The sequence below is a fragment of the Stenotrophomonas sp. YJH_SMC_33 genome, from assembly GCF_059372295.1.
On record NZ_JCAFVJ010000006.1, the window covers coordinates 167,328 to 252,544 of the forward strand.

The 85,217-nt window shown below is 66.6% G+C and carries 74 protein-coding genes and 1 riboswitch (1 of these 75 only partly in view); of the genes, 34 read left to right on the plus strand and 40 right to left on the minus strand.

What is annotated here, in order from left to right; genetic code table 11:
• On the minus strand, positions 1-272 hold the 5' portion of the coding sequence (gene fabA, locus AC5P9W_RS11775; protein WP_014035851.1) for a 3-hydroxyacyl-[acyl-carrier-protein] dehydratase FabA. The gene continues 244 nt to the left of window position 1, outside the view; only the first 272 of its 516 coding nucleotides appear in the window; it begins with the start codon at positions 270-272; its stop codon lies off the left edge, out of view.
• 190 nt (positions 273-462) lie between these two features.
• Between fabA and dinB the strand changes: the two genes are divergently transcribed.
• Positions 463-1,533 carry a DNA polymerase IV gene (gene dinB / locus AC5P9W_RS11780; protein ID WP_111097732.1) on the plus strand — a complete coding sequence of 357 codons (1,071 nt, stop codon included), beginning with the start codon at positions 463-465 and terminating at the stop codon, positions 1,531-1,533.
• 269 nt (positions 1,534-1,802) lie between these two features.
• On the opposite strand, the gene AC5P9W_RS11785 is transcribed toward dinB, so the two are convergent.
• Both AC5P9W_RS11785 and AC5P9W_RS11790 read right to left on the minus strand, forming a co-directional pair.
• Positions 1,803-2,714 (minus strand): MBL fold metallo-hydrolase, encoded by a 912-nt coding sequence (locus AC5P9W_RS11785; RefSeq protein ID WP_111097721.1) that lies wholly within the window; start codon positions 2,712-2,714, stop codon positions 1,803-1,805.
• Between the two features lie 91 nt (positions 2,715-2,805).
• Positions 2,806-3,444: an NAD(P)-dependent oxidoreductase gene (locus AC5P9W_RS11790; protein WP_021203368.1), complete on the minus strand. Its 639-nt coding sequence runs from the start codon at positions 3,442-3,444 to the stop codon at positions 2,806-2,808.
• 107 nt (positions 3,445-3,551) lie between these two features.
• On the opposite strand from AC5P9W_RS11790, the gene AC5P9W_RS11795 reads away from it, so the two are divergent.
• The 3 genes from AC5P9W_RS11795 to gph all read left to right on the plus strand — a co-directional run bounded on the left by AC5P9W_RS11795 (position 3,552) and on the right by gph (position 6,000).
• Positions 3,552-4,481 carry a LysR family transcriptional regulator gene (locus AC5P9W_RS11795; RefSeq protein ID WP_111097719.1) on the plus strand — a complete coding sequence of 310 codons (930 nt, stop codon included), beginning with the start codon at positions 3,552-3,554 and terminating at the stop codon, positions 4,479-4,481.
• On the plus strand, positions 4,478-5,269 hold the full coding sequence (locus tag AC5P9W_RS11800; protein WP_021203370.1) for a class I SAM-dependent methyltransferase: 792 nt from the start codon (positions 4,478-4,480) through the stop codon (positions 5,267-5,269). Before AC5P9W_RS11795 ends, AC5P9W_RS11800 begins: the two co-directional genes overlap by 4 nt.
• A gap of 62 nt (positions 5,270-5,331) precedes the next feature.
• Positions 5,332-6,000: a phosphoglycolate phosphatase gene (gph, locus tag AC5P9W_RS11805; RefSeq protein WP_021203371.1), complete on the plus strand. Its 669-nt coding sequence runs from the start codon at positions 5,332-5,334 to the stop codon at positions 5,998-6,000.
• A gap of 121 nt (positions 6,001-6,121) precedes the next feature.
• Here the strand turns inward: gph and btuB are convergent, their stop codons facing one another.
• Complete coding sequence (gene btuB / locus AC5P9W_RS11810; protein ID WP_495219253.1) at positions 6,122-7,966, minus strand: TonB-dependent vitamin B12 receptor; 1,845 nt, start codon at positions 7,964-7,966, stop codon at positions 6,122-6,124.
• 115 nt (positions 7,967-8,081) lie between these two features.
• Positions 8,082-8,304: riboswitch (cobalamin riboswitch) on the minus strand.
• Between the two features lie 143 nt (positions 8,305-8,447).
• Between btuB and AC5P9W_RS11815 the strand changes: the two genes are divergently transcribed.
• Positions 8,448-9,026 carry a histidine phosphatase family protein gene (locus AC5P9W_RS11815; protein ID WP_021203373.1) on the plus strand — a complete coding sequence of 193 codons (579 nt, stop codon included), beginning with the start codon at positions 8,448-8,450 and terminating at the stop codon, positions 9,024-9,026.
• Positions 9,027-9,116: 90 nt separating this feature from the next.
• Here AC5P9W_RS11815 and AC5P9W_RS11820 read toward each other — a convergent pair whose 3' ends face one another.
• Complete coding sequence (locus AC5P9W_RS11820) at positions 9,117-9,479, minus strand: TfoX/Sxy family protein (RefSeq protein WP_021203374.1); 363 nt, start codon at positions 9,477-9,479, stop codon at positions 9,117-9,119.
• On the minus strand, positions 9,476-9,958 hold the full coding sequence (locus tag AC5P9W_RS11825; protein WP_005407940.1) for a GAF domain-containing protein: 483 nt from the start codon (positions 9,956-9,958) through the stop codon (positions 9,476-9,478). Before AC5P9W_RS11825 ends, AC5P9W_RS11820 begins: the two co-directional genes overlap by 4 nt.
• A gap of 68 nt (positions 9,959-10,026) precedes the next feature.
• On the opposite strand from AC5P9W_RS11825, the gene bioD reads away from it, so the two are divergent.
• Complete coding sequence (bioD, locus tag AC5P9W_RS11830; RefSeq protein ID WP_111097716.1) at positions 10,027-10,719, plus strand: dethiobiotin synthase; 693 nt, start codon at positions 10,027-10,029, stop codon at positions 10,717-10,719.
• Between the two features lie 64 nt (positions 10,720-10,783).
• Here the strand turns inward: bioD and AC5P9W_RS11835 are convergent, their stop codons facing one another.
• From AC5P9W_RS11835 to msrB, 4 genes are all read right to left on the minus strand, one after another.
• Positions 10,784-12,232 (minus strand): aminotransferase-like domain-containing protein, encoded by a 1,449-nt coding sequence (locus AC5P9W_RS11835; RefSeq protein ID WP_111097715.1) that lies wholly within the window; start codon positions 12,230-12,232, stop codon positions 10,784-10,786.
• 242 nt (positions 12,233-12,474) lie between these two features.
• Entirely contained in the window at positions 12,475-13,212 is a 738-nt protein-coding gene (msrA, locus tag AC5P9W_RS11840; RefSeq protein ID WP_227853673.1) for a peptide-methionine (S)-S-oxide reductase MsrA, read from the minus strand.
• A gap of 14 nt (positions 13,213-13,226) precedes the next feature.
• Entirely contained in the window at positions 13,227-14,996 is a 1,770-nt protein-coding gene (locus AC5P9W_RS11845) for a cytochrome c biogenesis protein DipZ (protein WP_197575642.1), read from the minus strand.
• A 2-nt stretch (positions 14,997-14,998) separates the two neighbouring features.
• Positions 14,999-15,571 carry a peptide-methionine (R)-S-oxide reductase MsrB gene (gene msrB, locus AC5P9W_RS11850; RefSeq protein ID WP_021203379.1) on the minus strand — a complete coding sequence of 191 codons (573 nt, stop codon included), beginning with the start codon at positions 15,569-15,571 and terminating at the stop codon, positions 14,999-15,001.
• Positions 15,572-15,715: 144 nt separating this feature from the next.
• On the opposite strand from msrB, the gene AC5P9W_RS11855 reads away from it, so the two are divergent.
• Positions 15,716-16,435: a response regulator transcription factor gene (locus tag AC5P9W_RS11855; protein ID WP_111097712.1), complete on the plus strand. Its 720-nt coding sequence runs from the start codon at positions 15,716-15,718 to the stop codon at positions 16,433-16,435.
• The gene (locus AC5P9W_RS11860) at positions 16,432-17,901 is read left to right on the plus strand and encodes a sensor histidine kinase (protein ID WP_021203380.1); all 1,470 of its coding nucleotides are present in this window, start codon (positions 16,432-16,434) and stop codon (positions 17,899-17,901) included. The genes AC5P9W_RS11855 and AC5P9W_RS11860 overlap by 4 nt, the downstream gene beginning before the upstream one ends.
• Here AC5P9W_RS11860 and AC5P9W_RS11865 read toward each other — a convergent pair.
• Complete coding sequence (locus tag AC5P9W_RS11865) at positions 17,898-19,244, minus strand: ATP-binding protein (RefSeq protein ID WP_111102060.1); 1,347 nt, start codon at positions 19,242-19,244, stop codon at positions 17,898-17,900. The two genes, AC5P9W_RS11860 and AC5P9W_RS11865, sit on opposite strands and share 4 nt — an antisense overlap.
• Positions 19,241-19,930, minus strand: a complete 690-nt coding sequence (locus AC5P9W_RS11870; RefSeq protein WP_010484092.1) for a winged helix-turn-helix domain-containing protein — start codon at positions 19,928-19,930, stop codon at positions 19,241-19,243. Before AC5P9W_RS11870 ends, AC5P9W_RS11865 begins: the two co-directional genes overlap by 4 nt.
• A 350-nt stretch (positions 19,931-20,280) precedes the next feature.
• Between AC5P9W_RS11870 and asnB the strand changes: the two genes are divergently transcribed.
• Positions 20,281-22,182 (plus strand): asparagine synthase (glutamine-hydrolyzing), encoded by a 1,902-nt coding sequence (asnB, locus tag AC5P9W_RS11875; RefSeq protein ID WP_111102059.1) that lies wholly within the window; start codon positions 20,281-20,283, stop codon positions 22,180-22,182.
• Between the two features lie 434 nt (positions 22,183-22,616).
• Here asnB and AC5P9W_RS11880 read toward each other — a convergent pair whose 3' ends face one another.
• Both AC5P9W_RS11880 and queD read right to left on the minus strand, forming a co-directional pair.
• The gene (locus tag AC5P9W_RS11880; RefSeq protein WP_019660945.1) at positions 22,617-22,964 is read right to left on the minus strand and encodes a phasin family protein; all 348 of its coding nucleotides are present in this window, start codon (positions 22,962-22,964) and stop codon (positions 22,617-22,619) included.
• Between the two features lie 118 nt (positions 22,965-23,082).
• Positions 23,083-23,445 carry a 6-carboxytetrahydropterin synthase QueD gene (gene queD / locus AC5P9W_RS11885; RefSeq protein ID WP_005407953.1) on the minus strand — a complete coding sequence of 121 codons (363 nt, stop codon included), beginning with the start codon at positions 23,443-23,445 and terminating at the stop codon, positions 23,083-23,085.
• A gap of 191 nt (positions 23,446-23,636) precedes the next feature.
• Between queD and AC5P9W_RS11890 the strand changes: the two genes are divergently transcribed.
• Both AC5P9W_RS11890 and AC5P9W_RS11895 read left to right on the plus strand, forming a co-directional pair.
• Positions 23,637-26,276, plus strand: a complete 2,640-nt coding sequence (locus AC5P9W_RS11890) for a TonB-dependent receptor plug domain-containing protein (RefSeq protein WP_111099285.1) — start codon at positions 23,637-23,639, stop codon at positions 26,274-26,276.
• Between the two features lie 73 nt (positions 26,277-26,349).
• Positions 26,350-28,944 (plus strand): M14 family zinc carboxypeptidase, encoded by a 2,595-nt coding sequence (locus AC5P9W_RS11895; RefSeq protein ID WP_031270202.1) that lies wholly within the window; start codon positions 26,350-26,352, stop codon positions 28,942-28,944.
• 536 nt (positions 28,945-29,480) lie between these two features.
• On the opposite strand, the gene AC5P9W_RS11900 is transcribed toward AC5P9W_RS11895, so the two are convergent.
• On the minus strand, positions 29,481-30,893 hold the full coding sequence (locus AC5P9W_RS11900; RefSeq protein ID WP_495219256.1) for a DEAD/DEAH box helicase: 1,413 nt from the start codon (positions 30,891-30,893) through the stop codon (positions 29,481-29,483).
• An 898-nt stretch (positions 30,894-31,791) separates the two neighbouring features.
• On the opposite strand from AC5P9W_RS11900, the gene AC5P9W_RS11905 reads away from it, so the two are divergent.
• Positions 31,792-32,781 carry a fumarylacetoacetate hydrolase family protein gene (locus AC5P9W_RS11905; protein WP_019660949.1) on the plus strand — a complete coding sequence of 330 codons (990 nt, stop codon included), beginning with the start codon at positions 31,792-31,794 and terminating at the stop codon, positions 32,779-32,781.
• 14 nt (positions 32,782-32,795) lie between these two features.
• Entirely contained in the window at positions 32,796-33,464 is a 669-nt protein-coding gene (gene maiA, locus AC5P9W_RS11910) for a maleylacetoacetate isomerase (RefSeq protein WP_111103843.1), read from the plus strand.
• A 33-nt stretch (positions 33,465-33,497) separates the two neighbouring features.
• On the opposite strand, the gene AC5P9W_RS11915 is transcribed toward maiA, so the two are convergent.
• The 3 genes from AC5P9W_RS11915 to AC5P9W_RS11925 form a co-directional block, all read right to left on the minus strand.
• Entirely contained in the window at positions 33,498-34,994 is a 1,497-nt protein-coding gene (locus AC5P9W_RS11915; protein ID WP_111097800.1) for a UdgX family uracil-DNA binding protein, read from the minus strand.
• A complete protein-coding gene (locus AC5P9W_RS11920; protein ID WP_457895049.1) occupies positions 34,975-36,258 on the minus strand; it encodes a putative DNA modification/repair radical SAM protein in 1,284 nt (427 codons plus the stop codon). Before AC5P9W_RS11920 ends, AC5P9W_RS11915 begins: the two co-directional genes overlap by 20 nt.
• A 108-nt stretch (positions 36,259-36,366) precedes the next feature.
• The gene (locus tag AC5P9W_RS11925; protein ID WP_049416904.1) at positions 36,367-37,494 is read right to left on the minus strand and encodes a PilT/PilU family type 4a pilus ATPase; all 1,128 of its coding nucleotides are present in this window, start codon (positions 37,492-37,494) and stop codon (positions 36,367-36,369) included.
• A 121-nt stretch (positions 37,495-37,615) separates the two neighbouring features.
• Between AC5P9W_RS11925 and AC5P9W_RS11930 the strand changes: the two genes are divergently transcribed.
• The 12 genes from AC5P9W_RS11930 (at position 37,616) to AC5P9W_RS11985 (ending at position 52,126) form a co-directional block, all read left to right on the plus strand.
• Positions 37,616-37,981 carry a DUF4398 domain-containing protein gene (locus tag AC5P9W_RS11930; protein ID WP_005415160.1) on the plus strand — a complete coding sequence of 122 codons (366 nt, stop codon included), beginning with the start codon at positions 37,616-37,618 and terminating at the stop codon, positions 37,979-37,981.
• Positions 37,978-38,862: an OmpA family protein gene (locus tag AC5P9W_RS11935; protein WP_080375071.1), complete on the plus strand. Its 885-nt coding sequence runs from the start codon at positions 37,978-37,980 to the stop codon at positions 38,860-38,862. The genes AC5P9W_RS11930 and AC5P9W_RS11935 overlap by 4 nt, the downstream gene beginning before the upstream one ends.
• Positions 38,863-39,186: 324 nt before the next feature.
• Positions 39,187-39,423, plus strand: coding sequence for an HP1242/YdcH family protein (locus AC5P9W_RS11940; RefSeq protein WP_005407964.1), 237 nt, complete (start codon positions 39,187-39,189; stop codon positions 39,421-39,423).
• Positions 39,424-39,724: 301 nt separating this feature from the next.
• Complete coding sequence (locus AC5P9W_RS11945) at positions 39,725-41,095, plus strand: pyridoxal-phosphate dependent enzyme (RefSeq protein ID WP_021202680.1); 1,371 nt, start codon at positions 39,725-39,727, stop codon at positions 41,093-41,095.
• Between the two features lie 123 nt (positions 41,096-41,218).
• Positions 41,219-42,400, plus strand: a complete 1,182-nt coding sequence (locus AC5P9W_RS11950) for a cystathionine gamma-synthase (protein ID WP_111103836.1) — start codon at positions 41,219-41,221, stop codon at positions 42,398-42,400.
• Between the two features lie 3 nt (positions 42,401-42,403).
• On the plus strand, positions 42,404-43,186 hold the full coding sequence (locus AC5P9W_RS11955) for an ABC transporter permease (protein WP_111103833.1): 783 nt from the start codon (positions 42,404-42,406) through the stop codon (positions 43,184-43,186).
• Positions 43,183-44,415, plus strand: coding sequence for an ABC transporter ATP-binding protein (locus AC5P9W_RS11960; protein ID WP_227852416.1), 1,233 nt, complete (start codon positions 43,183-43,185; stop codon positions 44,413-44,415). Before AC5P9W_RS11955 ends, AC5P9W_RS11960 begins: the two co-directional genes overlap by 4 nt.
• A complete protein-coding gene (locus AC5P9W_RS11965) occupies positions 44,396-45,673 on the plus strand; it encodes a class I SAM-dependent methyltransferase (RefSeq protein ID WP_274602065.1) in 1,278 nt (425 codons plus the stop codon). Before AC5P9W_RS11960 ends, AC5P9W_RS11965 begins: the two co-directional genes overlap by 20 nt.
• 52 nt (positions 45,674-45,725) lie before the next feature.
• The gene (locus AC5P9W_RS11970) at positions 45,726-47,558 is read left to right on the plus strand and encodes a glycosyltransferase family 2 protein (protein WP_242015219.1); all 1,833 of its coding nucleotides are present in this window, start codon (positions 45,726-45,728) and stop codon (positions 47,556-47,558) included.
• A complete protein-coding gene (locus tag AC5P9W_RS11975) occupies positions 47,555-48,808 on the plus strand; it encodes a rhamnosyltransferase WsaF family glycosyltransferase (protein ID WP_111103828.1) in 1,254 nt (417 codons plus the stop codon). The genes AC5P9W_RS11970 and AC5P9W_RS11975 overlap by 4 nt, the downstream gene beginning before the upstream one ends.
• A 4-nt stretch (positions 48,809-48,812) precedes the next feature.
• Complete coding sequence (locus AC5P9W_RS11980; protein WP_495219259.1) at positions 48,813-51,089, plus strand: hypothetical protein; 2,277 nt, start codon at positions 48,813-48,815, stop codon at positions 51,087-51,089.
• Positions 51,086-52,126: a glycosyltransferase family 2 protein gene (locus AC5P9W_RS11985; protein WP_057496718.1), complete on the plus strand. Its 1,041-nt coding sequence runs from the start codon at positions 51,086-51,088 to the stop codon at positions 52,124-52,126. The genes AC5P9W_RS11980 and AC5P9W_RS11985 overlap by 4 nt, the downstream gene beginning before the upstream one ends.
• Here AC5P9W_RS11985 and AC5P9W_RS11990 read toward each other — a convergent pair.
• The 12 genes from AC5P9W_RS11990 to AC5P9W_RS12045 all read right to left on the minus strand — a co-directional run bounded on the left by AC5P9W_RS11990 (position 52,091) and on the right by AC5P9W_RS12045 (position 64,024).
• Positions 52,091-54,214, minus strand: coding sequence for a hypothetical protein (locus tag AC5P9W_RS11990; protein ID WP_111103818.1), 2,124 nt, complete (start codon positions 54,212-54,214; stop codon positions 52,091-52,093). The genes AC5P9W_RS11985 and AC5P9W_RS11990 overlap by 36 nt on opposite strands.
• A complete protein-coding gene (gene rffA / locus AC5P9W_RS11995) occupies positions 54,211-55,335 on the minus strand; it encodes a dTDP-4-amino-4,6-dideoxygalactose transaminase (RefSeq protein WP_111103814.1) in 1,125 nt (374 codons plus the stop codon). Before rffA ends, AC5P9W_RS11990 begins: the two co-directional genes overlap by 4 nt.
• A gap of 34 nt (positions 55,336-55,369) precedes the next feature.
• A complete protein-coding gene (locus AC5P9W_RS12000; RefSeq protein ID WP_057496716.1) occupies positions 55,370-55,735 on the minus strand; it encodes an EamA family transporter in 366 nt (121 codons plus the stop codon).
• 4 nt (positions 55,736-55,739) lie between these two features.
• The gene (locus AC5P9W_RS12005) at positions 55,740-56,966 is read right to left on the minus strand and encodes an acyl-CoA reductase (RefSeq protein ID WP_111103810.1); all 1,227 of its coding nucleotides are present in this window, start codon (positions 56,964-56,966) and stop codon (positions 55,740-55,742) included.
• Complete coding sequence (locus AC5P9W_RS12010) at positions 56,963-58,066, minus strand: LuxE/PaaK family acyltransferase (RefSeq protein WP_111103805.1); 1,104 nt, start codon at positions 58,064-58,066, stop codon at positions 56,963-56,965. Before AC5P9W_RS12010 ends, AC5P9W_RS12005 begins: the two co-directional genes overlap by 4 nt.
• A complete protein-coding gene (locus AC5P9W_RS12015) occupies positions 58,063-59,460 on the minus strand; it encodes an AMP-binding protein (protein WP_188250030.1) in 1,398 nt (465 codons plus the stop codon). The genes AC5P9W_RS12010 and AC5P9W_RS12015 overlap by 4 nt, the downstream gene beginning before the upstream one ends.
• Complete coding sequence (locus AC5P9W_RS12020) at positions 59,461-60,207, minus strand: SDR family NAD(P)-dependent oxidoreductase (protein WP_057496712.1); 747 nt, start codon at positions 60,205-60,207, stop codon at positions 59,461-59,463.
• A 2-nt stretch (positions 60,208-60,209) separates the two neighbouring features.
• On the minus strand, positions 60,210-60,458 hold the full coding sequence (locus tag AC5P9W_RS12025; RefSeq protein ID WP_057496711.1) for an acyl carrier protein: 249 nt from the start codon (positions 60,456-60,458) through the stop codon (positions 60,210-60,212).
• Positions 60,455-61,216, minus strand: a complete 762-nt coding sequence (locus AC5P9W_RS12030) for a GNAT family protein (RefSeq protein ID WP_057496710.1) — start codon at positions 61,214-61,216, stop codon at positions 60,455-60,457. Before AC5P9W_RS12030 ends, AC5P9W_RS12025 begins: the two co-directional genes overlap by 4 nt.
• Positions 61,213-62,184, minus strand: a complete 972-nt coding sequence (locus tag AC5P9W_RS12035) for a glycosyltransferase family 2 protein (RefSeq protein ID WP_057496709.1) — start codon at positions 62,182-62,184, stop codon at positions 61,213-61,215. Before AC5P9W_RS12035 ends, AC5P9W_RS12030 begins: the two co-directional genes overlap by 4 nt.
• A 155-nt stretch (positions 62,185-62,339) precedes the next feature.
• On the minus strand, positions 62,340-63,278 hold the full coding sequence (locus tag AC5P9W_RS12040) for an electron transfer flavoprotein subunit alpha/FixB family protein (protein ID WP_111103795.1): 939 nt from the start codon (positions 63,276-63,278) through the stop codon (positions 62,340-62,342).
• Positions 63,278-64,024, minus strand: a complete 747-nt coding sequence (locus AC5P9W_RS12045; protein ID WP_019660968.1) for an electron transfer flavoprotein subunit beta/FixA family protein — start codon at positions 64,022-64,024, stop codon at positions 63,278-63,280. Before AC5P9W_RS12045 ends, AC5P9W_RS12040 begins: the two co-directional genes overlap by 1 nt.
• 263 nt (positions 64,025-64,287) lie before the next feature.
• Between AC5P9W_RS12045 and rfbB the strand changes: the two genes are divergently transcribed.
• The 4 genes from rfbB to rfbD are packed head-to-tail and all read left to right on the plus strand — an operon-like array spanning position 64,288 to position 67,704.
• Positions 64,288-65,343, plus strand: coding sequence for a dTDP-glucose 4,6-dehydratase (gene rfbB / locus AC5P9W_RS12050; protein ID WP_057496706.1), 1,056 nt, complete (start codon positions 64,288-64,290; stop codon positions 65,341-65,343).
• A gap of 14 nt (positions 65,344-65,357) precedes the next feature.
• On the plus strand, positions 65,358-66,245 hold the full coding sequence (rfbA, locus tag AC5P9W_RS12055) for a glucose-1-phosphate thymidylyltransferase RfbA (protein ID WP_021202693.1): 888 nt from the start codon (positions 65,358-65,360) through the stop codon (positions 66,243-66,245).
• A complete protein-coding gene (gene rfbC, locus AC5P9W_RS12060) occupies positions 66,242-66,814 on the plus strand; it encodes a dTDP-4-dehydrorhamnose 3,5-epimerase (RefSeq protein WP_057496705.1) in 573 nt (190 codons plus the stop codon). Before rfbA ends, rfbC begins: the two co-directional genes overlap by 4 nt.
• Positions 66,811-67,704, plus strand: a complete 894-nt coding sequence (rfbD, locus tag AC5P9W_RS12065; RefSeq protein ID WP_019660972.1) for a dTDP-4-dehydrorhamnose reductase — start codon at positions 66,811-66,813, stop codon at positions 67,702-67,704. The genes rfbC and rfbD overlap by 4 nt, the downstream gene beginning before the upstream one ends.
• Positions 67,705-67,779: 75 nt before the next feature.
• Here the strand turns inward: rfbD and AC5P9W_RS12070 are convergent, their stop codons facing one another.
• The 3 genes from AC5P9W_RS12070 to AC5P9W_RS12080 form a co-directional block, all read right to left on the minus strand.
• Positions 67,780-69,183 carry a mannose-1-phosphate guanylyltransferase/mannose-6-phosphate isomerase gene (locus tag AC5P9W_RS12070; protein ID WP_111103793.1) on the minus strand — a complete coding sequence of 468 codons (1,404 nt, stop codon included), beginning with the start codon at positions 69,181-69,183 and terminating at the stop codon, positions 67,780-67,782.
• Between the two features lie 12 nt (positions 69,184-69,195).
• Entirely contained in the window at positions 69,196-70,542 is a 1,347-nt protein-coding gene (locus AC5P9W_RS12075; protein WP_019660974.1) for a phosphohexomutase domain-containing protein, read from the minus strand.
• A 97-nt stretch (positions 70,543-70,639) separates the two neighbouring features.
• A complete protein-coding gene (locus AC5P9W_RS12080) occupies positions 70,640-73,270 on the minus strand; it encodes a DEAD/DEAH box helicase (protein WP_111103791.1) in 2,631 nt (876 codons plus the stop codon).
• A gap of 158 nt (positions 73,271-73,428) precedes the next feature.
• Between AC5P9W_RS12080 and AC5P9W_RS12085 the strand changes: the two genes are divergently transcribed.
• Both AC5P9W_RS12085 and AC5P9W_RS12090 read left to right on the plus strand, forming a co-directional pair.
• Positions 73,429-74,160, plus strand: a complete 732-nt coding sequence (locus tag AC5P9W_RS12085; protein WP_111103789.1) for a CoA transferase subunit A — start codon at positions 73,429-73,431, stop codon at positions 74,158-74,160.
• A 1-nt stretch (position 74,161) separates the two neighbouring features.
• Positions 74,162-74,794 (plus strand): CoA transferase subunit B, encoded by a 633-nt coding sequence (locus AC5P9W_RS12090; protein WP_111103787.1) that lies wholly within the window; start codon positions 74,162-74,164, stop codon positions 74,792-74,794.
• 34 nt (positions 74,795-74,828) lie between these two features.
• Here the strand turns inward: AC5P9W_RS12090 and AC5P9W_RS12095 are convergent, their stop codons facing one another.
• The gene (locus AC5P9W_RS12095) at positions 74,829-76,883 is read right to left on the minus strand and encodes a glycoside hydrolase family 99-like domain-containing protein (RefSeq protein WP_188250032.1); all 2,055 of its coding nucleotides are present in this window, start codon (positions 76,881-76,883) and stop codon (positions 74,829-74,831) included.
• Between the two features lie 118 nt (positions 76,884-77,001).
• Between AC5P9W_RS12095 and AC5P9W_RS12100 the strand changes: the two genes are divergently transcribed.
• A complete protein-coding gene (locus AC5P9W_RS12100; RefSeq protein ID WP_495219266.1) occupies positions 77,002-77,589 on the plus strand; it encodes an alpha-ketoglutarate-dependent dioxygenase AlkB family protein in 588 nt (195 codons plus the stop codon).
• A gap of 4 nt (positions 77,590-77,593) precedes the next feature.
• On the opposite strand, the gene AC5P9W_RS12105 is transcribed toward AC5P9W_RS12100, so the two are convergent.
• Genes AC5P9W_RS12105 through AC5P9W_RS12120 form a run of 4 tightly spaced genes read right to left on the minus strand, consistent with a single transcriptional unit; the run spans position 77,594 to position 81,112 of the window.
• Positions 77,594-78,235, minus strand: coding sequence for an ABC-type transport auxiliary lipoprotein family protein (locus tag AC5P9W_RS12105; RefSeq protein WP_021202701.1), 642 nt, complete (start codon positions 78,233-78,235; stop codon positions 77,594-77,596).
• Positions 78,232-79,158, minus strand: coding sequence for an MlaD family protein (locus AC5P9W_RS12110; protein ID WP_019660980.1), 927 nt, complete (start codon positions 79,156-79,158; stop codon positions 78,232-78,234). The genes AC5P9W_RS12105 and AC5P9W_RS12110 overlap by 4 nt, the downstream gene beginning before the upstream one ends.
• 3 nt (positions 79,159-79,161) lie before the next feature.
• On the minus strand, positions 79,162-79,989 hold the full coding sequence (locus AC5P9W_RS12115; protein ID WP_111097812.1) for an ABC transporter ATP-binding protein: 828 nt from the start codon (positions 79,987-79,989) through the stop codon (positions 79,162-79,164).
• Position 79,990: 1 nt separating this feature from the next.
• Complete coding sequence (locus AC5P9W_RS12120) at positions 79,991-81,112, minus strand: ABC transporter permease (RefSeq protein ID WP_058981024.1); 1,122 nt, start codon at positions 81,110-81,112, stop codon at positions 79,991-79,993.
• Positions 81,113-81,204: 92 nt separating this feature from the next.
• Between AC5P9W_RS12120 and AC5P9W_RS12125 the strand changes: the two genes are divergently transcribed.
• Complete coding sequence (locus AC5P9W_RS12125) at positions 81,205-82,464, plus strand: threonine/serine exporter family protein (RefSeq protein WP_019660983.1); 1,260 nt, start codon at positions 81,205-81,207, stop codon at positions 82,462-82,464.
• Positions 82,465-82,573: 109 nt separating this feature from the next.
• Here AC5P9W_RS12125 and AC5P9W_RS12130 read toward each other — a convergent pair whose 3' ends face one another.
• Entirely contained in the window at positions 82,574-82,957 is a 384-nt protein-coding gene (locus AC5P9W_RS12130) for an H-NS histone family protein (protein WP_010480700.1), read from the minus strand.
• Positions 82,958-83,178: 221 nt separating this feature from the next.
• Positions 83,179-84,882, minus strand: a complete 1,704-nt coding sequence (locus AC5P9W_RS12135) for a proline--tRNA ligase (RefSeq protein WP_495219264.1) — start codon at positions 84,880-84,882, stop codon at positions 83,179-83,181.
• Positions 84,883-85,127: 245 nt separating this feature from the next.
• Between AC5P9W_RS12135 and AC5P9W_RS12140 the strand changes: the two genes are divergently transcribed.
• Positions 85,128-85,217: transposase (locus tag AC5P9W_RS12140; RefSeq protein WP_288037469.1), on the plus strand; the 90-nt coding region annotated here is incomplete at its 3' end.

Genomic DNA, 85,217 nt, shown 5'->3' on the forward strand with positions numbered 1-85,217 from the left:
CCGGTCAGCTGCCACATGGCATCCAGGCCCAGGCAGCCTGGCATCACCGGGTCGCCGATGAAGTGGCAGCCGAAGAACCACAGGTCCGGGCGGATATCCAGCTCGGCGCGTACCATGCCCTTGCCGTGCGGTCCGCCGTCCTCGTGGATGTCGGTGATGCGGTCGAACATCAGCATCGGATCGTTGGGCAAACGGCCGGCGGCGGTGCCGAACAGTTCACCGCGTGCGCTGGCCAGCAGCTGTTCGCGGTTGAACGCGTGGAGACGGGTCATGAAGCACAATCCTGGAAGCGGGAAACAGGGAAACAAGCGTTCGAGGATGCCCGTGGAAACTGCGCCGATCAAACATTTCAACCGTACGCAACCGTAGTGTTTTCAATGGAATACGCGCATCCTGTTGATGTGCAACGACCATACTTCGGCGTGTGGCCCGTTCGGCACGCCCCCGCCCTTTCCGCCTGACATGACCCGACTGCGCAAGATCATCCACGTCGACATGGACGCGTTCTACGCGTCGGTGGAGCAGCGCGACGATCCGTCACTGCGGGGCAAGCCGGTGGTTGTGGCATGGCGCGGCGCGCGCTCGGTGGTGTGTGCGGCGTCCTACGAGGCACGCGTGTTCGGCGTGCGTTCGGCGATGCCGGCGCTGCGCGCCGAACGCCTGTGTCCGGACGCGATCTTCGTGCCGCCTGACTTTGCACGTTACAAGGCGGTGTCACGCCAGGTGCGCGAGATCTTCCTGCGCCACACCGACCTGGTCGAGCCGTTGTCGCTGGACGAGGCCTACCTGGACGTGACCGAGCCGAAGAGCGGCATCGAACTGGCCACCGACATCGCCCGCACCATCCGTGCGCAGATCCGTGAGGAGACGAACCTGACCGCTTCAGCCGGGATCGCGCCGAACAAGTTCCTGGCCAAGATCGCTTCGGACTGGCGCAAGCCCGATGGCCAGTTCGTGATTCCACCGCAGCGGGTGGACGCGTTCCTGCTGCCGCTGCCGGTGAACCGGGTGCCCGGCGTCGGCAAGGTGATGGAAGGCAAACTTGCCGCGCGTGGCATTGTCACCTGCGGCGATCTGCGGCAATGGGCATTGACCGATCTGGAAGAGGCGTTCGGCAGTTTCGGCCGCAGCCTGTACAACCGCGCACGCGGCGTCGACGAGCGGCCGGTGGAACCGGACCAGCAGGTACAGTCGATCTCCTCGGAGGACACCTTTGCCGAGGACCTGCTGCTGGAAGACCTGGGCGAGGCGATCGTGCAACTGGCGGAGAAGACCTGGAAGGCCACGCGCAAGACCGAGCGCGTCGGCCACACCGTGGTGCTGAAGCTGAAGACCGCGCAGTTCCGCATCCTCACCCGCAGCTTCACCCCGGAGCGCCCGCCGGAATCGATGGAAGAACTGCGCGACATCGCGCTGGCCCTGCGCGCCCGCGTCGACCTGCCGGCGGAGACCCGTTACCGCTTGGTCGGCGTCGGCCTGGGTGGCTTCCGCGAAAAGGAACCGGTGGTGCAGGGGGAATTGTTCGAGCACTGATCATTGCCATGCCGACCAACGGTCGGCACCCACCAACAGCAGCAGGTTCCGTCAGTAGCAGGAAACTGTCGAAGGCGGGGTGGGGCCGGTTGCGGGGGCGTGAGCCGCATGGATGCGGCGACCGAGCTTACATGGACGTACTTGCAGCGTCCCCCGCAACCGGACCCACCTCGCCATCCCACGGATAGCCAGCTGTTGCTGTTGCTTCGGCTGTTGCCGTTGCATTGAGCAGGTGCAGGGCGCAGCCCTGCAAAAGAAAACTCCCTACCTCATGGCCACTGCATCTCGCCCTTGGCCACCTTCGCGCTCAGCTCCAGCGATGCGACGCCATCCAGCTTCGGGTAGCGCGACTGCATTGCCTGCACCAGCGCCGCACTGTCCTTCGCCTTTGCCGCTTCGATATCGAACGTGCGGATGTAGTCCGCAGTGAAGCGCAGTGCACTGGCATCCAGCGCCGCACCTGGCGCGTAATGCCCCGGCACCACCACCTTCGGCTTCAGCGCCTGCAGCTGCTGCAGGGTCTGCAGCCAGTCGGCATGTGACTTCGGCGTCTGCGTGTCGGCCATCCACACGTGCTCGCCCGCCACCACCGGAATGCCACCGACGATCGCGCGCAGCGACGGCACCCACAGCACGGTGCGGTCCGGGGTCGGTCCGTCCAGGCCGATCAGCGGCAGGCGCTGGCCTTCCAGTTGCAGGGCATCGCCCTCCAGCACCTGCGGCAGCACGATGCGCGCGGGCACGTCGGCAGCCATCTTCGGGCCCCAGTAGGCCAGCTTGCCGGCCTGTGTCTGTTGGATGTGGGCAACGGTCTGCGCGGTAGCGACGATGCGCGCCTGCGGGAACGCATCCTGCAGCGTGGCCAGGCCGAAGTAGTAGTCCGGATCGCCGTGGCTGATATAGATCGTGGTCAACTGCTTGCCGCTGGCGCGGATCAGCTCGACCAGTTTGCGCGCGTCGCTGGCACCGAACTGCGCATTGACCAGGATCGCGTCGTGGCGGCCTTCGATCAGCACCGAGGACACCGAGAACATTGCCTGCGGGCCGGGATGGAAGGTCTGCAGGTGCAGTTGGGATTTCGTCGCGGTGGTCGGCGCCGCGGTGGCCGGTGCGGCCAGCAGCGGCGCACTGGTGAAAGTGGCGGCCAGGGCGAGGGGAAGCAGCAGGGCAGCGGTACGCATGGGAATGCCTTGTCTAGAGCCGGGCCAATGCCCGGCTGCATGTTCGCGTAGAGCCGAGCGCGGGCTTGGCTCTACATGGGACGTGCGTGGATCAGTACGCGGCGGTGATGATCTGCTTGGGGTACTTGTGCGCTTCCAGCTCGGCGACGAACGCGGCGCCGTAGTCGGCATAACTGATGCGGCTGTGGCCGCTGGCGTCGGCCAGGAAGGCCCTGGGCTGCACGCGGTAATGGCCACGCTCTTCGCCCGGGCCGATTTCGGCGGCCGGCGAGAAGAAGGTCCAGTCCAGGTCGTCCACCGCCTGCAGTCGATTGAAGGCTTCTCGATGGGCCAGCGCGTATGGCTTGTAGGCCTCCGGGAAGGTGGGGGTATCGACCAGCTGCACGCCGGGTGCGACTTCCAGGCTGCCGGCACCGCCGACCACCACCAGGCGCGGTACACCGGCCTTGCGCGCGGCCGCGGCCAGCTGTGCGGCCACCTCGCCGACGCGGCCGATGTCATCGCCCGGGCGTGGGCCGTAGGCGCTGGCCAGCACGTCGTGGCCGGCGATGGCGGCGACCAGCGCGTCCTGGTCATCCAGCGAGGCGACCACCGGATGGGCGCCGGCCAGTTCGGCCGGAAGATCCTGCGCGCTGCGCACGATGACAGTGAGTTCGTGGCCGTTCGCCAGCGCGTGGCGGGCGATCTGGCGGCCGATGTTGCCGGTGGAACCGACGAGGGCGATCTTCATGGCAGGACTCCGTGGGGCGGTGTGGGGGGGGACGCGGCCACTGTAGGCCGCTGCAGTCGCTCGAAAAACAGCGTATAACGCGCTTGTTTGTTGCATGGATCGAGCATATGGACCGATTGACCGCCATGACCGTGTTCGTCGAGGTGGCCGAGCGCGGCAGCCTGACCGCAGCGGCAGAGGTGCTGGACATGTCACGGGCGATGGTCAGCCGTTACCTGGCCGAGGTCGAGGGTTGGCTGGGCGCGCGCCTGCTGCACCGGACCACACGGCGGGTCAGCCTGACTGGCCCCGGCGAAGCGGCGCTGGCGCGCTTCCGGCAGATGCTGGCGATAAGTGAGGAACTGCAGGGCGAGCTGGCCAGCGATGATCCCGAACCGCACGGCACGCTGCGGGTGACCGCCAGCGTGTCGTTCGGGCAGAGCCACTTGGCACGAGCGGTGGCCGGTTTCGTCGCGCGCCATCCTGCCGCGCGCATCGAACTGCTGCTGGTCGACCGCACCGTGAACCTGGTGGAAGAACGGGTGGACCTGGCCGTGCGCATCGCGCGCCAGATCGATCCCAGCCTGATCGCACGGCGGCTGGCGACCTGCCGCTCGGTGCTGTGCGCGACGCCGTCCTACCTGGAGGCGCGCGGTACGCCAACCGCTCCCGAACACCTGGCCGCGCACAACTGCCTGACCCACCACTACGTCGGCAAGAGCCTGTGGCAGCTGCACCGCGATGGCCGTTCGCTGTCGGTGGCTGTGGGCGGCAACATCAGTGCCAACGAGGCATCGCTGCTGCTGGAGGCGGTGCGGGCCGGTGCCGGTATCGCCATGCTGCCGACCTACCAGGTGGCGCCGATGCTGCGCAGTGGCGAACTGGTCGAACTGCTGCCCGAATTCAGTCTGGACGAGCTCGGCATTCATGCCGTGTACGCATCACGGCGACAGCAGCCCGCTATCATGCGGCGATTCCTGGACTTCCTGGGCGAGTGCTTCGCCGGCCCGGCCTTCCAGGATCTGGATTGGCGCCCGCCGGGCAAGGAGGACACATGAACCATGGACAGGCCTTGATCGACCACAACCGTGCTGCGTGGGACCGCCAGGCCAGTGAAGCGCGCGAATGGTCGCGCGCGGTGGAAAGCTCAACGATTGCTGCCGCGCGCGCAGGCCGCTGGCAGGTGCACCTGACGCCGCGCGCGTTGCCGCTGGACTGGATGGGCGACGTGCGCGGCCGTCGCATCCTGTGCCTGGCCTCGGGTGGTGGCCAACAGGCACCGGTGCTTGCTGCCGCTGGCGCCGATGTCACCGTGTTCGACCTCTCCGACGGGCAGCTTGAACAGGACCGCGCGGTCGCCGCGCGCGATGGCCTGCAGCTGCGCACCGTGCAGGGTGACATGCGCGACCTGCACGTGTTTGCCAATGACAGTTTCGATGTGGTGTTCCACCCGATCTCGAACCTCTACGTCCCTGACGTGCGCCCGGTATGGACTGAATGCCGCCGCGTGCTGGCGCGCGATGGCATGCTGATGGCCAGTTTCTACAATCCGGTGCTGTTCGTGGGTGCGCGCGATCCGCAGCTGGATGCACAGGGCCTGATCCGTCCGCAGTACGCCATTCCCTATTCGGACCTGGAAGACCTGCCGCAAGCCGAACGCGAGGCGAAGCTGGCCCGTGGCGACGCATTGACCTTTGGCCACAGCCTGACCGAGCTGATTGGTGGCCAGCTGGATGCCGGCTTCGTCATCGATCGCTTCATGGAAGACTGGCAGCCGCGGCCGCGCTTCCTGATCGACCGTTATCTTCCCACCTTCCTGGCCACCCGAGCGCGCCGGATCGGTTGAGGCGGATCGGCGCGGAAACCAGCGGCGTACAATGGGGGCCCACGTCGTGCAGGTGCCGTTCCTTGTCGTATCCCTATCCACTGGTCGTGTTCGACCTTGATGGCACGCTGGTCGACAGCGCAGCTGATATCGCCGAAGCGCTGAACCGCACGCTGGAGGACATCGGCATGGCACGCGTGCCGGAAGCCACCGTGCTCGGCTGGATCGGCGACGGTGTGCGCCGCCTGGTCGAACAGGCCGTGCATGCGGCAGGCCGCGAGGTCGACCTGGTCGAAGTGATGCCGGTGTTCATGGTGCACTACCGTGAATGCCTGCTGCGCAGCCCGCGCCTGTTCGATGGCGTGGCCGACGCACTGGCGCAGCTGCGCGCGCGCGACGTGCCACTGGCGATCTGCACCAACAAGCCCGAAGCACTGGTGCCGCCGCTGCTGCAGCACCTGGGCATTGGTGATGCGTTCGCGCTGATACTGGGCGGTGATTCGCTGCCGCAGCGCAAGCCCAGTGGCGAACCGCTGCGGCACATCGCCGCGCATTTCGCGCTGCCGGTGGAGGCGTGCCTGATGGTGGGAGATTCGTTGACCGACTACCGCGCCGCCGAAGATGCGGGCATGCCGATCGCGCTGGTGCGCTACGGCTATCCGCGCGGCCTGGACCTGGGCAGCGCGCACGCGGTGGCAGTGATCGACGACCTGCGTGAGTTGCCGGGGTTGGCCGCGGGCGTTCGGGCGTAGAGCCGAGCCCACGCTCGGCTGCTTTTCATTGCGTGAGCCGAGCATGGGCTCGGCTCTACAGTAGATCGACGCCATGCGTCGATGGCATCAGGAGGCGCCGGGCGATGCCCGGCGCGCGCCTTCATTTCGGCTGGTAACGCACGCTCAGCTGGTACTCGCGGCCGGGCTGGTTGAACCACGCCACGGTCTCGTAGCGGCGATCGAACACATTGGCGGCACGCGCCAGCAGCGTCCACGACGGCGTCAGCGCGTACTCGGCGCGCAGGTCCAGCGTACCGTAACCCGCCACCTTCACCGTGTTGGCCGCATTGTCATAACGCTTGCCTGAACCCTGAACCGTCAGACCGGCGCGGAAGTCGCCGAAGCGGCGGTCGATGTCCAGGCGTGCGGTCTGCTGCGCGCGGCGCGGCAGCCAGTTGTCGAACTGGGTGCTGCCATGGGTACGGTTGCGCGGGTCGGTGTAGCTGAGCTGTGCGTTGATGTCGAAGCCGGCCAGCAGCACGCCACCGGTCAGTTCGGCGCCGCGGATGCGGGCCTTCTCCACTTGCTGCATCCTGAAGGTCGCCGCATCGTAGGTAATCAGATCATCGATGCGGGTTTCATATACGTCCAGGCCCCAGTGCCAGCCCTGTCCCTGCTGCGAAACGCTCAGGTTGGCGCTCTTGGACTTCTCCGGGTTCAACGTCGGCACGCCGCTCCACGGGTCGTACAGATCGCTGAAGGTCGGCGCCTTGAACGCGGTGCCATAGCTGGCGTTGAGGCGCAGGCCGTGGCCCATTTCCATCGCCCAGCCGGCGCTGCCGGTGGCGTGGTTGCCGAACTGCTGGTTGTCGTCGTTGCGTGCGCTGACCTGCAGCTGGTGGCGGCCGAAGCGGCCCTGGTACTGCACGAACACGCCGGTGTTGCGACGGCTGTCGACGAGGTACCCGGCGCTGCTGCCATCCAGGTTGTCTTCGCTCCAGTCCACGCCGGTGCTCAGCAGCTGGCCTTCGGCCATGCCGAAGTCGCCCTGCAGCGAGGCGCTGTCACGATGGGTCTGGGCGCTGCCACGGGCATCGAAGTCGCCGAAGTTGTCCGACTCGTTGTCACTGCGGCCGACATTGGCGGTGAACGCCAGGCGTTCGGACGGGGTGTAGCGCAGCTTGCCGGACAGCACCTGCTGGCGGGTTTCCGAATAGTTGTAGTAGCCGTCGTAATGGTTCTTTCCGTCGGCACGCAATGCACTGCCTTCCACGTTCCATTGGTCGTTGAAGGTGTAGCCACCGCGCAGGCTCTTGGACAGGTTGCGGTAGCCGTCGCGGTCATGCTCGTCGGCAAAGCAGCCCGCGGTGAACACCGAGGAGGAGCCGCGGCAGGCATCGATGCCATCGGAATGCTGGTAGGCGATGTCAGCGCCGAACCAGCCGCGTTCGGTGCCGCCGCCAATGCCGCCACTGGCCTCGCGCAGTCCATTGCTGCCGCCACCGAGCTGGAAATGCGGGGCGAAGTCACCCTGGCTGCGGCGGGTGAAGATCTGGATCACGCCACCGATGGCGTCCGCGCCATACAGGCTGGACTGCGGGCCACGCACGATCTCCACGCGCTCGATCTGTGCCAGCGGCAGGTCCTGGTACATCGCCAGGCCGAGGTCGGCGATGTTGATGCGCACGCCATCGACCAGCACCACGGTGTGGCCGGAGTTGGTGCCACGCAGGAACAGCGAGCTCTGCTTGCCCAAGCCGCCGGCATTGGTCAGGTTGATGCCGGCGCGGCCGCGCAGCAGTTCCTGCAGCGAGGTGGCCTGGCTGGATTCGATCTGCGCGCGGTCGATCACCTGGGCCGGCGCGATGCTGTCCTGCAGGGCGATCGGGGTGCGGGTCGCAGTGACCAGGATCTGGTCGAGCGCGGTGGTGTCATTGGCGGCCTGGGCCAGCGCGGGCAGGGCGGCCAGCACGGCCAGGGACAACATTCGGGACTGCAGCTTCATGGGGGACTCCAGGTGCCACGCACGCCCGCGTGGCGAAGGGGAGGAGCCGCGAAGGCAGGCACGCGCCGATGCCGCAGCGCACGCCACGGTCATCCAGCGCCATGCCCACCGCATCGCGACCTGAGGCTTCCGGGCCGGTCTCCGGGCTTGCCGCCGGGCGGCGCGAGGCCGCCGTCCAGGCGCCTTCCCATGCCTGAGGCACAGTGGCAGTGTTGCCCGGAACTGACGTGCTTACCGTTGCGGGGGCAGCGCCGGCCTGGCGTGGAATCACGCGTCACCGGCTTCCCGTTTCAACCTGCCGGCCGTGGCCGCAGGTCACCTGGAAGTGCGCGCAGTCTACGGCATCGCAGGCAGTCCCGTTGCGTCGCGCCTGCTCGACTGCCTTTGCTGTGCCCTTAGAATGGTCCCTCGATCCCGTGGTGCCGTTGCCGATGTCCGCCCGTTTTCCGCTGTCCCCGCGTTGCCTGTACGGAACGCACGCATGATCCTCGACCTGGTCCGCCATGCCGGCAACGGTCGCGATGAGTTCCTCGATGGCCGCAGCGACCCACCGCAGCTGGCCCGCCTGCCGCAGGAACTGGTCGACGCCTACGCCGCGCAGCCCTGGGAGCGGGTGATCAGTTCGCCGCGGCTGCGCGCGCTGCACACGGCAATGGCGCTGGCCACGCCGCGCGGGCTGGACGTGGAAGCGGACGAGGAATGGGAGGAACTGGATTTCGGCGATTGGGACGGGCAGTCGCTGTTCGACCTGCCGGAGGATGCACTGGCTGCCTTCCATGCTGACCCGCATGCGTTCCCGCCGCCGAACGGCGAAAGCTGGGGCCACTTCGAGCGGCGCATCGCGCGCGCGCTGGATCGCCTGCTCGATGATGACGATCCGGTGCCGACGCTGGTGGTCAGCCATGGCGGCCCGCTGCGCATGGTGCTGTCGAAGGTCTGCGGCCTGCCGATGTCGCTGTGCTGGGCGCTGCGCATCGACCATGGCACGCGCCTGCGTGTGTGGCTGGAGCGCGGTGAGGCCGGGCTGGTGGGCGAATTGCTGGAGCTGCAGCAGCCCTGACCCATCGGTAGTGCCGGCCGCTGGCCGGCAGCCTCGGAAACGCTGCGAAGATCATGCAGTTGCCGGCCAGCGGCCGGCACTACCATGCCGTCAATCCTCGTCCGCATCCTCGGCAACGCTGTCTTCCGCGTCATCGTCGGCATCGAAGCGCTGCTCATGCACCGGGCCCGACGCCGGGCCGGCCGCCTTCAGCGGATGCGCGGCGATGCGCGCTTCATAGTCCTGTACCAGCGCATCGCGCTGCGGCTCGCTCAGTTCCTGCCAGTGGCAGTCCAGCAACGCACCTTCCAGCGAGTACAGCAGGTTCAGGCTGGGCTTGAAGCCGGCACGCTTGACCTTGACGAAGGCACCGACCGCTCCGATCGCGACCAGGTCGTCGCGGCTGCGCAGGCCGACCTGGCGCAGCCAGGCCGCGCTCTTGGGGCCGATGTTGCGCAGCTTGGGTGCGTTCATCCCAGCGCCTCGACGAACACGCGGGCGATGGCTTCCAGGCCGGCCTGGTCGTCGGCATCGAAGCGGCCCACCTTCGGGCTGTCGATGTCGAACACGCCGATCAGTTCATCGCCGCGCAGCAGCGGCACCACCAGCTCCGAACGCGAGGCCGAATCACAGGCGATGTGGCCGGGGAAGGCGTCGACATCCTCCACGCGCTGGGTGACCCGCTGGCTGGCGGCGGCACCGCACACGCCCTTGTCCAGCGGGATGCGCACGCAGGCCGGCAGGCCCTGGAACGGGCCGACCACCAGTTCCTTGCCATCGTACAGGTAGAAACCCACCCAGTTCAGGTCGGGCAGGGCGTGGTAGACCAGTGCGGAGAGGTTGGCCGCGTTGGCGATGCGGTCGGACTCGGCGTAGACCAGGCCACGGGCCTGTTCCAGCAGCTGGGCGTATTGTTCCGGCTTGCTGCCGGTGAGCGAGGCATTGGCGAACATGCCCGCAGTCTAGCAAGCGCGACGGGCCGGCGATAATGCACGCTCTGTTGCCCTGTTGGAGCCAATCGATGCCGTTGCCTGCCACGCTGCCGCCCGCCCTGTTCGTTACCGGCACCGACACCGAAATCGGCAAGACCGCGGCCAGCACTGCGCTGCTGCATGCGCTGCGCCGGCGCGGCCTGCGTGCAGTCGGCATGAAGCCGGTGGCCAGTGGCAGCGAAGACCTGGGGCAGGGCCTGCGCAACGAGGACGCGCTGGCACTGCAGGCGGCCAGCTGGCCGGTGCCGGACTATGCCGACCTGAACCCGTATGCGCTGCGGCAGCCGCTGGCACCGGAGCTGGCGGCGGCCGAGGACGGCGTGCAGGTGGAACTGGCGCCGATCGTGGCCGCGTTCGCGCGACTGCGCGCGCAGGCCGATATCGTGGTGGTGGAGGGGGTTGGCGGTTGGCTGGCACCGGTTTCGGCCACGCTGGACCAGCTCGACCTGGTGCGTGCGCTGCAGCTGCCGGTGCTGCTGGTGGTGGGCATGCGGCTTGGCTGCGTCAACCATGCGCGGTTGACTGCGCAATCACTGCAGGCCAGCGGCGTGGACCGCCTGGGTTGGATCGGCAACCACATTGATCCTGCGATGCAGCGCCAGGACGAGAACATCGCCACGCTGCAGCAGCGCCTGCCGATGCCGTGCTGGGGACGGCTGCCGCATCTGCCGGGGGCGGATGGTGAAGCGTTGAGCGCGCATCTGTTCGACGACCTGGGGTAGTGCCGGCCGCTGGCCGGCAACCTCGATGAATCACGTCCATGCAGTTGCCGGCCAGCGGCCGGCACTACCGTGCTGCAGCCGCCAGCTCCCGTGCGATCGCACCCAGCCGCTCCACCGCACCGATGAAGCGCGCATCCAGGCTCTGGCAGCACGACAGCCGCAGGCAGTGGCGGTAGCGTGCGCCGCGCGAGTACACCTGGCCCGGCATGAACACGATGTCCTCCAGCAGCGCTCGCTCGAACAGCTCGCGCGTGTCCACGCCCGGCAGTTCCAGCCACAGCAGGAAGCCGCCCTGCGGTTCGGTGGCGCGGGTGCCGGCCGGGAAGTGTTCGGCCACCAGCTGGCGCAGCCGCCCGACCTGTTCGCGGTACAGGCGGCGCATGCGGTGCAGATGGTGCTCGTAGCTGCCTGCTTCCAGATACGCGGCCACCGCATCGCCGAGCAGCTGCGGCTCGCCGCCGGTGGACTGGAACTTCAGCAGTGCGATGCGCTCTGCGAAGCGGCCGCCATCCAGCCAGCCGATGCGGTAATCCGGCGCCAGTGTCTTTGAGAAGCCACCGACCACCATCACCCAGCCATCGCGATCGAAGGCTTTCAGCAAGGGTGCCGGCGGTTCGCAGAACTGCAGCTCGGCGTACACCGCATCCTCGATCAGCGGCAGCTGCCGTGCGTTGACCAGTTCGGCCAGGTGTTGTTTGGCGGCGGTCGGCATGGTGCAGCCGAGCGGGTTGTGCACGGTCGGCATCACCACCAGTGCGGCCAGCGGCCTGTGCTCCAGCAGCGCATCCAGTGCATCCACGTCCAGTCCGTGCTGCGGGTGGGTGGGCAACTCGATGGCCTGCAGGCCGAGGTTGGCCAGCAACGGATACAGGTTGAAGTAGGACGGCGCCTCGATGCCCACCGCGTCACCGGGCTGGGTGACCGCGCGCAACGCCAGCTGCAGGGCTTCCATCGCACCATGGGTCAGCAGGAGTCGCTCGGCGTGGGTGTGCAGTCCCATGCGCGGACTGCGGCGCACGATCTGTGCCAGCAGCCGGGGGGAGCCGTTGGGTCTCGCATAGGTCTCCACCGTCTGCTGGCCGTGGCGCAGCACCTGCGCGGTATGCCGGGCCAGCTGCGCGCCGGGATAGAACTGGCGACCACGTGGGCCGGCGAAGGCCAGATCGACCACACCCGGGCGGCGCTGTGCTTCCAGTACCCGGGCCATCAGGACCTGCTGCAGCGGCGCGGTGGGCGCGGATGGGGTGTCGCGCAGCGAACGCTCCGGCACCGACAGCCGCGGCGCAACTTCGAAGCCCGCCTTCGGCCGCGGAATCACCAGTCCGGCATCTTCCAGCTGGCGATAGGCGGCAATCACCGTGTTCAGGCTGAGCCTGCGCTGCAGGGCCATCTGCCGCAGCGAAGGCAGGCGGCTGCCGACCGGAAGGCGGCCACCATGAATGGCTTCGGCCAACTCATCCGACAGCCGTTGATAGCGGGGGGGAATCATCGAGGCCTGGTCATCTGTATCCATCGAATATCCCGCGATCTGGTGCTGTACCCATGATGATGGCGAGCCTAGCATGTCGTTGTCGGCCGGGCCTGATCGGGGCACGGCCGATACTTCCCAAACGCACGGCTGGATGGCCGTGCGTCTTTTTTTGTGTGTAGAGCCGAGCCCATGCTCGGCTGCACTTCCGCCAACAGCAGCCGAGCGTGGGCTCGGCTCTACAGAGAGCACCGCCGAGCGTCGGTCAGGCCAAGGGGGAATGCCGGCTACCGCATCGGCACCAGCGCCGCCTCGCGCCGGTACAGCGCCGGGAACTGCTTGCCCAGCGCCGCAAGCTTCGGTGCGTCGTAGTAGCGGATGTAGGCGGCCTGCGGGTAGTTCGCCATGTAGTTCTGGTGGTAGCTTTCGGCCGGGTAGAAGCGCTGGCCGCTGACCAGCTGGGTGACGATCGGTGCGCGGTAGCTGCCGGCCTGGCCGAGCTGGGCGATGTAGGCGCGGCTGGCTGCCTGCTGGCGGGCGTCATCGGTGAAGATTGCCGATCGATACTGGCTGCCGTGGTCCGGCCCCTGGCGGTTGAACTGGGTCGGGTCGTGTGCCACCGAGAAGAACACCTGCATCAACTGCCCGTAGCTGACCTGGCGCGGGTCGTAGTCGATCCTCACTGCTTCGGCGTGGCCGGTCTGGCCGCTGCTGACCCGCTCGTAACGCGCGTCGGCGGCGCTGCCGCCGATGTAGCCGGACACCGCATTGCTCACGCCCTTGACGTGCTGGAACACGCCCTGCACGCCCCAGAAGCAACCGCCGGCGAACACCACGCTGGCGTGGGTCGCGTCATCGCGGAACGCCGCATCGCCCGTGGGTGCCGGTAGTGCCTGGGTCTGCGCGCTGGCTTCGACCGGCGCCGCAGCCGCGCCGTGGTCGACCAGCAGCACACCGGCGATCAATGCGGTGGCCACCAGTCCGGCGACACCGGCGGCGATGCCCTGTTCAAAGGAGAGTTTCATCATGTCCTCCGGTTTCAACCAAAAGTGAAGGCATAGGCCTGCACGCCCGCATCGAGGAATTCGATCTCGAAGCGGTGCGGACCGACCGTGCCGCGCTGGCGCACCAGCTGGTACAGGCGGTGCTCGTCGACCACGCCACTGCCATCGGCATCGACATCGCTGCCGGCATCGGCGGAGGGCAGCGGCTTGCCGTCCAGCCAGACGCGAAAGCGCACCGGCGTGCCGTCGCGGGTCGGTGCCAGCACCAGGTGCAGGTCGCGCGCATGGAACTGGAAGGCAATGCGGCCACCGGCCCGCTGCAGCTCTGCGGCCTCGTCGGTAATGGTCCAGTGGCCGGACAGTCCCCACTGGTTCAACGCCAGGGTGGTCGGCAGCGTGTAGTCGAACGCGCTGTCGCTGCGCTGTCCGCCGGGTGAGGCGAACTGCTCGGCACGGGCGTGGCCGAGGTAGGTTTCCGGCGAGCGCAGGTTGCCCATGTCGGCCTGCACGGCCACGCCCTTCAGGTCGGCGGCAGCGGGATCGGCCGGTGGCGGCAGGTTCGTCTGCCCGGCTTCGGCCAGCAGGCGACGGATCACCTGTTCCGAGCGCGCGTAGTTGCCTTCGCCGAACTGGTGGCCGCGGATGTTGCCCTGCGCATCGACGAAGTACTGCGCCGGCCAGTAGCGGTTGTTGAACGCGCGCCAGATCGTGTACTGGTTGTCGAGCGCCACCGGGTACTCGACCTTCAGCTGCTGCACCGCCTTCATCACGTTGCGTGGGTCACGCTCGAAGGCGAACTCCGGCGTGTGCACGCCGACCACCACCAGGCCGTGGTCACGGTAGCGGCGTTCCCATTCGTGCACGAACGGCATCGCGCGCAGGCAGTTGATGCAGGAGTACGTCCAGAAATCGACCAGTACCACCTTGCCGCGCAGCTGCTGGGCCGTCAGCGGTGGGCTGTTGAGCCAGCCGGTGGCGCCGTCCAGCGCGGGCAGGGTGCCTTCCACCGGTAGCGGTGCATCGGCTGCGGCGTTGGCACCGGCCATCATCATCATCGGCGGTGCCGCCGGCTGCGCACCGGGTACCGCATCCAGCAGGCCCTGCTCGATGCGTGCGGTGCTGACCGTCGAAAGACGGGTGAGCAGGCCGGTATCCCAGCCCAGACCAATCGCCACCACCGCCAGCAGCGCGGCTACGCCCAGCACCTTGCGCAGTACGTCGCCCAGCCCAAGCCGCGCCTGCAGCGCGCGGAACACGCGGCCACCTACCCATACCGCCAGCGCCAGCGCGCTGATCGCACCCAGCGCATACGCCAGCAGCAGCGCACTGGTACCGGCACTGGCGCCATGCAGGGCGGCACCGGTCAGCACCAGGCCGAGGATCGGCCCCGCGCAGGGCGCCCACAGCAGGCCGGTGGCGACGCCGATCAGCAGCGAGGTCCACGCGCCGCCGTGCCCCGCGGCATCCGCCGCATCGGCACGCGCGCTCAGCCGTGCGCCGACGCGCTGGAATGGCGCCAGCAGATGGTCGGCCAGTCGCGGCCACAACAGTGCCAGCGCGAACAGCGCCATCAGCAGCAGGGCGACCCAGCGTCCGACCTGGTTGGCCTGCGCCACCCATTGGCTGCCCACCGCAGCCAGGCTGGCGACCACGGTGAAGGTGAGCGCCATGCCCAGCAGCAACGGCAGCGTGCTGCGCAGGAAGGGGCGGTCGGCACGCGCGAACACGAACGGCAGCACCGGCAGGATGCACGGGCTGAGCAGGGTCAGCGCGCCGCCGAGGTAGGCAAGCAGCAACAGCAGCATCGTCAGGCTCCGGAAGCAGGGGAAGAACCGACCGGCACCCGCCAGCCGTCGGCGGTACCGTCCGTGGCGCCGGGAACGAACACCATCGCCGCACCGTTCATGCAGTAGCGCAGCCCCGTCGGGCGCGGGCCGTCGTTGAACACGTGGCCAAGGTGGCCACCACAGCGGCGGCAGTGCACCTCTACCCGCAGCATCCCGAAGGTCACGTCGCGGTCTTCGCCGATGGCGTTGTGCAGCGGTGCCCAGAAGCTGGGCCAGCCGGTGCCGCTCTCGAACTTGGTGGAGGAGGAGAACAGCGGCAGTGCACAGCCGGCGCAGGCGAAGGTGCCTTGCCGGTGTTCCTTGTTGAGCGGGCTGCTCCAGGGGCGTTCGGTGGCCTGCTGGCGCAGCACCGCGTACTGCGCCGGGGTCAACCGCTGGCGCCATTGCGCATCGCTGTGCATGACCTCGAACTGTCGCGGCGGGCGCGCTTCAGCGGCCGCCGGGGCGGCGCGGCTGCAGGCCCCCAGACCGAGCAGGCCGGCAGCGGTGGCAACACCACCCAGGCCCAGCAGATGGCGGCGGGACAAGGACATGGCGGACTCCGGGAAGGGGCGACGGGGCCATGCTGCGCCCGCCCGGGTCAACGAATCCTCACGCAGGATTCAATTTTTCGTGAGGTATCGGCGGCCGCCCCGCGCCACAATGCTGCCAGCCTCCCCACTGGCCCCGAGCTGCCGATGTCGACCAAACGCGTGCTGATCGTTGAAGACGATGCCCACATCGCCGACCTGCTGCGCATGCACTTGGGCGATGAGGGCTACGACGTGGCCCATGCCGCCAGCGGCGATGCCGGCCTGCGCCTGCTGGAGCATGAAGGTCCGTGGGATGCATTGGTGCTGGACGTGATGCTGCCCGGCGTGGATGGCCTGCAGGTCTGCCAGCGTGCACGCGCGATGGCGCGCTATGTGCCGATCATCATCATCAGCGCGCGCGGCAGCGAAACCCAGCGCATCGTCGGCCTGGAACTGGGCGCGGACGATTATCTGGCAAAGCCCTTCTCGATGCCGGAACTGGTAGCGCGGGTGCGCGCATTGCTGCGCCGCGCCGAGGCGATGGCGCAGAGCGCACGCATCGATGCCGGCGCGATCGAACTGGGCGGCCTGCAGCTGGATCCGGTCGCGCGCACCGCCTCGGTGGATGGCAACGCGCTGGAGCTGACCCCGCGCGAGTTCGACCTGCTGCTGTTCTTCGCCCGTCATCCGGACCAGGTGTTCGCGCGCATGGAACTGCTCAACCAGGTCTGGGGCTACCAGCACGATGGCTACGAACACACGGTCAACACCCATATCAATCGCCTGCGCAGCAAGATCGAGCCGGACCCGGCCAACCCACGGCGGTTGCTGACGGTGTGGGGCCGCGGCTACAAGCTGGTCGATCCGGCCGGGGCGGCGGCATGATCAAGCCGAACCTGTGGCAGAAGCTGGCGGTGGTGACCGCTGCGCTGATGCTGGCGTGCTGCATGGCGCTGCTTGCACTGCAGATGCGGGCCAACACCCGCCACGAGCAGGAGGTGGTACAGCGGCTGTCGCTGGGCCTGGCCGAGCACATTGCCCAGCGCAGCGAGCTGATGGATACCAGCGGCATGCGCGATGCCGCCGTGCGCGCGCTGTTCGGCCAGCTGATGGCGGTCAACCCCAGCGTCGAGGTCTACCTGCTGGACGACCAGGGCCGCATCCTTGGCCACGATGCGCCCAGTGGGCACCTGGTGCGCACCCGGGTGGACGTGGCGCCGCTGCGCCGCCTGCTGGCGGGAGCACCGTTGCCGATCCTCGGTGATGATCCGCGCAGCGCCGATGGCCGCAAGGTGTTCAGTGCTGCACCGTTGATCGTGCAGGGCCGCCAGGCCGGCTATGTGTACGTGGTGCTGGTGGGCGAGCACCGGCAGATGCTGGCCGACGACCTCGCTGCCGGCAGCCAGTGGAACACCACGCTGTGGTCGGTGGCACTCGTTGGTGGCCTCGGCCTGCTGGCCGGGCTGGTGGCCTTCTACTGGGTGACACGCCCGCTGCGGCGGCTGACCCGGCGCATCCAGGCCTTCGACATCGATGCACCCACGCCACTGCCGCCGGCGGAGCCGCTGCGCCCGGGTGAGCGCGATGAACTGGTGATCCTCGAACATGCGCATGCGCAGATGGCGCGACGGTTGGGCGAGCAGTGGCAGCAGCTGCGCCAGCAGGATCTGCAGCGCCGCGAGCTGGTCGCCAACATCTCGCATGACCTGCGTACGCCGTTGTCGTCGCTGCATGGCTACCTGGAAACACTGGCGTTGAAGGACGCCACGCTGTCGCCGGACGAGCGGCGCCGTTATCTCGGCATCGCGCTGGCACAGAGTGCCAAGGTCGGCCGGCTGGCACGCGCGCTGTTCGAGCTGGCGCGGCTGGAACATGGCGAAGTGCGCCTGGAGTGGGAAGTGTTCGCGCTGCCGGAACTGCTGCAGGATGTGCTGCAGAAATTCGAGCTGGCGGCGCAGGCGCGCAACCAGCACCTGCACGCCGAGTTCCCGCCCGGCCTGCCGCTGGTGCGTGCCGATCTGGGCCTGGTCGAGCGGGTGCTGACCAACCTGCTCGACAACGCGCTGCGGCATGCACCCGAGGGTGGGCAGATCGAGGTGCGCCTGCGCGCAACCGATGACAGCGTGGAGGTGAGCGTGGCCGATGATGGCCCCGGGGTGGCGCCAGCGCTGCGCACCCACCTGTTCCAGGCACCGGCCGCGCTCGGCGCTCGGCGTGGCGAGAACGGCGGGCTGGGCCTGCTGATCGTGCAGCGCATCGTGCAGCTGCATGGGCGCAGGATCGAACTGCGTGACAGCGCGAGCGGCGCGTTGTTCGTGTTTGCCCTGCCACGCGCCGAACCGGCGGCCTAGCAGGCCGGTTCGCCCGTCACCGCACCGCCGCTTTCCAGCGGCAGTTTCAGGCGGATGCACGCACCTCCCAGTTCGGAGTCGGTCACTTCAACGTGGCCGCCGTGCTTGTCGGCCACCACCTGCACCAGCGCCAGGCCGAGGCCGAAGCCCGGGCTGCCCGGGTCCAGCCGCACGTAGGGTTGCAGTACCTGGCCGCGCAGTTCGGGTGCGATGCCGGGGCCGTCGTCCTCCACCTGCAGGCACAGCCAGCCGTCATTGACGGTGCTGGCAATACGGATCTGCCGGCGCGCGTAACGCAGTGCATTGCCGAGCAGGTTGCGCAGTGCCAGCTCCAGCATGTGCCGGTTGACGTTGACCAGGCCCACCGGCGACAGCGCCTGCTGCACCGGCACCGGCAGCGGCGCGAACTGGGCGACCACGCCGCGCACCAGCGCCGCCAGCTGCAGGCGCTGGCGGGTCAGCTGATGGCAGCGACCCAGTGCGGCGTACTCGACGCCGGCGTCGGTCAGGTGCTGCAGCCGATCCACATCGGTGCGCAGGCCGCCCAGCGCATCGCGCTGCACGTCGTCGAGTGCGCTGTCTTCCAGCTCGGCCAGGCCGAACCGCATCCGTGCCAACGGCGTGCGGACTTCGTGCGCCACCGCCTGCGCGAGCACCCGCTGGCTTTCCAGCAGTTGCTGCAGCTGCTCGGCCATGTGGTTGAAGGCATTGGCCAGCGGCCGCACCAGTGCGGTGCCGGCGCGCGGCGCACGCGTGTCCAGCTGGCCGTCGCGCATCCGCCGCGCCGCCTGGGCCAGCTGCGAGACGTCGCGCCACAGCCGGTAGACCATCACGTACATCGGCAGTGCCACCGCCACCATCAGGATCAGCAGCAGGATCGCCACGCCGGAGACTTCGCTGTCCTGCCAGCTTTCGTCAGGCAGCGCTTCGTCCAGCGGCCCCAGCATCAGCGCGTAGCCGCTGTCACCGATGCGCTGCAGGCTGCGCATGTGCTCCAGGTCGATCTGCACCCGGCCGTTGTTGAATGGCGGTCGCTGGCTGGACTGCAGCGCCTTCACCGCCTCGGCCAAAGGAACCAGGCGTAGGGCATAGGCGAAATCAGCGTCGAGTTCGCGGGCCAGCGCCGGCCACTGTTCACGCGGGGTTTCGGCGAAGCGATGCTGCAGCAGCGCGTGCGTGCCGCGCATCTCGGCCTGCAGGCCGGCTTCGGTGCGGTCTTCCAGCAGGGCATCCCAGGCCCACAGGCCCAGCACGATCAGCAACAGATGGGCGAGCAGGAAGCCGATGCCGTAGCGCAGGAAGTGGAAGGCGTGGCCGCGCATCGCCGACGGCGTGCGCGTCATCCCCATGCCGAGCGGCTGAACAGGTAGCCGCGGCCGCGAACGGTCTTGATCCGTTCTGGCTGCTCCGGGTTGTCGCCCAGCTTGCGGCGCAGGCGCGAGATGCGGGCATCGATCGAGCGGTCCAGGCCGTCGAAGGCGATCCCGCGCAGGCCGCGCAGCAGCGCATCGCGGTCCAGGATCTGGCCGGCGTTGCTGGCCAGCAGGAACAGCAGGTCGAACTCGGCCGTGGTGAGCTCCAGCAGGCCGCCCTGCAGGTGTACGTTGCGGGTGGAAGGGTCGATGTTCAGCTCGCCGAAGCGCAGGCTGCCGTCACGTGGCTCGACCCGGCGGTGGCGGCGCAGGTGGGCACGCAGCCGGGCCAGCAGCACCCTCGGTTCGATCGGTTTGCCGATGTAATCGTCGGCCCCCAGTTCCAGGCCCAGCACCTGGTCGATGTTGTCGGTGCGGGCGGTCAGCACGCAGATGATGCCGTCATAGTGGGGCCGGATCTGCCGACACACTTCGAAACCATCCTGGTCGGGCAGGCCGACATCGAGCAGGACCAGCGCCGGCTTTTCCGCCAGGATCCGGGCCACTGCCCGTTCGCCGCTGCGTTCATGGGCGACCTGGTAGCCATGCCGCTGCAGGTAGTCACTGACCATCGTTCCCAGGCGGGCATCGTCTTCGACCAGTACGATATCCAGCATTTCCAAGGCCTCCGTGGACGCAAACGTACCGCCACGGCACGAGCGCGGCGATGCTATCCCAGCCTGCGGGCCGCCCGGGTCGAGCGGGTGGGCGCCATTCAGCCGGGGTTGCTGGCGCTGGGGCCGCACTCCAGGCCTGGCAACAGCTTGGCGTTGAGCATAGCCTGAGACTGTTACAAAGCGTTACCTTCGTGATACGTCTGGTGACCATCGCTGACAGCAACGCGACTGACGCGGGGCCGTCAGGGCGCAGAGCATGGAGTCTCCTCCGCTCCGCGTGCCGTTCCCATGTCGCCCGCCGCCGCCTGCCTGCTGACCCCGTCCCGCCGCTGCCGCTGCGGAGGTGCCCGATGAGCGGCGTGGTCGGGGCCTGGCTGCCGCCCGCCGAGGACGAACACCTGCTGCAGCAGCTGGCGCCGATGCTGCGCACCCTGCAGCAGCGCGGCCGGGGCCGCATCGGCTACTGGACCGACGCCGAGGCCGGCCTGGCGTTGGGCCATTGCCGGGCGCCCACCGATACGCCGTTGCAGCCCCTGAGCTCGGACTGCGGTCGCTACGTGCTGTGCCTGGACGGCCGCCTGTACAACCGCAGTGACCTGCAGGCGCAGCTGCGCGACCTGCCACGCAGTTGCAGCGATGCGCGGCTGCTGCTGCAGGCGATCGTCGAATGGGGCGTGGAGCGGGCGCTGTCGCGCATCGAGGGCGCGTTCGGTTTCAGTGTGTGGGACCGGGAGGCGCGCGAACTGTGGCTGGCCCGCGACCGGGTCGGCGAGCGGCCGCTGTACTACGGTTGGTACCAGGGCCAGTTCCTGTTTGCCTCGGAGTTGAAGGCGCTTCAGGCCTTCGCCGGCTTTGCCCCTGGCATCGACCAGGATGCGCTGAGCCTGCTGCTGCGCCATGACTATGTGCCGGCACCACACACCATCTACCGCGGTATCCACAAGCTGGTGGCCGGCGCGATGCTGCGCATCGATCTGAATGACCATGCGGCTGGCGGTTCCAGCCAGGCCACACAGGGCGGCTCACGCTACTGGTGTGCACGCGATGCGATGCAGAGCGCGCTGCAGGAACCACTGCAGCCGGCACCCAGCCTGGAGCAGGCCACCGACCAGCTGGAAGCGGTACTGCAGAAGGCCATTGCCGCACGCATGCACTCGCCGCTGGCTTGCGGCGCGTTCCTGTCCGGAGGCACCGATTCCTCATTGGTAACCGCAATGATGCAGGCGCAGTCGACTCTGCCGATCGAAGCCTGGACGGTCGGTTTCGACGATCCCGGCCATGACGAGAGCGACTGGGCCTCGCAGGTCGCGCGGCATCTCGGCGTGCAGCACCACCTGCACCGCATGGACGCGCGCCAGGGCTTGGACCTGCTGCAGCGCCTGCCGCAGGTCTGGTGCGAGCCGTTCGCCGATGCCTCGCAGCTGCCGACCCTGCTCGCCAGCGAACTGCTGGGCGCTCGCAAGCCGGTTGCACTGACCGGTGATGGCGGCGATGAACTGTTCTTCGGTCACCCCAGCTACGGCCGCGCGCTGCGCAATGCACGACTGTGCGGCGGCCTGCCGGACTGGGTGCGTGACCTGGCACGGCGCAGCGGCAACCGGATGAACGTGGAGCGAGGCCGCCTCGGCGGCTGGCGTGCGCTGGTGGCGGAAGTCGCCGCCAACGACGTGGAAGGCCACTACCTGCAGCGCGTGACACGCTGGCGGCAGCCGGCGCAGGTGGTGCTGGGTGCACGCGAGCCGATGACGATCTTCCAGCAGCAGGACACCGCGCTGCCGGCCGAGGCGCGCATCCAGCTGCTGGATTTCCGCATGGACCTGGCCGAGGGCATCCTTGCCAAGGTTGATCGCGCGGGCATGGCGGCGGGCGTTGAAACCCGTGCGCCATTGCTGGACATGGAGGTGGTGCGCCTGGCCTGGCGCCTGCCGCAGCACCTGAAGTACCACGATGGCGAACACAAACTCATTCTGAAGAATCTGTTGGCACGCTACCTGCCCGAGCCGCTGGTGTACCGTCCCAAGCGTGGCTTTGGCCCGCCCATGGCGCGCTGGCTGGCCGGTCCGTTGCGCGATTGGGCGGAGGCGCTGCTGGACCCGCAGCTGCTTCGCAACCAGGGCTGCTTCGATGCGGCACGCGTGCGCGGCATCTGGGAAGCGTTCCTGCGCGGCGAGCGCAAGTGGCACACGCACCTGTGGAACGTGCTGATGTTCCAGGCGTGGCACCAGCATTGGCATGGTGGTCGCGGGCGCTGAGGTTCCTTCGCGGGGTGTCCTGCGCGGCGCAGGGCGGAGGCCCTTGCGTACGAATGTCCTCCGGCGCCGGCCGTTGGCCGTCACCTCCCCCTTTACTTCGTACGCAAGGGCATCCGCCCTGCGTTCGGAGTTCGTCGGCGCCTCGTTGAAAGGCGCCACGAGCGCTGCGCTTTACCTGCCGTAAGCCGAGCCTCGTCGGGGTGGGCGGGGGTCTGGGCAAAGTAAAGGAGGAGGTGGCGGCCAACGGCCGGCGGCGGGGGACATCTGCCCAGGCCCCTGCCTGTCCCGGCGGGGCCCCTCAGTTCGCAGAGACATCGGACGAAGACGCACTCCGGAATCCGGACGCCAGGCAAAAAAAGACCCGGCAGAGGGAGGGATCTGCCGGGTCCGGATTGCATGGGGGGAGGGACCCACGCAATGAGCGTTGCGTCGCGTCAGTGGTTGCTCGCGTCCGCCGTTGATTCGTTGTAACCCTGCACCAGTTCGGACCACGCCTTGCTGGCCACCAGGCCGAGACCGACCACGTCCTGCTGGGCCTGGCCCAGCCGCTGCAGGTTGTCCTGCCACAGCTGTGCGCCCTTGTTGAGCATCCCGGCCGCGTCGTCGCTGCGGGCCAGTTCGCCCAGCCAGCCGCCGGTCGCGGTCAGGTTGCGCTCCATCACCTTCAACTGCACGCCGAACATGCTTTCCGCGTTCTCCAACGCCAATCGGTTTGCGCGCGTTGCGGCGGCGGCGAACTGGCGGGTGGCATCACTGAAGCGATCGCTGAAGGCGGCGGCCATGGGGGGCATCAGGGAGTGGCTTGATGCATTGCAGCATACGCCGTTGATGCGGCAATGCAACAAAAATAACAAAGGCGCTCGGGGCGCCTTTGAAAAGCCTTTCAGATCAATGGGTTGATCAGGCCGTCGGGCCGCGGTAGCGACAGCCGGAGGTGCAGGTTTCGTGCACGGTGATCTCGCTCAGCGCCGGCAGGCTGGGCTTGAGTTCGTTCCAGATCCACACCGCCAGGTTCTCGCTGGTCGGGTTCTCCAGGCCGGGGATGTCGTTGAGGTAGTGATGGTCCAGGCGGTCATAGATCGGCTGGAAAGCCGCCTTCACGTCGCCGAAGTCCATGATCCAGCCGGTCTGCGCGCCGGGCTCGCCCTCGACCTTCAGTTCCACCCGGAACGAGTGGCCATGCAGGCGCGCGCACTTGTGACCCGGCGGCACGTTGGGGAGGCGGTGCGCCGCCTCGAGCATGAAGACTTTGAAGATTTCCATGGCGCGATTGTACGCCGCCGGTGGCCGGCCATCCTGAGCGATTGTTGGACTTTCGTGAAGTAGTTCTTTCCATCCGGATGAAGAGATGATAGTTTCTCTTATATCCGTATGAAGAGATGTTATTGGCCGGACCCCGGCCAGGCATGGACTACTGCGGAACTACGTCGCCCTTTCCACCTCCCCACATCGTCATGCCCAAGCACACCCTGCTCGTGGCGGCCCTGGCCGTCGCTCTGGCCGCGCCTTTGTCCGCCGCCGCCGAAACCTCCGCCGACGCCAGTGGCGAAGCCAGCACCCTGGCCGCCGTGCGCGTCACCGGTTCCAACATCAAGCGCACCGATACCGAGGCCTCCAACCCGGTGCAGGTGATCGGCCGCCAGCAGTTGGAACAGACCGGCAAGGCCACCGTCGCCGACGTGCTGCGCTCGATCTCGGCCAACACCGGCAACGCTGCCAACGAAACCACCAACAATGGCTGGGCGTCCGGCTCGGCCGGCATCGGCCTGCGTGGCCTGTCGCAGAAGAACACGCTGGTGCTGCTCAACGGCCGCCGGCTGGCCAACTATGGCTTCCCGGCCGGTGGCCTGTCCGACACCTTCGTCGATCTCAATGCGCTGCCGCTGGTCGCGGTCGAGCGCATTGAGGTGCTCAAGGACGGCGCCTCGGCGGTGTACGGCTCCGACGCCGTGGCCGGCGTGGTCAACATCATCACCCGGCAGAACTTCGAAGGCGCCGAGATCGGCGGCAGCTTCGGCGGTGCCGACCAGGGCGGCCTGCACGAGCAGAACCTGAAGTTCGTCGGCGGCCTGGGTGATCTCGACACCGATGGCTACAACATCCTCTTCAGTCTGCAGGGGTACAACCGTGAGCGCCTGGACCAGGACGAACGCAACCTGACCAGGAGCGGCATCTACACCGACAAGCCGGGTGGCCGCTGGAACGGCTGGTCGGCCAAGGGCGCGCGCTACCTCATCAACGGCGTGTCGGTGCCGATGCTCGACGCCAACGGCAACTGCCCGGCCGGCACCACCCGCGTTGCCAGCGCGCCGATTGATGGCCTGTCCGGTGACACCTGCGGCTTCAACCAGGCGCCGTTCACCACGCTGATCCCCTCGACCAAGCGTTACCAGGCCTATGCCAACGGCACCTTCCGCCTGAACGACAACGTCGAGGCCTTCGGCGAAGTGCTGTACAGCCAGATCAAGAGCGCCGCGTGGTTCGGCAGCAGCCCGTTCTTCACCCTGGAAAGCGGCCGCTTCGCGTTGAACGCCAACAGCGGCCTGGCCGAGCCGGTGTCGTCGCTGCTGCCGGCCAACAATCCGTACAACCCGTACGGCCGTGCGATCCCGATCGAGTACACGTTCTTCGACCTTGGTGGCACCATCAAGACCAACCGATCCACGGCCTATCGCGGCGTGTTCGGCCTGCGCGGCACCACCGCCAACTGGGACTGGGAAGTGGCTGCATTCGGTGCGCGCAGCAGCGAGCGCGAGAGCGTGTCCGGCGGCTTCGCCAATCGCTGGGCGCTGGCCGACGCGCTGGCCACCGGCAGCTACAACCTGCTCAACCCGGCGGCCACGCCGCAGTCGGTGCGCGATTCGATCAACATCGCCACGCTGCGTCCGGCCGAATCCAAGCTGCAGGGTATCGATGCGAAGATTTCCGGCAGCCTGGGCCATACCTGGGCGGGTGAGATCGGCTTCGCGGCCGGTGCCGAGTGGCGCCGCGAAAAGCTCGACTCCAACAACCCGTGGCAGATCGATGCCGGCCTGCAGGTGCGCCCGGCCATTGCCGAAGTACACGGCAAGCGCCAGGTCAGTGCGGCCTACGCCGAAGTGAACGTGCCGCTGGCCTCGACGCTGGAGCTGTCCGCCGCCGCGCGCGCCGACCACTACGACGATTTCGGCGATGCGTTCTCGCCGAAGATCGGCCTGCGCTGGCAGCCCCTGGATGTCCTGCTGGTGCGTGCGTCCGCTTCGAAGGGCTTCCGCGCACCGTCGCTGTCGGAAAACTCCAACAGCACCAGCATCGCCTACGGCAGCGTGGTTGATCCGCGTGATCCGGACGTGCCGGGCTCGCGCCAGAACCCGACCTTCTTCACCGTCGGTAACAACGCACTGAAGCCGGAGCGAACCAAGAGCGTGAACTTCGGCGTGGTGCTGTCACCGTGGGCCAACACCAACCTGAGCGTGGACTATTACCGCATCCAGCTGGACAACCTGGTCGGCACCAACAATACCCAGACCCTGGTCAACGACAACGTGGCTGGCGCGGTGCAGCGCGATGAGCGCGGCAAGCTGCAGGCGGTCTACAACCGCTACCAGAACCTGAGCGAGCTGAAGACCTCGGGTATCGACGTCGAACTGCGCCAGCGCATCCCGACCGCGGCGCTGGGTGACTTCACCGTGTCCTCGGCCTACACCCACGTGCGCGACTACCGTCGCCCGACCGTGGTCGGTGGCCCGCTGGTGGACTACGCCGGCAGCAACCTGGGCGCGACCCTGCCCAAGGACAAGGCCACCACCACGCTGGACTGGAAGTACGGTGATTTCAACGCCGCAGTAACCTGGTACTACACCAGCAGCTACCGCCAGGAAGCCAGCACCGCAGCCAAGGCCGTGCAGCAGCGCGTCGGCAGCTATAGCCAGTACGACCTGTACCTGGGCTACACCGGCATCGACAAGCTGACGCTGTATGCCAAGGTGCAGAACCTGGCTGACAAGACGCCGCCGTACGACGCTTCGTTCCCGGGCATCCGCGCGCCATACGACTTCAGCCAGTACGACCTGCGCGGCCGCTACTTCACGCTGGGCTTTGATTACCGCTTCTGATCCATCCGCTGCGGCCGGTTTCTTCAGGGAGCCGGCCGCGCGACCGTCTGCCGTTGTGTCCTGGGGAGTCACCGTGTCCTTGCATCGTCGTGCCGTTCTTCCGTTGCTGATCGCCGCCGCCACCGCACTGTCCTGCCCGCAGCCAGCGCAGGCACAGAGTGCGTACTTCTTCCCGCAGGCCGTCGACGCGGCCGCGTTCGATACGTCCATTCCCACACCCGAGCAGTTCCTCGGCTACCCGATCGGCAGCCGTTACACCCGGCACGACCAGCTGGTGGCGTACTTCCAGGAACTGGCGAAACGCTCGGACAAGATCAGCGTGCGCGAGATCGGCCGCAGTTACGAGGGCCGCCCGTTGCTGATCGCCACGGTAACCGCTGCCGGCAACCACGCGCGGTTGGAACAGATCCGCCAGCAGCACGCGACCCTGGTCGATCCGGCGCAGCCGCGCAGTGCGGCGGGCGACAGCCCGGTGGTGGTGTGGCTGGGTTACAGCGTGCATGGCAACGAGACCTCCAGCGCCGAGGCGGCGATGCTGACCGCCTACTACCTGGTGGCCAACCGCAGTGCCGAGACCCAGCAATGGCTGCAGCAGGCGGTGGTGCTGTTCGACCCGGCGCAGAATCCGGACGGTCGCGATCGCGCCGCCAACTGGCACAACGCGTGGGCCTCCGATCCGGCCTCGGCCGACCCGGCTGACAAGGAGCACGTCGAGCCGTTCCCGCAGGGCCGCACCAACCACTACTTCACCGATCTCAACCGCGACTGGCTGGCCCTGACCCAGCAGGACTCGCGGCCGAAGGTGGAGGTGTTCCACCAGTGGTACCCGAACGTGCAGATCGACTTCCACGAAATGGGCAAGGACAGCACCTACTACTTCGAGCCTTCGCCGAAGAGCATGCACAGCCCGTTGATTCCGGCGCCGTCGTACGAGTTCAACAAGACCCTGGCCAAGTACCACGCGCAGGCGCTGGATGCCTTGGGTTCGCTGTACTACACCGGCGAGAATTTCGACAACTTCTCGCCGGTGTACGGCTCGACCTATCCGGACTTCCACGGCGCGGTCGGCGTCACCGTCGAGCAGGCCAGTTCACGTGGCCGCGTGCAGGAATCGGTGAATGGCCTGCTGACCTTCCCGTTCACCGTCCGCAACCAGGTCGCCACCGGGCTGGGCACGGTGCGTGGTGCAGTGGCCGAGCGCAGTGGCCTGTTCGACCTGCAGAAGCAGTTCTTCCAGAGCGCGTTGAAGCAGGCCGCACAGCAGCCGGTGAAGAGCTTCGTGTTCGGCGACGCGCACGATCCGGCACTGACCCGTCGCCTGCTGGAACTGTTGCTGCTGCATCGCATCGAGGTACGTGCGCTGGAGCGTGCAGTCACCGTCGATGGGCAGCGCTTCGATGCCGGCAGCGCCTACGTGGTGCAGGTGCAGCAGGCGCAGTTCCGCCTGGTGCATTCGATCTTTGCCGAGACGCCGCCGATCAAGGGCGACGTGTTCTACGGCAGCACCAGCTATGCAATCGCACCGGCCTACGGCGTGGCCTTCGCCGGCAGCCGCAGCCGTATCGAAGGCGGCGCACGGGTGACTGCGTTGCCGGCGCAGCAGGGCGCGGTGCTGGGTGGCCAGGCCGGGTTCGCCTACGCGATCGACTGGCGCGACTACAACGCCGGGCGCGCGCTGGCCGCGCTGCAGGGCAAAGGCGTGAGCGCACGTGCAGCATTCCAGCCGTTCACCACCGCGACCGCGCAGGGCGACGTCAGCTTCGCCGCCGGCAGCCTGGTGATTCCGGTTGCCGGGCAAGCGCTGCAGGGCGCGGCGCTGCTTGAGGCAGTGACATCGGCCGCGCGCGAGGCAGGTGTGCAGGTGCACGCGCTGTCCAGTGGCCGCAGCCGCGAAGGCATCGATCTGGGCAGTGACGGCGTCAAGGCGCTGCGCAAACCCGCGGTTGCGCTGGTGATGGGTGAGGGCGTGGCCGCCACCGAGATCGGCTCGGCCTGGTTCCTGCTCGACCAGCAGTTGCATTTGCCTGCCAGCAAGCTGGACCCGCAGCAGCTGGGCAAAGTGTCCCTGGACCGCTACACCACGATCGTGCTGTCCGGGGGTACCTACACCGGCGTCGATACCACGGCGGTGGCTGCGCTGAAGCGCTGGGTGCAGGCGGGTGGCTCGCTGGTTACCTACGGCAGTGCATCGAAGTGGGCGATCGAGCAGAAGTTGGCCGACGGCGAGAAGCTCGGCAAGGAAGAAGAGACTGCCGACGAGAGCCGCCGTGCATTCGGTGACCAGCGCGACATCGCCGCGATCGAGCGGGTCAGCGGCAACATCCTGAGCGCCGATGTGGACACCAGTCATCCGCTGGCGTTTGGCGTGCCGCGCCGGCAACTGGCGATCAACAAGGAGAGCACGGTGACGCTGCAGCCGAGCACGAATCCGTTCTCGACGGTGGTACGCATCGACACACCGCCGCGGGTGAATGGCTATCTTTCCGAGCGCAACCGTGCGCGGGTGGCGGGCAGCGCGTGGGTGCTGGTGTCGGCGCAGGGGCAGGGCAACGTGGTGCTGTTTGCCGATGACCCGGCGCACCGCAAGTACTGGCACGGCACGGACCGGTTGTTGATCAACGCGATCTTCTTCGGGAATCTGGTGAATCCGGGTAAGGCGCGGGGTTGAGGCGTTTGGCGCCGAGTCGTTGTTGTGCTTGGGAGGCAGGGGGCCTCAGCCAGGACACGCCGTGAACCCATCCATGGGGGCTCGATGGCGCCATCCTTGGCGCCAACGGTCCTGGCTGAGGCCCCCTGCCTCCCATGACAGTTTCCTGCGGGCGCGGACGCATCAGACCCCAAGGCGGGAGCAAGGGCAAAAGCAAAAGCAAAGGCAAAGCCAGGAATTGCGGCTTCGGCTTTTGACTTTGAATTTGAATTTGATCTTTCTTCTCCCGGCTACCCGGCGGGAGAAGAAGGCGCCGGCAATGCTTGAAGCGGATGGGCATGGGGGCAGCGCAGAACCGTTGGCGCCATGGATGGCGCCATCGAGCTTACATGGACGTATTTACAGCGTGTTCTGCGCTGCCCCCATGCCCATCCGCCCTCGGTACTGCCACCGCGTGCTTTGTCACCCGGTAGCCGGCAACAAAAAAGGACGGCGCGTCAGCGCCGTCCTTCGATAGCCCCCCGCGCAGCGGGAAGCACCCTCCATGTCAGCTGGGATCAGCCAGCGCGACCACCGCCGCCACCCTGGCCACGACCACGGCCGCCACCATTGCCACCACCGCCACGGCGCTGGCCCTGGCCGGCACCTGCACGCCGCTGGCCATTTCCACCGCCTTCGCGGCGGCCACCGCCGGCCTTCTTCGGGCCGGCATGCGCATGGCGCGGCGCATCACCGTGCGGACGGCGCGCGTGGCTCTTGCGCGGTGCGCGCTCACCGGTATCGTGCTCGGCCTTGCCCGGCGCACTGTTGCCCCAGCGGATCGGAACCTGCAGTTCGAAGCCCGGTACATCGCGGATGTCCATGTCGCGGCCCAGCAGGCGCACGATCGCGCGCAGCAGCTTCACTTCATCCTGCGCCACCAGCGAAATCGCCTGGCCGGTCGCGCCGTTGCGGCCGGTACGACCGATGCGGTGCACGTAGTCCTCGGCCACCATCGGCAGGTCGAAGTTGATCACCTTCGGCAGCTCGTTGATGTCGATGCCGCGCGCAGCGATGTCGGTGGCCACCAGCACGGTCACGCGGCCGGCCTTGAAGTCGCCCAGCGCACGCAGGCGCTGGCCCTGGCTCTTGTTGCCATGGATCGCCGCGGTCTTGATGCCCGACTTTTCCAGGAACGTGGCCAGCTTGTCGCTGCCGTGCTTGGTACGGGCGAACACCAGGGTCTGCTCGCGGCTGTCCTGCGCCAGCAGGTGCAGCAGCAGGTCGCGCTTGCGGCCGGCATCGACCGGGTGCACGCGGTGGGTGATGGTTTCGGCCACGGTGTTCTTCGGCGTCACCTGGATCTGTTCCGGGTTGCGCATGAACTCCAGCGCCAGCTGGCGGATGTTGTCCTCGAAGGTGGCCGAGAACAGCAGGGTCTGGCGGTTCTGCTTCGGCAGCTTGGCCAGGATGCGCTTGATCGACGGCAGGAAGCCCATGTCGAGCATGCGGTCGGCTTCGTCCAGCACCAGCAGTTCAATGCCGGACAGGTCGACGCTGCGACGCTCCAGGTGGTCGATCAGGCGGCCCGGGCAGGCCACCAGCAGGTCCACGCCACGGCGCAGGATGTCCAGCTGGTTGCCCATGCCGACACCGCCGTAGATGCAGGCGCTGGGGATACGCAGGTACTTGCTGTAGCCGCGCAGGCTGTCATGCACCTGGGTGGCCAGTTCGCGGGTCGGGGCCAGGATCAGCGCACGCGGCTTGCGCGGGCCGGCACGCACTTCCTGCGAGGCGGTGCCCAGGTGCTGCAGCAACGGCAGGCCGAATGCGGCAGTTTTGCCGGTACCGGTCTGTGCGCCGGCCAGCAGGTCGCGACCGGCCAGCGCCAGCGGGATCGCCTGCTGCTGGATCGGGGTCGGGTTTTCGTAGCCCTGCTCGGCAAGCGCACGCAGCAGGAAGGGCGCCAGGCCCAGCGATTCAAAAGACATTGAGATTGCTCCAGGTACAAGAAACGCCTGTCCGAACGGACAGACGGGGGCAGATCAAAGTGATCGGCTGACTCGGAGCGTTCCCGTGAACCGCGCTGCGAGAATTGGGTGCAGCCGGCACGAAGCGCAGGCTGGAATGCGTGACGAACGGCGTCGGAGTGGGGGCGGGCGAAGAGGGCGGACCCTGGTCGCCGGCGATCCCGAAGGGAAACGGACGGCCGCTGCAGACCCCGCAAGTCTAAACGATGTTTGAGACTTCACGCAAAAAGGCCTGTTCAGGTAAGGGGTTCTCTCTGCAGGGCTGCGCCCTGCACCCGCAGAGGCCAAAGCGACGTCAACGTCAAAAGCGGGTTTCCTGAGGGATGGCGGGGTGGGTCCGGTGGCGGGAGACGCCGTAAACCCGTCCATGGGGGCTTGGCCGCGGCATCCATGCCGCGGACACTCCCGCCACCGGGCCCACCCCGCCTTCGACAGTTTCCCGCGAGCTGCTGGGACGTCTCTTGGTGTCAGATCCGCTTTCCTTTGGAAAACGGATCTGTCCCCCGGAATTCCATTCGATATCTGACCAATGTGTCGACCAAGGTCGACATCCACCAGCAGTCGCCGGAATGTGTCGAGGGCGGGCGGTGTCGGATTGCGGGGTGTCCGCGGCATGGATGCCGCGGCCAAGCCTACAGGGACGTACTTGCGGCGTCCCCGCAATCCGGCACCGCCCCGGCAACCCACGGAAAGCCAGCTGTTGCCGTTGCCGTTGCCGTTGCATTGAGCAGGTGCAGGGCTGCAAGCCCTGCCGAAGCCCCCACTACGGTAGGGTGGACCGATGCCGCGCTGCAGCTTGGCGTCGTCGCAGATTTGATTACACTTGAAACTTGTTTGCCCACGACTCCGGACACCCACCATGAAGCTTGGTTCCTTGAAGGAAGGCGGCCGCGACGGCACCCTGATCGTCGTCTCGCGTGACCTGCGCCACGGCGTGCGCGCCACCGGCATTGCCGCCACCCTGCAGCAGGCCCTGGAGGACTGGAGCCACATCGCGCCGCGCCTGAACGCCCTGTACGAATCGCTCAACGCTGGCGACGCCGATGGCGTGTTCGACCTCGATCCGCAGGCGCTGGCCGCACCGATGCCGCGTGCCTATGAGTTCGTCGATGGCAGCGCCTACCTGCCGCACGTCGAGCGCGTGCGCCGCGCCCGCGGTGCCGAGGTGCCCGAGAGCTTCTACACCGACCCGCTGATGTACCAGGCCACCAGTGCGGGCTTCTACGGCCCGCGCGATGCGGTCAAGGTGGTCAGCGAGGACTACGGCATCGACCTGGAAGCGGAGATCGTGGTGATCACCGACGACGTGCCGATGGCGGCCACCCCGGAACAGGCCGCCAGCCACATCCAGCTGGTCGGCCTGGTCAACGATGTCTCGCTGCGCAACCTGATCCCGGGCGAGCTGGCCAAGGGCTTCGGCTTCCTGCAGTCCAAGCCGCGTTCGGCGCTGTCGCCGGTGTTCGTCACCCCCGATGAGCTTGGTGCTGCGTGGCAGGACAGCAAGGTGCACCTGCCGCTGCTGACCCACATCAACGGCCAGTGGTTCGGTGCGCCGGAGGCGGGCGTGGACATGCAGTTCAACTTCGCCCAGCTGGTCGCGCATGCGGCCAAGACCCGCCCGCTGGGTGCCGGCACCATCGTCGGCTCGGGCACCATCGCCAATGAAGACACCAGCAAGGGTGCCTCGTGCTTCGCCGAGCAGCGCGTGGTCGAGACCCTGCGTGACGGCAAGCCGAGCACGCCGTTCATGTCCTTCGGTGACGTGGTCCGGATCGAGATGCTCGACGCTGCCGGCAACAGCATCTTCGGTGCGATCGAGCAGCGCATCGAACAGGCGGCCAGGCCCTGAGCATGGAGGCGGCGATGGAGATTCCGGTCGACGACGGCATCGTGCTGTACACCTACTGGCGATCCAGCGCCGCCTACCGCGTGCGCATCGGCCTGGAGCTGAAGGGCCTGGCCTGGGAGGCGCGGCCGGTGCATCTGGTGCGCGACGGTGGCGAGCAGCACCATGAGGCTTACCGCGCGCTCAATCCGCAGCAGCTGGTGCCGACCCTGCTGCATGATGGGCACACGTTGACCCAGTCACTGGCGATCATCGAGTACCTGGAAGAGCGCTTCCCACAGATGCCGCTGCTGCCGGCCGATCCTGCGGGCCGCGCACGGGTGCGGGCGCTGGCGCAGCTTGTGGCCTGCGATATCCATCCGATCAACAACCTGCGGGTGATGCAGTACCTGGAACGCGACCTGCAGCTGCCCGCCGACGCCCGCACGCAGTGGACCCTGCACTGGATCGCCGAAGGCTTTGACGCGATGGAAGCGATGCTGGCCAACAGCCGCGACACCGGCACCTTCTGCCACGGCGACCGTCCTGGCCTGGCCGACATCTGCCTGTTGCCGCAGCTGTACAACGCCCACCGCTTCGGCCTGGACCTGGCACCGTACCCGACCCTGCGCCGCATCGAAGCGGCGTGCCAAGCGCTGGACGCATTCGACCGCGCGCGTCCGGAACACCAGCCCGACGCTGCCTGACGGGCCGCTTCGCTCGCCGGGCGCGGCCCGGCGCTACCGGTCCCCGGTCCGTGGTAGCGCCGGGCCATGCCCGGCGGATGCCCCATCCCCTCGCAACATCTGCCGAAGGTCTTCCCGGAACAGCCGATAGCCGGCCTCGCGGCGTGCATCGTCGGTCTGCCGCAGCACCCACGCCGGGTGCACCGTGGCGTAGCCGCGGGTGCCGTCTTCGAGGGTGTGCCAGCGTCCGCGGTCGCGTGAGAGGTCGAAATCTCGACCGAATACCGAGGCTGCCGCAGTCGCGCCCAGGCACACAATCACCTGCGGCCGCACGCGCGCGATCTCACCCATCAGCCAGGGCCGGCAGGCCTGGATGTGACGGCTCTCCGGCCGCTTGTGCAGCCGCACCTTGCCGCGCCGCTCATGGTGGAAGTGCTTCACCGCGTTGGTGAGGTACAGCTGGGCGCGATCGATTCCCAGCTCCGCCAGTGCGCGGTCCAGCACCTGGCCGGCGGGTCCTGCGAACGGCTGCCCGCGCAGATCCTCGGTGTCGCCGGGTTGTTCTCCGACCAGCATCACCCCGGCCCCTGCCGGCCCCTGTCCGAACACGGTCTGCGTGGCCTGCTCCCACAACGGGCACTGGCGGCAGGCGCTGGCCTGTCCGCGCAGATTGTCCAGGCTGCTGGCTTCGGCTGCCGATGCCGGAGGGTTCGCTCGCAGCGGAATCCTGCGTTGCGGTGCCTGCGCGGGACGGTCATGCATTTCCTGCACGCGGTCGGCGGCGTCGCGCACCAGGCGTGGCAGCAACTGTGCTTCAGGCAGGTGGCGCCAGTACTTGGCCGGCATCTCCTGCATCATCATCCGTGTGTTGAGTCGCGCCGGATTGAAGATGCTGGCGTAGTAGGTCTGCCACAGCGACTCGCGTGCATCCTCGGCCGGGGCGTCCTCGCGCAGTGCACCGGGGCCGAAGGCAAGCGCCTGCCCATCCCAGGCGACGCTGCGCGAAGGCGTGAGGATGGCCCAGCGCATGCCGGTGAAACGGCGCGCGAAGAACGGCGCGACCCGGTCGACGATGTGGTGCTGCGGCTCGAACCAGGCGATGAACGCATCAGGCTGGCCAGGCACTTCGCGGAAGCGCACGAATGCCTTCATCTTGTGCGTGTCGCGGCGGACCGCCTGTGCCATGGCCATCGCCCTCAGTACGTCGGCATCGGCAGGGTTTGACAGCACCGAGCGTTCGCCATGGGCGATGCGCCACAGCAACCGGTACAGGAGGGCCATGCGTTGTCCGTCGCGATGGCACAGGCAGGTGGCCGCCAGTTCCAGGAAGTCGCGCGGTACCGTCGGTGCGCCAGCATCGGCCTGTGCGGGCGCCGAGGTGACCGCGGGCGCGTCCAGCAGTGATGCGTCGCTGCCCTCGAGCCAGTCCAGCTGCTCCGGCGCGACGCCGCGCAGCAGGGCTTCGCGCGCACCGCTGCGCCAGGCCTCCAGCGACCATGGCGGATCCACCCGCAGCGACCAGCGCTGCGCGTCAGGCCGCGGACGGGGCATCGAACAGCGAACCCTGTCGCGGCGGCGGGGCCAGCTGCGCGCGCAGCGCCGCCGGGTCGTCCAGTGCTTTGCGAGGGTGATGGTCGGCCAGCAGCACGAACGGCAGCAGCTTGCTCATCGGTGCCTTCAGGCGCGCGATGTCGGCCACGCGCAGCCGCCCGTGACGGCGTGCCATCAGCACGCGCTTGACGTTGCGCACGCCAAGGCCGGGCACCCGCAGCAGCATCTCCTTCGGTGCCCGGTTCAGATCGACCGGAAAGCGCTCGGGATGGCGGATCGCCCAGGCCATCTTCGGGTCGATATCCAGGTCGAGCATGCCGTCCTGGGTGGTATCGGTAATCTCATCCACGCCGTACCCGTAGAAGCGCAGCAGCCAGTCAGCCTGGTAAAGGCGATGTTCGCGCTGCAACGGTGGCGGCTGCAGTGGCAGCTGCCGGCTGGCGTCCGGAATCGGGCTGAACGCGGAGTAGTAGACCCGGCGCATGCGGTAGTTGCCGTACAGGCTGTCGGCGCTGGCCAGGATCTGCTGGTCGTTTGCCCCGTCCGCGCCGACGATCATCTGGGTGCTCTGCCCGGCCGGGGCGAAACGGGGAGGGCGCGGGCGTGCGATGCGGCTGGCCGTCGGCGCCACCGCTGCGGGGGCCTTGCGCGCCTCCTTGGCTTCCTCGATGCGCCAACGCAGTTCGCCCATCGCGCCACGGATGGAATGAACCGTCTTCTCCGGCGCCAAGGCGCTCAGGCCGGCTTCGGTCGGCAGTTCCACGTTGATGGACAGGCGGTCGGCATAGCGCCCGGCACTGGCCAGCAGTTCCGGCGAGGCCTCGGGAATGGTCTTGAGGTGGATGTAGCCGGCGTAGCGGTGTTCTTCGCGCAGTTGCCGGGCCACCTCCACCATCTGCTCCATGGTGTAGTCCGCATTGCGGATGATGCCGCTGGAGAGGAACAGGCCCTCGATATAGTTGCGCTTGTAGAAGTCCAGGGTGAGCGTGACCACCTCGTCTACGCTGAAACGTGCACGCGGCACGTTGCTGGAGACCCGGTTCACGCAGTAGGCGCAGTCGTAGATGCAGAAATTGGTCAGCAGGATTTTCAGCAGCGAAACGCAGCGGCCATCCGGTGTATAGCTGTGGCAGATGCCCATGCCCTCGGTGCTGCCGATACCGCCGCTGGCGCGTGAGTCGCGCTTGCCCGAGCCGCTGGAGGCGCAGGAGGCATCGTATTTGGCGGCGTCAGCCAGGATGGCAAGCTTGCGGATGGTTTCCATTGCGGAAACCTACGGATGAGCGGTCTCAATGGATGAGACCGGCCCTGAATCCTTCAGGCTTGCGCCGGGCATGGCCCGGCGCTACCGGTGTCGAAAGAGCTGCGCGGATCAGAACCCGTGGGTGATGCTCGGCGCGCCGGCCGAGAAATCCGCGTACGGGTCGTGCTCGCCGCTGCTGCCTTCGGACAGGCGGAACTTCAGCGCCAGGCCATCGCGCGAGTCGGCCGCGCGCAGCGCTTCCTCCTGCTCGATGGTGCCAGCCTTGGCCAACCGGAACAGGCACTGGTCGAAGCTCTCCATGCCTTCCTCCAGCGAGGCTTCCATCGCCGCCTTGATTTCGTGCACCTGGCCGCGGCGCAGCAGGTCGCGGATCATCGGCGTGTTGATCAGCACCTCGGTGGCCGGCAGGCGTCGGCCCTCCTTGTTCTTCACCAGGCGCTGGCTGATCACCGCGCGCAGGTTCAGCGCCAGGTTCATCAGCACGTTCTTGTGCGCGCTTTCCGGGAAGAAGTTGAGGATGCGCTCGATGGTCTGGTCGGCGTTGTTGGAGTGCAGGGTGGCCAGGCACAGGTGGCCGGTCTCGGCGAAGGCGATCGCCGCCTCCATCGTTTCCGCATCCAGGATCTCGCCGATCAGGATCACGTCCGGCGCTTCACGCATCGCGTTCTTCAGCGCGTTGTGGAAGGCATGGGTGTCCAGGCCGACCTCGCGCTGGTTGACGATCGACATCTTGTGCTTGTGCAGGTACTCGATCGGGTCCTCGATGGTGAGGATGTGACCGGTGGTGGTGCTGTTGCGGTGGTCGATCATCGACGCCAGCGAGGTGGACTTGCCGGAGCCGGTGGACCCCACCACCAGCACCAGCCCGCGCGGGGTCATGATGACGTCCTTCAGCACCTGCGGAAGGTTCAGCTCCTCGATGCTCGGGATGCGGCTGCGGATGGCGCGGATGACCATGCCGACCTCACCCCGCTGCTTGAACACGTTGACGCGGAAGCGCCCGGCGTCGGGCAGGGCGATGGCCATGTTGAGCTCGAGTTCGCGCTCGAACTGCGGCACCTGGCCCTCGTCCATCAGCGAGTAGGCAATCTTCTTCACCATGCCCGGCGGCAGGCCGGTGTTGCCCAGCGGATAGAGCTTCCCCTCGATCTTGATGTAGACCGGTGCCCCGGTGGTCAAAAACATGTCCGAAGCGTTCTTTTCGGTCATCAGCTTCAGGAAGTAGCCGATATCCATTGCGAATTTTCCCCAACGAAACGGCCGACGCCCGTTGCCAGCACGGTGTCGGCTTGACGACAATGGCCGTGAACCGACAACCGGTACGGCCTCCCCAATGAAACGACTTAGCTTCGCACGAATGCGCCATGGCCTGTATGTGATGGCGTTTGCATTCGCACTGTCTGCCCCCGCCTGGGCGCAGGACGCCGCCCTGGAACTGGCGCAGGCCCGGCAGGCGGTCGACAAGGCCACCCAGGCCGATGCCGACCAGTACGCCCCGGACCTGATCGGGCTGGCCCGGCAGGGGCTGGAGCAGGCCCAGCGCGCCGCAGGCGACCGCCGCGAGCGCAAGAATGCGCCGGCGATGGCCCTGCGCGCCGCCGCCGATGCCGACCTGGCCCGCGTCCGCAGTGAGGAAGCCACCGTCACCGCGCAGCTGCAGCTGCGCCGCAACGAGGTCAACCAGCTGCAGCGCCAGCTGTCGACCGGGGAGGACCGCCGGTGAAGCCGATGACCGCCGCAACCCTGGCCGCGCTGCTGGCGCTGCCGACCCTGGCCACGGCCGCCGACAACCCGATGGTGGCGCAGCTGAGCCAGCGCCTGATGGCCATCCAGGCCAACCCCGATACCGCTGAGCTGGGCGCCTTCGAGCGCATGCAGGCGCAGCAGGCCATCGCCACCCTGGACAAGGCCAAGCGCCGCGACCAGGAGCTGGCCACGTACCTGGCCGAGCGCCGGGTGGAGATTGCCGAGACCGCCGTGCGCACCGCGCTGGCCGCGCGCGAGGTCGACCGCCTGGAGCGTACCCGCAGCGACCTGCTGATCGAGGCCAGCCGCCGCGATGCCGCCCGTGCCCGCCAGGAAGCCGAGCAGCTGCGCATGCAGGCGCAGATGCAGGCCGAGGAGGCCGAACGGTTGCGCCAGGCCGCCGAAGCCGAGACCCTGGCCCGCCAGGACGCCGAGAACGCCCTGACCAGCGTGGCCGGCAAGCAGCAGCAGCGTCTGAGCGCCGCACAGCAGAACGCTGCCAGGCTGGCCCGGGAGGAAGCCGAGCTGGTGTCCGGGCAGAAGCTGCCCGGTTCGAAGTTCGACGCTCGCGGTGAGGTCTTCACCTTCGGTGGTGACGCGTTCGCCGCAGGCGCCTCCAGCCTGTCGGGTGGCGCCCGCAACCAGGCCAAGGCCCTGGCCGAGTACCTGAACATCGGCAAGAAGGGGCGCCTGCGCATCGAGGCCTACGACAGCGCCAACGGCGTGGGCCAGAAGCGTGCCGAAGCGCTGCGCGACGCCCTGGTCGCGGGTGGTGTCGCCAGCAACCGCATCCAGGTCAGCGGCAAGAAGGCTGCGTCCACCCGGGCGCGCTCGGCCGAGGTCATCATTGCCCCGTAATGCATTGATATTGTTTGTTTTTCGTTGTGATGAGCATTCAGCCTGAACCCCGCCCCGGCGGGGTTCGGTCTTTTTGACGCAGGGGTCTTGTACCCCGCCTTGAGCAGGCGTAGGGTCAATCGTCCGGGACGCAATGCCGCGGACCGGACGATGGGAGGGCCGGGCCGATGCAAGCAGGGCGCGAACCGCAGCAGATCGACGTGCGCAGGCCAGTGCCGCAGGTCGTTGCAGGCGTCCAGGTGGCCATCGACCGGCGCTCCTCCATGAACAACGCCCCGTGCCTTTCGGCCGGGGCGTTCGTGTATCTGTCGAAGGAGGTCCATCATGTTTGAAGATCAGCCCCAGAGCGAGATCGACGCACGTCGCGCGCGTGATCCGGAGTTCAGGGCACTCCATGACCAGCACCGCAAGTTGAACAAGAAGTGCATGGACGCGGAGTTGGGTGTACTCCCGATCGATGATGTCACCCTGGGTCGCATGAAGCGCGAGAAGCTGCTGGCCAAGCAACGTCTTCTGCGAATGTACGAAACACCGCTCCCAACGACGTCCCCCACGCTTTGACGCACATCGTCGCGCCCGGAACGGCGTGACCCGGCCATCGATGGCCCTGCCGGGGGCTCCTGCCCTGGCATCGCGGCCGCGCCGATGAGGCGGCCGCGCCAAGGCACCACAGGCGGTGGTGCCTTGGCCTTCAGGCACAACTCACCGATGCGGGCGGCACCGGTCTCCTCGTCGATCCGGGGCCGTCCGCATCCCTTTTTTGCGGGCTTCCGGCCCCGCGGCGCAACGACCTGACATTCATCGCCATCCGACGGATAATCATCGGTCCGGCCCTGCGCGGCGCGAATCGAAAGTCCTCCGAATGCCCATTCATTCTTCCGTCCTCGAACTCATCGGCCAGACCCCGATCGTCAAGGCCCAGCGCCTGGACACCGGCGTCTGCGAGCTCTACCTGAAGCTGGAGAGCGCCAACCCGGGCGGATCGATCAAGGATCGCATCGGCCTGTCGATGATCGAGGCGGCGGAGCAGCGTGGCGACCTGAAGCCGGGCGCGACCCTGGTTGAAGGTACCGCCGGCAACACCGGCCTGGGCCTGGCGCTGGTGGCACAGCAGAAGGGCTACAAGCTGATCCTCGTCGTTCCCGACAAGATGAGCCGCGAGAAGATCTTCAACCTGAAGGCGATGGGCGCCGAAGTCCGCCTGACCCGCTCGGACGTGGCCAAGGGCCATCCGGAGTACTACCAGGACCTGGCCAAGACCATCGCCGAGCAGACCCCGGGCGCCTACTTCATCAACCAGTTCGGCAACCCGGACAATCCGGCAGCGCACGAATTCGGTACCGGCCCGGAGATCCTGGAGCAGATGGGGGGTGACCTCGACGCCATCGTGTTCGGCTGCGGCAGCTCCGGCACCATGACCGGCCTGTCGCGCGCGTTTGCCAAGCTGTCGCCCAAGACCGAGCTGGTGCTGGCCGATCCGGTCGGCTCGATCCTGGCCGAATACATCAACGACGGCGTGCTCAACGACAAGTCGGGCAGCTGGCTGGTGGAGGGCATCGGCGAGGACTTCCTGCCGTCGATCTCCGATTTCAGCCGTGTCAAGAAAGCCTATGCAATCAGCGACGCCGAGAGCTTCCACACCGCGCGCGAGCTGCTGGGCAAGGAAGGCATCCTCGGCGGTTCGTCCACCGGCACCCTGCTGGCCGCAGCGCTGAAGTACTGCAAGGAGCAGACCACGCCGAAGAAGGTGCTCGTACTGGTCTGCGATACCGGCAACAAGTACCTGTCGAAGATGTACAACGACTACTGGATGCTGGACAACGGCTTCCTGCAGCGCCCGCAGCACGGCGACCTGCGCGACCTGATCCTGCGTCCGTACGGCCAGCGCGACACTGTCGTTATTGGCCCGAACGACCTGCTGACCACCGCCTACCAGCGCATGAAGCTGTATGACGTGTCGCAGCTGCCGGTGATGGACGGTGACCAGCTGGTCGGCATCGTCGATGAAAGCGACGTCCTGCTGCATGTCTATGGCGACGAAGCGCGCTTCCGCGACACGGTTGCCACGGCGATGGTCAGCAAGCTGGACCGGCTGGACGTGAAGTCGCCGATCGAGGCCCTGCTGCCGGTGTTCGACCGCGGCCAGGTGGCGATCGTGATGGACGGCGATGCTTTCCTGGGCCTGATCACCCGTATCGACCTGCTGAACTACCTGCGCCGTCGCGTGCAGTAAGCCGCCGATCACGGCAGTTCACCGCTGAATTCCGGTTTATTCGCGTCAAAGCTCGTTAAGGCTGCGCTGATAGACTCCCGATCCTTTGACGGCGCCGCACGTCGGCGCCATTCAGGAAACGACATGTCCAACTCCTCTTCGCCCGACCGTGCGCTGGCCCTGGCCACGCTGGCCATCCACGGTGGCCAGTCGCCCGACCCCAGTACCGGTGCGGTGATGCCGCCGATCTACGCCACCTCGACCTATGCCCAGTCCAGCCCGGGCGAGCACCAGGGCTTCGAGTACTCGCGCACGCACAACCCGACCCGTTTCGCCTATGAGCGTTGCGTGGCGTCGCTGGAAGGCGGTACCCGTGGCTTTGCGTTCGCTTCGGGCATGGCGGCCAGCTCGACGGTGATCGAGCTGCTGGACGCCGGCAGCCACGTGGTGGCGATGGACGATATCTACGGCGGCAGCTTCCGCCTGTTCGAGCGCGTGCGTCGCCGCACCGCCGGGCTGGATTTCAGTTTCGTCGACCTGACCGATCTGGCGGCGTTCGAAGCCTCGATCACGCCGAAGACGAAGATGGTGTGGATCGAGACCCCGACCAACCCGATGCTGAAGATCGTGGACATCGCCGCGGTCGCTGCCATCGCCAAGCGCCATGGCCTGATCGTGGTGGTCGACAACACCTTCGCCTCGCCGATGCTGCAGCGCCCGCTGGAACTGGGCGCGGACCTGGTCCTGCATTCGGCCACCAAGTACCTCAACGGTCACTCGGACATGGTCGGCGGCATGGTGGTGGTTGGTGACAACGCCGAACTGGCCGAGCAGATGGCGTTCCTGCAGAACTCGGTGGGTGGCGTGCAGGGCCCGTTTGACAGCTTCCTGGCCCTGCGCGGCCTGAAGACCCTGCCGCTGCGCATGAAGGCACATTGCGCCAACGCGCTGGCCCTGGCCCAGTGGCTGGAAAAGCACCCGGCGGTGGAGAAGGTGATCTACCCCGGCCTGGCCTCGCACCCGCAGCATGAGCTGGCCGGCAAGCAGATGGCCGGCTACGGCGGCATCGTCTCGATCGTACTCAAGGGTGGGTTCGAGGCGGCCAAGCGCTTCTGCGAGAAGACCGAGCTGTTCACCCTGGCCGAGTCGCTGGGCGGTGTGGAAAGCCTGGTCAACCACCCGGCGGTGATGACGCATGCCTCGATCCCGGTCGCACGCCGGGAGCAGCTGGGAATCAGCGATGCGCTGGTGCGGCTGAGCGTGGGCGTGGAGGAGTTGGGGGATCTGCAGGTGGATCTGGAGCGGGCATTGGCAGGGAACCGCTGATTCATGCAGAAGCACGCCAATCTCCTGTTCCTGTTCCGCCAGCTGCTGGGGCGTGAGTTGGCAGCACGGTACCGCACCACCACGTTGGGTGTTCTGTGGCTGGTGCTGCAACCTTTGCTGATGCTATGCGTGTACACGCTGGTGTTCAGTGGCGTGTTCAAGGCGCGATGGGCGGGGGCCGAATCCACCGGCGACTTCGCCCTGATGCTGTTTGCAGGCCTGGTACCGTTTACGCTGCTGTCGGAAGTGCTGATCACCGCACCGGGTATCATCGCCGGGCAGCCCAACTTCGTGAAGAAGGTGGTATTCCCGTTGCCGGTCCTGTCGATGGTAAAGGTGGCCGCAGCGCTGACCACCGCCGGCATCGGCCTGACCATCCTGCTGGTCGCGCAGACCTGGCAGTCGGGGCTGCCGTCGGCATGGGCGCTGGCCTCGCCGCTGATCCTGCTGGAAATGACCCCCATGCTGCTTGCGATTGCATGGTCGCTGTCGGCGCTGGGGGTCTATCTGCGCGACATCGGCCAGTTCGTCGGCATCCTCAGCAGCGTGCTGCTGTTCCTCAGCCCGATCTTCTTCCCGGCGCATGCAATGCCCGAGGCGGCGCGGGGCCTGGTGCTTTTCAACCCGCTGGTCACGCCCATCGAACAGCTGCGCGCGGTGACGGTGCAGAATTCGGCGCCTGATCTGGCCGCGCTGCTGCCCCACTTCCTGCTTTCGGTAGTGGCGGCGATGCTGGCCTTCGCGCTCTTCCGTCGCCTCTCGCGCGGCTTCTCGGACGTCCTATGAACAACCCGCAGACCACCACGTTGCAGGCCTCAGCTGACGCGGCCATCGAAGTGCTGGGCGTGACCAAGGACTATCCGGTCTACGCCAACCCGCGCGACCGCCTGCTGTCGCTGCTCAAGCCTTCCGGCGACCGGGCCAGCCGCACCTTCCGCGCGTTGGACGGCATCAACCTGGTCGTGCCGAAGGGCGAGACCGTCGGCATCATAGGCCGTAACGGCGCCGGCAAGTCGACCCTGCTGCAGATCCTGTGCGGCACGGTGCGCCCGACCTCCGGCTCGGTCAGCATCCGCGGGCGCTTTGCCGCGCTGCTAGAACTGGGGGCCGGTTTCAATCCGGATTTCTCCGGCCGCGACAACGTGTACCTGAGCGCCTCGTTGCTGGGCCTGAGCCGCAAGGAAGTGGACGACAAGCTGCAGTCGATCATCGACTTCGCCGATATCGGCGATTTCTTCGACCGGCCGGTCAAGACCTATTCCAGCGGCATGTACGTGCGCCTGGCGTTCTCGGTGGCCATCCACACCGAACCGGATGTGCTGATCATCGACGAAGCACTGTCGGTGGGTGACATCCGCTTCCAGATGAAATGCCTTGCGCGCATCGAACAGATCCGTGCACGCGGCGCCACCATCCTGTTCGTGTCGCATTCGCTCGAGCAGGTCAAGCGCTTCTGCCAGACCGCGCTGTGGCTGGAAGGTGGCAAGGTCAAGCTGCACGGTGAAGCCAGCTTCGTGGCCGACCGTTTCCGCGACTACGAACTGGGCAAGGACCTGGCCGTGGCGCAGGATGCCGAAGTGCGCCAGGCACCCGCCCCGGGCAGCATCCCCGCGCATCTTGAAACGGTTGCACTGAGCACCGACATGCTGGCCCCGTTCGAGCCGCTGACGGTGGACATCAGTTATACCGTCGGCGATGAGGTGGTCGATGGCCTGCTGCTCGGCGTAGCGATCAAGGGCATGGACGGCCTGCATATCTTTGGCCCCAACACCTATCTTGAGCGGGTGGTGATTCCCACCTCCCGCGGCTCGCACCGCGTCAGCTACTGCATCCCGTCGATGACCCTGCTGACCGGCAGCTACCGCGTTGATGTGGGACTGTTCACCGACAAGGGCCTGGTCTGCCTGGATTATCTGTCCGAAGCCAGTGTCTTCACCGTGGCTGCGCCCTACTTCAGTGAGGGCGTGGTCTATATCCCGCATGAGTGGAAGGTCCATGACCCCGACGCTGCTTGAAATTCCCTTTGACCATTACCAGCGCTACGCTGCGGCGACGCATCTGCTGCAGGCGCTGGATCTGCCCGCGCCGCGGGTGCTGGAAGTAGGGGCCAACCGTCAGCGTCTGCTCGGGCAGTTCCTGCCACAGGCAACGTTCCTGTACACCGACCTGCATGCCGAAGGGGACGAGAAGGACTTCGTGGTGGCTGACGCCACCGCGCTGCCGTTCCCCGAGCAGGGCTTCGACGCCGTCGTATCGCTGGATGTGCTTGAGCATATTCCCGCGCCCCTGCGTGCCAAGGCCGCAGCCGAGATGGCGCGTGTCGCCAGCCGTGCGGTCATCGTCGGCTTCCCGCCGGACCAGCCGTGGGTGCGCGACGCTGAAGTCGATGCGAATGGTCGCTGGCGTGAGCTGTTCGGCGAGGACTACGTCTGGCTGCAGGAGCACAAGGAATTCGGCCTGGTCGACACCGCCGAGATCGTGGCCGCGTTTGAAAGCGCTGGCATGACGGTGCTGCGCTTCGGCCAGGGCAATGCCGCGCTGTGGTCCAGCCTGATGGGTGCGCATTTCATCAAGGTGAAGTTCCCCGAGCTGGAACCCCTGGTCAGCGCCGCCGACCGTCTCTACAACAGCCGGGTGTTCGCCGGCGACCACAGCGACCAGCCCTATCGCGAGTATTGCGTGGCCGTGCGCCTGCCCAGCGATGCGGCGCGCCTGCAGGCCAACCCGCCGTTCCGTGCCGATCTCGATGCAGAGGCGACTGCGCTGCTGAGCGGTCTCGCCGGCGGCTTGCGTGAGCTGGCGGTGCGTACCGCCAATTCGGAGAAGGAATGGGAATCCACGGCGCGGCTGCTGGATGCCTACATCGCCGATCTTGCCGTGGCCAAGCGCGAGTGGGGCGCCACCGCCGCCTATGCGCAGCAGCTGCAGCAGGCCAAGGACGAGGCCGATGCCGGGTGGCTGCGAAAGCGCGACCAGTGGCAGCAGGCCGAGCTGGATTGGCAGCAGCGCGAGCAGGAGCTGAAGGCGCGTGTGGCTGATGAGCTGCAGCAGTTGCAGAGCGCCCAGGCACGCATGGCTGAGCTGGTGGAGGCCGCGGAGGCCGCGGAGGCTGCCCGCTTGCAGGCACTGGATGTGGAGCGCGAGCTCGAGCAGCGCCTGCAGCAGCGCGCGGCGGACTACCAGCGCTCGCGCCGCAAGTGGCAAGCCGCAATGGTGGGGTTGACGCTGGGCGGCCTGGTCATTGGCGTGCTGGTGGGTTGGGGCGTGTCTTGAAGCGATGGGGCAACCGGGAAGTGACCGTACTGAATCAACGAGGTAATGCCTGATGTCCAAGATGGGTAATCTGCTTCGCGGAATCTACTGGAGCATTCGTCGCGCACAGGGGCAGGGTGTCTCTGTCGGCACCATCCTCTCTGCCTTGGCCCGCGCCGCACGCAAGGGGCCGAAGCATCTGGCCCGGGCGATTCTTGCCTATGCCAATGGATCGCATACGGCGGCGGCGACCACGCCGCCGGACGTCTACGCCGAATGGCTGCGCCAGCAGGCGCCGGCCGCGATTCCGGCGGACGCTGGCCTGATCAGCATCGTGATGCCTGTCTGCAACACGCCGGAAGTGTTCCTGCGCGAGGCCGTGGCCAGCGTCGAAGCACAGACGTACCTGAACTGGGAGCTGTGCATCCACGACGATGCGTCCGATCAACCGCATGTGGCACGCGTGCTGGAAGAACTGGCGCGGCGGTTGCCGAACCTGCGTGTTTCGCGCTCAAGTGAGCGGCAGGGCATTGCGGCCACGACCAACGCTGCGGTCGCACTGGCCAAGGGGCGCTGGATCACCTTCCTGGACCATGACGACCTGCTGGAGCCGGATGCACTGGCTGCGGTGGTTGCCTGTCATGTGGCCACCTCGGCAGGGGTCGTGTACACCGACCACGATGTGCTGGGCGAAGACGGCCGCCTCCGCCATCCTTACTTCAAGCCCGACTGGAATCTGGACCTGTTCCTGTCGCAGATGTACCTGGGTCACCTGGTCAGCTTCGATGCTGCGCTGGTGGCGCAGCTGGGGGGGCTGCGCAGCGACTGCGATGGCTCGCAGGACTACGATCTGGTGCTTCGCTGTGCCGCCGCCGGCGCCACCATCGCGCATGTGCCCAAGGTGCTCTACCACTGGCGCGCGCACGCCGGTTCCACCGCGGCCAATGCCGGCTCCAAGCCCTACGCGCATCACGCCGGTCGTCGCGCGCTGCAGCAGCATGTGCAGGCAACCCACCCCGGCGCGCAGGTTGACGACGGCGAGCAGCTGTTCTGCTACGACGTGCGCTACCCATACGCGGACAAGGGCCCCTTGGCCAGCATCATCATTCCCACCCGCGATGGCCTGGACCTGCTGCGGACCTGTGTTGAATCGCTGTACGCCAAGACCGACTACCGTGCATTCGAGATCATCGTCGTCGACAACGGTTCAACCCAGGCCGAGACCCTGCAGTGGCTGGAGGCGATGTCCCGCCGCGAGAGCTTCCGGGTGATCCGTGCCGATGTGCCGTTCAACTGGTCGGCACTGAACAACCTGGCTGCGCGGCAAGCGCGTGGCGAGGTGCTGGTGTTCCTCAACAACGACACCGAGATCATCGATGGGCAGTGGCTGCAACGGCTTGCCGAGAACGCGCTGCGGCCGGACGTGGGCGTGTGCGGCCCGTTGCTGCTGTACGGCGATCGCACCATCCAGCACGCCGGCGTGGTGATCGGCATGGGCGGCTGGGCCGACCATGTATTCAAGGGTGAAGCGCCGGTGCACAACCAGAACCTGTTCGTTTCCCCGGTGCTGCAGCGCCAGGTGCTGGCCGTGACGGGCGCCTGCATGGTGGTGGCACGTGACACGTTCGAGTCGCTGGGCGGGTTCGATGAATCCTTCATTGTCTGCGGCAGCGATGTGGAGCTGTGCCTGCGTGCGCATGCACGCGGCCTTGCCACCGTTTACGTCGCACGTGCGGTGATGATCCATCACGAGTCCAAGACGCGTGATCCGCGTGCAATCCCCGAGAGCGACTTCGTGCGCTCGGCCGAAGCGTACTCGCCGTATCGCGAAGAGGGCGATCCGTTCTTCAGCCCGAACCTGGACTACATGGCTTCATCGCCCCGTCTGCGCGGGGCCGTGCAATGAGCCGCCTGGGTAACCTGTTGCGGCGCGTCGCCGCGCGCCTGGATGCAAGCGCTCCCGGTGCGCCCACGCCCAATACCCACGTTGCCGAGATCACTCCCTGTACCCCCCGGCACGACCCGTGGGAGGGGCGGCGGCTGAACCTGGTGCTGCCGTCGATCAACAAGCAACATTACTTCGGCGGCATCCATACCGCTGTGCTGATCTACCGCGAGCTGTGCCGGTTCTTCCCTGCATCGCGGATCATCCTGGTCGACAGTTCACCGGATGAAGAAGCGCTTTCGCGCTTCTCCGACCACGTACTGGTGCCTGCAGACCAGACCTCCACGGCGATGCGGCAGATCGTGCCGTTCAGCGATCGCTACCAGAAGACCCTGCCGGTGGCCGGCGAGGACATCTGGGTGGCAACCGCATGGTGGACCGCATACGCGGCCCAGCGCATGTCGCAATGGCAGGGCGACAACGGCGGTATTGATCGCCCGATGATCTACCTCATCCAGGACTTCGAGCCGGGGTTCTATGCCTGGTCGAGCCAGTACGCGCTGTCGCTGAGCACGTACCGCCCTGCGCGCGACATCGGCATCTTCAACACGGCCCTGCTTGCCGGGTTCTTCGAGCAGCATGGCCTGCGTTACGAGAAGCACTCGGTGTTCGAACCGGTTCTGCATGACGGGCTGCGCCCGGCGCTGCAGCAGGTCCGTGATGCTGCTGTTCCCCGCCAGCGCCGCATCGTTGTCTACGCGCGCCCGGGCACGCCGCGCAATGCATTCGAGCTGATCTGCGAGGGCCTGCGCCTGTGGGGCTGGAAGGACCCGCGCGCGAGGCAGTGGGAGGTGGCGGCACCGGGCGAACTGCAGGCCGACCTGGATCTAGGCCCGTTCGCGTTGAAGGCGCTCGGCAAGCTGGATATCGATGCGTATGCCCGGCTGTTGTCGACGTCGGCGATCGGCCTGTCGTTGATGGTCTCACCGCACCCCAGTTATCCGCCGCTGGAAATGGCCGCGTTCGGCATGGAGGTGCTGACCAACCGCTACGACAACAAGCGGCTGGACCAGACCGTGGCCAACGTGCATTCGCTCGACAGCATGACCCCCGAGGCGATCTGTGCGGGGCTTGTGGCGCTGGTGGATGCATTTGAACAGCGCGGCATGATGCAGAGTGCCGTTGCCGGAAGCGATCATGCCCTGCTCGGCCAGGGCGAATTCGCCCGTATTGCCAGCGACGTGCACAGCCGCGTGCTGGCAGACGGCTGACTACATGGTCGCCAGTGCTGGAAACGGGCCAAGCCATGGCGTGCTGGGGCGCAACCGCGGCAGGTGGGTGGCCGCCGGCGTCCTGATCTTCATCCTGCTCTGCTCGCGCAGTGTTTCCCAGTTCCAGTTCGTCATTCTGCTGGCGGTCTCCCTGTTGTCCATGGGATGGTTCGGTCATCGGGTACTGGCATGGCTGGGGCTGGCAAGCACAGCGCAGGGACCTTGCCTCTTCCTGAAGGCCTGGCTGGGCCAGTTTGCACTGCTGCTGGTCTGGCTTGTCTCGGCTCCGCTGGCCTGGGCCTGGACGAGCTGGGCCGACCTGCCGTTGGCCCTGCCGTTTATGGTGATGGCGGCACTGTCGATCAGTCTGCTGCTGCATCGAACGCAGGCACGCGGGTTTGCGCGCAGCCTTGTGCCCTCATGCAGCGGTTCTTCGTTGCCGACCCTGCTGGGCCTGTTCGCACTGGTCGCCACCGCCGCGCTGTACTCGCGGCGTGCCGGCGCGCTGGGGCTTGATACCCATCAGCATATTGCCTTCACAACGGCAATGTACGAAGCGGGCTATCCGCTGCTGACCGCCGGCGGCACCGCCTGGCTGGAGAAGTACCCGAAGCTGCTGCATGTGCTGGCCTCGCTGTGGGCCTGGCCCGGCATGGGCCATCACCTGGGGCCGTTCCTGAAGGTGCAACCGGCCCTGCAGGCGACGCTGGCCGTGGTGGGGCTGACCGAGCTGGTATGGGGGCGCCTGCGCTCACGGGGGCTGTCGCCGGCGCTGTTGATGGCCGGCGGCGCACTGCTGCTTGCGGGCCTGGGTGCGCTCATGCTGCGCGGAACCACGTACTTCTATCCCGTGGCAGACCTCAACAGCACCGGGCGCCTGAGTGCGCTGGCAGTGCTGCTGCTGCCCGCCCTGGCGGCCACCCTGCACGGCATGGCGCGGAACCGGCGCAGCGCCGCGTTCTGCTGGGCCGCGCTGCCCTTTGCCGGGGCAATGGCGGTCAAGCTCAATCCTTCACTGGCAGTGGCCTACGCTGGTTTCTCCGTGCCGCTGTTCCTCTGCGTGGCGGTGTTCCCGTGGTTGCACACGCGTGGACTATCCCTTCGCCTGCTGATGCCGCTGCTGGGGCTGTTCACCGGAACGGCGGCCGGCGTTGTGTTGCTGCTGGCCGATCCTTACTACCTCCAGCTTGTGGCAGAAGCCGTGCCAGAGGTGCGGGCGGGGCTGCAGCAGTTCCTGGGGCTGCGCCTGTACACGCCACCCTCCGTTGCTCTGGTCGAGGGTTCACTGCCGGAGGCGCTTCGTGCGGCGGTGATGTGGGAGCTCTGGCACGGGCCTCAGCCGGCGCCCTGGACGCAGTGGATGCCCGATTCCAGCCAGTTCCTGTGGCGCGCCATCCATCCGCTGGGACATGGTCTGGCGCTTGCCAGCATTGCGGCAGGCCTGGCAGCGCTGCTCTGGCGCCGCTGGGCCGCGGAAAGCCGGCGTCTGCTGGTGTCGATTCTGGGGTGGCAGATTGGATTGCTGCTCTCGGTGCTGTGTGCACAGCGGCTTGCCAACATCGTCCTGCTCGCCCTCGGCCACAGTTCGCTGGAAGCGAGCCTGCTGAGCACCTACTCGCAGCGTTACATCGACCTGCTGGGCATGTATGCGCTGCTCATCCAGTCGGTGCTGGCACTGGCGTCGCTGCTGCTGCTGCTGGACGCGGTGGGTGCAGGCCGCCACCTCCGCGCCCTGCCCAAGGCCAGCTTGCGCCGCGCCACCGCCATCGTGGTCGCCCTTGGGGCCCTGGCCTTTGCAGTGGTGCCACCGCCTGCACCGCGGGCCAGGACCATGGGATGGCCCTATCCAGTGGACGAAAAGCAGGTGCGGGCGTTCCAGCAGGCCGAGGCGCGTTTGCCGGCGGATGCGGTGGTGCTGGTACCGGCCTATTCGGTCATGCTCAATGGGCGCGAGGACTGGGTGCTGCCCTCTGCCAGCGTCGCGCCCTATCTTCCGTTCGGACAGCGTGACTATCTGTTCAATGTACGGCTGGGGGCCGGCTATCCATTCACGGCACGCGATCTTCGACAGCTGCTCTGCAGCAACAAGCCCGCCGCAGCGCGCCAGCAGCTGCGAAGGCTGGGGGTGACCCATGTGTTGATTGATCGTTCCGACCGTGCAACCGATCGTGACATGCTGGAAACACGCCTGTGCATGACCGAGCTGGGCAGGCTGGGCCTGAGCGTGCAGGATGCGATTGCCGCACCGGGCGGCCTCTTCTTCTATCCTCTGCAACCATGACCGCTGCTCTCTCGCCCGACGCTCCCCAGGCCGCTCCCTGCGTACCGCGCATCGCGGTGATCATCCCGTGCTACAAGGTCACCCGCCATATACGCGGTGTGCTGGCAGCGATCGGCCCCGAGGTGACGGCCGTCTACTGCGTGGACGATGCGTGCCCCGAGGCGTCGGGTGATTTCATCGAATCTGATACGGATGACGCCCGGGTGCGGGTGTTGCGCCATGCCCGGAACAAGGGCGTGGGCGGTGCGGTCGTGACCGGCTATCGGGCTGCCATTGCCGACGGCATGGAGATCCTGGTCAAAGTGGACGGCGACGGGCAGATGGATCCGCGACTGCTGCCGTTGTTCGTGACTCCGATCGCGCGCGGGCAGGCCGACTATGCCAAGGGCAACCGTTTCTGGGATCTGGGCCAGATCAGCCGCATGCCCTGGCTCCGTCGCCTGGGTAATCTGGGGCTTTCCTTCCTGGCCAAAGCATCCACCGGCTACTGGGATCTGTTCGATCCCACCAATGGATACACCGCCATCCACGCCGCGGTCGCCGCACGCTTGCCGCTGGCAAAACTCAGCGAGCGGTACTTCTTCGAAACCGACCTGCTGTTCCGGCTCAACGCCGTGCGTGCCGTGGTGGTGGACGTGCCGATGGACGCGCACTACGGCGAAGAGGTCAGCAACCTCAGCGTAGGCAAGGTGCTGGGCGAGTTCGCCCTGAAGCACGCGCGCAACTTCGCCAAGCGCATCAGCTACAACTATTTCCTGCGCGACCTGTCAGTGGCATCGCTGCAGCTGGTGGCCGGTGTCGTGCTGTTGCTCGGAGGCGGTGCCTACGGCGCTGTTCGCTGGTTCGAACTGTCCGTGGCGGGGTTGGCAGCACCGGTGGGTACGGTGGTGCTGCCTGCTATGGCCATTCTCAGTGGGCTCCAGCTGATCCTGGCCTTCCTCAACTACGACATTGCGCTTCGCCCGCGTGATGTCCTGCACACCCGGCTGCCGCCGCTGGTGTCAGACCAGGTGCGGCAGCGCGATATGGGTGAATGAAGCGGCTGACAGTACGAACAGCAGCAGCGCCACGGCGGTGAACAGGACGCGTCCCCACTGCGACTCGCCGGTGCGCATGAACAGCGGCACCATCATCACCACCAGGCCCATCACATAGCGCCCCTGCGGCTGGAAATCATAGGTCCAGCTGTGCAGGAACGAGGCCAGCACCAGTGCCAGCCCGCAGCCGACACTGGTGATGGCCAGGGCAGGGGAGAGCGTGCGGGTGCCCAGTCCCCAGGCAAGCGCGAGCAACAGGACCCCGAGCACGCACCAGCCGACGAACCGATAGGCGCTCTCGGTGTCGAAGTACTCCATATAGCCATAGACGCCAAAGAAGCTGCGGAACGTTCCCACGTGCCACTCCTTCGGTGCGTCGAGCAGTTGCCCGATCTGCACGCCCTTCTCCTGGAGCTTGAACCCGGAGACCTCTGCGGACAGCGTGCGGGTCACCGAGGGCTTGAATGCGGGCTCGGCGAACCGCTCACGCTGCTGCTCGATCAGTGCGGTCTTGCCCGGGCCGCCGCGGTGCTTGTAGGCATCGGCCGCGATCCACGGCAGGGCCACCGCTGCCGACAGTGCGAGGGTCAGACAAATGCGACCGATCGCTGCGCGGCTGTGGGATTCGCGCAGCAGGACCCAGGCTGCATAGAAGCAGTAGAGCAGCGACAGGCCGGCCATGATGCCCACCACGGTGAGCAGGGAGGAGCCCGCCGCAGCGGCCAGCCCCGTGCCGGCGCCGTTGGCGGCAACGCCGGCCAGCAGCAGCACGACCAGGGACGACGCCAGCAGGGCGCGCAGTCGCAGCGCGACGACCGACATCGACAACGCGATGAACGCTGCGACCGGCCAGTAGTTCTTCTTCGAAAGAAGCAACAGGCCCAGGCAGGTGCAGAACACCAGCAGATGCCCCAGTGTGGCGGCGTCGAAGGGCCCGCGGCGCTGCAGGAAGCGCTGCAGTGGGCCCTCGGGCATCAGTGCGATCGTGGCGGCCAGCATGCCCAGCGCGAAGGGCATTGCATCGCCATTGAAATAGGAGAACACGTACCAGAGCTGTGGCGTGATCAGCAGCGGGATGTAGCTGCCCCGCGGCGCGCGGATCACCACCAGGCCAACGAGCATCAGCGCAAACAATGCCAGATTGAACGCGCGATAGGACAGCATCACGTCCAGGCCCAGCTCGCCAAAGATCCGTGAGGTCTTTGCGGCGAACAGGTAGACAACGTTCCATTCGGAAAGATAGGTCACGCCATACGGACTGCTGGTGAAGCTGGTCGCCAGGTCCGCTGCATCCATGCGCGGCGGCGCCCAATGGTGTTGGAAATACCCCGCATCCGCGTCGTGCAGCAGCTCATCGGGGTGCACCGAACGCCCCGAGGTCGGGGAGAACATCGACAGCGCGGTGCACAGCCCGAGCACGATCAGTGCCAATGCCAGGAGCGGCATGGGCCGGCGCAGGAACTGGAGGCTGATGGCTACCAGCAGGCTCAACCAGAATGCCCACCACAGCAGGTTCCACGTAGCCGGTGCTACGCCGGAGTTGCTTTTCATCGGCACCGCGAGCGGGATCGCCAGCTGTGGATCGGTGGCATCGGCGGCGATCACGAACCGTGCGTGTTCCAGGCCGGGGCTGGTGTCGCGTGCCATCTGCACACCTTCCAGCTGCAGCGGGTCTGCGAGCGTCTGTCGCTCGCGCCCGCCGAAGCCAACCGCGCCGATATGCGTGAACACGATGGGCGCTGCGCCGGGATCAGGATCTATCCGGACGCCATGCAGCGTGCCGCGTGGCAGCTCGTAGCGCAGTTCGGTCTGGCCGGCCTGATAGCGCTTGATCATGGACAGGGACTCGGAGAGGCCCTGTCCCATGTCGAAATAGACCTGCAGCCGCCCAGGCTGTGCGCTCTCCAGGTCAATGACCAGCACCTGGCGGTTGTACGGCACGATCAGCAGGATCAGCAGCAACAGACCCGCGACCAGCATCATCAGCCCTTGCAGGCGGCGGAGCATGGTCAGGCTGGAGTACCAGCCGGGCAACCCCTTGAGCAGTTCCCGGGCGTCCTGCGCTGCTGAAGTGACCGGTTGATTCATGCGAGCACGTCGTCCGCAGCTGCGAAGATCGCCTCAAGGTGCTCTTCCACGCCCACCCACAGTGGCATGCGCACCAGCCGCTCGCTGAGGGCGTCGGTATTGTGCAGCTCGCCATGGGTACGGCCGGCCTGAAGGCCGGCGGGTGCCGAATGCAGCGGAATGTAATGGAAAACGGTCTGCACCCCGCGGTTCCTCATTTCCGAGATGAAGCGGGTGCGCGCGTCGAGGTCGGGCAGGAGCATGTAGAACATGTGCGCGTTGTGCTGGCAGTCGGCCGGTACGATCGGCCGGCGCAGCCGGCCAGCCGCTTCATGCGGCGCCGCCCATTGCTGGTAACGGTCCCAGATGGCCAGGCGGCGCGCGGTGATCTGGTCTGCTTCTTCGATCTGCGCGCAGAGGAATGCGGCGGTGATTTCGCCGGGCAGGAAGGAGGAACCGACGTCCACCCAGGTGTACTTGTCGACCTGGCCGCGGAAGAAGCGGCTGCGGTTGGTTCCCTTCTCGCGCAGGATTTCCGCGCGTTCGCCGAATTGGGCGTCGCGGCAGAGCAGGGCGCCGCCCTCACCTGAAATGATGTTCTTGGTTTCGTGGAAGCTGAGGGCCCCCAATTCGCCAATCGTGCCCAGTGGTCGCCCCTTGTAGGTGGACATGATGGCCTGTGCTGCATCCTCGACGATGGCCAGGCCGTGGCGGGCGGCGATGTCCAGCAAGCTGTCCATTTCGCAGGCGACACCGGCATAGTGCACTACGCAGATGGCGCGGGTGCGCGGCGTGATCGCAGCCTCCACCAGGCGCTCGTCCAGGTTCAGCGTGTCCTCGCGGATGTCCACGAAGACCGGCACCGCCCCTCGCAGTACGAATGCGTTGGCGGTGGACACGAAGGTATAGGACGGCATGATCACTTCGTCACCGGGCTGCAGGTCGAGCAGCAGCGCCGCCATCTCCAGCGCGGCCGTGCAGCTGTGGGTCAGCAGCGCCCGCTGCGCCCCGGTGCGCTGTTCAAGCCAGGCGTGGCTGCGCTTGGTGAACTGACCGTCGCCGGACAGGTGGCCGTTGGCGTGCGCCTGCGCAATGTGCCAGAGCTCACGACCAGTCATGAAGGGCTTGTTGAAGGGAATCAAGAGTGTGCCTCGCAGGGTGGGCGTTGGAATGGTGTCAGGCGACCGATCGTGACAGCACGACCACACCCAGCATGATGATCAGCGTTCCGGCGATCTTGTATCCATCCAGCTGCTCACGGAAGATCACGCTGGCAAACAGCGCAACCAGGAAGAAATTGATCGCCATGTACGGGTAGGCCCGGCTGATCGGCATCTTGCTGATGGCCGCCATCCAGCACAGCGATGCACCGAAGGCTGCCGCAAAGGCGGAAATGACCCATGGCTTGAGCAGCAGTTGCAGCACGTTCAAAGGCTGCAGCGGCGCGGAAAGCAGGTGGCCGTGGACGCCTACCTGCCACTTCAGGATCAGCTGGCCGTAGACCGTCAGCATGATCGTCAACGCGATGAAGAGGTAGCTCATCGTCTCAGTTCCCTGGCAGGGTGATCTTGCGGGTCAGCACGTCCAGCAGGTCGGTGCCGTCCCAGACCGGGTGGAAGTCAAGTGCGCGGCCGAAAGGCACGATGCGGTCGATGGCACGATTACCGAGCCGGTCAAGCAGCTTGATCAGCGATTCCCGCGGGAAACCCTGCACGACGAGCGTCTGGTCGCGATCATCCAGCTGTGGCGCCAGTGCTTCCAGCGTGTCCAACTGAACGTCCACCACCAGCCCGTGGCCACTCTGCAGCTCGCGCAGGTTTCCATCGGCGCGGGCAGCATCGAGCGTAAGGGGATAGGTGCCCAGTGACGTGCCCGAATGCAGGCCATCGGAGGAGAGTGCGGCCATCAGGTGGGCATCGGTCACCCGGGCCATCATCGCGGCGGGCTCATCTGCGACGGCGCCGGATTGCGAGCGTACCGCAGGCCAGAACCGTGCACGCGCGGCCTCCACTGTTTCCTGCGCGCCAACCCAGTACAGGGTGCGGGGTGAAGAGCACGCCTGCTGGCCGAACCAGAGAACATCGTTAACGAACCGGTGGGCAAGCTGCTGCAGGTCTGCGTCGCTGCTCTGCAGTACATGCGCGGCATCGATGGCTGCCACACCGAATCGATCCGGGAAGGCGAGTTCAACAGCCAGCGGCGCCAGCGGCAAGGAACGGATCTTGGCGACCGTTGCGTCGCCGCCCCAGATGATCCGCGCATGGCAGCTGCGGGAGATCAACGTAGTCACCGCGTCATCATGCGGATAGGTCAGCAGCACGCTTCGCTGCAGGACGTCGGCATGCAGCCCTTCCTCGCGCATGGCGTGCAGGATCGAGACCAGTGCCTCGCGTTGGGGACTGTGCTTCTGCGACAGGCGGGCTACGTTGCGATTGCCGGCCAGCACGGACATCAGCCAGGCATAGGCGAACAGCACATCGACGTTGGCCGGCGCAAGATGGAACACCAGGCCACGTGCCAGCAGGTGTTCGGTGGACGGCGCCAGCAGGCGCCGCGACAGCTGCTCCTGCGCCGCCGGACGGAACCAGTGTGCCAGCGTCGCCAGTTCGGGATGCTCGCGCAGCACCGGCAGCGCGAACACACGTCGTGCGAAATCGGCAACGAACGCGCGCGCCTCCGCACTGAAAGGTGGCAGCGGCGGCAGCGTGGCCAGGCGCGCCAGCTGATCCGGCAGCGCTGCGTCTGCGTCAATGGAAAACAGGATCTGTGTCATGCGCGGGGTACCGTTCGTGTGTCGCTGCAGCCGCGGACTTCAACGTTCTTGATGCGGCCCAGTACGCTGAAATGCTTCCCGAGTCGACCGCAAGGGCAATCGTCCTCGCCGTGGATCACGCCCAGGTCCTCGGTGAGCAGGCTGTGCCCCGGGTAGCTGCCAGGCAGCAGGCTCAGCACCTGCACGGCACCTGCGGTTCCATTGGCTGTTGGGCTGAGATCCTGCAGGTCACGAATGATCACATCGGCATAAGCCGGTGCATGAAGATGACCGTGCTCGCACTCGAAGAAAATCGATCCGACCTGCTCGACCATGCCGTAATAATTGTGGACGCGATCAATACCGAAGGTGCTGGAGAGCGAGGCCTTGTAAGCGGCATTGTCGACCTTCTGTTCGTCCATCTTCTTCCAGCCGCCGCCATGAACCAGCATGCTGCCTTCGGGAAAGCGCAGCGTTACGCCGTCGCGTGCGGCAGCCTGGACAAAGGACTGCCAGACGATGAAGGTGAAGCCGAACAGCAGTACCGGTTCGTCCGGGGCCTTGGCCAGCCAGTGCGCCAGTGCTGCCCAATCGGGCTGCAGCTGTTCGTCGAGCAGGTACAGATGGTCGCGGCCGAAGTTGGAGAAGCCCAGGATGCCGGCTGCGCGCGCGTTGAAGCGGCTGCGATCGCGCAGGAACGAGTCGTCGTCGACCACCAGCATGCGCATCCGGCGGTTGCCGGCAAAGTGGGAGAAGATCCGCGTCAAGGCGCGGGTCTGCGCGCGTGCGGTTTCCGCATCGAGGAAGATCCTCGAGACGGCAGCGCCCGTGGTGCCGCTGGAAACCAGCGTGCGCAGTACCTGGTCGTCGGCGACGCTCTTCAGGTCGATCTGCTTGAACAGCCGGACCGGCAGCCAGGGCAGCGATTCCAGCGAGTCCGCCTGGCCGCCGCGCCACAATGCATCGAGCATGGCGCGGTAGGGCGGGCAGGACAGGTGGTGATGCCGGGTGAGCGACTGCAGGCCGTCCAGCAGCCATTCGCGCTTGGCCTGGCGGCCCAGCCCATAGACCTCCGCTTCCAGCGCAGCCGCTGCCAGCGAACTGTCCGTGCCTGCGTTCATTGACGTGCTCCTTGCGCGGCGAGCTGCCGCAGCGACAGATAGTCGATCTTGCCGCTGGACAGCAGCGGCAGCGAATCCAGATGGATGCAGCGGACCAGGCCGCCGAACAGCTTGTAGCGCGCCTGCACCAATTGGCGGACGTTGTCCTGCGCGGCGGGGGCATCGCCATGGCTGAATACGACCAGATCGTCGTCATTGCCCGAGCAGGCGATCTGACGGCCGAGCGCGGTCGACAGCATCGCTTCCACTTCGTCGAGATTGACGCGGTTGCCGGAGATCTTCAGGAACCGTTTGGCGCGCCCGGTGATGTAATGGAACCCTTCGTCATCCACACGGGCCAGATCGCCCGTGCGAAGCAGGCCGTGCAGTTCGTCGGGGCGCGCAAGTTCTTCGCGCGAGGTGGCATAGCCCATCATGACATTGGGCCCCTCGTAGACCAGTTCACTGCTTTCCGCATCGACATGCATACGACCACCCGGCACCGCAATGCCGATGCTGCCGATCTTGTCCAGCAGCCGCTCGGAGGGAACATAGCTGATGCGGGGCGAGGCTTCGGTCTGGCCGTACATGACGAAGAACTGCAGGCCGTGGTCCTTGGCAGACTCGGCAAAATGCTGGACCAGTTCGTCGCGCAGGCGGCCACCGGCCTGGGTCAGCATGCGCAGGCTGGGCAGCTGCAGGCGCGCAAGGCCCATGCGGCGCAGTATTTCGTAGGTGGCCGGAACCCCGGACAGGGAAGTGACCGCATTGCCGCGTGCGGCTTCCCAGAACTCGCGGGTCATCAGGCTGTCTTCGCTCAGCACCACGCAGCCACCACAGCCCAGATGGCTGTTGAGGATGGACATGCCAAACGAATAGGCCAATGGCAATGTGGTGATGGCGCGGTCTTCGGGACCCAGGCCGAGATAGGCAACGATCGATGCCGTGTTCGCGGCCAGGCCCTGCGCGGACAACCGCACCAGCTTGGATGAACCCGTACTGCCCGAGGTGCTCAGCAACAGCGCCAGGTCGCCATGCGGCGATGGCAGCGTGAGCTGGGTTTCGCGCAGGTGGATGCCCAGAGTGCCTGCGACATGCACCGTCCGGTAACCCGCCGGCGCCGTGCCCGACATGGCAAGCCAGTCCGGCGCGTACTGGGTCAGCAGCGCGTCCAGCAGCTCCGGGTCGACATCGGGCTGGATCAGCAGGGGTACCTGGCGGGTACTGCGCAGGGCGCCCAGATAGAGCGCGACCGCGTCGATCGTGCTGGGCATCGCCAGCACGCCCATGCCCCGCCCGGCGGGCAGGTGCATGGCCAGGGTATCGGCCAGCACGCCCAGTTCGTCATAGCTGAGCGTCCGTGTTCCCTCGATGAGCGCAGTGCGGTTGCCGTGCGCCAACTGCCAGAACTGCATTCAGACCACCATCTGTCCGTCGATGCCGATGATCTGGCCGGTGATATAGGCGGAGCTGTCGCCGAGCAGGAAGGCGACCAGCTCGGCCACTTCGCGCGGCGTTCCTGCGCGGCCCATGCCGATCGATTCCACCCGCTTGGCGTGGGCGGCCTGCGGCATGGCGCGGGTCATGTCGGTATCGATGAAACCCGGCGAAATCGCATTCACGCGAATGCCCTTGGCAGCCAGTTCCTTCGACGCGGATCGGGTTGCACCGACCAGTGCCGCCTTGCTTGCCGAATACAGGCTCAATCCTGCAGCGCCATTGACGCCCATGATCGAGACGAGGTTGACGATGCTGCCCTTCCGGGTTCGTGCCATCATCCGGCTTGCATGCTGCATCATCATCAACGGCGCTTTGACATTCACCGCCAGCACGCGGTCGATGTCTTCGGCACGGATCATGCCCAGAAGACCTTCGTGCAGGACCCCTGCGTTGTTCACCAGCCCATCCAGGCGGCCGAACTGGTTGAATATCTGCTTGAACACGGCGGCCACCGCATCGACGTCAGCCAGATCGATGACCGCGACCATCGGTTCCGGTGCCCCCTGTGCAGTGACCTCGGCGGCGAGCGCGCGCAGCGCGTCGTCATCGCGCGCGACGATCACCAGCTGGACGTGCTGTGCTGCCAGCAGTTCGCAGATGGCCCGGCCGATGCCTCGTGAGGCCCCGGTAACCAGGACAACGGGAGCGTGGGTGCCCGTCATTGTCAGACAGCAGCGCCGTGCTTGCGCAGGATTTCACGCGCCTTGCCGACCGAGCTCATGTCGATCACTTCGTCCATGTCGATCATGACGTTGAACGCTTCTTCCAGTGCGGCGACCACGGACATGTGCGCGATCGAATCCCACTGCGGAATGGTGTTGTAACGCAGTTCGTCAGTCACCTGGGAGGCATCGATGCCCAACACGCGGGCGAACACTGCTACAACCTGGTCTTCGTTGCTGGAGTTGCTCATAGGAATTTCCGGAACCCGTTAAGAGATGAATTGAATTGGAAGCCAAGCCGGGCATACAGATTGATGATGCCGGTATTAGCGGCGGACACCAGCGTCGTGCAGCGCTGGATATCCCTGGAAGCCAGCGATTGCAGGGCCGTGACCCATAGCGGCATGGCCAGCATGGCGTACGGCGCGGCTGCACCGGTCAGCAGCAGCTCTGCCCTGTGCTCGTCGGCGAAGACTCGTTCTGCATGGAAGCCAATGACACGGCCGCGTGATTCCGCGGTTTGGACCAGCTGGGCGTTGACCAGGTCCTCGATCCAGTTGGCGGTGCGAAGACGTGCGTGTGCAGGGTCGATGGCAGGGTCTTCCAGAAAACGGCCATGCCCGAAGTCGTCGGCGGCGATGGACCGCAGCAACGGAATGTCCGCAGCAACCGCCGGCCGCAGCGTAGGCAGCATCCCGCGCGGGACCGCAGGCAGTTGCCCCATGCCGCTGCGTGACACGGTCAGTGACGTTTCAACAAACTGGAAACCACAGCCAAGCACCGCAGCACGCAACGCATGCGCATTGGCATCGATGCGACCGAACAGGTAGTGGACGCCCTGCTGCCTGGCCCAGGCCTGGGCCTGGTCCAGCATTGCGGCCGCCTGGTCCGTGGTGGCCGCATCCAAACGGACGATCTCGGCAGTGGTGCAGCCCAGCGCGCGCTCATCCCAGGGCGTCAGGCGCGCCTCGACCACGCTGCCGCCTGCCTGCAGAGACAGGTGGCTCATGGAGCTTCTCCGCGAACGGTCGTTTCAGAGACGATGTAGTAGGGGCGCCGTTGCACATTGCGGAAGACCTGGCCGACGTACAGCCCCACAACGCCCATGGAGAACATCATCAAGCCGCCAATCAGCCAGATTGCGGCGATGATCGAGGTGTAACCCGCAACCTGGATGTCGCCGTCCCACCATCGCCAGATGCTGATGGCCACCATGACGAAGGCGACCAGCGCGCAGAACATGCCAGTGCCGGCCACCATGCGCAGCGGCTTCTCCGAGTAACCCAGGGCAATGTTCATGGCCAGCCGCAACAGGCGCCGCAGGGTGTAGGACGATTCACCCTCTGCGCGCTGCTGGTGGCGTACGGGAAGCTTGCCCGTGCGGAAGCCGGCCCATTTCACCATCAGCGGGAACGAGCGATCACGTTCCGGCATTGCACAGACCGCGTCGATGACCTTGCGGTGGAAAATGCCGAAATTGGCCGTGGAAGGGTCCTGCGGAACGCCGGTCAGCCAGCCCAGCACCGCAAAGAACCCCCACGACGAGAGGCGCTTGAGCGGGGTGTCCATGCGCTGTATCCGCTGCGCGAACACGGCTTCAAACTGCTCATCCACCGCCTTGCGGTACAGGCCAGGAATTTCTGCAGGAACATCCTGCAGGTCGCAATCCATGACGACCGTCCAACGGCCCTGGGCATGCTCGATGCCGGCTGAAATGGCCGAGTGCTGCCCGAAATTTCGCGAGAGCTTCAGGCCCTTGAGCCAAGGCCGGCTGGCGGCCAGCTCCTGGATGCGCGGCCATGCGCCGTCAGGGCTGGCGTCGTCGACCAGGATCATCTCGAACGACACGCCCATGGATCCTGCCGCAGCCTGGACTTGATCGACGAGATCTTCCAGGCACCCTTTACAGCCATAGACAGGCGCGACGACCGACAGTTCGACCGGCGGCTGCGGAGGGGAAGGCGGAACAGCGGTCATGGAGTGGTGGGCCTCGGCGCTATCTTCAGGGAAATCGGATCCATCGCGCCGGCGCATCCGCCTGCAGGGGGTAAATCCGACAACGGAAGAGTATAGACGCCCGGGCAGGGTCCGGCATGACGACGGCGGCGCAGGCGCCGCCGCCGTCGCTTGAGTCAGAGCGCCTTTTCCAGCTCCGGCAGGATCGCAAATAGATCCCCAACCAAGCCGATATCGGCAATCTCAAAGATCGGCGAATCCGGATCCTTGTTGATCGCCACGATCGTACCGGCGTCCTTGATGCCGGTCAGATGCTGGATCGCACCGCTGATGCCCACCGCCACATACAGCTCCGGGGCGATGATCTTGCCGGTCTGGCCCACCTGCAGGTCGCTGGGCACGTAGCCGGCATCGACCGCGGCGCGCGAGGCACCGACGGCGGCGCCGAGCTTGTCGGCCAGCTGGAAGATGACCTTGAAGTTCTCTTCCGAACCGACGCCGCGGCCACCGGAGACCACGCGCTTGGCGCTCTGCAGGTCCGGGCGGTCGCTGGCAGCGGCGGCCAGGCCGATGAAGCGGGTGTGGCTCGGCAGGGCAGCATCGACGCTGGCCGCTTCAATGGCGGCACTGCCGCCCTGGGCGGCTTCCGGCCACGACGCGGCGCGTACGGTGGCGACCACGATCTGGTCGGCGGGGGCTTCCACGGTGATGATCGCGTTGCCGGCGTAGATCGGGCGCTTGAAGGTGTGGCTGCCTTCGACGGTCATCAGGTCGGAGACCTGGTTGACGCCCAGCAGGGCGGCCACGCAGGGCATCAGGTCCTTGCCGAAGGTGGTCGACGGGCCGAACACGTGGGTGTAGCCCTTGGCCAGCTGCGCGATCTGCGGCGCCAGCACCTGGGCGATGGCCTGCGCGTTGGCAGCGTTGGCCACGGTCAGAACCTTGGCGACGCCAGCGATCTTCGCGGCCTCAGCGGCAACGGCGGCCGGGTCGGCGGCCAGCACCAGCACGTCGATGCTGGCACCGCTGATGGCGGCAGCAGCGCTTACGGTCTTGGCGGTGGCGGCGTTGAGCTTGCCGTCGTGGTGTTCGGCGATGACGAGAATCCTGCTCATTACAGCAACCCCTTCTGCTTGAGTGCGGCCACCAGTTCAGCCGCGTCCTTGACCATCACACCCTTGCTGCGCTTGGACGGCGCGGCATACTGGGTGGTCTTGAAGGTATCGGCGGCTTCAACGCCCAGATCGGCCAGCTGCAGGGTCTCCAGCGGCTTGGCCTTGGCCTTCATGATGTCCGGCAGCTTGATGAAGCGCGGCTCGTTCAGGCGCAGATCGGTGGTGACCACTGCCGGCAGGTCCACTTCCAGCGTTTCCAGGCCGGCGTCGACTTCGCGGGTCACCGTGGCCTTGCCATCAGCAATCTCCAGCTTGCTGGCGAAGGTCGCCTGCGGGCGGCCCCACAGCGTGGCCAGCATCTGGCCAGTCTGGTTGGCGTCGTCGTCGATGGCCTGCTTGCCCAGGATCACCAGGTCCGGCTGTTCCTTCTCGATCAGCTTGAGCAGGGTGCGTGCGGCTGTCAGCGGCTGGATGGCCTGGTCGGTAACGACGTGAATGGCGCGATTGGCGCCCATGGCCAGGCCGTTGCGCAGGTGCGCCTGGGCATCGGCCGGGGCGATGGTGGCGACCACCACTTCGCTGGCAATGCCCTTGTCGCGCAGGCGCAGGGCTTCTTCCAGGGCGATTTCATCGAAGGGATTGGGGGACAGCTTGACGCCGTCGGTGACCACGCCGGAACCGTCCGGCTTGACCTGAATGCGGACGTTGTAGTCCACCACGCGCTTGTACGCGACGAGGATTTTCATCTGGTACGGGGTCCTTCAATAACTGGGGAGAACGTCCGGTCCTCGCACAGCAACCGGTTCGGGGGTGGGATCCCGATTCTAGCTGGCTTGAGCGGACCATGCGAATGCGTATGGTTATGCTGCGGTGCGGCATGGCTCGTGTGAATCGAGTGCGTCGTTCACGTCACGCAGGCAGTCGTGAAGACGAACCACATGTATCCTGTGCCGCTGTGTCGGGCGCTTCATAGCGCCCCTTGGATGAATTTCGATCAGGAGAACAGGTAGTGCCCACATGGCTTGTCACCGGCGGCGCCGGATTCATTGGCGGTAACTTCGTTCTCGAGGCCGTCGCGCGCGGCGTCAAGGTCATCAACCTCGATGTGCTGACCTATGCCGGCAACCTGAAGACCCTGTCCAGCCTGGACGGCAACCCCAACCACGTGTTCGTGCAGGGCGACATCGGCGACCGTGATCTGGTCGCCCGCCTGCTGGCCGAGCACCAGCCGGACGCCGTGCTGAATTTCGCTGCCGAAAGCCATGTCGATCGTTCCATCGACGGCCCGGGCGCCTTCATCCAGACCAACGTGGTGGGCACCCTGGGGCTGCTTGAAGCGGTCCGCGATTACTGGAAGGCGTTGCCGGCCGAGCAGGGCGCGGCCTTCCGCTTCCTGCATGTGTCCACCGATGAGGTGTATGGCACCTTGGGTGAGACCGGCAAGTTCAGCGAAACCACGCCGTATGCTCCGAATTCCCCGTACTCGGCGTCGAAGGCCGCCTCGGACCACCTGGTCCGTGCGTTCCACCACACCTACGGGTTGCCGGTGCTGACCACCAACTGCTCCAACAACTACGGCCCGTACCACTTCCCCGAGAAGCTGATCCCGCTGGTGATCGCCAAGGCGCTGGCCGGCGAGCCGCTGCCGGTGTACGGCGATGGCAAGCAGGTTCGCGACTGGCTGTTCGTCTCCGACCACTGCGAGGCGATCCGCACCGTGCTGGCCAAGGGCCAGGTCGGCGAGACCTACAACGTGGGCGGCAACTCGGAAAAGCAGAACATCGAAGTGGTGCAGGCCATCTGCGCACTGCTGGACCAGCGCCGCCCGCGTGCGGACGGCCAGCCGCGCAGCAGCCAGATCACCTACGTCGCCGACCGCCCCGGCCATGACCGCCGCTATGCGATCGATGCCTCCAAGCTGAAGAACGACCTGGGCTGGGAACCGGCCTACACCTTCGAGCAGGGCATCACCTTCACCGTCGACTGGTACCTGGACAACCAGGAATGGGTCAACGGCGTGCTGGACGGCAGCTACCGCCTGCAGCGCATCGGCACCGCGGCCTGAACCCAGGAGACACCATGACCCAGCGCAAGGGCATCATCCTCGCCGGTGGCTCCGGCACCCGGCTGTATCCGATCACCAAGGGCGTCAGCAAACAGCTGTTGCCGGTGTATGACAAGCCAATGATCTACTACCCGCTCAGCGTGCTGATGCTGGCGGGCATCCGTGAAGTGCTCATCATCAATACCCCGCACGAACAGGCGTTGTTCCAGCAGTTGCTTGGCGATGGCTCGCAGTGGGGCATGGACATCCAGTACGCCGTGCAGCCCAGCCCCGATGGGCTGGCCCAGGCGTATCTGATCGGCCGCGACTTCGTGGCCGGCAAGCCAAGCTGCCTGGTGCTGGGTGACAACATCTTCCACGGCCACGGCCTGCGCGAGGTGCTCAAGCGCGCCGATGAGCGCACCGACGGTGCCACCGTGTTCGGCTACTGGGTGAATGATCCGGAACGCTACGGCGTGGCTGAATTCGACAAGAGCGGCAAGGTCATCGACCTGGTCGAGAAGCCGGAGAATCCGCGTTCGAACTATGCGGTGACCGGCCTGTACTTCTATGACGGCAATGCCAGCGCGCATGCCGCCGACCTGAAGCCGTCGCCCCGTGGCGAACTGGAGATCACCGATCTCAACAAGCGCTACCTAGCCGAAGGCAACCTGCATCTGGAAGCACTGGGCCGCGGCTATGCCTGGCTCGATACCGGCACCCACCAGTCGCTGCTGGAAGCGTCCAACTTCATCGAGACCATCCAGACCCGGCAGGGCCTGCAGGTCTGCTGCCCGGAGGAAATCGCCTTCGGCCAGGGCTGGATCAACGCCGAACAGCTCGAAGCGCTGGCGGCGCCGCTGATCAAGAATGGCTACGGCCAGTACCTGCACAAGCTCGCATTGCGTGGAGTTGTTCCGTGAAAGTGATTGAAACCAAGTTGCCCGGTTGCGTGGTGATCGAGCCGGCGGTGTTTGGCGATGCCCGCGGCTATTTCTTCGAGACCTGGAATGCCGAGCGCTTTGCCGCGCTGGGCCTGCCGGATCGCTTCGTGCAGAGCAACGTGTCGACGTCAGCGCAGGGTGTGCTGCGTGGCCTGCATTACCAGTGGCCGCGCCCGCAGGGCAAGCTGGTCAGCGTGCTGGAAGGCGAGGTCTATGACGTGGCCGTCGACATCCGTCGCGGCTCGCCGACCTTCGGCCAGTGGGAAGCGGTGGTGCTGAGTGCGGAGAACAAGAAGCAGTTCTGGATTCCGGAAGGCTTCGCCCACGGCTTTGCAGTGCTGTCCGAGCGCGCGGTGTTCAGCTACCTGTGCACCGAGGTCTACCTGAAGGACTTCGACGCCGGCGTGCGCTGGAACGATGCCGACATCGCCGTGGACTGGCCGGTCAGTGCACCGACCCTGTCGGCCAAGGACGAGAATGCGCCGTTCCTGAAGGACATCGCCGAAGACCGCCTGCCGGTCTACACCGCCGCCCAGGGCGCGCCATGACCGTGCTGGTGTTCGGTGGCAACGGCCAGGTCGGCCAGGAGCTGCTGCGCGCGCTGGCGCCGCTGGGCAAGGTGGTCGCGACCACCCGCAGCGGCACTCTGCCGGATGGCAGCGCCTGCGAAACCGCCGATTTCGGCCAACCTGAAAGCCTGCCGGCCCTGCTGGACCGTCTTCAGCCGTCGGTGGTGGTGAATGCTGCGGCCTATACCGCCGTTGATCGTGCCGAGCAGGATGTGGAAGCTGCGTTTGCGGCCAACGCGCAGGCGCCTGGCATGATCGCGCGTTGGTGTGCGGCCCATGGCGTGCCGTTCGTGCATTACTCCACCGACTACGTGTTCGATGGCCAGGGCACCGCGCCGTACCGCGAGGACGAGCCGACCGCGCCGCTGGGTGTGTATGGCACCAGCAAGCGCGATGGTGAGGATGCGGTACGCGCAGCCGGCGGTCGCCACCTGATCTTCCGCACGGCCTGGGTGTATGCCTCGCATGGGGCAAATTTCCTGCGCACCATGTTGCGCGTCGGCGCCGAGCGCGACCAGCTGCGTGTGGTGGCCGACCAGGTCGGTACGCCGACGCCGGCCGCGCTGATCGCTGATGTTACTGCGCAGGCGCTGCGGCATCCGGGCCAACTGTCCGGTACCTGGCACCTGACCGCCAGCGGCCAGACCAGCTGGCATGGGTTCGCCGAAGCGATCTTCGCCGAAGCGCTGGTTACCGGCGTGTTGGCGAAGGTGCCGGCGGTCGAGGCGATTCCCAGTTCCGAGTATCCGACCCCGGCCAAGCGCCCGGCCTGGTCGGTGCTGGACAACCGCAAGCTGCAGCAGGATTTCAGCATCGTACTGCCGAGTTGGCAGGATGGCCTGAAGCGGGTGATGGCGGAGATTGCCTGACCCGGCAGGCGGCGTGCCGACCAACGGTCGGCACCCACCCCGACCAACGGTCGGTCGCCTCCAGCGGGCGCCGGGTCAGCTGCGCCCGTAGGTATCCTCGAAGCGCACGATGTCGTCCTCGCCAAGGTAGCTGCCGGACTGCACTTCGATCAGTTCCAGCGGCAGCTTGCCCGGGTTGCGCAGGCGATGGGTCACGCCCAGCGGGATGTACGTGCTCTGGTTTTCGCTGAGCAGGATCACTTCGTCGCCGCGGGTCACTTCTGCGGTGCCGCTGACCACGATCCAGTGCTCGGCGCGGTGATGATGCATCTGCAGGCTGAGTGTGCCGCCGGGCTTGACCGTGATGCGCTTGACCTGGAAGCGTGCACCATTGTCGATTGAATCGTACGCGCCCCACGGGCGGTAGACCTTGCGATGCCACGTGGCCTCGCTGCGGCCTTCGGACTTCAGCTGACCAACAACGGTCTTGACCTCCTGCATGCGGTCGGCCCTGCCGACCAGCACCGCGTCGTCGGTCTCGACGACAATCACGTCATCCAGGCCGACCAGTGCCACCAGGCGCTGTGCATAGGCATAGGTGTTGCGGCAGTCGATGGCGATCACATCGCCCTGGTGGGCGTTGCCATCGCCGTCCTGCTGCGAGACATCGCGCAGGGCTGTCCACGAGCCGACATCGTTCCAGCCGGCGTCCAACGGAATCACCACGGCGTCGGCGGTTTTTTCCATCACGGCATAGTCGATGGAATCAGAGGGAACGGCGGCGAAGGCGTCCTTGTCCAGGCGGGTGAAATCCGAATCGCGGCGGGCCTGCTGCCAGGCCTGGCGGCTGCCGGCCAGCATGCCGGGCTGGAAGCGCTCCAGTTCCTGCAGGTAGCGCGAGGCCTTGAACAGGAACATGCCGCTGTTCCAGTAATACTGGCCGCTGCTGACGTAACCGCTGGCGGTCTCGAGGTCGGGCTTTTCGACAAAGCGCTCGACCGCACGCAGACCCTGCCCATCGGCGGCCTTGATATAGCCGTAGCCGGTTTCCGGACCGGTCGGCACGATGCCGAAGGTCACCAGCTTGCCGGTTTCGGCGGCACTGGCGGCGGCCTGCACGGCGCTGCGGAAGGCGGCTTCGTCGGTGATCACATGGTCCGAGGGCAGCACCAGCAGCAGCGCATCGGCCCCGTCGCGGGTGGCTTCCAGGGCTGCGACCGCGATTGCCGGCGCCGTGTTGCGGCCAACCGGTTCCAGAATGATGGCCGCCGGCTCGGCGCCGACCTGCTGCAGCTGCTCGGCAGCGACAAAGCGGTGCTCCTCGTTGGCGATCACCAGCGGGCCATGCGCGGCGATCGGCGCCACCCGTTTCCAAGTGGCCTGCAGCATCGTCAGTTCGCCCGCCAACGGCAGGAACTGCTTCGGGTACGCCTCGCGCGACAGCGGCCACAGGCGGGTCCCGGAGCCACCGGACAGAATGACGGGCTGGATGATGCTCATGGTCGTCCTTGATTACTGCTGGATTAGGCGGGAAATTTCGTCGGTACGCGCCTGCATCAGCGCGGCGTCACCACGGGCTTCGACATTCAGGCGCAGCAGCGGTTCGGTGTTGGAGCTGCGCAGGTTGAAGCGCCAGCCGCCGAAGTCGGCACTGATGCCGTCGGTGTGATCCAGTACCGGTGATTGCGCCGCGAAGTGCTCCATCACGCGGGCCACGGCAGCCTTGGCATCGGCCACCTTGAAGTTGATCTCGCCACTGCACGGATAGGCCGCCATGCGGTCTTCGACCCACTCGGCCAGTGAGCGGCCGCTCTCGGAGATCAGCTGCGCGATCAGCAGCCACGGGATCATGCCGGAGTCGGCATAGGCGAACTCGCGGAAATAGTGGTGGGCGCTCATCTCGCCACCGTACACGGCGTCTTCGGCGCGCATCTTTTCCTTGATGAAGGCATGGCCGCTCTTGCACTGCACCGGCACACCGCCCGCCTGTTCGACCATATCCACGGTGTTCCAGACCAGGCGCGGGTCATGCACGACCTTGCCGCCGGGATTGCGTGCCAGGATCGCCTTGGCCAGCAGACCGACCAGGTAGTAGCCCTCGATGAAGCGGCCGGTGTGGTCGAAGAAGAAGCAGCGGTCGAAGTCACCGTCCCAGGCAATGCCGAAATCGGCACCGTGTTCACGCACCGCATCGGCGGTGGCGGCGCGGTTCTCCGGCAGCAGCGGGTTGGGAATGCCGTTGGGGAAGCTGCCGTCCGGTTCGTGGCAGATGCGGATGAACTCGAACGGCAGGTGCGGGGCCAGCAGGTCGACGATCGCGCCCGCGCCGCCGTTACCGGCATTCACCACCAGCTTCAGCGGCTTGAGCCTGCTGGCATCGACATAGCTGAGCAGGTGCTGGATGTAGGCGCTCTTGTCGTGCTGGGCAACCTGCCCGGCACGCGGCGGCTGGGCCTCGGACGTATCGGCGGAAACCGCGTCGGAGATTGCGAACAGGCCGGTATCGGAGCTGATCGGCCGGGCATTCTCCTTGACCAGCTTCATGCCGTTGTAATCCATCGGGTTGTGGCTGGCGGTGACCATCACGCCGCCGGCCGCGCCCAGATGGTCGGTCTGGAAATAGACTTCTTCCGTGCCGCACAGGCCGATGTCGATCACCTCGCGCCCGGTACCACGCAGGCCGGTGGCCAGTGCATCCTGCAGCGCCGGGCTGGTCAGGCGCACATCGTGGCCGAGGACCACTGGACCGGGAGCGAGCTGCGCGGCCAAGGCGACGCCGATGCGGCGGGCCAGGTCTTCGTTCAGTTCTTCCGGCACACGGCCGCGGATATCGTAGGCCTTGAAGGCGGGCAGGGGCATCGATCAGTTCCTTTGTGAGCTCAGTCCCCAATTGTAGTCCCAGTCATGTATGGGAATCGTTTCCATCGGGGAACGCCACCTGACTGGCGTCCGGAGGTCAGCTTCGCGTCGACCGCTTGCCCGCTTTGCGCAAACGCTTGCCGGGCAGGCCCGGCAACGGCGCCAGCAGCGCCTGCACGTCTTCTTCGCTGAAGCGTGGCCCCGTAGCGCCGCCGCCTTCGAGAATGGCGTCGGCCAGCGTGGCCTTGCGCTCCTGCAGCTCGGCAATCCGTTCTTCGATGCTGCCTGCGGCGATCAGCCGGTAAACGAACACCGGCTGCTGCTGGCCGATGCGATGGGCGCGATCGCTGGCCTGGTTTTCGGCCGCCGGATTCCACCACGGGTCGAAGTGGATGACGGTATCGGCGGCGGTCAGGTTCAACCCGACGCCACCTGCCTTCAGGCTGATCAGGAATACCGGCACCTCGCCCTGCATGAAGCGCTGCACCGGCGTGGCCCGGTCCTGGGTGTCGCCGGTCAGGGTCACATAGGCCAAGCCCAGCTGATCCAGTGCCTGCGCGATCAGCGCGAGCATGCCGGTGAACTGCGAGAACAGCAGGATGCGCCGGCCTTCCTCGACCATCGACGGCAGCATCTCGCGCAGCAGGTCCAGCTTGGCTGAGCCCGCATTGCGCGCCGGGGCATCACCAGGCAGCAGGCGCGGATCGCAGCAGACCTGGCGCAGCTTCAGCAACGCATCCAGTACCACGATGTGGCTGCGCGCCAGCCCGCTGCCGCTGATGGCTTCGCGCACCTGCTTTTCCATCGCTGCGCGCACGGTTTCATAGAGATCACGCTGGCCGCTCTCCATTTCCACCGCGCGGGTAATGACGGTCTTGGGCGGAAGCTCTGACGCCACCTGGTCCTTGCGCCGGCGCAGTATGAACGGACGCAGCCGTTGCGCCAGCAAGGTGGCGCGGCGGTGGTCGCTGCCACGTTCGATCGGATGGCGCCAATGCTGGTTGAACTGTTTCTCGCTGCCTAGCAGGCCGGGCAGCAGGAAGTCGAACTGCGTCCACAGTTCGCCCAGGTGGTTTTCCAGCGGCGTGCCGGTCAGGCACAGCCGGTGGCGCGCCTGCAGCGTGCGCAGGGTGATGGCCGCGCGTGACTTCGGATTCTTCACCTGCTGGGCTTCATCCAGAATCAGCAGATGGTAGGTATGTGCCTGCAGCGCCTGCTCGTCGCGCCACAGCAGAGGGTAGGTGGTCAGTACAAGGTCGTGCCCGGGAATCGCCTCGAACAGCGTTTCACGTGCCGGCCCGTGCAGGGTCAGCACGCGCAGGCCCGGGGTGAAGCGTGCCGCTTCGCTCTGCCAGTTGTGCAGCAGCGAAGTGGGCACCACCAGCAGCGTCGGACGGTCCAGGCGACCGGCTTCCTTCTCGACCAGCACATGCGCCAGCGTCTGCACGGTTTTGCCCAGGCCCATGTCATCGGCCAGCACGCCCCCCAGGCCCTGCTGGCGCAGGTACTGCAGCCACGACAGGCCTTCGCGCTGATAGGGACGCAGCGTTGCCACCAGCCCTGCCGGCGGCGGCACTTCGCCCAATGCGGGTGCCTGCATCAGCCGCTGCACCAGTGCCTGGGTGTCCTTGCGCCCGCGGAACTGCAGGCGCGCCGTGTCCTGCAGCGCCTGCAGGCGGCCACGGTCAAGCACAGACAGGCGCAGCGGCGCGCCACGCTGGGCGAACAGATCCGTCAACAGGGCCATGATCGGTTTCAGTCGTGCGGCCCGCAATGCCAGGCGCGTGTTGTCGCCCGCCATCAACAGAATGTTCTCATCATCGCCGATGGCGTCCAGCTGGCCACGCATCCAGCGGGGATCGGACTGCAGCACCTGCTGCAGCAGCGGAACCATCGACACGTTGCGGCCTTCCACCTGGATGTCCAGGCCCAAGTTGAACCAGCCCGCATCCGCCGGGTCCGCCTGGATGTCCAGGTCGATCTCATCCACCCGGGTGATGCGATGGCGGAAATCGTCGTCGGTCTCTACCTTCCAGCCCAAGGCTTCCAGGCGCGGTACGTCGTCCAGCAGGAACCGTGTCCAGTCATGGGTGCGCAGCTGGAACTGAGGTCCTGCGCCCTCCAATGGCGCCCGCGGCGCCGTGTCGCGATGCAGTCCCACCGTGCGCAGCTCGGCCTCGCGCCGTGATTCCTCGGCCAGGTCGCGGGGCAGCAGCGCAAGCTGGCCCTCCGGATCGTGGGCGAACAGGCTCGGATCATCCAGGAACCGCACGTGCTCGTCGTATTCGAAGGCCACGGTGGCGATATCGGCCCATTGCGAAGGGTCGCGTGGGCCGAGCCACGGCGGACGGAACTCGACCGTGTGCAGGCGCAGGACGGGGGTCATCGAACGGATCAGCAGCGTTGGCAGCGTGCTGCTGTCGTCGGGCATGGGGGGCGTATGGTCGATCTGCTGCAGCATCTGCGCCAGCACAGCCGCCACGTGCATGCAGTCGTGGCCGAGCGGGCAGGAACACCGGTTGCGCAGCAGGCTGCGCGGATGGCGAAGACTGGCGGCCAGGTCGATCTCCACCCGGTAGGAGTACTTGGCCGGGATCTTTACCTCAGCGACCAGAATGTCACCGAACAGACGCATGCTATGGACTTCCGACAGGCCATGGTCGCTCATTTCCAGCGTCCGGCCTTCCATCCAGCGGAGCAGGTCTTCTTCGGTGTAGGTATGGGCCATCAACGAGGGTGGGGCGGGCACGGGGCCGGCCATTGGCAGGGGAACCCGGCATTCTACGGAACCCTGTGCGATGCCCGTGCAATGCTGCGGCGCATCCAGGCCCTTCGCCGCCCTCCAGCTAGAATGCGGTCATCCTCAACGTGCAGGGTAGTACAGCAATGCAGCAATCGACTTCCACCGGCAAGCGCAGCAAGCGCTTCGCCAGTGCGGCGGAGGCCCTGCAAGGGGTGGTCGCCGATGGCCAGACGCTGGCCGTGGGCGGCTTCGGCCTGTGTGGCATTCCCGAGGCATTGATCGCCGCGCTGCGCGACAGTGGCGTCAAGGGCCTGACCGTGATCTCCAACAATGCCGGCGTTGATGGTTTCGGTCTGGGCCAGCTGCTGGAAACCCGGCAGATAAAGAAGATGATTTCGTCCTATGTGGGCGAGAACAAGGAGTTCGAGCGGCAGTTCCTGGCCGGCGAGCTCGAGCTGGAATTCAACCCGCAGGGCACCCTGGCCGAACGCCTGCGTGCCGGCGGCGCAGGCATTCCGGCGTTCTTCACCGCCACCGGCTATGGCACTGTGGTGGCCGAAGGCAAGGAAACCCGCGAGTTCGACGGCAAGCACTACGTGATGGAAACCGCGCTGCGCGCCGATGTGGCACTGGTCAAGGCCTGGAAGGCCGACGAGGCCGGCAACCTGGTGTTCCGCAAGACCGCGCGCAACTTCAACCCCGCCTGTGCGATGGCCGGCAAGGTCTGCATCGTGGAAGTGGAAGAGGTGGTGCCGGTGGGTGCCATCGATCCGGACCAGGTGCACCTGCCGGGCATCTTCGTGCACCGCATCGTGCACAACCCGCATCCTGAGAAGCGTATCGAACAGCGCACCATCCGCGCGGAGGGCAACTGACATGGCGTGGACCCGCGATGAGATGGCGGCGCGTGCCGCCCGCGAACTGACCGATGGTGCCTACGTGAACCTGGGCATCGGCCTGCCGACCCTGGTCGCCAACCACATCCCCGAAGGCGTGGACGTGTGGCTGCAGTCGGAGAACGGCCTGCTGGGCATCGGGCCGTTCCCGACCGAAGCCGAGGTCGATGCCGACCTGATCAATGCCGGCAAGCAGACCGTCACCGCGCGTGCCGGTGCCAGCTACTTCGGCAGCCACGACAGCTTTGCGATGATCCGTGGCGGTCACGTCAATCTCGCCATCCTCGGCGCCATGCAGGTCACCGACAAGGGCGACCTGGCCAACTGGATGGTGCCCGGCAAGATGGTCAAGGGCATGGGCGGCGCGATGGACCTGGTCGCCGGCGTGCAGCGCGTGGTGGTGTTGATGGAGCACACCGCCAAGAACGGTGAGCACAAGATCCTAGCCGAATGCACGCTCCCGCTGACGGGTGTTGGCGTGGTCGACCGGATCATCACCGACCTGGCGGTGTTCGACGTGACTGACAAGGGCCTGCTGCTGGTGGAGGCCGCGCCGGGTGTCAGTGATGACGAGCTGAAGGAAAAGACCGGCGTCGCATTCCAGCGCGGCTGATCGATACGGGCAAGGGGGGCGCGTTGTGCCCCCTTCAACGTCGGCCGCGTCGGGCGTAGGCGTACTCGTCGCTGCTGGCATCGGCCTCGCCGAGGCAGGCTGCGGCCGTCGCGACGCGCAGTCCAGCGTGTTCGCAGCAGGCACCCAGTACACGTTCAATGGCGTGGGCCAGCGTTCCATCGATCTGGCCCTGCTCGATGTCGAATGCGCTGCGATACAGGTGCGCGTCCAACAATGGGCGCAGGGCCTGCAGCCGCCACCAGCCCATACTGCCGGCGCCGAATAGACTGGTGTCCACGGGCTTTTCCAGTCCAAGCCACGCCTGCAGCCGTGCCAGTAGGGGGGCATTGCCACCGACGAATTCGGCAACGGGAAGCAGATGCCCTTCGGCGACCACCATGCCCAGGGCGGGGTCGGCCTGGAATGCGGCATGGATGCGTGCGGCACGTCCTCCCCGGACCAGCCGTTGCAGTAGTTCCTGCCGCCACTGATCGCCATCTGTGCGATGGGTCGAGCGTTTCGTGTGCAGTTTCAGCACGACGTCGTGGCCCGTCTGCAGCAACCGCTCGGCAACTTCCAGGAACGGAAGTATGTCGCGACCGTGGTTGTCGACGGCCACGACCTCACCCTCAAGCCCATGCGCCGCCAAGGCCTGCCGGACCTGATCCATCTGCTGCACCGGGGTGGTCACCACGATTGCCCACTCCAGTGCCGCCTCGCGCAGTGCGGTCAACACTTCCGGCAGCGTTTCCAGATACCAGGCGTGCAGATGCACTGCCGGTACCAGGCCGGAGGGCGGTGCTGGCACCAGAGCATCGCGCGTGGCCTGCAGCCAGGCATGCCCCAGCCGCGCATCCGGTTCCAGCACCGCACCTTCGGCCCATTCGTTCCATGCGTTTATGAACACCAGTCGCTGCGCCGGCGGTGCTGCGGAGAGGCGTTCATGGATCGTGGTGCGCAGCCAATCGCGGTAGCCACGCGGAGAGGCGTGCAGGTAGACGCGGCCACGACCGGAACGACGAGCCTCGTTGTCCCAGCCGGGGTTCACGCCGGGGTACAGCGGATAGTCCGGCAGCGGCCGCGCCGCGATGTCGGTGGCCAGTTCGCGCCAGTCGCGGACATCGCCATTGAAATCTGGATTGAGCAGCCACTGTTGCGCCGACAACGAGCGTGGGTTGCTCATGTTCGGCGGGAATTCGACAGCGGCATCGAAGCCGATGTCGCGCGGGTCGGGGCGTTCGAAGCCCTGCACATAGGCCAGGTGGATCTTGCCTACACCGTTGTCGCGGCACCAGCGGCGCCAGCGCTCGGCGGTGGCGCGTGCATCGGGCAGCAGGTTCGGGCGGTAGACCAGCAGCATGGGCCGGCCATCGACCTTCAGCGCACGGCGATCGCGCAGGTACGGCGCCACGTGGGTGATGAAGGCCAGGTCGTCGGCGGCGCTGTGCTGCTGGCCGATCAGGATGTCGTCGTCGCGGCCATCCCAGCGGCGTGCCCAGTTTTCATTGGCCCAGCACAGGCAGAACGGCAGTTCGATGCTGTCGTCGGCCAGCCATTGGCGCAGCGGGTCTTCCATCAGCGTGCGGCCGCTGAACCAGTAGTAATAGAAGCAGAACGCGCCGATGCCATGCTCGGCGGCAAGCCGCGCCTGGTCACGCATCACCTGCGGGTTGCGCAGGTCATAGAAACCCAGATCGGCCGGAAGCCGCGGTTGGATGTGGCCTTCGAACTGTGGCAGCGCGCGGGTGACGTTGCGCCATTCGGTGAACCCCTTGCCCCACCATGTGTCATTCTCGGGGAAGGTGTGGAACTGTGGCAGGTAGAACGCGACCAGTGTGGCGGGCATCGGATCCGGCAGCGCAGCCTTCTGGTGCGGGCGGTAGCCGATCGCGGCCTCGTCGGCGCGCCAGCGGAGTTGCGCACTGGCCCGTGTAGCACCCGCGTCCTGCTGTCCCTTTGGCGGCGAGGGTACCCAGTCGCCGTGCCGTGCCAACAGCCGTGTGCGCAACCGGTCGCGCTGCGCCTGCGGCAGCGGCAAGGCCCGGAACACGGCGCGCAGCAACGGGAACAGCAATTGGCGCAGGCTCATCGGATGGGGCCCCGGCAAGTCAGGCAATCGGATGGTATCGGCATCTGGGAAACAGTCATGGGGCCATTTTCGACGTTGCTGGCCACGACGGCAAACGCCGGCGTGCTAGCGTGTGGCCATGCTGTTCCCCTACGACCTGCCCGGTGCCGACGTCCAGCTCCTGCCGGGCTGGCTGGCTGCGGCCGATGCCGACCGGCTCGTGTCCACACTGCACGCCGAAGTTCCGTGGGAGGTCCATCGCATCCGCATGTTCGGCAACTGGGTGGATTCGCCAAGGCTGAGCTGCTGGATTGGCGATCCGCAGGCGCGCTACCGCTATTCCGGGGCTGAATTCGTGCCGCACCCATGGCCACCCGCGTTGCAGGCCGTGCGTGAGCGCTTGCAGGCAGAAGGCTTCGGCCGCTTCAACAGCGTGCTGCTGAACCGCTATCGCGGCGGCGGCGACTACATGGGATGGCACAGCGATGACGAGCCGGAGTTGGGTCCGGCCCCGGTGATTGCGTCGCTGAGTCTGGGCGCATCGCGTCGATTCCTGCTGCGCCGGCGCGATGATCCGGCGCGCAAGGCCGAGTACCTGCTCGGCCACGGCGATCTGCTGGTAATGGCGGGGCAGACGCAGAGGTTCTACCAGCACGCGCTTCCGAAGATGGCGCGGGTGCAGGGTGAGCGGATCAACCTGACGTTCCGCTGGATTGCGCCGCGCTGATCGATCAGCGCGCGACGTTAGGCTGGTCGGCCTGCCCGCTCACCAGTGTCCACCCCACCACATCCTGCGCCAGCTGCTGCAGGCCACGTTCGAACGCCGCGGTCACCGCCGGTACGTCGGTGCTGCCGACCGGCTGCGCCTGGCGGAACGTACGGTCGGCCACCACGCGCTGGTCGGCGACGTGGATCAGCTTGGCGTTGACCTCGATCACCACGGTCGGCGTGGCCTGGCCCTGGTAATCCGATTCGAAGCGGCGCACGTCGGTGGACAGCTTGTAGTCGGCACGGATGCCGGCGGTGCTGCGCGCCACGCCGCGGATGCGCCCGGAATCCTCGAAGCCGCGCAGCAGGGTGTCCTCGATCATGTCGGTGGCCGGCTGTGCCCAGCTGGCGCCCTTGTAGATTTCCATCTGCGAAGGCGTCGGCCGCACATTGATGCGCGGGCTGTCGACCAGGCGCGCGGCGCTCGGCTTGGCCAGTACCAGCTGCCAGCTGGCCTGTGGCCACGCCGGGTCGGCCTTCACCTGCACCGAGGGCGAGTACAGCGTCACTGCGGTTTTCTCGCTGCTGCCAAGGATGGAGCAGCCGCCCAGCAGGGCGACCATCGAAGCGGCCAGCAGCAGGCGCGGAAGGGGGGGCGGGCTCATTTGGGTTCGAACTCCTTCGGTGCGTCGCGGCCCAGCAGGTAGCGCGCGGGGTTGTTCTCGAGGCGATCGCTGACCCGGCGCAGGTCGCGGATCAGGCCGCGCAGCTCGGTCAGCGTCGGGCCGAGCTGGCCGAGGCCATCATTGGCGAAGCTGTTGATCGCGGCGCGGTTCTCGCCAAGGATCGAATCGGCGTTGCCGGCGGCCGAGTCGAGCTTGGCCAGGGTGGCATCGAGCTTGTCGATGATGCCCGGCAGCTGCTGCACCAGGTTCCTGTCCAGGCGCTCGATGGTGCCGTTGGTGGTCTTCAGCGTGGTGTCCAGGCTGCGGGCGGCATCGCGCGCGCTGAGCAGCAGCGCCTGGGTACCCTGGTCGCGGTCGGCCAGGCCACCGCTGATGGTCTCCAGGTTGGCCAGCGTGGCATTGATCGAGGCTACATTGCGGTCGCTGAGGATCTGGTCCATGCGCTCGACGATGCGGTTGGCAACATCGGTGATGTTCTGCAGCGCCGACGGCGTGGTCGGTATGATCGGTGCCGGGTCCTTGTTGACTGTGGTCAGCGCCGGCGACTGCGGCGTACCGCCGCTGAGCTGGATGATCGACGGGCCGGTGAGGCTGGTGATCGCCAGCTTGGCGCGGGTATCGGTCTTGACCGGCGTGGTCGAGTTCAGGCGGATGCGTGCGACCACCTGGCGCGGGTCGTCCGGCACCAGGTTCAGTTCGACGATCGACCCGACCGCGATGCCGTTGTACTGCACCGGGCTGCCCACCGACAGGCCGGTCACCGCCTCGCGGAACACCACGCGGTATTCCTGCCAGGTGCGGTCGGAAGAGTACTTGGCCGCCCACAGGCCGAACGCCAGCAGGGCCAGGCCGGTGATCAGGGTGAACGCGCCGATCAGCACGTAGTTGGCTTTGGTTTCCATGGCTCAGGCACTCTCGATCTGTTCGCCACGCGCGGCGCGCGCGCGGGGTCCGTGGAAGTATTCCTGGATCCACGGATGATCCAGTTTCTCGATTTCCGGGAGGGGCGCGTTGGCAACGACCCTGCGGTCGGCCAGCACGGCCACGCGGTCGCAGATGGCGTACAGGGTGTCCAGGTCGTGGGTGATCAGGAACACGGTCAGCCCCAGCGCTTCCTGCAGGGTCTTGATCAGTCGGTCGAACGCGGCCGCGCCGATCGGGTCGAGGCCGGCGGTGGGTTCGTCCAGGAACAGCAGCGGCGGGTCCAGCGCCAGCGCCCGGGCCAGGCCGGCGCGCTTGCGCATGCCGCCGGACAGCTGCGAGGGCAGCTTGTTGATCGCGTCGGCGGGCAGGCCGGCCAGCTTCACCTTCAGCAGTGCCAGCTCGTAATGCCAGCGCTCGGGCAGTTCGCGGTGGTGTTCCTTCAGCGGCACCTGCACGTTCTCGCCCACGGTCAGTGACGAAAACAGTGCGCCGTCCTGGAACAGCACGCCGGTGTTGCGTTCGATGTGCAGGCGGCTCTCGGCGTCGTCGGCACGCGCGTCGCGGCCCAGCACTTCGATCTGGCCTTCGTCGGGCGTGCGCAGGCCCAGGATGGAGCGCATCAGCACCGACTTGCCGGTGCCGGAGCCACCGACCACGCCCAGGATCTCGCCGCGACGCACGTCCAGGTCCAGGTCTTCGTGCACGGTCTGGCTGCCGAAACGGTTGACCAGGCCGCGCACGCGGATGGCCAGCTCGTGGCCGTCGTCGTCCTGCATGGGAATGTCTCCGGGCGTCGGATGCGTGCTCATGTCACCAGCCCATGTGCATGAACCACAACGCCGCGAAGGCGTCGATGATGATCACCAGCGAGATCGTCTGCACCACGCTGGAAGTAGTGCGTTCGCCTACCGACTGTGCCGTGCCTTCGACCTTCAGGCCTTCCAGGCAGCCGATCAGGCCGATCACCAGCGCGAATACCGGCGCCTTCGACAGGCCGACCAGCATGTGCCGCACCTCCATGGTCTCGTGCATGCGCGCGATGTACATCTGCGGCGGGATGTCGAGGTCGAACGCACCGACGGTGATGCCGCCGGCCAGGCCGGCGATCATCGCGATGAAGGTCAGCAGGGGCAGGGTGACCAGCAACGCCAGCAAGCGAGGCAGCACCAGCAGGTCGACCGGGTCCAGGCCCAGCGTGCGCATCGCATCGATTTCCTCGCGCGCCTTCATCGCGCCGATCTGTGCGGTGAAGGCGCTGGCGGTACGGCCGGCCAGCACGATCGCGGTCAGCAGCACCGCGAACTCGCGCAGGAAGGCGATGTTGACCAGTTCGACCACGTAGATCTCGGCGCCGAAGTCGCGCAGGATGGTTGAGCCGAGGAAGGCGATCACCGCACCGACCAGGTAGGACAGCAGTGCCACCAGCGGCACCGCATCCAGCCCGACCTGCTCCATCTGGTGCACGGTGGCGGTAAGGCGGAAGCGGCGCGGTTCCTTGACCAGGCGGGCCGCCTTGACCAGGTTCTCGCCGAGGAAACTGCACAGCGCCTTGATGTTGTGGCCTGTGGCATGGACGCTGACACCCAGCCGCTCCAGTGCCGCCAGCACGCCGAAGTCGCGCTTGGGCTTGGGCCGGTCGTCGGCGACTTCCTCGATGGTGCACACCAGCGCCTGGTGATCCGCGCGGAACTTCAGTGCGTCTTCGCCGAGGTCGGCGCGATGGGCCACGCGCAGCACCTGCAGCACGCCGGCCGAATCCATCTTCTCGATGGCGGTGGCATCGATGCCGGTCAGCGTGTCAGGAACGCCACGCAGGACCTCGGCCGCGGCCAGCGCGGTCTTCAAGGTCCAGGTGCCGGACAGGCGGATCACGCCCGGATCATGGGCGTCCTGTTCGAGCTGGGGGGCGTGGTTCGGGGTCACTTGGGCCATTCCGGTCGCAGCATAACCGTTCTGTATTGGCCATCGCGTCGAACTCGGATGAATTTCTCCGGTCAGGCCCCGCCTAGGTAATACTACGGCGCATGTCCGCAGATGCTCACACGATCCCCACGCCCCAGGCCACCTACGCGCAGCGGGTGGCCTTCGTTTCCGAGATCGCCGGACGCCTGCACAGCTATGGCACCACGGCCCAGCGCCTGGAAACGGCGGTGGTGGCACTGGCTCGCCAGCTCGACCTGGATTGTGAACCGTGGTCGAACCCCACCGGCATCATCCTCAGCTTCAGCGATCCGGCGCAGGCGATCGGCTCCAGTGACATCACCCGGGTGATCCGCCTGGCGCCCGGCGAGAACGACCTGCACAAGCTCAGCGTCGCCGACCATATTGCCGAAGAAGTGGCCAACGGCCGGATGAGCATCGCCCAGGGCCACACCGCGCTGCGCCAGCTGGACAAGGATCCGGGCCGGCGCGGCAAGCTGCGCACGATCCTCTCGTTCACCCTTGGCGCGGCCGGCGTGGCCGGCATGTGGAAGCTGCCGTGGCTGGACATTGCGACCGCCGGTGTCATCGGCCTGATGATCGGCCTGCTCGGCATGGTCACCGACCGTCGCCCGGCCACCCGCGAAGCCGCCGAGGCACTGGCCGCGCTGTTGGCCGGCCTGGTCGCCACCCTGGTTGCGTCCTTTATTGGTGCGCTCAACCTCAACACGGTGATCATCGCCTCGCTGGTAGTGCTGCTGCCCGGCATGTCGCTGACCAATGCGGTCAACGAACTGGCCAGCCAGCACTGGGTATCGGGCACCGCGCGCTTTGCCGGCGCGCTGACCACCATCATGAAGCTCAGCGTCGGCGCGATGATCGCGGTGACCCTGGCCGACGTGCTCGGCCTCGACCCGGTGATCCGCGCGGCTCGGCCGCAGGGGCCGTGGGTGGAGTGGGGCTCGCTGCTGACCGCGGCATTCGCGTTCGCGATGCTGTTCAAGGCCAATCGTCGCGACTATCCGTGGGTGATTGCCGCCTCGGTGGCCGGTTATGCGATCTCCAAGTTTGGCGGCCACGCCTGGGGCGCGCCGGCCGGCATCTTCCTGTCGGCGATGCTGCTGACCGCCGGTGGCAATCTGTTCGGTCGTCTGGTCGGGCGTCCGGGCGCGATCATCCGCCTGCCCGGCATCATCATGATGGTGCCCGGCAGCACCAGTCTGCGCGGCGTGCTGACCCTGGTCCAGCAGCAGGACGTGGGCGCCGGCCAGAGCGTGTTCCTTACCGTGCTCAACGTGGTGATGGCATTGGTGGCCGGCCTGCTGTTCGGCAATCTGCTGATGCCCGCCCGCAAGACTCTGTAGAGCCGAGCCCATGCTCGGCTTCGGATATGGATAGCCGAGCGTGGGCTCGGCTCTACAAACAAAAAACGCCGGCCTTCGCCGGCGTTTTCCATTGCATCCCGATCCGGCCTCAGGCCTTCTTGATCAGGAAATCTTCCGGCTTCTTGTTGCCCTTGGCAGTCAGCTCAGCCATCCAGCGCGGCTGCTTGCCACGGCCGGTCCAGGTTTCCTTGGGGTTGGCCGGGTTGCGGTACTTCGGGGCAACCTTGCCCAGCTTGCGGCCGGCGGTCTTCGACGGGGCCTTGGCGGCCGGAGCGGCCTTGCGGGCACGCGTGGCCGGGGCGCTGCCGAACAGTTCTTCGATGGTGTAACCCTCGGTCTTGGCCAGCTTGGTCAGCTGGGCCCGGACCTTGGTGATCGGCCGGCGCTTGGCGACGATGGTCTGCTGCTTCTTGGCGGTACGGATCAGGGCGCCCAGCTCGCGTGCTGACAGGCCGGTCAGGTCAATGCTCATTTACGGTTACTCCGGAAACTAATGTGTGGACGGGACAAGCCAGTCCATGGCGTCGGCGGACAGAATAGAGATGAATTAATCACAGCACAAATGCAGGCGGGTCATGGCGTGGCGGCATGCAGGCGCCGTCGCGGTGATTTTGACCGGATTATGTCCGCTGCAATATCGGGGAAGACCGCGGCAGAAAAAAAGACCGGGGCAGGGCCCGGTCTTTTTCCTGATCAGCCCTGCAGACGCTGCAGCAGGGAGGCCTTGTCCAGGCTTTCCGCTTCGCTGGCGCGGCGCGAGCGGTATTCGTAGGTACCGGCGGCCAGGCCGCGTTCGCTGACCACCACGCGGTGCGGGATGCCGATCAGTTCCATGTCGGCGAACATCGCGCCCGGGCGCAGGCCGCGATCGTCAAGCGCCGCGTCCAGGCCGGCATCGCGCAGTTCCTGCAACAGGTTGGCCGCAGCGTCGGCCACGGCAGCATCGCCCTTCGGGTTGATCACGCACACCACCACCTGCCACGGCGCCATCGCGTCCGGCCAGATGATGCCGGCGTCGTCATGGTTCTGTTCGATCGCGGCAGCTACCACGCGCGAGATACCGATGCCATAGCAGCCCATCGCCATCACCGCCGCCTTGCCGTTTTCATCCAGCACGGTGGCATCCAGCGCTTCGGCGTACTTGCGACCGAGCTGGAACACGTGGCCGACTTCGATGCCACGGGCAATCTTCAGTTCGCCACCGTCCAGTGCGCGGTCACCGGCACGCACGTTGCGGATGTCCGCCACTTCCGGTTCCGGCAGGTCGCGGCCCCAGTTGACGCCGGCCAGGTGGAAGCCGGTTTCGTTGGCGCCGACGACGAAGTCCGACATCGCCGCCACTTCGCGATCGGCGACCACGCGGATGGGCTTGGCCGGGGCGACCGGGCCGAGGAAGCCCGGCACGCTGCCCAGATGCTCGGCGATCTCCGCCTCGCTGGCGAAGCGCTGTTCGTCCAGGCCGGCAACCTTGGTCAGCTTGATCTCGTTGACTTCATGGTCACCGCGCACCAGTACCAGCACGAACTGCTGTGCCTTTCCTTCACCCGCGATCAGCGCCACCGACTTCACCGTGCGCTGCAGGTCGATGCCGAGCAGGGCCGCGACCTCCTCGCAGGTCTTCTGGGTGGGGGTGTCGACCTTGCGCATGGCTTCGCTGGCGGCCGCACGCGGCTCCGGATCGGCGGCAATCGCCGCTTCCATGTTGGCCGCGTAGTCCGAGCCGGTGGAGAACACCAGCGCGTCTTCGCCGGAATCGGCGATCACGTGGAATTCCTGCGACGCATCGCCGCCGATTGCGCCGGAGTCGGCCTGCACCATGCGGAAGTCCAGGCCGAGGCGGGTGAAGATGCGGCTGTAGGCCGACTTCATGTTCTCGTATTCGCGCACCAGGCACTCGTCGTGCAGGTGGAACGAATAGGCGTCCTTCATCAGGAACTCGCGCGAACGCATCACGCCGAAACGCGGGCGGATCTCGTCGCGGAACTTGGTCTGTACCTGGTAGAAGTTCACCGGCAGTTGCTTGTAGCTGGACAGCTCGCTGCGCGCGAAGTCGCAGGCGGCTTCCTCGGCGGTCGGGCTGTAGCAGAACACCTGGTCCTTGCGGTCCTTGATCTTCAGCAGCTGCGGGCCGAACTTCTGCCAGCGCCCGGTCTGCTCCCACAGTTCCTTCGGCTGGATGGTCGGGATCTGGAATTCCACGGCACCGGCGCGGTCCATTTCCTCGCGCACGATGCGCTCGACCTTGCGCAGCACGCGCAGGCCCAGCGGCGACCAGGTGTACAGGCCCGATGCCAGCTTGCGGATCATGCCCGCGCGCAGCATCAGCCGGTGGCTGGTGAGCTCGGCGTCGCTGGGGGTTTCCTTGGTGGTGTGCAGGTGGAACTGGGAGAGGCGCATCGTCGGCTTCGGATAACGGCAGAGACGCCTATTCTGCCAGCCCGGCCGGGGGGAGGGGTATCGGCAGGGCTGCGCCCTGCACCCGCAGTAGTGCCGGCCGCTGGCCGGCAACCTCAGAAGCAACAGTCGAAGCAACAGCGGGCTTCCCGTGGGATGGCGGGGTGGGTCAGGTTGCGGGAGACGCCGTAAACCCATCCTGAAGTGACCCCCGGGAGTTGGACGCCAGATCCAACCCCGAGGAATACATGCACAGATACGACGCTCGTTTCAAACTGCAGGTCGCCAAAGAGGCCTGCAAGACCTCCACATCAGTCAAAGCCGTTGCTCGTCGCCAC

What these genes read in the sequence shown, in the direction of transcription:
- AC5P9W_RS12115 (WP_111097812.1), bottom strand. Translation starts at nt 79,989, where the DNA reads ATGAGCACGCATCCGACGCCCGGAGACATTCCCATGCAGGACGACGAC.
- AC5P9W_RS11820 (WP_021203374.1), bottom strand. Translation starts at nt 9,479, where the DNA reads ATGAACGCACCCAAGCTGCGCAACATCGGCCCCAAGAGCGCGGCCTGG.
- AC5P9W_RS11980 (WP_495219259.1), top strand. Translation starts at nt 48,813, where the DNA reads ATGGTCGCCAGTGCTGGAAACGGGCCAAGCCATGGCGTGCTGGGGCGC.
- AC5P9W_RS12075 (WP_019660974.1), bottom strand. Translation starts at nt 70,542, where the DNA reads ATGCCCCTGCCCGCCTTCAAGGCCTACGATATCCGCGGCCGTGTGCCG.
- AC5P9W_RS11925 (WP_049416904.1), bottom strand. Translation starts at nt 37,494, where the DNA reads ATGGATATCGGCTACTTCCTGAAGCTGATGACCGAAAAGAACGCTTCG.
- AC5P9W_RS12100 (WP_495219266.1), top strand. Translation starts at nt 77,002, where the DNA reads ATGCTGTTCCCCTACGACCTGCCCGGTGCCGACGTCCAGCTCCTGCCG.
- AC5P9W_RS12070 (WP_111103793.1), bottom strand. Translation starts at nt 69,183, where the DNA reads ATGAGCATCATCCAGCCCGTCATTCTGTCCGGTGGCTCCGGGACCCGC.
- queD (WP_005407953.1), bottom strand. Translation starts at nt 23,445, where the DNA reads ATGGAAATCTTCAAAGTCTTCATGCTCGAGGCGGCGCACCGCCTCCCC.
- AC5P9W_RS12025 (WP_057496711.1), bottom strand. Translation starts at nt 60,458, where the DNA reads ATGAGCAACTCCAGCAACGAAGACCAGGTTGTAGCAGTGTTCGCCCGC.
- AC5P9W_RS12110 (WP_019660980.1), bottom strand. Translation starts at nt 79,158, where the DNA reads ATGGAAACCAAAGCCAACTACGTGCTGATCGGCGCGTTCACCCTGATC.
- AC5P9W_RS11785 (WP_111097721.1), bottom strand. Translation starts at nt 2,714, where the DNA reads ATGCGTACCGCTGCCCTGCTGCTTCCCCTCGCCCTGGCCGCCACTTTC.
- AC5P9W_RS11905 (WP_019660949.1), top strand. Translation starts at nt 31,792, where the DNA reads ATGAAGCTTGGTTCCTTGAAGGAAGGCGGCCGCGACGGCACCCTGATC.
- AC5P9W_RS12080 (WP_111103791.1), bottom strand. Translation starts at nt 73,270, where the DNA reads ATGGCCCATACCTACACCGAAGAAGACCTGCTCCGCTGGATGGAAGGC.
- AC5P9W_RS11990 (WP_111103818.1), bottom strand. Translation starts at nt 54,214, where the DNA reads ATGAATCAACCGGTCACTTCAGCAGCGCAGGACGCCCGGGAACTGCTC.
- AC5P9W_RS12040 (WP_111103795.1), bottom strand. Translation starts at nt 63,278, where the DNA reads ATGAGCAGGATTCTCGTCATCGCCGAACACCACGACGGCAAGCTCAAC.
- AC5P9W_RS12105 (WP_021202701.1), bottom strand. Translation starts at nt 78,235, where the DNA reads ATGAGCCCGCCCCCCCTTCCGCGCCTGCTGCTGGCCGCTTCGATGGTC.
- AC5P9W_RS11835 (WP_111097715.1), bottom strand. Translation starts at nt 12,232, where the DNA reads ATGGATACAGATGACCAGGCCTCGATGATTCCCCCCCGCTATCAACGG.
- AC5P9W_RS11930 (WP_005415160.1), top strand. Translation starts at nt 37,616, where the DNA reads ATGCGCCATGGCCTGTATGTGATGGCGTTTGCATTCGCACTGTCTGCC.
- AC5P9W_RS11900 (WP_495219256.1), bottom strand. Translation starts at nt 30,893, where the DNA reads ATGTCTTTTGAATCGCTGGGCCTGGCGCCCTTCCTGCTGCGTGCGCTT.
- AC5P9W_RS11790 (WP_021203368.1), bottom strand. Translation starts at nt 3,444, where the DNA reads ATGAAGATCGCCCTCGTCGGTTCCACCGGCAACATCGGCCGCCAGATC.
- AC5P9W_RS11860 (WP_021203380.1), top strand. Translation starts at nt 16,432, where the DNA reads ATGATCAAGCCGAACCTGTGGCAGAAGCTGGCGGTGGTGACCGCTGCG.
- maiA (WP_111103843.1), top strand. Translation starts at nt 32,796, where the DNA reads ATGGAGATTCCGGTCGACGACGGCATCGTGCTGTACACCTACTGGCGA.
- AC5P9W_RS11960 (WP_227852416.1), top strand. Translation starts at nt 43,183, where the DNA reads ATGAACAACCCGCAGACCACCACGTTGCAGGCCTCAGCTGACGCGGCC.
- btuB (WP_495219253.1), bottom strand. Translation starts at nt 7,966, where the DNA reads ATGAAGCTGCAGTCCCGAATGTTGTCCCTGGCCGTGCTGGCCGCCCTG.
- AC5P9W_RS11825 (WP_005407940.1), bottom strand. Translation starts at nt 9,958, where the DNA reads ATGTTCGCCAATGCCTCGCTCACCGGCAGCAAGCCGGAACAATACGCC.
- AC5P9W_RS11940 (WP_005407964.1), top strand. Translation starts at nt 39,187, where the DNA reads ATGTTTGAAGATCAGCCCCAGAGCGAGATCGACGCACGTCGCGCGCGT.
- AC5P9W_RS12010 (WP_111103805.1), bottom strand. Translation starts at nt 58,066, where the DNA reads ATGAACGCAGGCACGGACAGTTCGCTGGCAGCGGCTGCGCTGGAAGCG.
- AC5P9W_RS11955 (WP_111103833.1), top strand. Translation starts at nt 42,404, where the DNA reads ATGCAGAAGCACGCCAATCTCCTGTTCCTGTTCCGCCAGCTGCTGGGG.
- AC5P9W_RS11950 (WP_111103836.1), top strand. Translation starts at nt 41,219, where the DNA reads ATGTCCAACTCCTCTTCGCCCGACCGTGCGCTGGCCCTGGCCACGCTG.
- AC5P9W_RS12000 (WP_057496716.1), bottom strand. Translation starts at nt 55,735, where the DNA reads ATGAGCTACCTCTTCATCGCGTTGACGATCATGCTGACGGTCTACGGC.
- AC5P9W_RS12125 (WP_019660983.1), top strand. Translation starts at nt 81,205, where the DNA reads ATGTCCGCAGATGCTCACACGATCCCCACGCCCCAGGCCACCTACGCG.
- AC5P9W_RS12135 (WP_495219264.1), bottom strand. Translation starts at nt 84,882, where the DNA reads ATGCGCCTCTCCCAGTTCCACCTGCACACCACCAAGGAAACCCCCAGC.
- AC5P9W_RS11890 (WP_111099285.1), top strand. Translation starts at nt 23,637, where the DNA reads ATGCCCAAGCACACCCTGCTCGTGGCGGCCCTGGCCGTCGCTCTGGCC.
- rfbA (WP_021202693.1), top strand. Translation starts at nt 65,358, where the DNA reads ATGACCCAGCGCAAGGGCATCATCCTCGCCGGTGGCTCCGGCACCCGG.
- msrA (WP_227853673.1), bottom strand. Translation starts at nt 13,212, where the DNA reads ATGAAACTCTCCTTTGAACAGGGCATCGCCGCCGGTGTCGCCGGACTG.
- AC5P9W_RS12130 (WP_010480700.1), bottom strand. Translation starts at nt 82,957, where the DNA reads ATGAGCATTGACCTGACCGGCCTGTCAGCACGCGAGCTGGGCGCCCTG.
- bioD (WP_111097716.1), top strand. Translation starts at nt 10,027, where the DNA reads ATGCCGTTGCCTGCCACGCTGCCGCCCGCCCTGTTCGTTACCGGCACC.
- AC5P9W_RS11945 (WP_021202680.1), top strand. Translation starts at nt 39,725, where the DNA reads ATGCCCATTCATTCTTCCGTCCTCGAACTCATCGGCCAGACCCCGATC.
- AC5P9W_RS12035 (WP_057496709.1), bottom strand. Translation starts at nt 62,184, where the DNA reads ATGACCGCTGTTCCGCCTTCCCCTCCGCAGCCGCCGGTCGAACTGTCG.
- AC5P9W_RS12095 (WP_188250032.1), bottom strand. Translation starts at nt 76,883, where the DNA reads ATGAGCCTGCGCCAATTGCTGTTCCCGTTGCTGCGCGCCGTGTTCCGG.
- AC5P9W_RS11920 (WP_457895049.1), bottom strand. Translation starts at nt 36,258, where the DNA reads ATGGAAACCATCCGCAAGCTTGCCATCCTGGCTGACGCCGCCAAATAC.
- rfbD (WP_019660972.1), top strand. Translation starts at nt 66,811, where the DNA reads ATGACCGTGCTGGTGTTCGGTGGCAACGGCCAGGTCGGCCAGGAGCTG.
- dinB (WP_111097732.1), top strand. Translation starts at nt 463, where the DNA reads ATGACCCGACTGCGCAAGATCATCCACGTCGACATGGACGCGTTCTAC.
- AC5P9W_RS11795 (WP_111097719.1), top strand. Translation starts at nt 3,552, where the DNA reads ATGGACCGATTGACCGCCATGACCGTGTTCGTCGAGGTGGCCGAGCGC.
- AC5P9W_RS12085 (WP_111103789.1), top strand. Translation starts at nt 73,429, where the DNA reads ATGCAGCAATCGACTTCCACCGGCAAGCGCAGCAAGCGCTTCGCCAGT.
- AC5P9W_RS11855 (WP_111097712.1), top strand. Translation starts at nt 15,716, where the DNA reads ATGTCGACCAAACGCGTGCTGATCGTTGAAGACGATGCCCACATCGCC.
- AC5P9W_RS11845 (WP_197575642.1), bottom strand. Translation starts at nt 14,996, where the DNA reads ATGCTGCTGTTGCTGCTTGCCTACCTCGGCGGCGCGCTGACCCTGCTC.
- AC5P9W_RS12005 (WP_111103810.1), bottom strand. Translation starts at nt 56,966, where the DNA reads ATGACACAGATCCTGTTTTCCATTGACGCAGACGCAGCGCTGCCGGAT.
- AC5P9W_RS11970 (WP_242015219.1), top strand. Translation starts at nt 45,726, where the DNA reads ATGTCCAAGATGGGTAATCTGCTTCGCGGAATCTACTGGAGCATTCGT.
- AC5P9W_RS11985 (WP_057496718.1), top strand. Translation starts at nt 51,086, where the DNA reads ATGACCGCTGCTCTCTCGCCCGACGCTCCCCAGGCCGCTCCCTGCGTA.
- AC5P9W_RS12120 (WP_058981024.1), bottom strand. Translation starts at nt 81,112, where the DNA reads ATGGCCCAAGTGACCCCGAACCACGCCCCCCAGCTCGAACAGGACGCC.
- AC5P9W_RS12015 (WP_188250030.1), bottom strand. Translation starts at nt 59,460, where the DNA reads ATGCAGTTCTGGCAGTTGGCGCACGGCAACCGCACTGCGCTCATCGAG.
- AC5P9W_RS12045 (WP_019660968.1), bottom strand. Translation starts at nt 64,024, where the DNA reads ATGAAAATCCTCGTCGCGTACAAGCGCGTGGTGGACTACAACGTCCGC.
- AC5P9W_RS12030 (WP_057496710.1), bottom strand. Translation starts at nt 61,216, where the DNA reads ATGAGCCACCTGTCTCTGCAGGCAGGCGGCAGCGTGGTCGAGGCGCGC.
- AC5P9W_RS11870 (WP_010484092.1), bottom strand. Translation starts at nt 19,930, where the DNA reads ATGCTGGATATCGTACTGGTCGAAGACGATGCCCGCCTGGGAACGATG.
- AC5P9W_RS12090 (WP_111103787.1), top strand. Translation starts at nt 74,162, where the DNA reads ATGGCGTGGACCCGCGATGAGATGGCGGCGCGTGCCGCCCGCGAACTG.
- AC5P9W_RS11975 (WP_111103828.1), top strand. Translation starts at nt 47,555, where the DNA reads ATGAGCCGCCTGGGTAACCTGTTGCGGCGCGTCGCCGCGCGCCTGGAT.
- AC5P9W_RS11915 (WP_111097800.1), bottom strand. Translation starts at nt 34,994, where the DNA reads ATGCCCCGTCCGCGGCCTGACGCGCAGCGCTGGTCGCTGCGGGTGGAT.
- AC5P9W_RS12020 (WP_057496712.1), bottom strand. Translation starts at nt 60,207, where the DNA reads ATGACGGGCACCCACGCTCCCGTTGTCCTGGTTACCGGGGCCTCACGA.
- AC5P9W_RS11865 (WP_111102060.1), bottom strand. Translation starts at nt 19,244, where the DNA reads ATGACGCGCACGCCGTCGGCGATGCGCGGCCACGCCTTCCACTTCCTG.
- AC5P9W_RS11965 (WP_274602065.1), top strand. Translation starts at nt 44,396, where the DNA reads ATGACCCCGACGCTGCTTGAAATTCCCTTTGACCATTACCAGCGCTAC.
- msrB (WP_021203379.1), bottom strand. Translation starts at nt 15,571, where the DNA reads ATGTCCTTGTCCCGCCGCCATCTGCTGGGCCTGGGTGGTGTTGCCACC.
- AC5P9W_RS11815 (WP_021203373.1), top strand. Translation starts at nt 8,448, where the DNA reads ATGATCCTCGACCTGGTCCGCCATGCCGGCAACGGTCGCGATGAGTTC.
- AC5P9W_RS11800 (WP_021203370.1), top strand. Translation starts at nt 4,478, where the DNA reads ATGAACCATGGACAGGCCTTGATCGACCACAACCGTGCTGCGTGGGAC.
- asnB (WP_111102059.1), top strand. Translation starts at nt 20,281, where the DNA reads ATGAGCGGCGTGGTCGGGGCCTGGCTGCCGCCCGCCGAGGACGAACAC.
- AC5P9W_RS11880 (WP_019660945.1), bottom strand. Translation starts at nt 22,964, where the DNA reads ATGGCCGCCGCCTTCAGCGATCGCTTCAGTGATGCCACCCGCCAGTTC.